The organism is Pseudomonas sp. CNPSo 3701 (assembly GCF_028674975.1).
Lineage (GTDB): Bacteria > Pseudomonadota > Gammaproteobacteria > Pseudomonadales > Pseudomonadaceae > Aquipseudomonas > Aquipseudomonas straminea.
Map to the genome: position 1 here is coordinate 674134 of NZ_JAQZSI010000004.1, position 115343 is coordinate 789476.

Below are 115343 nucleotides of genomic sequence, written 5' to 3' on the forward strand. Positions count from 1 at the left end.
ACATGTAGATGGCAGCGAGCACGGCCAGCGAGCCGAGCAGGATCATCGGCATGCGACCCAGGTGGCGACCGGCGATGCTTGGCAGCGCCGCACCCGGCAGGCCGCCGAGCAGACCGATGCTGATCGCCCAGCCAATGTCCACCGGTGCGATGCCCGCCTCACTGGCGATACCCTCAACGAAACCCCACAGTGAGTAGATCGACAGCTGCAGGAACAGCATGCCGAGCAGTGAGCAGACGCCAATCAGGGTCAGCCCGGACAGCATCGGCTCGCTGGAGACAATCTGGTCTTGCTCACTCTGCTTGGTCGGCAGGCAGAAGCACACCAGGCAGAGCAGCACGAACCAGGCCACCAGATAGTAGATTGCCCCCGTAAACCCCTTCCACTCGGCGATCATTGGCAGAATCACCGCGCTGCTGGCGAATAGCGCGGTCTGCACGAACAGCAGAATGCCGAACGAGCGATCCGGCCCATTCATGCGGCCCAGGCAATAGATGGCGTAGGAATACAGGATTCCGGAGCAGACGCCGGAGATGCAACGCAGTACCAACAGCATGTCTAGCTCGGTGACGCTGGCGGTGGCTACGTTGGCAAACAGCAGCACGAGAGACGTGCTCAGGGCGATGGTGCGTGGCCCGAGAAAGCGCAGCATCGGCACATACAGCAACGTGCCGACGATGGAGCCGCACATCTCGGCGGACATGGTCCAGCTCTGCTGAAGCAGAGTCAGGGTCAGACGTTCGGTCAACAGACCGATGAAAATCGGCTGCACGCCGATGACGATGATCGAAGCAGCCGCGATGAAAATACAAGCGGCACGTACAAGGTTCTGGTTGGCGGTGTTCATGGTCGTTACCTGCCGGCTGGGCCACCGGGTGGCCTGCCGTTTCAGTGAAATTCAGGAATGGCGAAAAGGAAAGCCGGTCAGGCGAGTCGGTAGCAGTGAATGACCACCTGATCGGCGGCGGGATAAACCACCTTGCCGATCAGCGCACTGCGGGTCAGCCAGTCCAGTCGCCCGCTCGCCACCTGAAAGCGCGGCGAACAGGTGCATTGGTACTCCTGCTCGTCGACCGGCCAGATGCCTTGCGCGTCGAGTTCGCGGGCCTTGTCGCTGAGCACGATCACGCCGACGTTGTGGATGTTGATCCGCTCGCCGCGGTCGCTGAGCAGGCTGTAGCGGGCATCCAGCTCACCCACGCCGTCGCTGCGCTGCAGGTAGAAGTCGGCGCCGCCGGCGAGCACTTCGCCGCGTAAGTCCAGGCCTTCGAAATGCCCACCGAGGATGGGAAAATTGCTGCGCTGGCCATCCGTGCAAGCGCCCAGCCCTTCTCCTGCGGCGATCAACACATGGATGCTCATTACCCATTCCAGAGTCGGCACGCCGAGCCCGGTTTGCGCTGTGGTTGTCATCACGCACTCCTGCGCCCCAGGGGGCGCTGCTGGCTCGGTTTCAGTAGCGGTAGGTCATATACAGTTCAAGGGCGCTGAACTGGTCGTCGTCGCCGAAGGCCTGCTTGGCCGCCGACTTGGCGTTCACCCAGTTGTAGGCCACCGAACCGTAGAAGCTCGGGGTGGGCGTCCAGTCGAGGAACACCACGGTCTCGTCGGCGAAGCGGCGATCATCCACGGCAGCACCGCGGAAGTTCTTCTCGTCGAGCCAGAACTGGTAATGGATGGTGCCCAGGGCCAGGGTGTCGGTCAGGCGGGTACGGATCGAGAACTGCTGAACCCGTTCGTTGCTGTTGAACAGCAGGTAGTTGCCCACCACGTCGCCGACCAGCCAGCTGCCCCAGTCCACGAAGCCCTTGCTGAGCGGATCCCAGGCCTTCTGTGTGTTGTCGGTCAGGTCGTCGTCGCCGGAGAACACCGCGTAGCGGTAGCCCAGCGTCGGGGTCAACGGCAGATCCTGAAACAGATAATCGGCTTGCGCGTACCAGGCATCGGCATCGAATTTCAGCGTGGAGTCGCCACCGCGCTGCACGGCATATTCGCCGTTGAGGGTCAGGTTCGGCACACCCGGCAGATGACCACGCAAGGCGCGGACGTTGAACACCTCCATGCCGTCGCGGCGTACCGCGTTGCTGCTTTTGCTCGCCTCCGTGTCGACCTTCATGGCCATCGCGCCGAGGGTTACCTGGCCGTCGAGATCGTAGTCCAGGTTGCCACCGGTCATGCGGTAGTCGCCGTAATGATCATCGGTGCGCAGGGTGAACGCCTGGGCCTTCACCGGGCCGTGGCTCCAGTCGAGGATCGCCGAATCCTTGAAGGCCGTGCGCGGGCCGAGCCAGTAGGCACCATCGCCGAACAGGTCGAGGTTACCGTCCATGACGATGAAGCCGGTGCCGATGGTGTAGTCCTGCCGGCCGGCGGTGAACTTCCAGTCGCCGGCGCGAAAACCGACGTAGGCCTCTTCTGTGTTGATGCGGTTGTCGGAGCTGCGCGTGGTGCCAGCCGCATCGCCGTCACCGAAGGTCCAGGCGCCAACCGCCGAGGCACCGGCCAGCAGGCTGACGGTTTCATTGAGGGAGTAATCGAGGGTGATGCCTGGCTTGAGGTAAGCCTCCTGCCAGTTGATCTTGGTGCCTTTGTCTTCGCCGTTGCGGGCGTCAGCCACACCAGCGCCGAAGTTGACGCCGCGGGTGGAGACGGAGGCCGCGCCGAAGGTCAGGTTGAGTTCACCTTTGAGGTTTCCTTCTTCGAACTGGTAACCCGCCAGAGCCGGTTGGCTGGCCAATGGAATGCCGAGTGCGAGCAACACGCAGGGGATACGTTTGGACGTGTACATATGAAGCTCCTGTGTATTTTTTTTGTATTACAGGGCAGTGAGTGGTGGCCAATTCGACCACCTATTACCTGACGCAGCAGGCAGGAGCGCCGGCGAACCGGCGCTCTTGGATCTTGTTCTGTTGAAGCAGCGTTGAATCAGCCGCGCAGTTGAGCGGTGATGGTTCTCAGCATTTGTACGGTGTCGATATCCAGCTCGGTGACGGCCTCGGGCAGCGACGACTGCTTGACGATCACCACGTCGGCTTTGAAGTCGACGAACAGGTACTGGCCATGGATGCCGCTGGCCATGATGGCCGGGCTGTGGTCGTTGAAGACGTACCACTGGCTGCGGTAGGAGGCGCCCGGGGTCCACTCGGAGAAGTCCTTGTGCACGCCGTAGATAGCCGGATCGGAACCGGCGGCAATCGTCTCGATCACCGCCTTGTCGATGACCTGCTTGCCGTCGACCTTGCCGCCGTTGCCAAGCATCAGGCCAAAACGGCCCATGTCGCGCAGGGTAGCGTTGAAGCCGGCACCGGCGACGCTGCGGCCCCAGGGGTCGGCCATGAAGTAGGCGTCGCGCTCGCAACCCAGTTGCTGCCATACCGCCTGCAGTTGCTCGGCGCAGCCCACGCCACTGGCGCGCTCCATCACCCAGGCCAGCACTTCGGTGGTGGCGGTCACGTAATGGAACAGGCCGCCATGCTCGCAACGCTTACGCAGCGACGGCAGGTACTGGTACAGCGATTCGTACTGGGCATATTCGGGCAGCGCCGGCTTGAAGCCGCAGGCATAGCCGTACTGGGAGCTTTCCGAGGCTGGATCGTCGTACATCTCGGTGTAGTGAACGCCAACGGCCATATCGAACAGATGGCGCACGGTGGCGTCGCCAAAGGCGCTGCCGGCCAGCTCGGGCACGTAGTGCTGGGTCTGGGCGTTGGGGGCGAGCACGCCGTCGTGGACCAGTTGCTCACCGAGCACGCCAATCAGCGACTTGGTGACGGAGAACATAATGTGGCGGTCGCTGGCGACCTGGCCGTTGAAATAGTTTTCATAGACCACGCGGCCCTTGTGCAGAACCAGGAAGCTGTCGGTCTTGCTGGCGCGCAGGTGGTCGAGCACGCTCACGGTGCGTCCGCAGCTGCTCTGGAACGTCAGACCTTCGACTTCTGCCGGCGCATGGGCCAGTACCGAGCTTGGCCGCGAACCAGCGGCGACCTCGATGGTGGGACGCAGGCGCGCCAGGTTACGGAAGCCCCAGCGGTTGAACGGCGGCGACATCCAGTTGGCCCAGGTCACGCGCTTTTCCGGCTCGGCAGGAAAGCCCTGCATCAGTACGGGCTCTTGTTCTTGTTTGTCGTACATCTCGCTGACTTCCGTATTACGGGAAACCAGGGAGCGGTCGAGGATATGGTTCATCTGACTCATCCTGGAAGTGGCCCTGCGTGCGGCAGGTACGGGAAAATAATTAATCCTATTAATTGTTTTAGTCAATAAAATATTTTCACGAAAAAACCTAGCCAGCTATCATTCCCGTTATCCCCATGAACCCAGGAGCGACGGTGAGCGGATTACGCGAACGTCAGAAGGAATTACGCCGCCAGGCCATCTCGGCAGCCGCCGTGTCGCTGTTCCAGCGCCAAGGTTTTCGCGAGACCACCATCGAGCAGATCGCCCGCGATGCCGGCGTATCGGCGCCCACGGTGTTCAAGTACTTCGGCAGCAAGCACGAGATCATCCTGGAGATGATCAAGGAGTCCGATCGCCGTGCGCTGATCGACGTGCACAAGCGTATTCCCGAGTTCGATGACCCGGTCGACGCGCTCTGCCACCTGGAAAACATCCTTGTCAGCTATGCCCTGGAAATGTTGCCGCCGGCGCTCTGGCGCGAGCTGTTACCACTGGTGCTAGTGGGCGGCGATGGCGGCCTGCCGGAGGCCTACCGGCAGATGAACCGCGGCCTGCAGGGCGAGATTGCCAACGTGGTGCGCGAACTGCAGGAGGCCGGCAAGCTACGCGCCGACCTGGACGTGGAGCTGGCGGCGTTCCTGCTCAACGACTACTCCCATCTGCAACTGCTGCGCCTGACCGCCAGCGACGAGCCGGACATGCAGGCCCACTCGGCCACCGTGCGGGCCTCCACACGGCTGATTTTCGAAGGCATGCGCGCCTGAACCCCGCAGCGCACGCGTCATACCGTGCGCCAACAGCAGTTGCCCAAACACTGAGCCGCTGCCCGCCAATCATCTTCAGACTTCGTTAAGGTTCGGCCCCGATAGTGTCTCCAACGCCTAGTCACTGGAGCGCTGTCGATGATCGATACCCAATGGAACCTTGCCCTGCCGCTGCACATTGGCCCGTATGCCGGGCGCGATCTGTCGCTGTCGCTGGTGCCGCAACAACACGCTGATCGTGAATCGCTGGAGTGGTTCGTGCGCGAGTGCTTCGCCACTGTGCACCACGCCGACATCCGCCATTTCATGCCTACCCTGATGGCCCTGCGCGATTCGCACGGGACCTTCTGCGCTGCCGCCGGCGTGCGCACCGCCGACAGCGGCGCGCTGTTTCTCGAGCAGTACCTGCAGCAGCCGATCGAGCGCGTGGTGTCGCGGCTCGCAGGTGCCCCGGTGGAGCGCCAGCAGATCGTCGAGGTCGGTAATCTGGCCGCGCGCAGTGGCGGCAGCGCCCGACTCATCATCGTGGTGATGACCTGGCTGCTGGCCCATCGCAAGCTCGACTGGGTGGTCTTTACCGGCGCCGCTTCGCTTATCAACAGCTTTCAGCGTCTGGGCCTCAACCCGCTGTTGCTCGGTGATGCCGACCCGCAGCGCCTGGGTAGCGAACAGCACAGCTGGGGCAGTTACTACGCGCAGCGTCCCCAGGTGTTCGCCGGCAGCATCCGCGCCGGTCTCGCCCATCTGCAGGTCAGCGGCATGGCCGCACGCCTGGGCCTGCCGGCCTTCGATATGGAGCAAAGTCATGCAGCCTGAACTGACTGATTTCAAGGCTCTGCTACTGCTGCACGCTCATCGCCAACCGTCGTGCGCGGCGCTGCGCGACGACAACGGGAGCATCGACTACGCGCAGCTGTGGAGCGAGATCGAAACCCATAAGGCGCTCCTGCTCGCCCAACCCGGCAAGACCTTCGCGCTGTTGATGAACAACAGCCCGCAGATGCTGCTCTGGGACCTGGCCGCGCTGTTCGCCGGCATTCCCTGCGTGACCCTGCCGCCGTTCTTCACCTGGGCGCAGACCGCCCATTGCCTGGAGCAGAGCGGCGTCGACCTGCTGCTGACCGACGCGCCGCTGGCCGAGCAACTGGGTGAAGCAGGCTTCCGCCAAGCCGGCGGTTTCTGGGTACGTGAAACCCCGGCCGGCGAATCATTGCCGGCCGGCACCGCCAAGGTTACCTACACCTCGGGGACCACCGGCACCCCCAAAGGCGTGTGCCTGAGTGCCGAATCCCTGTTGCGTGTGGCCCAGGAACTCTACGCCGCCAGCCGTCCGGCCGCGCCGCGCAATTACCTGGCACTGCTGCCGCTGGCGGTGCTGCTGGAAAACCTGGGCACATACGCCGCCCTACTGGCCGGCGCCAGCGTCACCCTGCTGCCACAACCAAGTCTGGGCATCGAAGGCGCTACCCGGGTCGACTGGCCGCGCCTGCTCGGCCAACTGGTGCGCCAAAAGGCACAAAGCCTGATCCTGGTGCCGCAGTTGCTGCTTGGGCTGATCACGGCCCTTGAGCACGGCCAGCTGGACGCCAAACAATTTCACTTCGTCGCCGTCGGCGGCGCACGGGTCAGCGACGAGCTGCTGGAACGTGCTGCACAGCTGAACCTGCCGATCTACCAGGGCTATGGTCTTTCCGAATGTGCCTCGGTGGTGTGCCTTAACACCCCGGCCTATAACCGGCCTGGCAGCGTCGGGCGCCCCCTTACCCATGTCGAGCTGCGCATCGCCGAGGATGGCGAGGTATGGGTACGCGGCTCGGCGCTGCTGGGTTATCTGGGCGACGCGCCATTCAGCAGCGACTGGCTGGCCACCGGAGATATCGGCGTGCTCGATGCCGACGGTTACCTGTTTCTGAAGGGCCGCAAGAAGCATCAGTTCACTACCAGCTTCGGGCGCAACGTCAATCCGGATTGGGTCGAGGCCGAGCTGACCCAACGCGGGGTGATCGCCCAGGCCTTCGTCCACGGTGAAGCCATGGACCACAACATCGCGCTGCTCTGGCCGCTCGACCCGCAGTGCAGCGACGAGGCCCTGGAGAACAGCGTTGCCTGGGCCAACATCGAACTGCCTGACTATGCACGGGTGCACCAGTGGCAGCGCCTGCCCGAACCCTTCACTCCTGCCAACGGCCTGCTCACCAGCAACGGCCGACTGCGCCGCGAGGCCATTCTGGCCCGCTACGCCCATCGTTTTTCCACCCCAGTTGCCCAAAAGGAGCAGCCATGAATTTCTTCGACGAACTGCAGAACACCACCGCCGCGGAGCGCCAAGCGCTGTTCGCCACGCCGGTGATCCGCGATGCGCTGGCCGGCCAGGTGAGCCTGGAGGGCTATCGCGCCTTCCTGACGCAGGCCTACTACCACGTGCGCCATACCGTGCCGCTGATGATGGCCTGCGGCGCGCGCCTGCCGGCACGCCTGGAATGGCTGCGCGGCGCGGTGTGCGAGTACATCGAGGAGGAGTATGGCCACGAGCAGTGGATCCTCAATGACATCCGCGTGTGCGGTGGTGATGCCGAGCAGGTGCGCGATGGCCAGCCATCTCTTCCCATCGAGCTGATGGCCAGTTTTCTCTACGACCTGATCGCCCGCGGCAATCCGGTCGGCCTGTTCGGCATGGTCAACGTGCTTGAGGGCACCAGCATCGCCCTGGCCACTCAAGCCGCCGGCGCCATACGTGAAGGCCTGCAGCTGCCGCCTACGGCATTCAGTTACCTGGCTTCCCACGGTTCGTTGGACATCGGCCACATGGACACCTATCGCAGCCTGATGAACCGCCTTGACGACCGCGCCGACCAGTTGGCAGTGATCCACGCCAGCAAGGTGGTCTACCAACTCTACGCTGAAATGTTCCGCGGCCTGCCACGCCTTGAAACGGCTCATCGGGAGACCCGCCATGCGGCTGTCTGATTGCCGGGTGGTGCTTACCGGTGCCAGCGGCGGCATCGGCATGGCACTCGCAGAACAGCTGTGCGCCGAGGGTGCCCAAGTGCTGGCCGTAACGCGCCAGCCCCAGGTGCTCGAAGCCCTGCAGCGCCAGTACCCACAGCGCATCCACCCGGTGGAGGCCGACCTGCGTGACGCCGCCGGCCGCCACGCCGTGCTCGATGCCGCGCGGCGCATGGGCGGCGTCAACCTGCTGCTCAACGCCGCCGGGGTCAACCGCTTCTCGCTGTTCGAGCAGGTCGATGACGAGCAGATCGACGACCTCCTGACCGTGAACCTCATCGCCACCCTGCAGCTGACCCGCGCCCTGCTGCCGACCCTGCGCAATCAGCCCCATGCGCTGATCGTCAACGTCGGTTCCACCTACGGCTCCATCGGCTATCCGGGCTACGCGGTGTATTGCGCCAGCAAATTCGCCCTGCGTGGTTTCTCCGAAGCGCTGCGCCGCGAACTGGCCGACACCGAGGTCGATGTGCTCTACGTGGCGCCCCGGGCGACCCGCACCGGCATGAACAGCAGCGCCGCCATGGCCCTCAACGAGGCGCTCAACAGCCGCATTGACGAGCCCCAGCGCGTGGCCATGCAGGTGACCAGTGCCATCGAGCGCAACCTGGCCGAGCTCTATCTGGGCTGGCCGGAAAAACTTCTGGTACGCCTCAACGGCTTGCTGCCGGGCCTGGTCGACCGGGCGATCCGCAAACAACTGCCGATCATCCGCCGTTTTATCCACTCCACCGAGATGCCTCCACGATGAAAAAGACGCTGTTTCATCTCACTTTGGCCCTTGCCGCCCTGAGTGTACAAACCGGCGCCTGGGCGCTGGACGCCGCCGGTACCCAGCAACTGCAGGCCATTCAGCAACGCTGGGCGCAGATCCAGTACGACACCCCGGATGACCGCAAGGAGGCCGAGTTCGAGAAGCTGGCGGTGCAGGCCGAAGCCTTCACAGCCGCCGAACCGAAAGCCGCCGAAGCGTGGATCTGGAAAGGCATCGTCACCAGTAGTTGGGCCGGTGCTCAGGGTGGCCTCGGTGCGCTGGGCAAGGTCAAGCAGTCGCGCAGCGATCTGGAAAAGGCCCTGCAGCTCGACCCCGACGCCCTGCAAGGCTCGGCCTACACCAGCCTGGCGGCGCTATACGACCGGGTGCCCGGTTGGCCCATCGGTTTCGGCGATGCCAAGAAGGCCGATGAGCTACTGCGTCAGGCCCTGCTGATCAACCCGAACGGCATCGACAGCCTGTATTTCTGGGGTGATCATCTGGCCCGCGAAGGCAAATATGCCGAAGCCAAGCAAGCATTGCTCAAAGCTCAGCAGGCCGCGCCACGCCCGGGTCGAGAACTGGCCGACCAAGGACGTCAGCGCGAGATATCTGCTTTACTCAACGACGTCGAGCGCAAGATCGATTGATCCCTCCATTGATGGAAGCTGGCTGATTAAGGGCACGCATGCGACTGCTCCTGGTTGAAGACGATATCCCCCTTGGCGAGGGCCTGCGTAACGGGTTGCAAGCCGAGGGTTACACCGTCGACTGGCTATACGACGGCGCCAGCGCGGCGCATGCCCTGCTCAGCGAAACCTTCGACCTTTTGGTTCTGGACCTGGGCCTGCCGCGCCTTAGCGGCATTCAGGTATTGCAGCAGCTGCGCAAGAACGGCTCGCAGCTGCCGGTGCTGATTCTCACCGCCCGGGACGAACCTCGTGATCGCGTCGCCGGGCTGGACGCCGGCGCCGACGATTACCTGGCCAAACCATTCGACCTCAACGAACTCAAGGCGCGTATCCGTGCCCTGTTGCGCCGCAGCGCAGGGCGTGGCCAGGCGCTGGTCGAACACGCTGGTATCACCCTCAACCCCGCGAGCCAGCAGGTGCAATACCAAGGCACCCCCGTGGCGCTGACGCCCAAGGAATACCTGCTGCTGCACGAGCTGCTGGCGCATCCGGGCAAGGTGTTCACCCGCGAGCGCCTCGTACAGCTGCTCTACGGCTGGGACGAGGAAGCGGAAAGCAACACCCTTGAGGTACACATCTCGCATCTGCGCAAGAAGCTGTTCAGCGAGCTGATCAAAACCGTACGCGGCATCGGCTACCTGGTGGAGGCCTGAGATGACCTCACTGCGTCGCCGCACCCTGGTGCTGGTACTGGGTCTGCTGCTGCTCGGTACCCTGACCATCAGCCTTTACAATTTTCACGACAGCCGCCACGAAATCGGCGAGATCTACGATGCCCAGCTGGCGCAGAGTGCACGGCTGCTACAGGGCGCCATCCGCGCCCAACTGCCGGATGAGCAGCGCCAGGCGCTGTATCGCGCCTTCAACGCGGCCCTGAGCCAGGCTGGCAACCACCGCATCGGCCACCCCTACGAAGGCAAGATGGCCTTTCAGGTGTGGGACAAAGAGGGCAACAGCCTGATTCGCTCCTCCAGCGCTCCGGCCTTCGAGCGCCCGCTGACCACCCCCGGGTTTTCCGATCAGCGCCTCTACGACGTCAACTGGCATGGTTTTCTGCTACCTGATGAACGCCACGGTCTGCTGATCTGGGTCGGTGAGCGCGAGGATGTGCGCCAGGACCTGGTCAATCGCATCGTGCGCCACACCCTGATCCCCAATCTGATCGGCATCATCGTGCTCTCTGCGCTGATCTGGCTGGCCATCGGCTGGGGCCTGCGGCCTTTGCAGAACATGGCGCAGATCATCCGCAAACGTCACGGCGGCTCTCTTGAACCGCTGCAACTGACACCCCTGCCACGTGAGTTGGAACCCATGCAGGCGGCGCTCAATCGGCTGCTCTCGCAGATCGAGCAGTTGCTGCAGCGCGAACGGCGCTTTATCGGTGATGCCGCCCACGAAATGCGCACGCCCCTGGCGACCTTGCGCATCCATGCCCAGAACGCCCTGCAGGCCACCCAGGCCGAACCACGAGACCAAGCCCTGAACCATCTGGTTGGCGGCGTTGACCGCCTGACCCGGGTGGTCAACCAATTGTTGACCCTTGCCCGCGTCGAGCCGGAAATCGCCCGCCAGGCCTGGCAACCCGTGGACCTGGAAAGTACCGCTCGCGAGACGCTGGTAGAGCTCACCCCGTGGATGCTCGGCAGGGGCCTAGAGCTGGCCCTGGACGTGAAGCCCGGCAGTTACCTGATTCACGGCAATGCGCAGCTGGTCGCAATTGCCCTGCAGAATCTGGTCACCAACGCCGCCAACTTCTCGCCGCAAGGCGCCGAGGTAGAGGTAACTCTAGCGGCCGACGACGAACAGCAAGTCAGCCTCAGCGTGCGAGATCATGGCCCGGGCATCGACGAACAGAAAATGGAGCGGCTGTTCGAGCGTTTCTACAGCCGCGACAACCCCGGCGGTGCCGGCCTGGGCCTGTCCATCGTGGAGATGATCGCCAGTCATCTGGGCGGTCGTATCAGCCTGAGCAATCACCCTGACGGCGGCCTGCTCGCGACCCTGACCTTCGCACGCCATTTGGAGGTGACCTGAAGGCCGAGCAACCTGCTTCTTCAGACTCCCTTAAGACAATTCACCAAAACTATTTCCACAAGGCCGGACAAGGTTGTCCGGCCGGTAACTCGCAGAGGTCGACATGAACCAACACAACAGCTCATCGCCCCGGCAACTCTCAACTGGCCAGGCCACCTATAGCGCAGCCAGTCGTCATCTGCACTGGCTGATGGCCGCGCTGGTGGTACTCGCCTACATATTGATCAACGGTCGTGGCTGGTTTGAGAAAGGCAGCGCCCTGCGTACGCTGTTTGTCCAGGGCCACTTCTGGGTAGGCTTGCTGGTTCTGGCATTGGTACTACCGCGCCTGCTGGCGCGCTTCTCCAAGCCGGTGCCAGCGATCGAGCCGCCCCTCAGCCCGATGATCAACCTGTTCTCCAAGCTGACCCACGTAGCGCTCTATGCTTTCCTACTGCTGCAGCCGCTGATGGGCGTACTGGTGGTCCTGCTCGAGCGCGGCGGCATCCCCCTGGGCAGCATGATGGTGCCCTCGCCCTTCGCGCTCGACAAAGCGCTGGCCCACAATATCGAGGAGCTGCACGTGCTGGTCGGCACCGCGTTCTACTACGTGATCGCCCTGCATATCGCCGCGGCGCTCTGGCACCACTTCGCACGCCGCGACAACGTGCTCAAACGCATGCTGTAACTAGCACGCTTGCGAGGTACTCCAGGAAGAGCGCGCCATTCAGAACGCGCTCATTCCCATCCAATATCGGCGCCCTCACGCAAAAGCTGAGCCCTCTGCAATTAGCATGAGTCGCTTCGAAAAGCCTTATCGAAAGCAAGCCGTCGCTCTCGTTTGCGCCTAGCAGACTTGAAGAGGCGCTCGGCTGATCTAACTCACAGTTATATCGCTATCGCTACCTCTCAGTATTTGGAAGGTAATGCCGTCGCTATAGTCAGGACGTCTATGAATTTCAAAAATAACAGGACGGATCATGGCGATAATCAACTATGTAACGGAGATCCGCTTCGGCGCAGGCTGTGCCGCTGAGCTAAGTGAAGTCAATGCGCGCCTGGGCTTCAAACGTCCGCTAATCGTTACCGACCGAGGCGTGGTGGCTGCCGGCCTCATTGATCAGCTTCTGGATCTAAATCCCCTGCCAGCCTATCAGGTGTTTGACGGCACGCCGGCCAACCCCACGGAGGCCGCTACCCGCGCAGGCGTAGCCTGTTTCCTTGAGGCGCAGTGCGACGGCATCATCGCCGTCGGTGGTGGTTCGTCCATCGACCTGGCCAAGGCGATTGCGGTATCGGCTCGCCATCCTGGGCCGCTAAAAAACTTTGCGGTCATAGAAGGCGGCCTTGCTCGAATCACTACAGCCACCGTACCCATCGTCGCCATTCCGACCACTGCCGGCACCGGCAGCGAGGTCGGTCGTGGTGCCATCATCATCCTCGATGATGGTCGCAAGGTCGGCATCCTCTCCCCCCACGTCATTCCGCATGTGGCAATTTGCGACCCGAGCCTGACTCTCAGCCTGCCCCCGCACCTGACTGCAGCGACCGGCATGGACGCAGTGGCCCATTGCATCGAGACTTTTCTTGCGCCTGGCTTCAATCCGCCAGCCGATGGCATCGCGCTGGATGGCCTGCGCCGTGCCTGGCGCAACCTGGAGCTGGCCTTCAACGAGCCGGGCAACATCGAGGCCCGCACGCAGATGCTCAGCGCTTCGCTGCAGGGCGCGCTGGCCTTCCAGAAGGGACTGGGTTGTGTGCACAGCGTGAGTCATTCACTGGGTGGAATTGATCCACGTCTGCACCATGGCACCCTCAACTCGGTCATGTTGCCCGCGGTTATCAGCTTCAACCGAGGTGCGGAATCGGTGATCCGCGAGGAAAAACTCGAACGCCTCGCCCAGGCCATGCAACTACCTGCCCAGTTGTCGGTGGAGCAAGCGCTGGCGGACAAGGCCGCCGCTCTGAGGTTGCCCAATGGCCTGGCGCAGATGGGCGTTAGTGAGGAGCTCATCCCGAGTATCGTTGCCGGCGCCCTCGCCGATCACAGCCACAAGACCAATCCCCGGGAGGCCACGGCGGACGACTATGTTCGGCTGATCCAGGCCTCGTTCTAAGGTCTGCCAAGCCAATGGACTGAACCTCAACTACCGCACAACCCGCAATCTTGCCGCATTCGAACCACCTGGTTACGGGCGGCAGATCACGGGCTGTGCATAGCTACTGTGCAAGACACTCGCGCTGCAAACACAACAATTAAAAGGACGCGAAACATTATGGCAATCCTCGATACCTCCGTATCCAAGGTGCAGCTAGATCCGCTGTACCGCAAAGTCGCCTGGCGGGTACTGCCGCTGCTCCTGCTGGGCTACATCATCGCGTATCTCGACAGGGTCAACGTCGGCTTCGCAAAACTCGCCATGCTCAGCGATCTCGGCATGTCCGATGCGGCCTTCGGACTGGGCGCTGGCATCTTCTTCATTGGCTATTTCATTTTCGAAGTCCCCAGTAACCTGATGCTGCACCGCGTCGGCGCCAAGCTGTGGATCGCCCGCATCATGATCAGCTGGGGGCTGGTTTCATCGCTGATGGCCTTTACCGGCCCCATCGCACAGTTACTGGGCGTCAGCAACGAATCAGTCTTCTACGGGCTGCGCTTTCTGCTGGGCGTCTGCGAGGCGGGCTTCTTTCCAGGCGTCATTCTCTACCTGACCTACTGGTTTCCGGCGGCGTTGCACAGCCGCATGATGGCCATCGTCATTCTCGGCAATCCGGTGTCCTTCATCTTCGGCGGTCCTCTCAGCGGGGCCATCATGTACTACATGGCTGGCGGCAGCCTGTTGGCCGGCTGGCAGTGGATGTTCATCCTAGAGGCTGTGCCCGCCGTCATAATCGGCGTGGTGGTGCTGTGCCTGCTGGACAACGGCATCCAGAGCGCAAAGTGGCTCAACGCTCAGGAAAAAGCCGAGCTGACACGTCGCCTCGCAGTGGACGCCGCGAAAAAACCGCGCATTGAGCTTAAACGGCTCTACGCCATGCCCATCATCTGGATGCTGACCCTCATCTATATCCTGCTGATGATCGGCAATTACGGCATCAATTTCTGGGTGCCGACCATCATCAAGAACGCCGGAGTCGCGTCAGTCCTAGATATCGGGTTTATCACCGCAATTCCCTATGTGTTCGGTGCAGTGACCATGGTCTGGGTTACACGCCAGGCTCAGCGTACCGGCAACCAGCGAGCCTATGCGGCGCTGATGTCGATACTGGCTGGCATCGGTCTGATTCTCTGCGCGGCTTTTCCCCAGCAACTGCTGATGATGATTTTAGGCGTCGCCTTAGCCGTCGGTGGCAGCCTGAGTGCCATTGCCCTGTTCTGGGGGTTGCCGGGCGCGTTCCTACAGGGCGCCGCAGCCGCGGCTGGCATCGCCATCATCAACTCGTTCGGAAACCTTGGCGGTTTCGTCGGCCCCTATTTACTGGGCCTGCTGACGACGCTTTTCGGTTCGGCGCAAGCTGGCCTGATGCTGCTTGGGGTTTGTCTGTTGGTGTGTGCCGCACTGATGCTTTGGGTGACACGCCGACCGGCACGGTCGAGCGCCGACATGCTGGCCGACTAAACGAACAAAGACATCGGGCGTAGTTACCAGCGGGGAGCGGTAGACTCGCTCCCCTCCTTTGATCAGCGAAGAGGACCCCATGGATCTGGTCAGCGAGTTGCAAGAGATCGTCGGTCGTCGCCATGTCCTGCAGGGCGATGCCGCGACCCGTCGATTCCGTCTGGGTATCCGCTACGGCGGCGGTGCGGTACTCGCCGTGGTTCAACCAGGCAGCTTGGTGGAAATGTGGCGTGTGCTGCAAGGCTGCCACCGCGCCGGCACAATCATCATTTGCCAGGCAGCCAATACTGGCCTGACCGGTGGTTCTACTCCGGTGGCCGAGGGTTATGATCGCCCGGTGGTGCTGATCAACACCCTGAGACTGACGCGCCTGGCGCTGCTGCGCCAGGGCAAGCAGGTCATCTCTCAGCCCGGCGTGACCCTGAGTCAACTGGAGACAAACCTGAAACCACTCGGGCGCGAGCCGCACTCGGTGATCGGCTCGACCTGCATCGGCGCATCCATCGCCGGGGGCGTCTGCAACAACTCTGGCGGTTCGCTGATTCGCCGTGGCCCGGCCTTTACCCAGTTGTCGCTGTTCGCGCGCATCGACGAGGCCGGGCAACTGCAGCTGGTCAATCACCTGGGCATGGACTTGGGCGATACGCCCGAAGAGATTCTGACCCGGCTTGATGAAGGACGCTTCGACGACAGCGTTGTGCAGGATCCGCCAGGTGCCATGGCCTCCGACCGCGAATACGCCAGCCACGTTCGCGATGTGGACTCGGCTACACCCGCGCGCTACAACGCAGATCCTCGGCGGCTTTACGAAGCGTCGGGCTCGGCAGGCAAGATCGCCGTGTTCGCCCTACGTCTGGATACCTTCCCCGCTGACCGCAACACCCAGGTCTTCTACATAGGGTCCAATCGAGCTGCCGACCTCGAAACCATTCGCCGGCACATCCTGACCAATTTCACCGCGCTGCCGATCGCCGGTGAATACATGCATCGCACGGCCTACGAGCTTAGCCGCACCTATGGCAAGGACCTTTTTCTCTTCATTCAGGGTTGCGGCGCGCAACGGGTGCCACAGGCATTCGCCTGGAAAACCCGCTTCGATGCGTTCACGGAGCGCCTGGGTCTGGGATCCCAGCTTGGAGACCGCATCCTGCAACGTTGTTCGGCAGCACTGCCCGAACATCTACCCGCGCGATTGAACGCCTTTGCCACGCGCTTCGAACATCATCTGCTGCTGAAGATGGGTGAAGACGGTATCGACGAGGCACGAACCTACTTGCAGTCGTGGCTGCCCACAACGGATGCAGACTTCATCGAATGCGACACGGCTGAAGGCAATGCAGCGTTCCTCAATCGCTTCGCGGTCGGCAACGCTATGAATCGCTACCGGGCGGTGCACCGGGACACCGTTGAAGACATTCTTGCCCTGGACATAGCTCTGCCGCGCAACACCCAAGACTGGTTCGAGACCTTGCCATCGGAGCTTGCAGAGCAAATCGAAGTGTCCATGTACTGCGGGCACTTCTTCTGCCATGTGCTGCACCAGGAATATCTTGTGAAGAAGGGTCACGATTGCGCTGCGATCAAGCAGAACATGCTGGCGCTACTGGATGCCCGGGGTGCCCGCTATCCCGCCGAGCACAATGTCGGTCACCTTTACGATGCCGATCCCGAACTGGAACGCCACTATCGCCAGCTCGATCCGACCAACGCCTTCAACCCCGGGATCGGTCGCCTGACACGTCGCTATCGCTGGAGAGACGACTGCTGCGCCGAGCATTCTGGGAATCCTGTCACCGCGGCGGCCCGAGCGCCCCTTACCGAACGGACTACGTGAACCGAGCGCAACCCTGTTACCCGCAGCCGGTGCCAACGCAGGCTGCGATGGCCGCTGAGTCAGTCATTTCGAGACAACACTCAAAGGGCGTTATTTAAAAACAATAACAGCTTGAGTCATTTATGAGCTGGACGCTTTTCAAAGAGGCTATGCATGAATATCAAGCAGAAGTTGATTTCGCTGTTCGCGTTGACCGCCTGCGTGCCCGTCGTCCTGGTGGCCTTGGTGGTGATCGTGAAATTGCGCAGCCAAGCTGTGGAGGATTTCCAGGAAAGCAGCTCCCGTGAGATGCAGCACATCAGCTACAGCATGGGGCTGTTCCTTTCTAGCATTCAGCAGAATGTCGACTATCTCGCCAAGCAGCCCGCGATCCAGGCGCTGAGCGGCTTGAAGAACTATACCTCGGCGGACGCCCCCAAGACGCCAATGCCGGAGAGTGGGCACCAGGCCCTGGAGTTGTTCGAACCCTACTTTTCCACCCATCCAGCCACCACCTACGTCAAAGTCGGCCTGCCCGACGGAGGTTACGCCGCCTGGCCTGACGATCCCGACATGGCCGGCTACGATCCGCGCCTGCGGCCCTGGTACCAGGCAGCTGTGGCGTCGCCCGGCAAGACGATACGAACGCCGGCCTACTTCTATGCCAAGCAGAACCTGTCCATGATTGGGACAGCGCGCACCCTGACCGATGCCAACGGCAAGCTCCGGGGGGTGGTAGGGATCGACGTCTCCCTCCAGCAACTGACCGATCTGGTGAAGAGCATTACCCTCGGCCAGAGCGGCTACCTGATGCTGGCGGAGGACAGTGGCAAGATACTGGTCGATCCGCGCAATCCCGAGCACAACTTCAAGTCGCTCAAGGACCTGGGTGAGGCCTACCAGGCGCTGGACAACATTCGCAGCGGCATAGGCGAGGTCACGCTCGACGGCACCTCATATATGGTCAACGTCTATCCGGCCCAGGGCTTGGGTTGGCGCTTCGTTGGCCTGATCGAACGTGACGAGATCATGGGCAAGGCCACCAGCCTTACCTGGCAGATAGCCACTATAACTCTGGTGCTGGCGCTGGCCTTCGCGCTGCTGGGCGCGGTCTTCGCCGGCATGATCGTGCGACCGATCCGCAGCGTGTCTGCCGGCCTGGAATCAATCGCCCAGGGCCAGGGTGACCTGACCAAGAACCTGAACGTGCAGGGCAAGGACGAAACCGCCACCTTGGCGGGCTGGTTCAATCAGTTCATCGACAGCATCAGGCGCTTGATTGGCAGCATCGGTAAGGCCTCCAACGACCTGCAGCAGGCCTCACAGACCACCACCCAGACCGCGCAAAGCATGAATGAGGTGGCCGGCCGGCAGCGTGAAGCCGTGGAGCTGGTATCCACCGCCTTCAACGAGATGGTTGCCACTTCCAACGAAGTGGCCCGTTCGTGCAGTCAGGCCGCGGTTTCCGCTGATGCCGGTCACCACAAGGTGCAGGAAGGCTACGGCCAGATCGAGCGCGCCACCGGCAACGTCAACCAGCTCAGCAGCAGCCTGAGCCAATCGGCTCAGGCCATGGCCGTACTGGAGCAGGACAGCCAGAACATCAACGCCATCCTCGATACCATTCGCGGCATCGCGGATCAAACCAACCTGCTGGCACTCAACGCGGCCATCGAAGCCGCCCGAGCCGGCGAGCAAGGCCGCGGCTTTGCCGTGGTCGCCGACGAGGTACGAGCCTTGGCTAGGCGCACCGCCGATTCCACCGGCGAGATCGGCGGCCTGCTCAGTAGTCTCGCGCGCCGTACCCAGGAGGTCACCCGCCATATCGAGACCAGCTTGGAGCTGTCTCAGACCAGCGTGTCCTCCATCAGCGAGGCGCGCGGTAGTTTCGAAGACATTCGCAAATCGGTGGACGAGATCCGCGAGCAGGCGCTGCAGATCGCCGCGGCCGCCGAGGAACAGCACCAAGTGGCCGAAGACATCAACCGCCACATCGCCCAGATCCACGATGATGCCATGCAGGTGGAAGGTCTGGCGCATTCCACCACCCATGACTCCTCGCGCCTGTTGCAGCTCTCCGGCGAACTGGATCGCCTGGTAAGACGCTTCAAGACCTGAGCCCTGCACCAATCAGCCAGGGTGGTACGCTCCCGAGCGCGTCCCAGGCATCGCCTGGATCTGCCCCAGGATCGCACTAGGTCTTTCAGTGGTACGCCGCGTGTTTGCTCAGGTTTCTTGCTGAATCGTGTAGAGCGACTCAACCAACAGCTCGAAGGCCGGATTCTGCTGGGCACTGGACCGCGAGACCAGTTCATAGGGTTCGCTGCGGGATTTGAGTTGCAGCGGCAGGCGGACTACCAAACCATGCTGACAGACGTAGTCCGCCACCTCGACAGACACCAGAGCCACCAGCCTCGGATTGCGGCTGAGTAGTGACAGGGTGGCAAGCGCCGAAGTGGTCTCGATCAGGTGTAGCGGGAACGGCAACTGCGCTTCGAAGAACTCATGCTCCAGCGTCCGACGCATCGGCATGTTGGCTCGATAGACCACCCAACGACTGTCCGAGAGGTCCTGCAGCTCGATCCGCTCGCAATTGGCGGCAGGATGGGTCGAATGGGCGATGACTGCCAGAGACTCGTCCTTGATGACCATCGAATCGTAGGCGTCGGGCTTGTCGCTTACCGATAGCCGGCAAATGGCGGCATCCAGACGCCCCTGATCGATCAGGCTCAGCAGGCTTTCGCTGGTATCTTCGACCACCACGACCGATAGCCGCGGCTGAAGCTCCAGCAGGCGCGAGATGGCATGGGTCAACAAGGGAACAGCGCCCATGATGGTGCCGATGGCGAGCTTGCCCCCTGAGCCGCTGGCGATGGCATGCAGTTCATGGCGAAGATTGTCCAGATCGGCCTGGATCAGGCGGGCAAAGCGAATTGCACAGTTACCCGCCGGGGTCGGCAGCAATCCCCGATTGGTGCGTAGAAACAACTCCACACCGAGCGCGGACTCGAGCTCTTTGAGCGCCTTGCTGGCACCCGGCTGGGTGAGCCCCACGCCTTCAGCTGCATTGAGCAGAGAGCCTTTTTCCGCCAGTGCGATAAGCAAACGCAGTTGCTTGGCGTGCAGGCGGGACATGATGGAATTGAGGCTAGCCAGATTCTTCATTGCCAAAAAGTTATACCCCTGAAGCCTATTGTCAATGCAAAGCTCCTTATCCTGGCAATACCAATTCCATCTATAACTGAAAACAATAAAAGATGAAAAAATATCTCTCCGAGACTTGCCTTTCCACAAGCTTGGCCAGCCTCCGGCTGGCCAGTTGTGAGTGGTCATCCGGGGCTATTTCCACCCTGAGCAAATCAAAAAATACGCATTCTTTATGCGCTACTAGTTGTGTCCGAAGCGATTTTCGAGGTAAATCGCGTCCAGACATTTCAGGCGACGTGATGCGAGCCTGGGTCGGCGGGGCAAAAAGCCGGATCGCGAGTACTTTCAGCTTGCGGCCGCAGCCGCGCCCTCCCGCCCACAAACGTCGTCAGCGAACCACCTGCACGCTGCCGGGCCTGGCCTGGCGGCGTGCCTTGGCATTCAACGGGCAGAGAGCATCGCAGGCATGACACACCGCGCAAGCGCTCACCCCACGACTGCCGACCGTAACGCTGGCTGTCCGGCGCCTCACCAGGGCCGGCAGCTGCCAGGCAACGCATCGATCCGCAAAACAACGCGTTGCCCGGAACAACCCACCTCTTCCATGAGCCAGACGTAACCCCCCATGTTCGAACTATTCAGCGGGCTTGATGCCTGGTTGGCGCTGAGCCTCGCACTCGCCCTGCTCTTCGTCCTCACCTTCGAATTCATCAACGGTTTCCACGACACGGCCAACGCCGTGGCCACGGTCATCTACACCAAGGCCATGCCGCCAAACCTGGCGGTGATCATGTCCGGCATCTTCAACTTCCTCGGCGTGCTGCTCGGCGGCGTCGGCGTGGCCTATGCCATCGTCCACCTGCTGCCGGTGGAGCTGCTGATCAACGTCAACACCAGTCGCGGCCTGATCATGGTGTTCTCATTGCTGGCTGCGGCCATCACCTGGAACCTGGGCACCTGGTATTTCGGCATCCCGGCGTCCAGCTCGCACACCCTGATCGGCTCGATCCTCGGCGTCGGCCTGGCCAACGCGCTGCTCACCGATATTCCCCTGGGTGACGGCGTGAACTGGCAGAAGGCGATCGATATCGGCCTGTCGCTGGTGTTCTCGCCGGTGGCCGGTTTCGTGGTCGCCGCCCTGCTGTTCCTGGCGCTCAAGTACTGGATGCCGACGCCCAAGGTGCACAGCACGCCGGTGGTGCGCAAGGAAACCAAGGGCAAGAACAAGCCGCCCTTCTGGAACCGCCTGGTGCTGATCGTCTCGGCCATGGCAGTGAGCTTCGTGCACGGCTCCAACGACGGCCAGAAAGGTATCGGCCTGATCATGCTGGTGCTGATCGGTATCGTGCCTGCCAAGTTCGTGCTCGACCTGAACAGCACCACCTACCAGATTTCCCGGACCCGCGATGCGGCCGTGCACCTGGGTGAGTTCTATCAGCGCAACGCGCCGACCCTGAGCGAATACCTGGCCCTGGGCCAGGCTGCCAATACTGAGCTGCCCAAGCAGTTCCGTTGCGACCCCAAGCTCACCGAGCCGACCATCAACGGCCTGCTGCGCACCCTCGATGGCGTCAACGACTACCGCGACCTCAACGAAGAGGCGCGCATCGACATCCGCCGCTACCTGCTGTGCCTCGACGACTCGGCGAAGAAGGTCGGCAAGCTGCCGGACCTGCCGGCACGCGAGAAGGCCGACCTCGACAAGCTGCGCAAGGACCTGACCGCCACCACCGAATACGCGCCGTTCTGGGTGATCCTCGCCGTGGCCCTGGCTCTGGGCATCGGCACCATGGTCGGCTGGAAGCGCGTGGTGAAAACCGTCGGCGAGAAGATCGGCAAGCAGGGCATGACCTACGCCCAGGGCATGAGCGCGCAGATCACCGCGGCCTGCGCCATCGGCCTGGCCAACGTCTACAGCCTGCCGGTGTCGACCACCCACGTGTTGTCCTCGGGCGTGGCCGGCACCATGGTCGCCAACCGCAGCGGCCTGCAGGGCAGCACCATCAGCAACATCCTGCTGGCCTGGGTGCTCACCCTGCCCACCTCGATGGCCCTGGCCGCCGGCCTGTTCTACGTCTCGACGCTGATCTTCGGCTGATCGAATAAACGAGGCACCCGTTCCGGGTGCCTCGTCCCCTCTCCAATCGTTACTTGCAGCTCCAGCGCATGCTCTGCGCGAGGATATGCGGGTGGCTGTCGATCGGTTCCCACTCGTCGAGGAATTCGAAACCGTGCCGGCGGTAGAACTGCACGGCCCTGACATTCTCCGGGGCGACTTCGAGAAACAGCGCATCGACGCCCAGCTCTATCGCAGATGCCTTCACGGCCGCTACCAGCCCGTCCGCCGCGCCTGAACCGCGAGCCGCCGGCTCGACCCACATGGCGATCAGCTCATAGCGGGCGGAATCCCGAAACCCCGCGCCCACCAGGCCAACCGGCCTGCGCTCGTCGAGTGCCAGCCAGAACCGCGTCCTCTCCCCCGCCGCCCGCACCTGCCAGTGGGCATCGCTGTCGGCCGCTGCCATCTGGTAACTCACTCCGAACGCGGTAGGCGTGTCCTGCAAGGCGGCCAGGCGGATCCGTTTCAGTAGCGTCCAGTCTTCCTTTTGGGTGGCGCGGATATCCATGGGTCTTCCGATCCTCCAGATTGAAATTCAGATCAGCCAGGCGCTTCACATCGAGCAACCCGCCAGCAGACCTACAATGCCGTACCGACGGCCATCACTGCCAGCAAAAGGCACCAACCGAAGCCGCCAACGGGAAAGAGAGACTCCATGAAGCACAGCCTCAAACAACTGGCGATTGCATTGGCCGTCATTGTCGCAGCGCTGGGTGCGCTGTTCGTCGCCATTGCCTACTGGGCCGTGCCGACCGCCGAGGTGCGCAACGAGTCGGCCGCTGCCGTGCAGGTGGTGGCCCAGTGGCGTAACCAGAGCCACGACCTGGGCGCGATCCGGCCTGGGCAGACCGAGGTGTTCAGGGTGCCTGGCGAGGGCGGTATCACCTTCAGCGTGACCTATGCCGATGGCCGCCAGATGATCAGCCCGGAGATCTACTACACCCTGATCACCACCGTGCGGGCAGTGGTCAGTGAACAGAGCATCAGCGTCGATAGCGAGCTGGGGCTGGCGACCGCTGACCAGAATCCGCGCAACGCGCCTGGTCAGAAGCGGTAACGCCCCAAGCCGCGTTGATCAGCCCAGCGATTCGAGCCCCAGTGCCTTCGCGCACTCGGCCAGCGAGCGGCGCTGGGTTTCGGCGTACAGCGCCAACTCGTCGTGCACCGTGGCGCCGAGGGCGGCGTGGAAGGCCTGCTGGTTGGAGGTGGCGTCGTAGCTGACCTGGGCATCATCGCCGAGGTTGGACTGGAAGATGCCGGCAGCGCTCACCGGCAGGAAATCCTCGTAGACCAGCGGCTCGAAATGCACATGGCCGGCCTCGATCAGGGCGTCCAGGCTGCGCGGTGCGGTTTCGTCTCGGCGCGCGGCCTTGCCGGCTTCGGTGACGAAGTAGCGGAAGTAGGCCAGGCCTTCGCGGCGCATGGTCGTGTAGCTGTCGGGGAAGGCTTCGAAGCGTTGCTCAAGTAAGTCTGCATAGCGCTGGGCATTGGCTTCGTTGGGGAACTCGCCCAGTTCGTCGCGCGCTTCGTTGAGCAGCCGGTCGTACAGCGCGCGGCCGGCAGGGGTCAGGGCGGCACCGCGCTGCTCGATCTCGCCGAAGCGCGCAGTATGGCTGCCGGTCGCATCGGACTGGCCGACGAAGGCCACGCGCTCCTGCAGCGCCTTGAAGCTGGTCTGGCGCAGCAGGATCGGGCACTGGCGCCGAGGCGGGCCCTCGACCACGGCCTTGGGCGTGATGCCGCGCTTGGGCATGGCCGCCTGCACTTCGTCGATATCCAGGGTGCGCGGCGTCAGATGGTTGATGTGCGGCCCCTTGAAGGCCACCACGTCGGCGATCAGGCGGTGCTGACCATGCAGCCGGTCGTACTCGGAGGCAGTGACGGTGGCCTCGGTATGCCAGCGAAAGGTCTCCAGCGCCTCTTTGACGAACTCCTCGGCATCGGCGGCATCCAGGCCGCCCTGGGCTTCGCATTGTTCGATCAGCGCCCGCGCGCGCGGGGTGAAGATGTCGCGCTTGGCGAGAATCTCGGCGGCCAGGGCACGCAGTGCTTCGTCCTCGATCAGCTCCAGACGCAACAGCGAGGTGAACACGCGAAACGGGCTGACCTGCAGGTCGGTTTCATGCACAGCGCGAAAGGCGGTGGAATGCACCGGCACGCCGGCCGAGCTGAGGTCGTAGTAGCCCACCGGCTGCATGCCCATGACCGCGAACAGGCGGCGGATGGTCGACAGCTCCTCGGCAGTGCCGACGCGAATCGCGCCGTGGCGCTCCATGGCCAGGCGTTCGATTTCACCGGTCCACTCCAGCTGCTGCTTCAGCGCTGTAGAGCCCGCCAGCGCCTGGGTGTTGGTGTCCGCCACCAGGTCGAGCAGGTCGCCATACAGCGGCACTTCGGCGCGGTACATGGCGGACATGGCGCTGGAAAACTGCGCACGGATTTGCGAGGGATCGACGAATCCTGAAGTGTTCATAGCGGGCGAATCTCCTGTCACGCTTGTCAGTTGGCCGTGGCGGTACTCGCCGGCCTGAAAGTTGGCGAATACGCTCAGCCGAGGTTGGCCAGGCAGTGTTCGATGATATCCAGGCCCTGCTCGAACAGCGCCGGCTCGATGGTCAGCGGTGCCAGCAGGCGCACGATATGGCGGTTCTTGCCGCTAGGCATCAGCAACAGCCCCTTGGCCCGCGCCGCCTCCAGCAGTTCGGCCAGTTGCGTGGTGCCGGGCTGACCGTCACGGGTGACCAACTCGATACCGCGCATCGCGCCAACCCCGGTGAGGCGGCCCAGATACGGCGACAGGTCCTTGGCGCGCCATTGTTCATAGCGGCGCAGCAGCGCCTGTTCCTGGGCCTCGCCCCAGGTGGCCAAGTTGGCGTCGGTCATCTGCCGCAGGCTGGCCAGGGCCGCCGCACAGGCGATGGGGTTGCCCGAGTAGGTGCCGCCCAGGCCGCCTTTGGGCAGCGCACCCATCAGCTCGGGGCGGCCAACCACGGCGCCCAGCGGCAGGCCGCCGGCGATGCTCTTGCCGAGCAGCAGCATGTCGGGCTCGATGCCCAGGCGGGTGAAGGCGAAGCGCTGGCCGGTACGGCCGAAGCCGGACTGGATTTCATCGAGCATCAGCAGCACGCCATGCTCGTCGCACCAGCGACGCAGGCGCTTGGCGAAGTCCGCATCCAGAGCCAGAAAGCCGCCCTCGCCCTGCACCGGTTCGATGATGAAGCAGGCGACATCGTTGACGTCCACCTCGACGCTGAACAGCCGGTCGATGGCCTTGAAGGCTTCGTCCGCGGTCACGCCGGTATACGCGCTCGGATACGGCACGTGATAGACGGGCCCCGGCAGCACGCCAACTTTCTGCTTGTACGGCGCCACCTTGCCGTTGAGGTTGAGGGTGGCCAGGGTTCGACCGTGGAAGCCGCCGTCAAAGGCGATCACCACGCTACGGCCGGTCGCCGCGCGCACCACCTTCAGAGCATTTTCGGCGGCTTCGGCGCCGCTATTGGTGAGCATGCCCGCCAGCGGATAGCTGACCGGCACGAAGGCCGCGAGGGCGTCCATCAGCTGGCGATAGCCCTGGTGCGGCACGGCGTTGAAAGTCGAATGGGTCAACCGCCCCGCCTGCTCGGTGATCGCGCTGACCACCTGCGGGTTGCAGTGGCCGAGGTTGAGCACGCCGATGCCGCCGACGAAGTCGATGTACGACCTGCCCTCGGTATCCCATACCTGGGCGTTCAGGCCGTGGGACAGCGTGATGGGATGCACTACGGAAAGGGACGAGCTGATGGGCGAGTGACTCATGGATTACCTACCTGGGCCGCCATCACCGGGGCGCGATGACAGGCAGCAGTGCCTGGAAACGATGCCCCTATAAAAGCGATTCAGGCGCCCATGCCACAAGCGAAATAAAGTGCTGCCGTCATTCCTTAAATTCAGGAACTTGCTGAACACCGCCCGTACCGTCCCTGGCCTTTTCCAGAATCCAGTCGATCAACGCCCTGACCTTCGGCACCTCGGCGGACTGCTCGGCGAAGGCGATGAAGTGTGCCCCCTGACTGGGTTTGTAGTGCTGCCAAGGGATCACCAGCTTGCCTTCCTGCAGCTCGTCCAGCACCAGAAAGCGCGGCACCAGGGCTACACCACAGCCGGACTCGGCCGCGCGGATGCACATGTAGAAGGTATCGAAGCGCGGCCCGTGGTAGCTGTTTTCGGTGCTGATGCCCTGCTCCTCGAACCATTCGTGCCAGGCACCGGGGCGCGAGGTGCATTGCAGCAGCACCAGGCTGGCCAGGTCGCCAGCGTCGAACAGCGGCTCATTGGGCAGCAGGTCCGGCGCGCACACCGGGATCACGTCCTCGCCGAACAGCTCGATGCAGATGGCGCCCGGCCAGGAGCCGGTGCCATAGAAGAACGCCACATCGGCCTTGGCCTGCACCAGATCGAAGGGTTCCAGCTCGTTCTTGATGTCCAGATGGATAGTCGGGTGGCGCCGGGAGAACCCCTTGAGGTTGGGCACCAGCCAGCGCGCGCCGAAGGTTGGCTGGGTGGCCACCTTGAGCACCTCGGTTTCGCCGCCGTAGGAGAGGATGTAGCGGCTGGAGATATCCACCTGGGTGAGAATCTTGTTCACCTCGGCCAGGTACAACTCGCCAGCTGGCGCCAGCTGCAGGCGGCGACGCACGCGGTGAAACAGCGGGTGCTGGAGCATGTCCTCAAGCTGCGCCACCTGCTTGCTCACCGCGCTCTGGGTCAGGTGCAACTCCTGGGCGGCGCGTGTGAAGCTCAGGTGCCGGGCCGCGGCCTCGAAGCATTGCAGAGCGGTCATGGTTGGCAGCAATCGTTTGGACATGGTGTTCTCAGGGCAAGACAGTGCGACTTGATTCCATGACGGAATGACATGGTGCATAAACGTCGTTTGTTCAACGCGCGTTCGGGGATTAATACTGATCCCCGTCAATGTTTTCAACTCCACAGACGACCCAGGAGATCACCATGGTTGACCAGCTACTCAAACGTCTTGGTGTCAGCACCAGCGCCTACCAAGGGGGCAACCATGCCGTGTACACCCCCATCGACGGCAGCCAGATCGGCCACTTGAACCTGGAAAGCGCCGACGCGGTACGTACCAAGATCGCCGCCGGTCACGACGCCTTCCTGGCCTGGCGCAAGGTACCGGCGCCGCGTCGCGGCGAGCTGGTGCGCCTGTTCGGCGAGGTGCTGCGTGAGCACAAGGCCGATCTCGGCGAGCTGGTGTCCGTCGAAGCCGGCAAGATCACCCAGGAAGGCCTGGGCGAAGTGCAGGAAATGATCGACATCTGCGACTTCGCCGTCGGCCTGTCGCGCCAGCTCTACGGCCTGACCATCGCCTCCGAGCGCCCTGGCCACCACATGCGTGAAACCTGGCACCCGCTGGGCGTGGTCGGGGTGATCAGCGCCTTCAACTTCCCGGTCGCCGTGTGGGCGTGGAACACCACCCTGGCCCTGGTCGCCGGCAACGCGGTGATCTGGAAACCGTCGGAAAAGACCCCGCTGACCGCCCTCGCCTCTCAGGCGCTATTCGACAAGGCCCTCGCCCGCTTCGGCAACGATGCACCGCAAGGCCTGGCGCAACTGGTCATCGGTGACCGCGAGGCCGGCGAAGTGCTGGTCGACGACCCGCGTGTGCCTCTGATCAGCGCCACCGGCAGCACCCGCATGGGCCGTGAAGTCGCCCCTCGCGTAGCCGCCCGCTTCGGCCGCAGCATCCTGGAACTGGGCGGCAACAACGCCATGATCCTCACCCCCAGCGCCGATCTCGACCTGGCCGTGCGCGGCATCCTGTTCAGCGCCGTCGGCACCGCCGGCCAGCGCTGCACCACCCTGCGCCGCCTGATCGTCCATCGCTCGATCAAGGACGACGTGGTGGCCCGCGTCAAAGCCGCCTACGCCAAGGTGCGCATCGGCGATCCGCGTCAGGGCAACCTGATCGGCCCGCTGATCGACAAGCAGGCGTTCAGCGCCATGCAGGACGCCCTGACCAAGGCCCGCGACGAAGGCGGCCAGGTGTTCGGTGGCGAGCGCCAGCTGGCCGACAGCTTCCCCAACGGTTACTACGTGAGCCCCGCCATCGTCGAGATGCCGGGCCAGAGCGCAGTGGTGCGCCACGAAACCTTCGCGCCGATCCTCTATGTGCTCGCCTACGACGACTTCGAAGAGGCGCTGCGCCTGAACAACGAAGTGCCCCAGGGTCTGTCCTCGTGCATCTTCACCACCGACGTGCGTGAAGCCGAAGCCTTCCAAGGCGCGGCCGGAAGCGACTGCGGCATCGCCAACGTCAACATCGGTACCAGCGGTGCGGAAATCGGCGGCGCATTTGGCGGCGAGAAGGAAACCGGCGGCGGTCGCGAATCCGGTTCTGATGCCTGGAAGGCCTACATGCGCCGCCAGACCAACACCGTCAACTACTCCCGCGAACTGCCGCTGGCCCAGGGCATCGTGTTCGACTGATTGGCACCCGCCATGTCGATCTGGATCGGCATGGCGTTTCCCACAAAGACGGATAACCAGTAGCTGTTGACCGTTACACAGCGGCCCCTGCCTGCGTGCAGCAAAGGCAGAGGTGCCAGTGACTGCAGCCCAATAACAACAAAAGAGGCTCGCGATGCGCACTACCCCCTTTTTCGCGTACTGCCCCCAAAAAAAGAAGGAGTTTGACCTTGGACGCCCGTAAGGAAATGACCTGGGAGGCGCCGTCCTTTGCTGTGGCAGTGGCTCCCCTGATAATTACCGCCATCTTGCTGATGGTTCAGTTCTTCCTCTTCGAGGATTTCACCCCCCATGTGCCGCTCGCCCTGGGTGTGCTGGCATGCGGACTGTTCGCAGTAAGCCGGGGCATGCCCTGGTTCAGTATCGAAGCCTCGATGTTCAAGGTGGTGCGTATCGGCATCCCGGCCATCTTCATTCTGATGTGCATCGGCATGCTGATCGGCTCGTGGATCGCCTCCGGTACCGTGCCCACGTTGCTCTATTACGGTTTCAGCTACCTGTCTGGTGGCAGCTTCCTAGTGGTGACGTGCCTGCTCTGTTCGTTGATCTCACTGATGACCGGAACCTCATGGGGCACCGTGGGCACGGTAGGCCTGGCACTGATGGGCGTAGGCGAAGGGCTGGGCGTACCGGCCTATCTGACCGGCGGTGCGATCGTCTCCGGCGCCTTTTTCGGCGACAAGATGTCGCCGCTTTCGGAAACCACCAACCTGACCCCGGCCGTGTGCGGTACCGATCTTTGGAGCCACATCAAGGGCATGCTGCCGACCACCGTACCGGCCATGCTGATTTCCCTGGTGCTCTACGCCTGGATCGGTTCCGGCTACGCGACTCAGGCGGTGGATGCCAGCGGTATTGAGCTGATGCGTTCTGGCGTCGAGCAGCATTACCGTATCGGCCTGTTGACCATGCTGCCACCGCTGGCGGTGATCATCCTGGCCATGCGCAAAGCGCCGGCCCTGCCAGTGATGTTCGCTGGCGTGGTGCTGGCCGCCGTTGTGGCGGTGTTCTACCAGGGTGTCAGCCCCAAGGAGCTGACCAATATCCTGCATAACGGCTTCGTCAGCCAGACAGGGATCGCCTCAGTGGACAAGCTGCTGTCCAAGGGCGGCATCATGTCGATGACCTGGGTCATCACCCTGACGCTGATCGCACTGGCTTTCGTCGGCGCCCTGGAGGCCCACGGCACGCTCGACGCCCTACGCAAGAAGCTCGATCAGGTGATCAAGAATCGCTTTGGCCTCGTGCTGAGCAGCTACACCAGCGTGCTGGGCGTCGGCACCCTGGTCGGTGATGTCTACACCTCGCTGGTACTACCCGGGCAACTGCTCAAGGACAAGTACGCCGCCATGGGCTACAAGCCGACGGTGCTGTCACGCAGCATCGAAGATTGCGGCACGCTGTGTTCACCGCTGATCCCTTGGAACATGGGCGGGGCGTTCGTCTCCTCGTCGCTGGGCATACCGACTCTACTGTATGCGCCAGTCGCGTTCGCTTGCTGGCTGTCGCCGGTGATCGGCCTGATCTGGGCGGCTACCGGAAAGTTCATACCTAGGGTCGAGCCGCAGGCGCCAGCGCAAAGCAATACCGATGGTCTTTTCAGTCCAGTCCGGGTACTGGAAAGATAACGGCCCCAACCTAGGCGGGCTGCCACACCAAAACGTAAGAGAGCAGGTCCTTTCCCAGCGTCGCCGGAAATGGGCCTGCTACCGCGCTAACCGATGTTGAAGGGAGTGGGTGAAATGACAGTTTTCCAGCAACAGTGCCTCTGGGAAGTGGCAACGCCAGCGCCCATTGACGCCGGTGTAATGGTTGGCGAGGTTAAAGTCGATGTCTGCGTGATCGGCGGCGGAATCACCGGGCTGTCGGCGGCGTTGCAACTACTTGAGGCAGGCAAGCGCGTGTGCGTGCTGGAGGCCTTCGAGGTCGGCCATGGCGGCTCGGGGCGCAACGTCGGGCTGGTCAACGCCGGTACCTGGATCAAGCCCGACGACGTGGAAGCCACGCTGGGCGAAAAAGTCGGAGGCCGCCTCAACAAGGTGCTGGGCGATGCGCCGGCAAAGGTGTTCGAAGCCATCGAGCGCTACCAGATCGACTGCCAGGCGCGCCATCAAGGCACCCTGCATATGGCCCACAACGCCGCCGGCCTGGAAGACCTCAAGGCCCGCGAATCGCAGTGGCGCCGCCGTGGCGCGGATGTCGAGCTGCTGACCGGCGCCACCTGTGTGGAGCATTGCGGCACCGACAAGATCACCGGCGCCCTGCTGGACCGTCGCGCCGGCACCATCAACCCCATGGGCTATACCAAGGGCCTCGCCGCCGCCGTGCTGCGCCTGGGCGGCACCCTGCATCAGCAATCGCCGGTCACCGAACTGCACAAGCAGGCCGATGGCTGGCTGGTGCGCACGGCCCTGGGCACGGTCACGGCCGAGAAGATCGTGATTTCCACCGGCGCCTACACCGAGGGCGACTGGACCGAGGTGCAGCGCAACTTCTTCCGCGGCTATTACTACCAGGTCGCTTCGAAGCCGCTGAGCGGCCCGGCGGCCGACGCCGTGCTGCCCCACGGCCAGGGCTCGTGGGACACGCGCACGGTGCTCAGCAGCATCCGCCGTGACGATCAGGGCCGCCTGCTGCTGGGCAGCATGGGCAAGTCCAACAACAAGCCGGACTGGTTCGTGCGCAGTTGGGCGGACCGCATCCAGGGCCATTACTTCCCGCAGCTCGGCAAGGTCGATTGGGAAATGCACTGGACCGGTTGCATCGACTTCACCCCGGATCACCTGATGAAGCTGTTCGAACCGGCGCCTGGCGTGGTCGCGGTGACCGGCTATAACGGCCGCGGCAACACCACCGGCACCGTGGTGGGCCACGCCCTGGCCGACTACCTGCTCAAGAGCGACACCAGCGTGCTGCCCATCCCGCTGTCGCGGATGAAAGCGCTGCGTACCGCCGGGCTGCGCGCCTGCTACTACGAAGCGGGGTTCTCGCTGTACCACGCCGGCCAGTGTCTGCGGGTGATCCTCTAGAACCTGCTCACGATCTTTTCAGGCGGCGCTGATGAGGCTGCTACAAGGCAAAAGCGGCCATCTAACGATCCGGTAGGAGGGGCTTTAGCCCCGAGCTGTATTAGGGCGCAAAGAGCTCGGGGCTAAAGCCCCTCCTACCGATTAAGCGACCGGCCGTTTCCGCCGCTTAGATCGTAGGATGGGTGAAACCCATCAAATTGCGATGGGTTTCACCCATCCTACGACTGCACTCTCTCGTGGGAGCGGGCCGTGCCCGCGAAAATCCCAGCCCTGCAGCGATGCTCCCTGCCCTACCTAACCACAGGAAGCGCCACTACCCCTCCTCCTACTGCAGATGCTCCAGCAATGCCTGGATCGGGTGGCGCAACGTGGCGCTCTTCAGGCGTGCCACCTGACTGCGGCACGAATAACCGGTCGCCAGGGGCTCGGCGGCGGCGCCGGAATTCAGTGCCGGTTCCCAGGACTGGGCGAAGATCGTCCGCGACGTTTCCAGGTTGCGCGCCTCGTGCCCGTAGGTGCCGGACATGCCGCAACAACCGGTGGCCTCGGCCGACACCTGCAGCCCGGCCTGCTCGAACACTTTCACCCACATCGCCGCACTCGGCGCCGCGTTGGTCTTCTCGGTGCAGTGGCCCAGCAGCCGGAACGCCACGGTCTTGGCCGGCAGCTTGGGCTGGCCGTCGAGGGCCTTGAGCAGCCACTCCTGTGGCAGCAACACGTCCGGGCATTGGAGGCCGGCGATCTTGCGGTATTCCTGGCGGTAAACCAGGGTCATCGCCGGGTCCAGCCCCACCAGCGGGATGTCGAAGCCGGCCAGCGCCTGCAAGCCTTTCGCAGTGCGTCGTGCGGTGCGTTCGAAGGCCGGCAGGAAGCCCTGCACGTGCAGCGGCTTGCCGTTGGCCATGAACGGCGCCAGCCATACGCAATAGCCCATCCGGCTGGCCAGTTCGATGAAAGCGGCGAACACCGGCGTCTCGAAATAGCGAGTGAAGGCGTCCTGCACCAGGACCAGGCTCCTGGCCCGCTCCGCCGCGCTCAACCGCGCCAGTTCGGCTGGCGTGGCGATCCTCAGGCCATGGCGCGCCGCCAAGGCCTTGAAGTCGAAATCGCTGAGCAGCGGGCTGTCGACCATGCCGATGCGCTCGGCCAGCAGGCGCGTGACCAGGGGCGAACCCATCACCGCGTTGTACAGCCGCGGCATGCGGGCGAACAGCGGCAGGCTGAATTCCAGCGAGCCGATCAGATAGTCGCGCAGCGGGCGCAGGTAACGCTGGTGGTAGCGCTCCAGGAAGCGCGAGCGAAACTCCGGCACGTTGACCTTCACCGGGCACTGCCCTGCGCAGGACTTGCACGCCAGGCAGCCGGCCATCGCCTCGTAGACCTCGTGGGAAAAGTCGTCATCGCCTGCGCGGGAATGGCGCCAGCGACTCGGCAGGCTACGCAGGAAATCCAGCGGGCCGCTGGCGATCGGCGCCAGCACGTCCACGCCCGCCTGGCCCTGCAGGCGCAGCCACTCGCGCACCAGCGAGGCCCGGCCCTTCGGCGAATGCACGCGCTGGCGCGTGGCCTTCCAGGACGGGCACATGGCGTCGTCCGGGTCGAAGTTGTAGCAGGCGCCGTTGCCGTTGCAGTGCACCGCGGTGCCGTAGCTCTGCCACACACGCTCGTCGATCTGCCGGTCGAGGTCGCCGCGCAGGGTCACTTCGTCGATCTTCAGCAGCGCCTCGTCACTGCCCAGGGGCGTGGCGATCTTGCCGGGGTTCAGCTGGTTGTAGGGGTCGAACGCGGCCTTGAGTGCCTGCAGCGAGGGATACAGCTCACCGAAGAACGCCGGCGCGTATTCCGAGCGCACGCCCTTGCCGTGCTCGCCCCACAGCAGACCGCCATAGCGCTGGGTCAGGGCCGCCACCGCATCGGAGATCGGACGGATGGCCGCGGCCTGCTTCGGATCCTTCATGTCCAGCGCCGGGCGCACGTGCAGCACGCCGGCATCGACGTGGCCGAACATGCCGTAGGTCAGGCCGTGGCCGTCGAGCAGCGCGCGGAATTCGGCGATGAAGTCGGCGAGGTTTTCCGGCGGCACCGCCGTGTCCTCGACGAATGGCTGCGGTCGCACCTCGCCGTCGACGTTGCCGAGCAAGCCCACCGCGCGCTTGCGCATCGCGTAGACCCGTGACACCGCCGCCCGCCCGCTGGCCAGGGTGTGGCCGAGGCGCACCACGCTGGTGTCTTGCTGAATGTGCTGGATGAAACGCTCGACGCGGCCATTGACCTCATCGGGGTCGTCGCCGCTGAATTCCACCAGGTTGATGCCCAGGGTCGGCCGCTGGGGGTCTTCGGGGAAGTACTCGGCGACGCCGTGCCAGACGATGTCGTTCATCGCCAGCAGCAGCACCTTGGAATCCACGGTCTCGATGGACAGCGGCTGCAGGGTGATCAGGTTGCGCGCATCGCGCAGCGCATCCATGAAGCCGGCATAGCGCACGTTGACCAGCACCGAGTACTGGGGAATTGGCAGCACGTTGAGGCGCGCCTCGACGATGAAACCCAGGGAGCCCTCGGAGCCGCACAGCACGCTGTTGAGGTTGAAGCGCCCGTCCGCCTCGCGCAGGTGCGCCAGGTCGTAGCCGGTCAGGCAGCGGTTGAGCTTCGGAAAGGTCGCCTCGATCAGCGCCGCCTTCTCGCGCTGGATCTGCTCGGCGCACTGGTAAACCTGGCCGGTGCGGTCACTGCGGGCCAGCTGTTCGCTGAGGGTCGACTCGCTCACCGGGTGGCTGTGCAGGCGTTCGCCGCCGAGCAGGATGGTGGTCAGCTCCAGCACGTGGTCGCGGGTCTTGCCGTAGGTGCAGCTGCCCTGGCCGCTGGCGTCGGTGTTGATCATGCCGCCGATGGTCGCGCGGTTGGAGGTCGACAGCTCCGGGGCGAAGAACAGCCCGTGGGGCTTGAGTGCGGCGTTGAGCTGGTCCTTGACCACCCCGGCCTGCACCCGCACCCAGCGCTCCTCGGCATTAATCTCCAGGATGCGGTTCATGTGCCGCGACAGGTCGACTACCACGCCATCGGTGAGCGACTGGCCATTGGTGCCAGTGCCGCCGCCCCGTGGCGTCAGCTTGACGCTGCGGTGCGCAGGCTCGCTGACCACCCGCGCCAGCACTTGCACGTCGTCCTCATCGAGGGGGAACACCGCCGCCTGGGGCTGACGCTGGTAGATGGAGTTGTCGGTCGCCAGCACGGTGCGGCTGGCGTGGTCACGGGCGATCTCGCCGCGAAAGCCGGCGGCGCCGAGCGCGTCGAGAAAGGCCAGGTAAAGGGCCTGGGTCGGTTGTGGAGCACTCAGGCTGGCGATCATCGGTTATCTCCCATTGAGCTACACGCCTCTAACGGGCGATTACATCAGGCGGTAATGGCGAGCATTTTCGGGAGTGAATGCCTGTGCTACAAGGGTATTTGCCGTAGCAACCCATGAGTTTTATGAATGAATCTGCGCAGACTGACGCCGTCGATGTCCCTGCTGCTGGCCTTCGAGTCGGCGGCGCGCCACCAGAGCTATACCCGCGCCGCCGCCGAACTGTCGCTGACCCAGAGCGCAGTGAGCCGCCAGGTGCAGGCGCTGGAAGCCTTCCTGGGCATCACCCTGTTCCAGCGCGAAGGCCGCAACGTGGTGCTCACCGACGTGGGCCGGCTGTACGCCGACACCCTGTCCGACGCCCTGGCGCGCATTCGCAACGCGACGCTGCAGGCCATCGACTACGGCTCCGGTGGCGGCACCCTGCGCCTGGCGCTGCTGCCGACCTTCGGCTCGAAATGGCTGCTGCCGCGGCTGCACGAGTTCTACGCCGCCAACCCGGGCGTACAGGTGCACATCCATTCGCGTATCCACGCCGACTTCAGCGACGGTCAGCTCGACGCCGCGATCTGCGTGGGTGACGGCGCCTGGCCGGAACTGATGGCCCACCCGCTGCTCGAGGAATCCATGGTGCTGATCGCCAGCCCGGCGATTCTCGCGGCCGGCGAGCCGCTGACGCCCGAGCTGGCGGCCAGGCAGTTGCTGCTACAGGTGGCCAGCCACCCGCCGATGTGGTCGACCTGGTTCGCTCGGCATGGCGTGAACAGCGGGCAATTGCAGGCCGGCCCCAGCTTCGAGCTGACCTCGCACCTGATCCAGGCCGTGCGCGCCGGCATCGGCGTCGGCCTGGTGCCCCAGGTGCTGGTCGAGGAGGAACTGCGCCAGGGCCAGCTGCGCACCGCCGGCACCCCGGTTGCCAGTGGCCGTACCTACTTTCTTGCCTACCCCAAACGCAATGCCGTGCTGCCGGCGCTAGGCGTGTTCCGGCAGTGGTTGCTCGATGGTGTGGCCAATGGTGGCGAGTGCGGTTGAAGATCGAATCAGCACCGCAAATCGGCCAGCCCTCGGCAACAGCCGGCGGATTGAAAGCTCTCGCGTCGCAAGCGCTTGACGGCGCCCGGCCCGACGCTCATAAACGCATGCCCAACCGCCTCAAGGAACCGAGCCCATGCCCCGCCCGCCAGACGACCTGCCCATCTACCGCGTACTGACCGGCCCCGACGACGCCAGCTTCTGCCGGCGGGTCAGTGCCGCCCTGGAGATGGGTTACCGACTTCACGGCGCCCCGGCCCTCACCTTCAACGGCAAGGACGTGATCGTCGCCCAGGCGGTGATCTGGCCAGGTTCCGCAGCGACGCCGGCGAACTGAACCAGGCTGGATCCAGTGGGTGGCCCGCGCCGTTATTGACGACTCGATAACCTTGCCTGCCGATTGCCCACCGCGAACAAGCCCAGGCCGAGCAGGCAAACCACCGCCTGAGTCGCGCCCAAGGTGGTCACCGGGGCGAAGTCCAATACCGACACCAGCCAGGTGGTGATCGCCGCCGCGCCCATGGTCAGAAAACCGAGCAGCGCCGAGGCCAGGCCCGCTTCGTTGCCGAACGGCCCCATGGTGATGGCGGTGCCCAGCGGGTTGGCCAGGCCCATGCCCCAGAGAAACGTGACCATCGACAGCGAGTACCAGGCCAGGCCGGGGTCGCTCGGGCCGATCAGCAGCAGGCCGCCAGCCAGCGCCGCGACAGCGAGGCCGAAGCTGGCCACCCGGCGGCTGCCGAATCGCCGGGCCAGGCGTGGCGCCACCATACCGGCAGCGAACACCATGAACACGGTCGCCGCGAAGTACAGCCCGGTCTGCAGGGAGGACAGCCCCATGCCGCCCATCAGGATCGCCGGTGCCGCGCCGAAGGAGGCGAACAGGCCGCTCATCAGCAGGCTAACGGCACCGGCAGGCAGAATGAACCGGCCATCGCCGAGCAGGCGGCCATCGGCCGCCATCACCTGCGGCACGGACTGCATGACGCGGCGTTCGGGTGGCAGCGTTTCGCCAAGGCCACGGGCGTAGAAAAACGCGATGATGACGGCGGCAATTCCCACCATCACGAAGATCGCCCGCCAGCCCAGGGCGGTGGTCAGCAGGCTACCCAGCAGCGGCGAGAAACCGGGGGCCGTGGCGGTGGCGATCATGGTCAGCGACAGGGCCCGCGCCAGCGTCTCGCCGTCGAACAGATCTCGGGCGATGGCCCGCGCCAGCACCGCAGCGGCGCAGACGCCCAGGGCCTGGATCACCCGCCCGGCGATCAGCATGCCGAACGAACTCGCCAGGCCGGCCACCAGGGAGCCGACCACGAACAGCGTGAGCCCACCGAGCACCAGACGCTTGCGACCGAAACGGTCGGCCAGCGGCCCTACCACCAGTTGCGCGAGCGCGAAGGTGATGAAGAAGCTGGAAAGCGTCAGCCCGAGCTCGCGGGAGGACACTCCCAGTTGCTGGCCGATCGCCGGGAACGCCGGAAGAATGATGTTGGTGGACAGGATGCCGATCGCCGACAGCCCCGCCAGCAACGCGACCACCCTGCCCGTCAGCGCGGTGCCATTTGGTACGGCCATCGCGCTGCCGCTTGCCACGGTGTCGGGCTGCGCGCTCATCACGCCCCCTCCCAGCGACGAAACAGCACACTGGCATTTACCCCACCAAAGCCGAAGCCATTGGAGAGTGCATGGGTGATCGGCATCGGGCGGGCGTGCAGCGCGACCAGGTCGAGCCCCGCTGCAGCTTCGTCCCGATTGTTGAGGTTCAGGGTCGGCGGCGCGATTTGGTCACGCAACGCCAGCACTGTGAAGATCGCTTCGATTCCGCCGGCGGCTCCCAGCAAATGGCCCGTGGCGGATTTGGTCGAGCTGATCGCGACGCCTGCATGGGCGCCGAACAGCGCCTGAATGGCGGACAACTCACCCTTGTCGCCAACCTGGGTTGAGGTTGCATGGGCGTTGATGTGCTGCACCTCTTCAGGTTTCAGGCCTGCCTGCTGTAGTGCCTGTTGCATGGCGCGGCGCGCCCCGCTGCCATCTTCGGGGCCAGCGGTAAGGTGATAGGCATCGGCGCTGGTGCCATAGCCCACCAGCTCGGCCAGCGGCACAGCGCCGCGCACCTGCGCATGTTCGAGTGACTCGATCACCAGTAGCCCGGCACCTTCGGCCATGACGAACCCATCGCGGTCACGGTCGAAGGGGCGCGACGCCTCCTGCGGCCGCCCGGCAAAGCCGGTCGACAGCGCGCGGGCAGCCGCGAAGCAGCCCAGGGTGACGCGATCGATAGCCGCCTCGGTACCACCACAGATGGCGATATCAGCCTCGCCGCTTCTGATCAGCCGAGCCGCATCGCCAATCGCCTGCACACCTGCCGCACAAGCCGTCACCGGCGCGCCAAGCGGGCCCTTGAAGCCGTGGCTGATCGACACGTGCCCCGCTGCCATGTTGGCGAGAAACGACGGCGCGGTGAACGGCGATAGCCGGCGTGGCCCGCGCGCGTCGGTAATGCGTACGGCCTCGGCGATCGCGCCGAACCCGCCCACCCCCGAGGCGATGACCGTCGCTGTACGCTGCCGCGTCTCCTCCGTGCCAGGCCGCCAGCCCGCTTGCTGCAATGCCTCGTGCGCGGCTACCAGGGCGAATTCGATGAAGCGATCCATCTTCTTGCGTTCCTTGGCCGCGATGACGAGCTCGGGTCGATAGCCGGCAACACCATCCTCGTCGAGCGAGGGCACTTGCCCGCCGACCGTCACCCCGTTGCCGTCGCTGATGGCTGCCGGCAGCGTACGAATGCCCGAGCGCCCGGCTAGCAAGCGCTGCCACGCCGTCTCGGTACCACAGCCCAGGGGGCCGACGAGGCCGACACCGGTTACCACGATGCGCTTGTGCTTTTGGAAATTGATCATTGCAGCCTCTCAGCCAGGTTGGTGGCGAGCAGCCCAGTACTGCTTGCCGGGGATTACGCGTGTGCGTCCTTCGGTTCGTCGCTCGGGCGGATCCTGAACCAGATGGCATACATCGCCGGCAGGAACACCAGCGTCATGATGGTGCCCACGAAGGTGCCGCCGATCAGGGTGTAGGCCAGGGTTCCCCAGAACACCGAGTGGGTGAGCGGGATGAAGGCGAGGATCGCCGCCAGCGCCGTCAGCAGTACCGGGCGAGCGCGCTGCACGGTGGCCTCGACCACGGCCTGGAAGGGATCGAGCCCTTCGCGCTCGTTATGGTGGATCTGCCCGATCAGGATCAGCGTGTTGCGCATCAGGATTCCCGACAGCGCGATCAAACCGACCAGCGCGTTGATGCCGAACGGCTGCTGGAACAGCAGCAGCACCGGCACCACGCCAATCAGGCCCAGCGGCGAGGTGAGAAACACCATGACCATGGCCGAGATCGAGCGCACCTGCAGGATGATGATCAGCAGCGTCAGGGCGATCATGATCGGCAGCAACGGCGCGATCGCCTTGCTGGCCTTGCCGGACTCCTCGATGGAGCCAGCCATCTCGATGCGATAGCCGGCCGGCAGCGTCGCGATGATCGGTTGCAGGTCATTCCACACCGCCGTGGACACGTCCGGCGGCTGCAGCCCTTCGGCGATGTCGCCGCGCACGGTGATGGTCGGCGTGCGGTCGCGGCGGCGCAGGATCGGGTCTTCCATGCGCACATCCACTTCGCCGACCTGGGACAGCGGAATGCGCTGGCCGGCCGAGCCAACCAGGGTGAAGCCTGCGATCTTCGCCGGGTCGAGGCGAATATCCCCCGCCGCGCGACCGACCACCTGTAAGGCGCGGATGTCCTCGCGCACCGAGGTGATCGGCACGCCGCTGAGCAGGAACTGCAGTTGCTGCGCCACCGCGTTGGAGCTCAGGCCAACGGCCTGCAGGCGATCCTGATCCAGCGAGAAATGCAGCGTGGGTACCCGCGGCCCCCAATCGGCGTTCACCGTGCGCATCATCGGGCTGGCCTGCAACACGGACTGCACACGGCTGGCGATTTCGCGCAGCTGCATGGCATCGGGCCCCATTACCCGATAGGCCACCGGGTACGGTGAATACGGGCCGAACACCAGTTGGGTGACGCGCACCTTGGCCTCGGGCGCCAGGCCTTCGGAAGCCACTTCACGGATGCGCAGCTTGAGCGCTTCACGGGCCTCCTGACTGTCCGTCAGCACCACGATCTTGGCAAACGAAGGGTCAGGCAGCTCCGGCGCCATGGCGAGGAAAAAGCGTGGCGGGCCCTGGCCGATGTAGGCGGTGACGATCTTGGCCTCTTCCTGCTCGCGCAGCCACGACTCGACCTTGATGGCCGTGGCGTTGGTCTGCTCGATGGATGTGCCGTAGGGCATCTGCAGCTCGACCAGCACTTCCGGGCGGTCGGACGTCGGGAAGAACTGCTTCTTCACCAGGCCCATGCCCAGTAAGGCCACCACGAACGCGGCGATCACCACGCCGGCCACCAGCCACTTGTGCGCGATGACGCGCCCCAGCAGCCTGCGAAAGCGGTTGTAATGACGCGTGTCGTAGATGGCCGCGTGCCCACCCTCGACCTGCTTGATGTCGGGCAACAGCTTCACGCCCAAATAAGGGGTGAACGCCACGGCAACCACCCAGGAGGCGATCAGCGCGATGCCGACGATCCAGAACATGTTGCTGGTGTACTCGCCGGCCGTGGACTGCGCGAAGCCGTTGGGCATGAAGCCGATGGCCGTGACCAGCGTACCGGAGAGCATCGGCGCCGCAGTGTGGCTCCAGGCGTAGGCCGATGCCTTGAAGCGGTCGTAGCCCTCCTCCATCTTCACCACCATCATTTCGATGGCGATGATGGCGTCGTCCACCAGCAGGCCCAGGGCGAGGATCAGCGAACCCAGGGTAATGCGGTCGAAGTTCTTGCCGGTGGCCGCCATCACCACGAAGACGATGGCCAGGGTCAATGGTACGGCAGCCGCGACCACCACACCCACGCGCCAGCCCATGCTGATGAAGCAGACCAGCATCACCACCAGCAGGGCGACGAAGAACTTGACCATGAACTCATCGACGGACGAGTTGATGTTGACCGCCTGGTCGGTGACCTTGTCCAGCGTCATGCCCAGCGGCATGGCGTCATTGATGCTCGCCGTTTCCGCGTCCAGCGCCGCGCCGAGGTCGAGGCCGTTCCAACCCTCGCGCATCACCACGCCGAGCAGCAGCGCGGGCTCGCCACCGTTGCGCACCAGAAAGGTGGCGGGATCTTCGTAGCCACGCTCCACGGTCGCCACGTCGGCAAGTTTCAGGGTGCGCCCCTGCACGGCAATCGGCGTGTCACGGATTTTCGCCAGGGTGTCGAACGCGCCATCCAGGCGCATCACCACTTGCGGGCCGGAGGTTTCCACCGAGCCGGCTGGGGTCAGCGCGTTCTGGCTGTTGAGTGCGGCGAAGATGTCCTGTGCAGTCACGCCCAGCGTCGCCAGCCGGTCATGGGAAAAGGACACGAAAATGCGCTCGGCCTGCTCACCGATGATGTTGACCTTCTTCACCCCCGGCACATGCAGCAGGCGCTGACGCAGCGATTCGGCTTCGCGTACCAGCTGGCGCTGCGGCTCGCCCTTGGCCTTCAGGGCATACACCGCGAAGGTCACGTCCGAGAACTCGTCGTTGACCATCGGCCCGATGACCCCAGCCGGCAGGCTCCTGGCTTCGTCACCGAGCTTCTTGCGGGCCTGGTAGAACTCCTCCTGCACCTGCGCAGGCGGCGTACTGTCGAGCAGCGACACCATGGTGAACGCCAGGCCCGCACGGGTGTAGGTTTCGCTGCGGTCGTACCAGCGCAGCTCCTGCATGCGCTTTTCCAGCGGTTCGGCGACCTGATCCTGCATTTCCTGGGCAGTGGCGCCCGGCCAGGCGGTGATGATGGTCATCTGCTTGACGGTGAAGGGCGGATCTTCGGCGCGGCCCAACTGGAAGAACGCCAAGGTGCCGGCCAGCGCGATCAGCAGAATGAGAAACAGGGTGATGGCCCGCTCGCGAACCGCCAGTGCCGACAGGTTGAAACGGCCTTCGCTCATGGCTGGCTCCCGGCGACTGTAGGCGCCTGGGCAACTCGCACCTCCTGATCGGCATGCAGCAGGTGTGCGCCCAGCGCCACCACCTGTTCGCCCGCGCCAAGACGGCCCTCGACTCGCGCCGCCTGATCGCCGATCCCCACAACCCGTACCGGCCGCCAGGCGACTTTCGCCGGCTCGCCAGCGACCACCCAGACACCGGGGCCATTGCCCGGGTCGTACAGCGCGGCAGCAGGCACCTGCAGCGCCTGGGCTGCATCGCTCGCCGCGGCGATATCGAGGGTGATGGTGGCGCCGAGCGGGGCGTTGGCCAGCGCGCCGTCGAGTACGTAGCGGGCCTCGAAGGTGCGCGTGGTGGCGTCGGCAGCCTCGGAAAGCAGCCGCAGCCTGGCCGCAACCGAGGCGCTGCTGCTGCCATACAAGGCGGCCTGGGCGGTCGAACCCGGCGCCGGGCGCAGGGTTTCCGGCAGGTGCACGATGGCTTCGCGCTGCCCTGCTCGCGCCAGCCGCACCACGGGCTGCCCGGCACTGACCACCTGGCCGGGCTCGGCCAGGGTTTCCATCACCACGCCGTCGGCATCGGCCAGCAAGGCGGCGTAACCCGTGGCATTGCGCGCCACATCAGCCTGGGCCTGGGCAGCGCTGAGCTGCGCCCTGGCGGAATCGGCAGCCGCCTTGATCTGATCGTAGGTCGAGGCCGACACCGCCCCGGCGGCGACCAGCCCGCGGTAACGGGCTTCGTCGTCAGCCGTCTGCCTGGCCCGCGCCCGGGCAGAGGCGACGGCCTCCTGCTGCGCCCGCGCCTGCAGCTGCAGGTCGACGGGGTCGAGGCGCATCAGCGGCTGGCCGCGCCTGACCGTTTCGCCGGTGTCGACCAGACGCTCCAGCACCTTGCCCGAGACGCGAAAGCCAAGGTCGCTCTGGGTGCGCGCGACCACCACACCGGTGAAGGAACGAGCGGCCCCGGCTGCCTGCTCGACCGCTGCCACCCGAACCAGCGGCGGCTTGTTGCGGGGGTCTTTCTGCACAGACGAATCGCCGCACGCCACTAGGACGAGAGGCAGCAGGCAAACGGCAAGAACGGCGGGCACAAGGCGCATGAGTTCCATCACTCAAGAGCAATTCAGGAACCTCATTCTTAAACCAGTGACTAATATTGTCAACGGTCACTAACGCATGACTACGGAGCCAAGCTGCGCAATATCAGCGCCGGCAGGTGCGCGGCGGCCTCGGCAGCGTCGTCCAGGTTGTATTGCAGCTGGGCGGAATTGACGTAGGGCCGCAGGATCAGAAAGATCGCGTTGGTGGTTTCGTCCAGCGGCGTCTTGCGCTCGAATTCGCCCGCTTCACGGCCCTCGAGGAGAATCTGCTGGATCAACTCGCGTATGCGCAGCTCGTGCGCTTTGACCGACGGCCACTGGTCGCGCGAGGCCACCGCCGCGATGTCGTAGAGCTTGCGGTCGTGGAAGAACAGATCGCTGCCAGCCTCTGAAATCGAGCGGAACAGGCGCCTCATCTTCTCCGAGGCACTCGGCGCATCGGCCAGTGCCGCGTCGACGATGCCCATGATCATGGCCAGGCGATTGGTGCAGATCACCCCACCGATGGCCTGCTTGGAATCGAAGAATTTATAGATGTAGGCCTTGGAAAAACCGACTGCCTTGGCAAGGTCCGAAACCGTGGTTTTCTCATAGCCGTAGTGGCCGAAATGCTGGGTCGCGGCGTTGATGATCTGGTCGCGGATCTCGTGATCCTGCGGCCCGCGTGTGGTCGAGTTGTTCATGTCGTCGTTCATGCCTAGAGCTTAACTCCACGGTGAGCTGATTGACAGCAAGTGACCAATCCATAATATGGTCACTATCTATTTTCGCCTACGAGAATCCCCATGCCTGCCATGCGCCCCCTTGCCCTCGTGATCAGCACCAGCCTGGCGGCGGGATGCGCGGTCGGCCCGGATTACCATCGCCCGGACGCGCCACTGGCCGACCATTACCTCGGGCAGGCCGCCGTGGAGCGGCGAGCCGCGCCGGCACCCGCCAGTTACGCCCGCTGGTGGGAGGGCTTCGGCGACGCCCAGCTGAGTGCGTTGATCGACCAAGCCCTGGCGCAGAACCTCGACATCGCCCAGGCCCAGGCCCGCGTCCTGCAAGCCCGCGCCGGCCTGGGCGCTGCCAATGCAGCGCTGCTTCCCTCGGCCACGGTCAACGGCCAGGCCGCACGTGCCTATCAATCGGTGGAAACGCCCCAGGGCCGGGTGCTGGACGCCACGCCGGGCTACGACCGCTATGGTAATAGCTACGAGGCCAACCTCGAAGCGAGCTGGGAACTGGATGTATTCGGCGGGCTACGCCGAGGCAGGGAAGCCGCCCTGGCGGATTACCAGGCATCCGAAGCCGGCGTCGTCGCCACCCGGCTGGCGGTTGCCGCGCAAACCGCCGACATCTACACCAGCATCCGCGGCCTGCAGGCGCGCCTGGCGATTGCCGAGCGGCAGATCGACACCCAGCAGGCGTTGCTGGAGAAGGTGCGCCTGCTGCACGCGCGCGGCCTGGCCGCCGATTATCAGGTGCAACAGACCGAGGGCGAGCTCTCGCAAGTCAGGGCCAGCGTGCCGGTCTTGCAGACGGGCCTCGATGCAGCCATGAACGCGATGGACGTGATGCTCGGCAGCGCGCCGGGCACCCACCGCGCCGAACTCGCCAACGCAGGCGCCGTTCCACGTGCGCCGCAGCTCACCGCTACGGGCACGCCTGCTGACCTGCTGCGCCGCCGGCCGGACCTGATCGCCGCGGAGCGCCGACTGGTCGCCGCCAATGCGCGTATCGGCGAGGCGATCAGCGAGTACTACCCGAAATTCTCACTCAGCGCCCTGCTCGGCAGTGCCACCACGCAAAGCGGCAACCTGTTCAGCGCTGGCGCCGCGCAATCGGCAGGCGTGCTGGGCCTGCGCTGGCGGCTGTTCGACTTCGGGCGTATCAACGCCCAGATCGACAGCGCCAAGGGCCGGGAAGCCGAAGCGCTCGCTGCCTATAGACAGTCCGTGCTGATGGCCAGCGAGGATGTGGAGAATGCCTTCTCGGCGCTGGTCAACCGCGGAACCCAGGCGGCCACCCTGACAGCCGGCGAAACCTCCCTGGCGAGCGCCCGGCAGTCTTCATTCATCGCCTATCAGAACGGCGCCGCCAGCCTGATCGACGTGCTCAACGCCGACCAGACCCTGCTGCGCACCTCCGACGCCAGGGCGCAAGCCCAGACCGAATCGGCCCGCGCCGCCATCGCTGCCTTCAGGGCGCTGGGCGGCGGTTGGGAAATGCCGGAGCGGTTGGTGATGCGCTGACGCTACCTCAACGCCAGCAACGCCGCCGCCAACTCCTGCGAAGCGTTGTACAGCGGCACATGCCCGCGCTGCAGCACCTGAGCACTGCGGCGGTAGGCCACGGTTCTGACCTCCAGCCCGGCGCCGGTATCGCGGGCCACCACCGTGGCGTCGAGGACACCGGCGGGGTTTTCCATGGCTACCGCGTATTCGGCGAACTGCTCGCCGACCTGCGGCGTGGCGGCGGCCAGGCGGGCGGCCACGGTGCCCGGTATCAACGTGGCAGCGGCCAGGCAGCAGCCGCCGGACACGGCCATCGAGGCGTGCAGGGTTTGCGGGGTGAAGTAGCGTACCGAGAGCGTGCCGCCGTTCGCGGCCGGGCCGATGATGCACACCTTGGGGATGGTCTCGCTGCGGCTGATGTCGTCGCGGCTCATCGGCTCGCCACTGCGTTTTTTCAGGCCCATGCGCAGCCCCGCCTCGATCCACACGTCGCGCAGCGCCTGCATGAAGGCGCCATCGGCCTCCAGCTCGGCGAGCGGCTCGCGCGCCGTCTTGCCGAAGGACGCCGCCTCGATGATCACCATCGGCACCGCCACATCCACGCAGGACACCGGGTGCCCGAGAATCTCGTCGAGCGCATTGCCGGTCGGCAGCAAGGCACCGGTCTTGGCACCGACCGGGTGATGCAGGAACAGGTCCACGCCTGGAAACTGCCCGGGCACGCCGGGAATCGCCACCTTGCGCAGGGCGTTGTCGGCGTCGCGCAGCACCCGCCCGGTGGTGATCACGCCGGTGTTGGTGTTGCGGATATCGATCTCGAAATCACCGCTCACGCCGTCAGCCAGGCCCATGTCCAGCGCCCACAGCGGCAGTGCCGACGACATGTTGCCGCAGTTCACGCTCCAGTCGATGGCCGAGTGGCTGGCGGCCAGTTGTGCCAGCGTGCTGACCAGACGCAACTGGCCCTCGGCGTTTTCCAGCTCGACGAAGAACACCTTGTTGCTGGTCGCCGGGCCGCGGCCCAAGCCGGTGAGCTGGCGGTTGCCAGGCAGCTCGCCGTGCAGCGGCACGCCCATCAGGTGGCGCAGCAGTTCTTCGCGCAAGGCGATGTCCTGGGGCGCGAAGCGCTCGTCGATCACCAGGCCGGTCGAGGTGCCGCCGCGCATGAAGTGCACGGGAAAGGCCACCACGTCGCCGTCCACGCGAATACCTGTCGAAAGGGGCTCATGCATTGCGGATACTCCTGCGGTAGGCGGTCGGTTCGAATGTTTCGCTATTCGGGTCGGCCCTGAAGCACAATCCATCAGTTCGAGTGGGCGTTCGCCGCTACTTTAAACCTGACGGCCAATCATCTGCATACCTGATGGCCCTAATGGGCGCACATCTCATGGCGTTCCGAAATGCTACGCTGGCCCAGCCCGTACACAGTAATCCAATGCACCTTCTGCCTCTCACCTCCCGGAGCCTTGCCGCGTGCCTAGACCTCGCTTGATTTCCTCCGGCGGCGCCTTCTGCCTGGCCATGCTGCTGGGCCTTTGCGTGGTGTTCCTGCTCGACCCGGTGCCAGTGCAGAAGGCTCGTAACGCAGTGTTCGATCAGTATCAACGCCTGCAGCCGCGGGTTTATCAGGAAGCGCCGGTGCGCGTTGTCGACCTGGACGAGGAGAGCCTCAAGCGTATCGGCCAGTGGCCCTGGCCGCGTACCCAGGTGGCAGACATGGTTAAGCGCCTCGAGCAGGCCGGCGCGGCAGCGGTGGTGTTCGACGTGCTGTTCGCCGAGCCAGACCGCACCTCCCCCGAACAACTGCTGCGCGGCAACCTGCTGCCGCCGACGCTGGCCAGCCAACTGGCGGCCCTGCCGGACCATGACGAACAGTTCGCCGAGGTGCTCAAAAACAGCAATGTGGTGCTCGGTTTCGCCGCCGAGCAGAGCCCCCGTGATGGCGGGCCACCGTTGAGCCGCTTCGGCCTGGTGCAGCAAGGCCCACCGCCGCTGGCTTTCGCGCCCGCCTTCCAGGGCGCCGCGCGGCCACTGCCGCAGCTGGAACAGGCCGCCCGCGGCATCGGCGCCATGACCTTCCGGCCCGATGCCGATGGCGTGGTGCGCCGGGTGCCGCTGTTCGTATCGCTGAACGGCGAACTGCGCCCCTCGCTGGTGGCCGAGGCATTGCGTGTGGCGCAGCGCACGGGGCGCTACCGGCTGATTAGCAGCGACGCGGGCGTGCAGCGCGTGGATATCGGACGACTGCAGATTCCCACCGCAGCCAGTGGCGAGCTGTGGGTGTATTTCACCCGGCCCCAGGCGAGTCGCAGTATTCCCGCCTGGCAGGTGCTGGACGGCTCGGCGCCACCGGTCGAGGGCAGCATCATCCTGGTTGGCACCTCGGCCCAGGGACTGCAGGATCTGCGTTTCAGCCCCCTGGGCGGGATCATTCCCGGTGTCGAGGTGCACGCACAGGCCCTGGAACAGGTGCTGACCGACACCTTGCTTCTGCGCCCCGGCTGGACGACGACAGTGGAAGGCCTAGCTCTGCTGCTGGGCGGCCTAATACTGGGTTTGCTGGGGCTGTACGCACGGGCCCTGTTGTCGGCGCTGCTGATGCTGGCCCTGGTAGTGCTGCTGAATGCGGCGGCCTGGTACGGCTTCGTGGCTCATCGCATGCTGCTCGACCTGTTCACCCCGTCACTGGGTCTGCTGCTGGTCTACGGCGCGGCCAGCATCGTGCGCCATATGGCCGCCGAGCGTGAGCAACGCTGGATTCAGGAAGCCTTCTCGCGCTACGTGTCGCCCAACCTGGTCAATCATCTGGTAGCGCACCCAGAGCAGCTGGCACTCGGCGGGCAGCGGCAAAGCTGCAGCTTCGTGTTCACCGACATCACCGGCTTCACCACGATGATGGAGCGTCAGAAACCGGAAGCGGCGGTCAGCCTGCTCAATGATTACCTGGAACAGGTGATCAGCATCGCCTTTCGCCATGAGGGCACCCTGGATCGCATCGTCGGCGACGCGGTAGCGATCATGTTCTCGGCGCCGATCCCCCAGGCCGACCACCAACGCCGCGCCCTGGCCTGCGCCCTGGAGATCAACCGTTTCGCCCAGGGTTACGTCGCCGCCCTGGCCGAACGCGGCATCACCTTTGGCCACACACGCATCGCCGTGCACAGCGGTGAGGTAGTGGTCGGCAACTTCGGTGGCTCGGTGATCTTCGATTACCGCGCACTCGGCGATCCGGTGAACACCACCTCGCGCCTGGAGAGCCTGAACGGGCAGGTCGGCACCCTGCTCTGCGTGTCCAGCGCGATCCGCGAGCACTGCCCCGAGGTGCCGATGCGCCCGGTCGGAGAGGTATTGCTCAAGGGCAAGGCCGAGGCCGTCGCAGTGTTCGAGCCGCTGGAGGCGATGACCGTGCCGATGAATGACTGTGATGAGGATTACGAAGCGGCCTACCACCTGCTGGCAAGCGGCGCGCCCGAGGCACTGGCGGCATTCGAGGCGCTGGCCGCGCAGCGCCCCAAAGATGGGCTGGTGGCCTATCACCTGCAGCGCCTGCGCAGTGGCGAGCACGGCAACCGGTTGGTGATGGCCAGCAAGTGAGCCTCAGCGGATGGTGATTTCCACCCGGCGGTTGGCAGGCTCCGGCGTGTTGTCCGGGGTTTTCACCAGCAGGTTGCCTTCGCCGTGGGAGGTCACCACCAGCTCAATCGCCTGCAGGCCGTTATCCTGCAGCTGTCGGGCGATGGCCCGGGCACGGAGCAGGCCCAGATCCTCGTTATCGATCTTGCTGCCGACGGTGTCGGTATGGCCGATCACCGAAACCGCCGACGGCCCGCGGTCACGCACGGTCTGCAGGATCTCGGGGATTTCCGCCTGGGATTTCGCAGTCAGCTTGGCGCCGCCGGTCCTAAAATACAGCAGGTAGCTTTTCGGCAGCGCTGGCTGAGCGGCGCGGGCGGCGGAGAAATCCTTCTCGAACCTGGGCTGCTCGACCTGGAACGGCGCGGCGCTGCTGCCATCGAGATTGACCGCATAACCTTTCTGGTCGACGCGGGTCATGCCCTTGTTGGTCTTGACCTCGATGGCGCCGGTACTGCCGTCCGGGCTTTCCACCAGCACCACGTAGGATTTCGACGCGCAGCCGCTGGCCAGCAGAGCGCAGAGCAACAGACCGATCAGGCGCAACGGATTGGCAAACATGCGAGCTCAATCCACCTTGACGAGAAAGTGCGTGCCGCGCACGCCAATGGTGCCGGTCGGGGTGTTGATCTCGACGGCCTGGGGCTTGAGCTTGGCGATGGTGCCGGAAATGTAATCCAGCGTGCCGTGGGTGATCTTGGCGCTCAGTTTCAGATCGTCCTGGGCCGGGTCGAAGATGAATTCGTCCAGGGTCAGCTCGCTGTTGGGGCCGAAGGACATCACCGTGTTGTCCTCCAGGGTCACGCCCATGGAGCCCGCCGGACCGGTCTTCACCGTGCTGCCGACGTACAGCGGCATGCCGATCGTCGCAGGCACCGTCGCGCCGTCGCGGGTGACGCTAGCCTCCCCCTGCACCTTCATCACGTAGCCGATCGACGAGCCAGGTTCCGCGGCGAAAAGTGAAGTAGCTAGCAATACGCCAGCAAGTGGCCATATCCTGAAAGGTGCAAACACAGTACTCTCCTTTTTTAATCTCATTCCCTGAGTCGAACTGAGCGTTGCACATCCAGACGCAGCACCGTTGCCTGGTCGGATGGTACGTGAAATACGCGATGGGACCGTAGCGCAGGTTGCAGTATGTCATCAGGGCAAATCAAGCAGCGATTCCGACTACGGTTCAGAAGCAGGAGCCTGGTAGTCGGCCTGTTCCTGCTTCTGCAGTTGGCGCCGCTGCTCGCCCTGACGCTGGGTGCTCCTCCACTGCTGGTGCTGGGCCTGTCCGTCAGTATCCTGCTGTGCACGATGCCGCTGGTGCTGGGCGGTATGCAGAGCATAGATCGCACCATCGACCTGCTGGTGCAGGACACGCAAAAAATTCGTCAGATGGATTTCTCCGGCGAACTGCCGCCGGCCTCGCTGTTCGCCGAGATCGAAACCCTCAACCGCAACCACATCGAGATGAAGGACGCGCTGCAAAGCCAGACCCAGGCGCTGCAAGCCTCACAGCTAAAGCTTGCCAGCCTGGTGGAGAACGGTCTGCTGCTGTCTTCGGAGCGCGATCGCGACGCGCTGCTGCGCCACATCCTCATGCAGGGCAAGCGCACCTGTAACGCCCAGGCGGCGACCATGTACCTGAAGACCGAGCACGGCACGCTGCGCTTCGCCCTGCGCTCGATGGACGATGAGCTGCCGACGGTCGAGATTCCCCTGCACGACCCGCACACCGGCCTGCCCAACGAGCGGCACGTCTCCACCTACGCGGCGCTGCACAACGAAACTGTGGTGATCGACGACGTGTACGGCGAAAGCCGCTTCGATCTGAGCGGCACCCGCAATTTCGACAGTGAGTCGGGCTTTCACACCGTTTCCATGCTCACCGTGCCGCTGGCGCCACGCGGCGGCGAAGTGATCGGCGTGCTGCAGTTCATGAACGCCCTGGATGTCGAGACCGGCGAGGTCATCGCCTTCTCGCCGCCGGTGGTGGCCTTTATCGGCGCCCTCGCCTCCCAGGCCGCCGTGGCGCTGGAAAACCACAACCTGATCGACTCCCAGCGGGCGCTGATCGACGGCATGATCGAGATTCTTGCCGGCGCCATCGACGCCAAGAGCCCGTACACCGGCGCCCACTGCGAACGGGTGCCGGAGTTGGCGATGATGCTCGCCGAGGCCGCCAGTGAAGTGAACGAAGGGCCGCTGGCCAGTTTCCGCTTCACCACGGCAGATGAATGGCGCGAATTCCGTATCGGTGCCTGGCTGCACGACTGCGGCAAGATCACCACGCCCGAGCATGTGGTCGACAAGGCCACCAAGCTGGAAACCATCTACAACCGCATCCACGAGGTGCGCATGCGCTTCGAGGTGCTGCTGCGCGATGCCCAGGTCGAACGCCTGCAGCAATTGCTCGATGGCCACGACCGCGCGCAAGCCGATGCTCAGTACCAGGCGACCGCCCAGGCACTGCAGGACGAATTCGCCTTTATCGCCGGCTGCAACATCGGCAGCGAGCTGATGAACCCCGAGCACGCCGGCACCCTGCAAAAGGCCGCCGAGCGGACTTGGCTGCGGCATTTCGATGACCGCCTTGGTTTGTCGCAAGCCGAGCTGATGCGCGTTGCCGAACTGCCCACCGAGCCGCTGCCAGCGCGCGAGCGGCTGCTGGCCGACAAGCCGCAGCACATTTTCCCGCGGCCGGAAACCAAGGATTTCGACCCCAAGTACGGCTTCCAGATCAGCGTGCCGGAGCACCTCTATAACCACGGCGAGCTCTACAATCTGAGCATCAGCAAGGGCACCCTGACCGCCGAAGAGCGTTTCAAGATCAACGAGCACATCATCCAGACCATCGTCATGCTGGAAAACCTGCCGCTGCCCTCCAACCTCAAGCGCGTACCGGAATACGCCGGCACCCACCATGAAACCCTGCTCGGCACCGGTTACCCGCGCAAGCTGGACAAGAACCAGCTGTCGATCCCGGCGCGCATCATGGCCATTGCCGATATCTTCGAAGCACTGACCGCCGCCGACCGCCCCTACAAGCAGGCCAAGACCCTCTCCGAATCCATCGAGATTCTCGCCCGCCTGCGCGACAACGGGCATATCGATGCCGACCTGTTCGCCCTGTTCCTGCGCAGCGAAATGCCGATGCGCTACGCCGAACGCCATCTGCAACCGGAGCAGATCGACACCATCGACATCGAGCGTTTCGTGCCTACAGCCCAGGCCGTGATCTAATCACCGAACGCCCGCGCATAGCCGCTACTAGAACGCCAGTTTGCACCGCTAGATACTCAGGCGCAACGCCAGCGCCGACAGGGTGACCAGCAGCACCGGCACCGTCAGCAAGGCGCCGACCTTGAAGTAGTAACCCCAGGTGATGCGCAGGCCCTTGCGCTGCAGCACATGCAGCCACAGCAGCGTGGCCAGGCTACCGATAGGCGTGATCTTGGGGCCCAGGTCGCAGCCGATGATGTTGGCGTAGATCATCGCCTCGCGCACGATGCCGCTGCTCTGGCTCGCCTCGATGGACAGCGCACCGATCAGTACGCTGGGCAGGTTGTTCATCACCGACGACAGCAGCGCCGCCAGAAACCCGGTGCCCAGGGCAGCCGCCCACAGCCCCTGCTCGGCAAGCCGGTCGAGCAGCGTGGCCAGGTAGCGGCTCAGGCCGGCATTGCTAAGCCCGTACACGACCAGGTACATGCCCAGGGAGAAGATCACGATCTGCCAGGGCGCTTCGCGCATCACACGGCGCGTCGAGATCACATGCCCCTTTGCCGCGACGGCGAGCAGCACCACGGCGCACAACGCGGCTACGGCGCTGATCGGCACGCCCATGGGCTCGAGCGCAAAAATGCCGATCAGCAGGAAGGCCAGCACCCACCAGCCATAGATGAAGGTGGTGCGGTCGCGAATCGCCTCGCTTGGCGCCTGCAGCTCCGTTGCCTGATAGGTAGCCGGAATGCTGCGGCGAAAATACAGGTACAGCACCGCCAGGGTCGCCGATACGCTGACCAGGTTCACCGGCAGCATCACCGCCGCATAATCGGCCACGCCCAACTTGAAGAAGTCGGCGGACACGATGTTGACCAGGTTCGATACCACCAGCGGCAGGCTGGCGGTATCGGCGATGAAGCCCGCGGCCATGACGAATGCCAGGGTCGCCGCGCTGGAAAAACGCAGTGCGACGAGCAGCGACATGACGATGGGTGTGAGAATCAGTGCCGCCCCATCATTGGCGAACACCGCGGAAACGGCAGCGCCCAGCAGCACTACGAAAGCGAACAGACGCGGGCCGCTGCCGCCGGCCCAGCGCGCCACATGCAGCGCCGCCCAGGTGAAGAACCCGGCCTCGTCCAGAAGCAGGCTGATGATGATGATCGCCACGAACGCCGCCGTGGCATTCCATACCACCGCCCACACCGTGGGAATGTCCTGCAGGGTTACCGCACCGACACCGAGCGCCAGAACCGCGCCAATCGTCGCGCTCCAGCCGACGCCAAGCCCTTTGGGTTGCCAGATGACCAGAACCAGTGTGAAGACGAATACGGCAGCCGCAACAAGCATCTAAATCTCCTGGCAGGAATCATCGAGTGGCGTATGGGATCACGCCGGCTTCATAGGTTTGCAATTGCACTAGACCGCTTTCAGCGAAAACCTTCGTCACGGCCTGCAAGGTAAGTAGCAAGAGCAATTGGCTCACGCGGAGGCGCTGAAGTTTCGCCCTGCTCGAGTAGCCAGTAGCCCACGTCATGCCAGGCGCCATGTTTGTAGCCAACCCGCGGAAAGGTGCCGATGTGGCAGAAGCCGAGGCGCTCATGAAGCCCGACGCTGCCATCGTTCGGCAGGGCAATACCCGCATAGACGCTGCGGTAGCCCAACGCGCCGAGCATCGGCAGCAGAGCTTCATACAAACGCCGCCCAACGCCCTGGCGACGTGCATCTTCTGCAATGTACACCGTGACATCCACGGCCCAGCGGTACGCTGCCCGGGCGCGGTGCTGGCTGGCGTAGGCATAGCCGACCACGGCGCCTGCCTGCTCGGCGACCAGGTAGGGGTAGGTCTCAAGCGTCGCCACAATCCGCCTACGCATATCCTCCACTGACGGAGAGATCTCTTCGAACGAGATGGCGGTATTCAGCACCACAGGTGAATAGATGGCCTGGATTGCCTCGGCATCCGACGCGGATGCCAGTCTCACGTCAATCACTCTCCGGCACCTCAGATTGAACGTTGATTAACGCGGACGGAAAGTTGCTCCGCGGTTTCCTTGCGCTCGGAGTAGCGATCCACGAGAAAGTCCTTCTGGTCGCGCAGCAACAGGGTGAACCTCATTAGTTCCTCCATCACATCGACCACCCGGTCGTAATAGGCAGACGGCTTCATCCGCCCCTCAGCGTCGAACTCCGTGAATGCCTTGGGTACCGAGGACTGGTTGGGGATGGTGAACATCCTCATCCAGCGCCCGAGTACGCGCAGCTGGTTGACCACGTTGAACGACTGCGAACCGCCGCAAACCTGCATCACGGCGAGCGTCTTGCCCTGGCTGGGCCGGATAGCCCCCAGCGCCAGGGGAATCCAGTCGATCTGCGCCTTGAATACCGCGGACATGGCGCCATGCCGCTCCGGCGAGCACCAGACCTGCCCTTCCGACCACATCACCAGGTCCCGCAGCTCCTGAACCTTGGGATGCTCAACCGGTGCGTAATCGGGCAGCGGCAGGCCCGATGGATCGAAGATACGGGTCTCGGCTCCAAAGTGTTGCAGCAACCGCGCCGCCTCCTCGACCAACAGCCGGCTGAAGCTGCGCTCACGGGTGGAGCCGTGCAGCAGCAGGATGCGTGGTTTGTGAGCGCTGGGTGCGATCTGCTGGGAGAACTGGCCGATCAGGCCGTGTTCGAGGTTGGGAAGTTCAGTGGTCATGCAAGGAGTCCTCAGAGTCGGCCAATGCGATCCAGCGCGCGCTTGAGTTCATCGCGGCTCAAGTCGGCAAAAGGCAGCGCCAGAAACGCGCGGCACCGCCGTTCGATCTGCGCAAGCGTCGCCTTGAAGGCGGCTGAAATATCGGCGTCGTCGCCCTGTACGTCGGAAGGATCTGCCAACCCCCAATGCGCCTTGAGCGCCGGGCCGAAGTAAACCGGGCATGCTTCACCCGCGGCCTTGTCACACACGGTGATGACGATATCCGGCGGGTTCGCCTCGAAGGCATCGTTCCCCTTGCTGCTCAAGCCCGCGGTAGATATAGCTGCCTCTTGTAGCGTTTGCAGGCTGCGGGGTAGCACTTGCCCCTTGGGGAAACTGCCGGCACTCACGGCCTCGAAACCCTGAGGCGCGATGTGGTTGAACATCGCCTCGGAAAGGATGCTCCGGCAACTATTGGCCGTACACATGAACAGCACTCGCATTGCTGACTCCTGCCGCCATTAGCGGGCTTAAAGGAAGGTCTCAAAAAACCGGCAGGCCTCAGCAGCAACTGGCAGCGCGCTGCGGGCGTCCATCCATCGTGCTCAGGCGGGACGTGCTATCGCTCAGCCAGGCCGCGTTGCCTTCGCAGGTAATGCGCAGCACCTCCTTGAACCACGCAGGAAGGTCGGGATTGAGTCGGTAATACACCCACTGTCCCTGCCGACGATCCAGCAGCACACCGGCTGCTCGCAGCTGGGCCAGATGGCGGCTGATCTTGGACTGATTGTCCTGCAGTGCGCACATCAATTCACAGACGCAAAGCTCGCCATGCTCGGCAATCAACAGGATCGCGCGGGCCCTGGTCTCGTCTGCCAGACATTTGAAGGCTTCAGGTGGAGTCAGCATAAGTAGAAGTGCACATGGAAAATCGAATATGCGGATATTCACATATAAAATTACCCATTTCTAGTGAGTGCTCAGGGGGGTATAGGCCAGCAACCGGAAGATACCTTCAGGAAAGTGTCCGCCAGGAAGAAGCAATACCGGTTGTTCCGCCAGCTAAAAGCCAAGCATTTGGGGCCCTGGGGGGCCACACACACCCGCTAGCTATATGCCTCCATCTTCCCTGGCCATTACAAAATGTGTAAATTTTCCATTCCAGAATTGAATTCGATAGTCGTTCAACGTGACTAGCCCTTCTAAACACCTCTGGCTGCCTACGCCGCCATAAAGCCCCGCCCCCTCGCGTCACCTTGCCGCTCGCCTCGAATGCGGCACCCTCTGCTGCGCGCATGATTTGACTCCTCGCTCAGCCCACAACCACTGAAAATTTGAACCTGTATCGCCTAGTGCTGCGCCTTCGCGCCGCCTGTGCGGTCTATCTGTGGGATTCCTATGCTCAAAAAACTGCAAAACACCTGGTTTTTCAACATCCGAGGCGATGTGCTCGCCGGTATCGTCGTCGCCTTGGCCCTGATTCCGGAGGCGATCGCTTTTTCGATCATTGCTGGCGTCGACCCGAAAGTCGGCCTCTACGCATCGTTCTCTATTGCTGTCGTCATCGCCTTTGTAGGCGGTAGGCCAGGCATGATTTCGGCCGCAACCGGGGCGATGGCGCTTCTCATGGTCACATTGGTCAAGGAGCATGGCTTGCAATACCTGCTTGCAGCGACCCTGCTTTGCGGTGTGCTGCAGATCTTGGCGGGGTATCTACGGCTGGGTAGCTTGATGCGCTTCGTATCGCGCTCGGTGGTAACCGGCTTCGTAAATGCACTGGCCATCCTGATTTTCATGGCACAACTGCCTGAACTCACCAACGTTACCTGGCATGTTTATGCCATGACCGCGGCCGGTCTTGGCATCATCTACCTGCTGCCATACGTGCCGCTTATTGGCCGCCTGCTGCCCTCTCCACTGGTCTGCATCATGGTACTGACAGCAGTCTCCATTGCGCTTGGTCTGGACATCCGCACCGTTGGCGACATGGGTGAGCTGCCCGATACCCTGCCGATTTTCCTATGGCCCCAAGTGCCTCTGAATATCGACACACTGCTCATTATCTTGCCGTACTCGGCTGCGCTGGCAGTAGTGGGCCTTCTTGAGTCGATGATGACGGCGACGATCGTGGATGACCTCAGCGATACATCGAGCGACAAGAACCGCGAGTGCAAAGGACAGGGCATTGCCAACATCGCCTCTGGCCTGGTTGGCGGCATGGCTGGCTGCGCGATGATCGGGCAGTCGATCATCAACGTTAAGTCTGGCGGGCGAGGCCGACTTTCATCATTGACTGCAGGCGTCGTGTTATTGGTGATGGTGGTATTTCTCAGCGACTGGGTCAGCCAGATCCCAATGGCTGCGCTCGTTGCAGTGATGATCATGGTGTCTATCGGCACGTTCAGCTGGGCATCGCTGCGAGACCTGCAGAAATATCCCCTCTCTACCAACCTTGTGATGATCGTGACGGTAGTAACGGTGGTCTGGACGCACAACCTGGCCTATGGCGTGCTCGCCGGCGTTTTGCTCGCCGCCATGTTCTTCGCGAACAAAATTGGCCGGCTGCTGGCCATCGACTCGGAACTTATCAATGGCACCCGTCGCTACCAGGTTATTGGCCAGGTGTTCTTCGCATCTGCCGACCAATTCGTTGAGGCATTCGATACAAGAGAATCGCTGGAAAATGTCGTCATCGACCTGACCGATGCTCATTTCTGGGACATCACTGCAGTCGGCGCGCTGGACAAAGTAGTGCTGAAGTTCCGAGGTGCTGGCACCGAAGTTGACCTCGTGGGGCTCAATCAAGCCAGCGCTACGCTGGTTGATCGTTTCGCGATTCATGGCAAGCCCGATGCACTGGATCAGCTACTGAAACACTGAAGCCGAAGATACCCGGCTGGACGAGTTATCCAGCCGGTGGAGCCTCGAAGATTGGCAAACTGATAGACGATGCCGATAAGGCCCTACAGAGAAGGCTCAACTGCTTGCGTGCGCCATTGCAGCCTGTCGGAAGCGGCCGCAGGTATCTAAATATTTCTAGGGCAAGGCCGATAGCTCATTCAGGCCATCCGCCTTCAACATCCGGAATTTTCCCATGAGCCTTAGAAATCTCAACCTAGCTCCACGCGCGGCACTCTTCTTTACACTAATCGTAGGGCTCGTTTTCGTGCTCGGTGTGGTCGCCGTTCTACAGATGGGCAAGCTGCGCGATATAGAAATAGACGTTGAGCAGAACTGGATGGCCAGTGTGCGCCAAACGGGGGTCATGAACGCGGCTACGCTTCGGCTGAGGCTTGAAACCCAACGTGGTTTGGCTGATCCCAAAAGCATCCAGCGCACCATCGAAAGCTTCCCCGGGTACCGCAAGGCCTTAACGGATGCTGTCGCAAACTATGAGCCGCTTATCGCCAGCGATACCGAGCGCACCCTATTTAACGTGGTGAGGGGCAGCGCCGAGGCCTATGCCAAGCAGTTGGACCTGCTGGAACCCATGATGAGGGCCGGGGACATCCCCTCAGCTGTGAGTCTTATCAGCACAGGCATTCGCCCACTGACAAACAAGATGGAAGAGCAGATCAAGGACCTCACCGACTTTAACAACAAGGGCGCTGAGCAAGCCGGCAAGACTGCGGCTGAAATCTATTCGTCGGGTCTGACGCTTACTATCGGCATAGTCATCGCCGTAGTGCTGTTGACCATTGCTCTTGCGGCCTTGCTGGTCAGGAGCATTACCGCGCCGATAAACGATGCACTGACCGTTGCAGAGCGAATCGCAGGCAGCAACCTGTCCAAGGAAGTGCACGTAAGCGGGACCGACGAAGCAGGCAGGCTCCTCCAGGCGCTCGCGCAGATGCAGCAGAACCTGCGCCATACGATCGTGCAGATCTCGGACTCTTCGACCCAGCTGGCTTCAGCCGCCGAGGAAATGACAGCCGTCACAGAGGCCTCCAGCCGCGGCATGGTCGCGCAGAATGACGAGGTCAATCAGGCCGCGACGGCCGTCACGGAAATGAGCGCTGCCGTCGATGAAGTAGCCCGCAACGCCGAGTCAGCCTCAGAAGAATCCAAGCGCACGCAGGGCTTCACCGAGTCCGGTTTGGAGCGAGTGTCGCAGACGCTGAAATCGATCCAGCGCCTGAGCGGCAACGTGGAACAGACGAGCGAACAGATCCAGGGGCTGTCGGATCGTGCGCAGAATATCTCCAAGGTCGTGGAAGTCATCCGCGGTATCGCAGAACAGACCAACCTCCTGGCCTTGAACGCCGCAATCGAAGCGGCCCGAGCTGGTGAACAGGGGCGTGGCTTCGCAGTGGTCGCTGACGAAGTCAGGGCATTGGCGCATCGCACCCAGATGTCGACCCAGGAAATCGAGCAGATGATTGCGGCCATTCAGACTGATTCCGAACACGCTGTTCAGGCGATGGGCACCAGCCGTGACCTGGCCAACCAATCCCTGGACATCGCGCAGGAGGCAAGCAGCTCCCTGGATCAAATCGCAACGGCGATCACCCACATCAATGAGCGCAACCTGCAGATTGCCACTGCATCTGAAGAGCAATCGCATGTTGCGCGTGAGGTGGATCAGAACCTTCTGCGTATTCGTGATCTTGCTTCGCAGAGCGCCGCAGGCGCCAGCCAAACAGCCAGCGCTTGTGGCGAGATGTCCCAGCTGGCCATCAATCTGAACCAGCTGGTGACTCGCTTCGTAGTCTGAGGCACATCCAAGGCGGTTACTTTTGCCTGGGGCAGATATCTCCCAGGCAATGAAATGCATCACCGAGCGGATGACGAGCGCTACTGAGCGTGATCGTCATCACCGCCTGGCGGCGTGATCTCAAGGATTCGATCCCGGCCCCCCTCTGCAAGCAGGTAAGTGCCTTGGGGCGTAGGCGTAAGCATCTGGGGAGCCTTCAGGAAAGACAGTACGGTCTGCAGGCGCCCCTGTGAGTCGAGCAGCAGAAGACGCGCACGGTGCGTGGCGTCTTCGCCGATCCATAGTCCGCGCCGGTCGCACAGCAGGTACGTAGGTTGGTTCAGGTTGTCCAGTAAGACAGGATCGCTTCCATCGTCGGTCAACTGACGTACCACGCCCTTCTGCTTTTCCGTGTAGAGCATCCTGCCATCGCCGCAGCGCGTGACGGACTCCGCTTCGTCGAGGTGATCACGGACCGTCTCAAGGGCACCATCGCTCCACCGATAACGTAGCAGCCGCCCGTCCCCCTTGCGGTCCTCTATCGCATACAGGTAGTCACCGTCGTCCCACAAGCCTTGCACTTTCTGGCCCGTGAAGAGATCGGTGGATACGCCATCCTTGAAGTAACGCACCACGGCGCCTTCAGCTTCCTGGCTGTAAACCCAGCCTCCCCGAGCCGCTATCATGCCGTCGGGTTTGGACAGGTTGTTCAATAGGGTTTTCTGGCTGCCGTCAGGAGCTATCTGCACGATGCTCCCCTGTCCATGATCAAGCTCCTGCGACAGGATCAGTGCCCCATCTGCCAAGGGAATCAACGAGGCGACCTTGGGCAATCGATCATGGGCGACGCTATAACGCCAGCCCTCCGAAGCCTGTACCGGGTAGAAGTTCTGCCAGGCAAAAAACGCCAAAGCAGCTGCGATCAATAGCGCGCAGCCGCAAAGAGCGAAACGTACACGGCGAGCTCTGACGGTAGGCTGATTGTGTTCACGCATCACCTCGCTCATTGATCACACCGCTGACAGATGTTCAAAGAGGATGCCGGCGCCAACCAGCATCAACACTACACCACCAATGACCTCGGCACGTTTGCCGACGACGGTTCCCAAGACACGCCCAAGCATCACGCCAAGGGTCACCATCACCGCCGTAGCGACGCCGATGGCAGCTGCTGCGACCAAGATGTTGACGTCGACGAATGCCAGGCCTACGCCAACGGCGAGCGCATCGATGCTGGTCGCAAATGCCGTGACGGCCAGGACCCAGAAGGAGTGCTGGCCGGAACGCTCTTGCTCCTCTTCGTCCTCCTGCAAGCCGTTGTAGATCATATGAATGCCGAGCAGCACGAGCAGCGTGAAGGCGATCCAGTGATCCCACTCCTCTGCGAAGCTGACGGCAGCTTGGCCGATGAACCAGCCGATGATGGGAGTGATGGCTTCGATGGCGCCAAAGATGAGGCCCGTGCGCAGGGCTTCGGTAAAGCGAGGTTTATGAAGGCTGGCGCCTTTGCCAATGGCTGCTGCAAAGGCGTCGGTCGACATCGCCAAGGCGAGGAACAGGAGAGAGATGGGATTCACGGTTAACTACCAGCCGGGCTAATGAGTCAACGACACGCCCACACGCCCGACTTTAGGTGTGGATGCATCGTTGGTCTCGCCAACCGGCAGGTGTTCGTGCCACGGCATGTTGCCGATAATGTTGACACGAACGCTCTACGACCAAAGCCGTGAGCAGGCTACTCCCCAACAAGGGCGGCTACTATACTCAAAGTCATAGCCTGTAGAAAGCCTCATTGCGGCTACTCACGCGAGGCAGCTTTGACTAGTCTCAAGCCATCACATAGCCGGGAAGTGATCATTGCAAATCAGCGCGAAAGACCAGCAGATCCTGACAGGCTGAATCACGCCCGGAAAAGCGATTCATCCGACCTAGTGGCTCTACCTAATATCACGGCTCTTCAAGGATCAGGATCAACCGACGCAAGGATGCAAAGCATGCTGCACCACACCCTCAAGTACGGTATTTGCCCAGACGAACTCGTCCGAGTTCTAGGCCTGGCGATGGACAAACACCGCCACACCCTGCTGGCAGTACCTGGCGACATGAGGAACCTCAATGTCCCTCTGGAGAAACTTCTTGGCGCCATGGGCACAAAGCAGCTTCTCAATGAGCACGAGGTGACGGTTCTCAGGCATGGCGGGCAAAGAACAGTGCATCTTGTCTCGTTATGCGGCTGCAGTTCGTTTCAGTCGGGCTCGATAGTCCTGCCTTGGCTACCGCCGGACAACGTTGCCAAAGCTCGGAGCAGGTACCCCAGCGCAGACACTTACTTCATCCCGAGCGATGGGCCAGGCGCACCTTATCGGGCACCTGGTAGAGATGAGCTATCGCGGTATCTGGCGACTTACCCCAACTCGAAAGCGATCTGAGCGAGGCTTGATCGCCTGCAGCCTGGCTTACGCGCTAGATGCATCTCAGCTGGAGCTCGCGGGACTGCCTGGTGCATCGAGCGCTCGCGCTTCTATAGCCTCGAAACGACTGCTGTTACGACCGGATTGCTTGGCGGCATAGAGCGCCCTGTCTGCCACGCTGAGCAATTGCGCGGCGCTGAACAACAACCCCGGCGGGTTGGCTGATACATGATTCAGCAGGCTCCAGCCGGCGCTCTGTGCATCGAAACTCGCAACACCTACCGACACAGTCACAACGCCAAGCTCACTCTTAGCATGTGCAATGTTCAAGGCGCGTACATTTTCGATGACCTTGTCGGCAACCCGGCATGCGCCATCACGCGTGGTTTCGGGCAGCACGATCGCGAACTCCTCGCCCCCATACCGTGCCGCCAGGTCCATGGGGCGCTCTGCACAGCGAGCAAGCACACGCGCCACCGCACTCAGGCATTCATCCCCCATCAGATGACCATAGTGGTCGTTGTAGCGCTTGAAGAAATCGATATCGAGCAGCAACAACGAAAATGCACGCTGCGTGCGCAGCACCGACTGCCATTCGCGCTCGATCGACTGATCCAGCGCACGTCTGTTGGCCAGCCCCGTCATGCCGTCGGTCTGCGCCTGGCGATTCAATCGGTCCATTGCCAGCTTCAGATGAAGATGGGTTTTGACCCGCGCGGCGACGATAGCAGGACGGATCGGCTTGCCAATGAAATCCACGGCGCCGAGCTCCAGCCCCTCCTCTTCCATGCTCGCTTCGGTATGGGCGGTGACGAAGATCACTGGAATGTTGCTGGTCGACGGGTCGCCTTTGAGAATGCGGCAGACCTCAAAGCCGCTTATGCCTGGCATCTGCGCGTCGAGCAGTATGAGGTCAGGCTGTTGCTGACGAGCCAACTCCATAGCCGCGTCGCCCTGGGTAGCAAACAAGACCTGGCCAAGCCCCGAGATGGCCTTGCTGAGGGCTCGGACAGCCGAAACATCATCGTCAACGATCAATATCGTCGTAGCGCGCTCCATCGTTCTAACGCTCCTTGCTCTTGGCACGGGCCTGGTCTAGCAACACCAGCGCCAACGCGTAATCCAGATTGTCGATTGCCTGCCAAATCTCGGCTACTTGAGAATCGCCTGCCATTTCGCGAATGGCGCTGGCAGCATGGGCAAAGCTGTCCAATGCGGCCATGTCGCGGTTGCGCAATTGTTCTTCAAGCATGACGAGTGCCTGTTGGGCCTGGGTTTGATCGATATCGTCCACTGGCAACGAGGGTGCCTTATCCCGGAGCAGACGGGTGTGACCGTCCAGTTCGGCATAAGCGGCCAACAAGGCCTCGAGCGCAGGTCTTGTCGCCGCATCGGCCGCTCCGTCACGCAGCAATTGCTCTACATTTCCCGCGCGGGCGGCGAGTTCCTTGGCTCCCAGCAACGCCGCGGTCCCACGCAGCTTGTGCAAGCGCGCTACCAACTCATGGGATGGCTGTGACAAGAGACGATGGTCAGCGAACTCCACGAAGTCCGCAAAGAACCGCTTCAGCGAAGACAGGAAAAGAGCCTGATCATCTCCCAGTCGATTCGCGACATCCTGGCCATCAATTCCCGGGATACTTGGCCAATCGTCCGGGCCTTTTCTTGGCGAAGACAGTGCGAGTACCGGAAGCGGGCCCCCACGCTTGCGCTCCACAGCGAGGCGTAGGGCACGAATCAGGGCAGAAGGCTCCAGAGGCTTGGTCAGGAAATCATCCATGCCCGCCGCCTGGGCCTGCTGGCGCTCCTCGGCCATGGCGCCAGCGGTCAGGGCAAGCACAGGCAGGAGAGCCAACCCAAGATCGTCGCGTAGCCTGCGGGTGGCTTCATAGCCATCCATTTCCGGCATCTGCACGTCCATCAGTACGGCATCGAAATGATCGGGCAGGCGCTCAAGACGTTCGAGGGCCTCACGGCCATTGCTGCATGTCTGCACCTGGGCACCTTGCTGGGCGAGCAGCAAGCTGGCGACCTCAAGGTTGATGGCGCTGTCATCGACCAACAGTACCTCCATGCCCTCCAGCCAGCGGGCTACAGAAGTATCGAACTCGCTGGCGAGATTGATCCGCGTGGTATCGCCATCGCGATACACCAGGCACTCATTGACGGCATTGAACAAACGCGCACCGTCCACAGGGCTGGGTACTACTCGCTGCCAAGGCTCAAGGGGTTCGCGTTGCATGGCCAATTGCTGCGTCTGCTCCATGATCAACACCAGCGGCAGCCTCTCGCAGCCACAACGTTGCATCACCTGCCGCAGTAGCTGCGCCTGGTCGAGAGAGGCAAGCAAAGCGTCCGGCAGGCGATGCTCCTGTGTGTCGGGCCGTTCCAGAAGCGCCTGAAAATCGGTCGGACTTTCTACATGAGTCGTGCGCCAACCAAGGTCTTTGGCGATCCGAGTGAGTTGCTGAGCCTCACTCAGACCATCACTGAGCAGCCAGACATCGAGCGCTTTATCTGACCTGGCATGCTCGTCTGACTCACTCGCCATTTGCAGAGGCAAGTCGACAGTGAACTCGCTACCAGTACCCAACTGACTGTGCACGCCCACTCGCCCACCCATTTGCTCGGCAAGGCCCCGTACTACCGACAGGCCCAAACCGGTTCCGCCGAACCGTCTGGTTGTAGAGGCATCAGCCTGCGTGAACGGTGAGAACAACTGCTCGGCAACGTCATGGGCAATACCACAGCCGGTATCAGCGACCGTGATATGCAGCCAGCAGCGAGCATCGCGCTGCTGGTCGCAGTCCAGTGTGACTTTCACGCTGCCTTTAGCGGTGAACTTGAGGGCGTTGCCGATCAGGTTCATGAGGATCTGATTGATTCGCAGCGCATCGCCCAGCAGTAAATTTGGCAGTGGCCCGGCCGTTTCGACGGTAAATTGCAGCCCCTTGAGTTCCGCCTGGGGGGTGAAGAGCTGGACGAGGTCATCCATCAACTGGCGTGGACTGAAAGGCGCATGCTCGAGTTTCATCGCCCCGGCTTCGATTTTCGCGATATCGAGAATATCGTTGATGATGCCCAGCAGCGACCGCCCAGCGATCTGCAATTTGCCAAGCAGCATGCGCTGCTGGTCGTCCAATGGTGTGTTCTGCAGCAGGTGAGCGACACCAATTACCGCGTTCATTGGCGTGCGGATTTCGTGGCTCATATTGGCTAGGAACAGACTTTTTGCAGCGTTGGCAGCCTCTGCCTGAGCTTTGGCTGCGTGCAACTGCTCGCTGCTCTGTAGCCGCTCGGTTATGTCTTGAGCGATGCCCAGATAGCCGCTGAGCTCGCCCGAGTCCATGCGAATTGGCGTCACGACCATAGACACGGGGACCTGAGAGCCGTCCTTGCGGACATAGGTCCACTGCCGTGTTTCGGCCCCTTCCCTGTCAGGCTTGTAGCGAAACACATCCACATCTTCCAAAGGATCTCCATATTCTGCAGCGAGCTCCTCTACGCGCGCGCCTATTTCAGACTGAAGATGAAAGTCGAGAACACTCTTGCGGCCGATGGTTTCCTCTGCGCTGTAGCCAAGTAGCAGTTGCGCGCCGCGGTTGAAGACGATGATTTCGCCCTGCACATCGGTCGCGATGATCGACACTTCCGATGATGCGTCCAGCACCGTTTGCAACAGCCCGGCCACCCGAGACAGTTCGGCCGTGCGCTCGCTGACCTGCTGCTCCAGCTCGGCATTGAATTCCATCAGATAACGCTGCACGCGCTTGCTGTCACTGATGTCGTGCATCATCTTGGCCGCGCCCAGGATCCGACCATCAGCCTCCCTGATGAAACTGCAGGTGATGGTCACGTCGATCAACCGTCCCGACTTGTGCAAGCGCTGAGTTTCCAACGGTGCCCCGCGGTCCCCCCGACCAATGCGTTCGAGCAACTCCTCATCCTCAGCGAGCCTCGAGGCAGGTACCAGCAGAGGTGCCAGCGGTCTGCCCAGCACTTCTGCCTCGGCATACCCGAACATCACCTCTGCGGCACGATTCCAGGTGATTATTCGGCCGTCGAGAGCCTCACCGATGATGGCATCACTGGAGTTCTCCACGATGGTGGCCAAGCGGCCCTGCTCAGCGGCTACTTGCTGCTTGCGTTGGCGAGCGACCAGCAAGGTGCCGACCAGACCGGTCAACAGAATGCTGGCCACCAGGCCAATCAGAAAAAAACGCCCCGGTGGCGTCGGGTCGACAGCATCGACGAAAAGCGGGTGCGCGCTTACCTCGATTCGCCAGAGACGGCCATAGACTTCGCGCTCGAACGAGCGGGTATGCAGCAGCTCAGGCTCGGGGCCGTCTTCCTGGGTCTCGTAGATCAGCTGCTCGCCAGCGGATGCCACATCGTAGAGTTTCAGATGCAGGCGGTGGTCAGGCAGATTGAGGTTGCCCATCACCTCGCGCATGACCAAAGGCGCATAAGTCCAACCAATCGCCATAGCTTCTCGCTGAGACTCGGGAGGCATTTCCGGCGTGCTATAAACAGGCAGCAGGAACAGGAACGAGCTGAGCTTTTGGCCCGCATCCTGAAGAAGCGTTATCGGTGCTGTCAGCGTAGCCTGGCCGTTGCGCATCGAATCGACAGCAGCCCGCCGCCGCAAGGCCTCCGACGCGATGTCCAGCCCGATCGCCTGCGCATTGCGCTCGACAGGATCGATGAACTGAATGATGAAGCGCTCTCCTTCATGCGTCTTGAACTGCTTCACCTTGAAGTCGGGTTGTCCGCCACGGCGTATTTGCGCGACGTATTGAGCTTCATCGGCCGACGCGACGCGACGAATGAAGCCAAAGCCACGGGCGCCCGGATATTCCTTATCCAGGTTACGACCGCGGCTGTAGCGGCGCATGAGATGGGTGCTGACATTGTTCGCATCGAGCATATGCACGGCGCCGCGCATGCCCCTGAGCCGGTATTCGTAGACGCGCAGGCGAGCTAACAGATCGTTTTCCAGCTCTCGGCTGGCATCGGTTAGCGCCCTCACCACATGTTTGTCGACATCCTTGCTCTGCTCACGCTCGATCAGCCAACTGATGGTGATACCGACCGCCAGCACCAAAGCCATCCAGAGGGTGATGCGCGCAGGTGAGGAAACTTTCATTAGCTCGGGACTCTTGGTGGATCGGGTAGCTTGTCGATGGCTTCAGGCCTTGCCTAAGCGTTTCTAGACTTTGAAGCGTGCCACTGTCCCTTGCAGATCGAGCGCCAGATCCGACAGCGCGCGGCTCGCCAGGCTGGCTTGCTCCGAGCCCGCCGAGTTCTGTAAAGAGAGGTCGCGAATGTTCACCAGATTGCGGTCGACCTCTCGCGCCACATGGGTTTGTTCCTCGGTAGCGCTGGCAATCACCAGGTTGCGCTCGGTGATGTTGGCGACCGATTCGATGATTTGCTGCAAAGCGGATCCCGCGCCTTGGGCGACGTCCTGAGTCTGCTTGGCGAGATCATTGCAGGTGTCCATCGAGCGAACCGCCTTGGCGGTATCCACTTCGATGTCACCGATCATGGATTCAATTTCACGGGTGGACTGTTCGGTTTTATGGGCAAGCGCGCGTACCTCATCGGCCACCACCGCAAAGCCGCGGCCGGCCTCGCCTGCGCGGGCAGCCTCGATAGCCGCGTTCAGCGCGAGCAGGTTGGTCTGTTCGGCGATGCTGCGGATGACATCGAGCACCTTGCTGATACCGTTTATCTTGCTGGCCAGCACGTCGACGTTCGACGATGTCGAGCCAACGTTTTCAGCCAACTGCGTAATGGTCGACAGCGTCAGGCGAATACGCTCATCACCGAACTGAGCGATGCGATCAGACTCCTGAGAACTCTTCGATGCGCTCGCCGCGTTATGCGCAACCTCCTCGACCGCACTGCTCATCTGGGTAACAGCGGTAGCCGCCTGATCGATTTCAAGGCTCTGCTGGTGAAGATTGCGCGCAGAGCTTTCCGTGACAGTGGAAAGCTGCTCTGCCGCCGAGGCCAATTGGCTTGATGCCTGGGCAATCTGGCCGATGGTACCGTGCAAGCGTGTCTGCATACTCTGGAGCGCCTTGAGAAGCCGAGCAGGCTCGTCATTGCCTTCGGATTCGATCTGCACGGTAAGGTCACCTTCAGCCACCGAGTCTGCGACCTGCACGGCATCGGCCAGCGGCCGAACGATGCTACGCGTCAACATGGTCGCCAGTATCACGGTAGCGATTGCCGCCAGCGCCATGGCCAACAGTGTTCCATGTTGTGCAACGCTATAAGCTTCACTCGAGGCCTTGGCAGCCGCCGCAGCGCCCGCGCGATTGAGCGCGATCAGCTCGTTCAGTGCAGCGATCATCTCGTCGGCACGCTGATTCAATCCGGAGTGGACGATGGACAGTGCGGCTGAGCGATCGCCTTCTTCAAGATACTTGGTCAGTTGCTGCTGCAATTCGAGGTACGCCTGCTCGGCCATTTCGAAGCGCTGAAACTGCTGCTCCTCCTCTGCGGAGCTGACAAGCTTTCGATAGCCCGACTGGGCTTTCTGCAGTCCTTCGCGCAGTGTCTGGGCCGTAGCGAAGCCGCTTTGCAGCTGCTGCTGATCTTCGCTCAGCAGCAGCCGCAGGGTGGCGGCACGGAGCCGCAGGATATCTTCCGAGACATCACTCAGGGCATTGAGGCTGGGTACCCAGTTCTGCTCGACCTCGCTGGATCGCTGATGCATGACCGACATCTGCATGAGCGCGAAACCGCCCAGGACAAAGACCAGAAGCGCAATAATCGAGAAGCCCAGTGCGGCTCGCGGAGCGATGGAAATCGATCTTGAGTTCATCATCTAATACTCGCGGTAATGGATGGTTCTGCCGGTACTGCTGGTAAATCGGTATCGCGTTACGGATCCCCAAGGCGCTGACGAATCGCTTCGATATCGGGAATCAGGGCCTCCAGAATGACGACGAGAGCAGGGTCGAAATGCAGGCCTGACTGCTCATGGATATGAGCGAGCGCCTGCTCGACCGGCCACGCCGATTTGTAGGGGCGCTCCATTCGCAAGGCGTCATAGACGTCGCAGAGCGCAACGATGCGAGCGCTCAGCGGTATCTGCTCGCCCTGCAGCCGATTGGGGTAGCCACTGCCGTCCCATTTTTCGTGATGATTGAGCGCAATCTCCGCAGCCATCTGCGTAAGCGCCGATGGGTGGTCATCATTGAGTATCGAGAAACCGATGAGCGGATGCTCATTCATGATCAGTCGCTCCTGCTCGTTAAGAGCGCCCGGCTTGAGCAAGATGCTGTCGGGTATGCCGATCTTGCCTACGTCATGCATGGGCGCGGCCTGGCGGAGCAGCTCGACCCAGGCCTTATCCATTCCCATGACACTGGCAACCAGGGCGGAGGTTTCACCGATCCGATTGATGTGATTGCCCGTCTCGTTGTCACGATAGGCTGCGGCACGGGTAAGCGTACGGATTACCGCGCCATAACTCTGGTCAAGCTGGGCCGTGCGTTCACGCACTCGGTCTTCGAGCCCGGCCTTGGCATTCAACAAGGCTGTTCGCGCCTCGCTCAGCGCCAGGTTGCTACCCACGCGCAGGATGATTTCAGGCAGATCAACAGGCTTGCCGATGTAATCGTTGGCGCCCAGCTCCAGGCCGGCACGGCGGTTTTCGGCATCTCCCAGTGCGGTGATGATCATGATCGGGCTGGCACTGCGGTCCCGGTCCGCCAGCTGGCGAAGAATCTCGAAGCCGTTCGGCGCCGGCATGTCGATATCCAGCAACAGGAGATTCCAGGGATTCGCCTTCAGCCAATCAAGCGCGACGGCAGAATCGGAAAAACTGATGGTGTTGCGCAGGCCGAACGCCTTGAGGCTCGACTCCAGCAGACGTACATTGGCAACCACGTCGTCGACGATGACGACACGACAATGGCTGAAGTTCTTAGAGAGCACCGCCCACCTCCTTGTTGGTAAGGGCATCGACTAGCTGCTGGAGCTCCAGCCCATCGATAGGTACCGACAACAGCCCATTCGCGCCGAGCGCCACCATTTGCCTGACTTGATCCTCCCTGCAGAGTAGAACAATTGGCACACTTGAGAGCTGCGGCGTTCGACGGATCTCACCCAGCAACTCGGCTGCGCTCAAGCCACCAAGATCGCCACTGATAAGCACCAGATCCGCACGCTCGCGCAGCAGTGCCTCGAGCAGATCCTGTCCCCGATCAAACTGCTCGAGCGCTATGCCCTGCAGTGCGCTGCGTACCGCCTCAATGTTGGTCCGATCCTGATCACCGAGATAGACACGTATTGCCCTGGCTCGCTCCGGCGCGCTTTCGATATAGAGAGGCAGTTCGATCCAGAATTGACTGCCAACACCGACTTGGCTTTGGAAGCCAAGCTCACCGCCCATCAATCGCGCATAGTCTCTGCAAATGGACAAACCAATGCCCGTGCCTGGTATCGAGGTTTTCTCCTGACCGAGCCGCTGGAACGGCTCGAACAACCGTTCATAGTGCTGCGGCGCAATGCCTGGGCCGGTATCGCTGACCGTCATCCGCACGACACTATCGCGCAGACAGCAACCTAGGCTGACTGAGCCCTGAGTGGTGTACTTGATGGCGTTGGATAACAGGTTGAGAAGCACCTGACGCAAGCGCCGCACATCGGCCCTCACATAGAGTGCTTCAGCTGGCAGGTCCAGTTGCTGACTCAGGCCATTGGCGGTCGTATCGAGTGCCACGAGTTCAGCGCACTCATGCATCAACGCAGTGGCGTCGACCTTGCGCATATCGAGACGAAGCTGTTCGCCTTCTGCCGTCGACCAATCGAGAATGTCACCCAACACCTGGTTCAGGTGGCGACTGGCGAGGAGTATCTCTTCCAGATAATCCTGGCCGCTTTCTGATCGGGTGCCGCCCTTCATTCGGATCAACTGCGCGAAACCCTGTATCGCATTGAGCGGGGTTCGCAACTCATGGCTCATGCTGGAAATGAAGCGCGACTTCGCCAGATTGCCCTGCTCGGCCTCTTGGTTGGCACTGGCCAGGCGAGACGAGCTGCATTCGAGTTTTTCGCCCATGACCAGCACATTGTCGATGATGCCCTGAAGCTCGACGATATTCGTGTCGGGGCGCGGCGGACGCCATTTGCCGGCACCAATGTCCTGGAGCATCGAATCGATGCCGAGGATCGGCGTATTCAGCCTGTCACTGAGGATGCGGATTCGCCCCCACATCATGGCGAAAAACACCAGATAGAACGCTACCAGGCCGGCGATCAGCAGATACCCGATGGTTCGGTACTGACTGGCCAGGGTGTTGGTTTGCTGGAAAACCTGTTGTTGCTCGACAACGGTCAGAAGCTGCCAATTGGTCGCCTTGATCGTGGCCCATGCCGCCAGGTGCTCGTGGCCACTTAGCGAGATGGACAGCACACCACTTTCACGGCCGGCCATTGCCTCGGCCAACGGGCGGGTATCGGCTCGTGCGAGCAAGTTGAAGGCATCGGGAATAAACGAAGGCTCATCCGGCGGTGAGTTGTCTGTCCTGGCGCCCGGCAAGCCGAGATCGGTCTTGCCGTCCTCGGAGAGCGCAATGACTCCCATGTGCTTATCAACGATCAGGGTATAGCCGCCCCAAGGCATATCCAGGCTATTGAGGTGTTCGAGTAGCTTATCGACCGTGATGTCCAACCCCACCACGCCTTCAAGAAAATCGCGCAGGAACACCGGGGCGATTGCCGACAATATCCAGCCCTGCCCGGCCGGATCGAGGTAAACATCCGTCCAGGTGGTTTGCCGCTGAGGATTGTGCGCATCGGTCGCCAGGTAATAGAAATTGAAGGAAGGAATCACGGTACCTGGCTGGAATTGATGCAGCGCATCGATCCACGGGTAACTGCGGCTGTAGTTATCCCAGCTATTGAAGTAGATGCTCGACAACAGGTCGTTGTTACGAACAGTTTCACGCATGAACGGATCCAGCAGTGACAAGCGGGCCACCTTGTGCAGATCCTGCTTCGCCAGCGGTGTGGCATTGGAGTAGAACGAGGCAGAGCCTCCATCATCGTGCTGGCTGTAACGAACGCCACTAGCATTTTCGCTCAGTTTGGCGGGAGGTAATGCTTGAGTAGAGCGCAGCGCGTCTTGCGCGAGAGACACATAGGTATCTGCCAGCTTGGCAATATGGCTGAGTTCGTTTTGCAGAATCTGCGCTTCTTGAGCCGAAGTTGCCTCAAGATTCTCAAGCGCCACCGACCGCAAGTTGGCAATCTGCGCGTCGCGAATAGACGCATTGGTGTGCAGATAAGCCGCAATCAACAGCGTTTCGACCAGGATGAGCGGTATCAACGCCGTTTGAACGAAAAGGCTCCATATCCACGAGCGGATAGTGACCTTCGATTTGCTACCCATGGTGCACGCTCCGCATCAAGCGCGGTCTACGGGACGAGATAGCACTATGCTATTACCTGCCATTCAATTTAGCACTCATCCATTAGTAGTAGTGGCTTCGTGAGGGTTTGATTTGCCGCAGTCGCCCTAAGCCTAGGAGCTATCGATGGTTTACGCACAATTGAATCCCGTCGATATCGTCGCAGTGCCTAGCGCGCTGGTATTGCACCAACGCAGACCGACATACAAACGGGGCAAAAGAAAAATCAGAGGTGTAAAAGCCGGTGGGTGTGAGGCTTCACACCCACCGGCAGCGCCAGGAGAAATGTCCGGCTAGCGGTTGACCAGCTTGGCTGGCAGGGCGATCACCAGCAGGCAGCTGAGAATCAGGCAGCCAGCGAAGAACCAAAGCGCGGCATGACTGGTACCGGTCAGGTCGGTGACCAGGCCCATCAGCGAGTTGCTCACCAGGCCGGCGATGTTGGCCACCGAGCAGGCCAGGGCGAAGCCGGTCGCCGCAGCCGTGCCCTTGAGGAAGGTCGCCGGCAGGCTGAAGAACACCGGCACGGCGCCGATGATGGCCGCCGAAGCGATGGCGAACAGCGTCACGGTCATCACCAGGTTATGGCTGAACAGCGTGCTGCTGGCCATGGCGGCGGCACCGACGATGAAGGGTACGATGATGTGCCAGCGGCGCTCGCGATGGCGATCCGAGCTGGCGCCGATCAGCAGCATGCCGGCCAGCGCCGCCAGGCTGGGGATGGCGGTCAGCAGGCCGATGTGAAAGGTGTCGGTCACCCCGGTGTTGCGGATGAAGGTCGGCATCCAGAAGCCCATGGCGTAAGCGCTGAGCAGGATGGAAAAGTCGATGCCGCCCAGCATCCACACCTTGAGGTTGAAGAAGCCGTCGCGAAAGCTGTGCTTGCTGTCCTTGCCTTCGGCATCGTCGGCTGCCAGGTCAGTGGCCAGCTGCGCCTTTTCCTCGGCACTGAGCCACTTCGCCTGGTTGAAGTGATTGGGCAATGCCCAGAAGGTGAGGATGCCGAGCAGCACGCTGGGAATCGCCTCGAGCAGGAACAGCCACTGCCAGCCACGCAGGCCGTTGACCTGATCGAAGTGGTTCATGATCCAGCCGGAAATCGGCCCGCCGATCACGCTGGACAGCGGCAAACCGATCATGAACAAGGCGATGATGCGCCCGCGTCGGTAGGTCGGGTACCAGGTGGTCAGGTAATACAGCACGCCCGGCAGGAAGCCGGCCTCCGCCGCGCCGAGCAGGAAGCGGATGATGTAGAACTCGGTGGTGGTGGTGACGAACATGGTGCAGGCTGACAGCAGGCCCCAGGTGATCATGATGCGGGCGATCCACACCTTGGCGCCGACCTTCTCCAGCACCAGATTGCTGGGCACCTCGAAGAGGATGTAGCCGACGAAGAACAATCCGGCGCCGAGGCCATAGGCCGCCTCGCTGAATTGCAGGTCGCTGAGCATCTGCAGCTTGGCGAAGCCGACGTTGATGCGGTCCAGATAAGCGGCGAGGTAGCAGAAGCACAGGAACGGAATGAGCTTCCAGGTCACTTTGCGGTACAGCTCGTTCGAGCTGTCGGCAGCACTGCCCATGGCGGTGCTGGTAGCGGGTACGTAAGGCATTGCGTGTCTCCTGGCGGTGACTTGTGATTTTTGTTGAAGCCAGCAGTCGTCGACGCGTTGAGCGTCGCAACGGCGACTTCCCAAGGCAGCGTCAGTGCCATGCATGCATGGCGACCGCCCTCGGTGGGGCGATCAATGGAACAGGCAGCGTACCGCCAGCTCCTTATGGTGAATCAGCGGGCGAGCCGCTGCAGATAGCCGAGTGTTTCCTCCAGGCTGACGACATCGCCGTACTTGCTGTCGATGTCGAACAGGTTGGCCTCGTGGGGCGCCTGGTGGCGATCGCCGACGCACTCGCGCACGACGATGGTGCGAAAGCCATGCTGCACGCCGTCCACGGCGCTCGCCCGAATGCAGCCGCTGGTCGAACAGCCCGCCAGGATCAGGGTATCGACACCCTGGGCATGCAACTGTGCAGCCAGGCTGGTAGCGAAGAACACGCTGGCGTACTGCTTGGTCACCACCTGCTCCCCCGGCAGCGGCGCGACCGCTGCGCAGAACTCGGCCAGCGGGTTGCCCTCGACCATGCCTTTCATCACCGGCGCCTTGCGCACCCACATACCGCCGTCGGCACAATCGGCGGCGTGGTAGCGGATGTTGCTGTGCACCAGCAGGACGCCCAGCCGGCGCGCCGCATCCAGCAACGCCACCGACTGCTCCACGGCGCTGACCACGCCCGGCGCATACAGCGGTGCGCCGGGCGTGGTGTAGCCCTGCATGAAGTCGATCATCAACAGGGCCGGTCGCGCGCCGAAGCCGATACGCTGCCCCCAAACGCCCTGATAATTGTCGCTAAGGCTCTGCGTGCTCATGGTTTCTCCTCAGTAGGCGCCTGACAACAGCGCGCCGGCGCCCGGCACGATCGGTTCCAGGTCCAGCGCCTTGAGCATGCAATAGGTGGTGGCGATGGCTGCCGTGACCACCGGCTTGCCGGTCAGCGCCTCGACCTTGGCCACCGCCGGCAGCGACTGCATCTGCACGCACGCCGACAGCACCACCACATCGACGCCTTCCAGGTTCATGCCGGCGACGATGCCCGGCAGGTTGGCCGGGTCGTGGCGCGCCACCTGCAGGTTGTCGGGGATTTCCAGGGCCCGCCAGTCGACCACCTCGAAGCCTTCTTCGCGGATGTAATCGACCACCAGCTCGGTGAGCGGCTTCATGTAAGGCGCGACGATGGCGATGCGCTTGGCCTTCATCACCTTGAGCGCCTCGACCAGGGCACCGGCACTGGTAATCACCGGCGAGTTGGCGTCGTTATCGGCGGTCACCTGGCGCAGGCGTTTTTCGGACTGGCGATGGTAGCCCAGGCCCATGGCCATGATCGCCACCAGGCAGGCATAGCCGAGCACGTCGACCTTGGCGTCGGACAGCTCCAGCGCGCAGCGATCGGACTCGGCATCCATGGCCGCCAGCTCTTCCTTCTTCACCTGCTTCATGCGCATGCGCGCCGAGTGAAAGGTGAAGCGCTCCGGGCGGATGGCCTGGCGCGCGGTGAGCATCGCCGGAATTTCGGTTTCCATGGTGGTGTTGGAGCTCGGCACGATCTGGCCGATGCGGTAGAGCGTGTTCATGGCAGCACCTCGTGGTGAATGGGTTGCCCGAGGAAATCGCCGAAGGCGGCGAAGAAACCGCCCAGGTCGTCCCAGGGAATCATGTGGCCGGCATCGCTGACGCGCACGATCTGCAGGTCCGGCTTGAGTTCGCGCAGCTCGGCCTCGTCGACCGCCTCGATCACCCCGCCGCGCCCGGCCACCATCAGCAGCGCTGGCTGCTGCATGGCGGGCAGGTGCTGGTGGATATCCACACTGTGAAACTCCTCGAAGGCCTGCACGATGGCCGGCTCGTAGCAGGTGTGCAGCCATTCGGCGCGCAGCTGCAGTTGCTCGGGCGTCCAGCTCGGGCAGAAGGCTTTCATCGCCTCGCCGTCCATGCCCTGCTCCGCCTGGCGAATGGAGTCGACGTACCAGGGCAGCTTGCTCGGATAGTCGCGGCGCCCTGGCCCGGACACCGGTGGGTCGATCAGCACCAGGCGCTCCAGGCCGTCGGCGCCCATCGCTGCGACGCGAATGGCGAAGCGCGCGCCCATCGAGTGGCCGAGCAGGCTGTAACGCTCGAAACCAAGGGCGGCCGCGAAGGCGATGATGTCCGCGGCGCAGGTGTCGGTGTCATACGCCAGCTGCGGCCCGCTGGAGGACAAGCCACGGCCCCGCACATCGAGGATGTAGGTGTCGAACTGGCGGCCCAGCACTTCGCCGACGAAGCCCCAGGTGATCGCCGGGCTGGTGATGCCCGGCACCAGCAACAGCACCGGCCCCTTGCCGCCATAGCGCAGGTAGTGCTGGCGGATGCCGTTGGCCTGTACGTTGCCGCCGCCGATCAGCGTGCTCATGCCGCTACCCCGCTCTTCAGCGGATGGGCATAGACGTCATAGCCGTAGACCCAGGCTGGGTCTTCCTGGGTGCGCAGGAAGGTGTTGGCGTTGGACACCGCCTGCACGCGCGACGCGCGCTCCTTGCGGTTGGCCTCGTAGAGTTCGAACGCGGTGCGGTAGTCGGTCAGCCCGGTTTCCTGCAGGCAGCGGGTGAGCATGGCGGCATCTTCGATAGCCATGCCGGCGCCCTGGGCCATGTGCGGTTTCATCGGGTGGCAGGCATCGCCCAACAGTACCAGCCGGCCACGGCTCCACAGCGGCAGGGGGTTGCGATTGCGCAGCGGCCACTTGGTGATGTCTTCGGTGCAGCGAATCAGCTTCTGCACCGTGGGGTGATAACCCTCGAACGCTGCCAGCATTTCCTCCTGGCTGCTGTCCACGTAATTGCCCTGGAAGTCCCAGGCTTCGTGGGGCACGCCGGTGACGAAGTAGTACTCATCACGCTTGGCGGTGGTGTGATAGACCATCATGTGGCGGTCATCGGTCCACCACTTCACGCAGGGCTCGAACACATCGGCATGACGTACCAGATTCTCGCCACGGATCAACGCCCGGTGCGCGACCCAGCCGCTGTAGATCGGCGCTTCGGCGCCCAGCAACTCTTCGCGGATCTTCGAGTGAATGCCGTCGGCGCCGATCACGATATCCGCCGTGGCCTGGCTGCCGTCGGTGAAGGTCAGGCGCACCTGGTCGCCCTCGTCGACGATGGTCTCCAGCTTCTTGCCGAATTGCACCGAGCCCGGCGCGATGCTGTTGATCTGCAAATCGTGCATGTCGCCGCGGTGCACGGTGACGTAGGCTGCGCCGTACTCGCGCCGTGCGAACTCACCCAGAGGGATGCGCGACAGGTAGTCGCCGCTGATGCCATCGCGGCTGTGCCAGAAGTCCGGGTGCGAGCCCATCTGCTCCAGCGGCTGCTCCAGCCCCATGCGCCGAAAGATCTTCATCACGTTCGGGCCGACATGGATACCGGCCCCCAGACGCGAGAACTCCGGCGACTGCTCGTAAACGGTCACCTCGAAGCCAGCCTGCTGCAGCAAGGTGGCGGCGGCGGCCCCGCCGAGGCCGGCACCGACGATGGCGATTTTCTGCTGAGCGCCCATGGGCATTTCTCCTCTTCTTGGCTACGAAGCGGGACGATGCCCGCAAGACAATTACAGTGTATGCACTATATTTTTAGAAAGTGAAGAGGCTTTCTGGAAAAATATCCGGAGAGTCTTAAAAAGATCTAAAAACACTTATAAGCCACATAAAACGGTATTTGTGCAGATTGGTAACGCCAAAACAGAAAGATTGCCAATCGGCCTGGCATGAGGTTTTATTTAAACAGATAGAGTGAACACTCTATAAAAATGCACCAATATCCAGCAGCACGGCTCACCGTGGTGCACAGCCAAAGCAGAGCGACCAGGAGACCTGCCATGCCGGTAAGCGATAGTGAACTGACCCAGATGTTCGAACAGGTGCTGACCCTCTCGCGGGTCGACGAGACCCAGAGCGTGGCCATTCTCAAGAGCCATTATTCGAACCCGCGCACCGTGCGTGCGGCAATGGACGCCGCACAACGCCTGAAAGCCAAGGTGTATGCCGTCGAGCTGCCCTCCTTCAATCACCCGCGGGCGATGGGCAATGACATGACGGCCTACTGCGGCGATACCGCCCTGACCGGCAATCTGGCGGCGCAGCGCGCGCTGGAAGCCGCCGACCTGGTGGTCGACACCATGATGCTGCTGCACTCGCCCGAGCAGGAGCAGATTCTCAAGACCGGCACGCGCATCCTGCTGGCCGTGGAGCCACCCGAAGTACTGGCGCGCATGCTGCCGACCGAGGACGACAAGCGCCGTGTGCTGGCCAGCGAGGCACTGCTCAAGCAGGCGCGCAGCCTGCACGTGCGCTCGGCGGCGGGCAGCGACTTCCACGCCGAGCTGGGGCAGTACCCGGCAGTGACCGAATACGGTTTCGCCGACGAGCCGGGGCGCTGGGACCACTGGCCCAGCGGCTTCCTGTTCAGCTGGCCCAACGAGGAAACCGCCCAGGGCACCCTGGTGCTGGATGTCGGCGACATCGTGCTGCCGTTCAAGAACTACTGCCGCGAGCGCATCACCCTGGAGATCGACAAGGGCTTCATCACCGGCATCCACGGCGGTTTCGAGGCCGAGTACCTGCGTGACTACCTGAAGTACTTCAAGGACCCCGAGGTCTACGGCATTTCCCACATCGGCTGGGGCCTGCAGCCGCGCGCCCAGTGGACGGCCATGGGCCTGCACGACCGCAACGACGGCATGTGCATGGACGCCCGTGCCTTCTACGGCAACTTCCTGTTCTCCACCGGGCCGAACACCGAAGTCGGCGGCACGCGCAAGACGCCGTGCCACCTGGATATTCCGCTGCGTGGCTGCGACATCTACCTCGATGACCAGGCCGTGGTACTGGCCGGCGACGTGGTTTACCCGCCGGAATCCAGGGCCAGCTGACAACATCCCACGGCAGCGCCAGCTGCCGATCCTCCATGCCCGCAAGCCGGCTAGGCGCACACCTCGCCGGCTTGCGCGGTTATACTCGGCGCCCTGCGCCTGAAAGCGAAATCACCCCATGTCGATCGACGATTCGTCCGCCAACACCTATCAGGTCACCGAACAGATCGGCCACTTGCTGCGCAAGGCTTACCAGCGCCATACCGCGATCTTTCAGCAGAACGCCTGCGACGCCCAACTCACCTCCATCCAGTTCGTCACCCTGTGCGCCCTGCGCGACCATGGCCCCAGCTCCCAAGCCGAGCTGATCAAGGCCACGGCGGTGGACCAGGCCACCATCCGCGGCATCGTCGAGCGCCTCAAGGCCCGCGACCTGGTCGCCCTGTCGCCGGACCCCAGCGACAAACGCAAGGTAATAGTCGAGCTCACCGCCGCCGGCAGCGCACTGCTCGCCGACATGATTCCCTGCGCCCAGCAGATCAGCGAGCTGACCATGGGCAGCCTCAACCCGGGCGAACGCATCGCCATCCTCTACCTGCTGCGCAAGATGAACGACAGCGGCGAGTAATCAGCCGGCTGTTCCCCTCGAGCAAACCGCAGGCGTTCGACCACCATCTTCCCGTGGGAGCGGGCGGGCACACCCTGCCCGTACCCGCGATTTATGGGCATGGCGTACTCCCATAAAGCGGGCCTGCCAACCTATCTTGTAGCCACTGCGCACCAATCTCCCAAGGCTGCGACCAACAGAGCTGTGCCCTTCCCAATTTATCCAACCCACTCGCCTGGCCCATTCCTTGCCTAGCAAAAAGCGTTTTTCATGAAGTAAGCACTTAACGAACAAAACGCCTATTTCCTGGGTACTGCGGTAACGCTGGAAATCGGCCAGAAAAGGTGGCCCATGGAAAAGACCCTGACCCTGCAGGTGAACGGACAGACGGTACAGCTCGACGCTGAGCCGCAGACGCCGTTGCTCTACATCCTGCGTAACGACCTGGCCCTCAATGGCCCCAAGTACGGCTGCGGCCTTGGCGAATGTGGCGCCTGCACGGTAATCGTCGATGGCCGTGCCACCCGCTCGTGCGTATTTCCGGTCGGCGGCACCGTAGGCCGCAGCGTGACCACGCTGGAAGGCCTCGGCAGTCGGCAATGCCCTGATCCGGTGCAGCAAGCCTTCATCACCGAACAGGCAGCGCAATGCGGCTACTGCCTCAACGGCATGATCATGACCATCAAGGCCCTGCTGCTGCGCGACCCCAACCCCAGCGACGAACAACTGCGCCGCGAGCTGTCGGCCAACCTGTGCCGCTGCGGCACCCACGTCGAAATCATGCGCGCCGCCCTGCGCGCCGCCGGCCGCCCGGCCGCCCCGCACGGAGACACCCCATGCAGCTGACCCTCGAGCAATGGCTGGCCCAGCCCGACGTATTGCTGGTCGTCGACACCATCCAGCCGCCTTCCGGGCCCATGCCCAAGGGCCAGAGCGCCACGCTCAAGCCCAGGGAGCTGGGCCTGTTCCTGGCCATAACCGGGGCCGGCAAGGTGTACGCCTTCAATGGGCACGTGGACCTGGGTACCGGTATTCGTACCTCCCTGGCGCAGATCGTCGCCGAAGAGCTGTATCTGCCGCTGGACCAGGTCGAGATGGTGCTGGGCGATACCGAGCGTGCGCCCAACCAGGGCGCCACCATCGCCAGCGCGACCATCCAGATCAGTGCCGTACCCTTGCGCAACGCCGCCGCCGAAGCCCACCGTCATCTACGTCAGCAGGCCAGCGAGCGCTGGCAGACCCCAGGTGAACAGCTGACCCTCGAGGACGGCGTGTTCACCCACCCCGATGGCCGCCAGCTGGCTTTCGGTGAGTTGGTCACCGGCGGGCATGTTCGCCTGCAGATCAGCGGTGACGCACCGCTCAAGCCTGCCAGCGAATACCGCCTGGTCGGTCAGGGCGCGGCGCGGGTGGATATCCCGGCCAAGGCCACCGGCGAACTCACCTACGTGCATGACATGCGCCTGCCCGGCATGCTCCACGGTCGCGTCATCCGCCCGCCCTACGCCGGTTACGACAGCGGCGACTTCGTCGGCAACAGCCTGCTCTCGGTGGATGAAAGCTCCATCGCCGAGCTTCCCGGCATCGTTGCCGTGGTGGTGATCCGCGACTTCGTCGGCGTGGTCGCCGAGCGCGAGGAGCAAGCCATCCGCGCCGCCCAGCAACTGCGCATCGAGTGGAAACCCTGGCAGCAGCAATTGCCCGACCTGCGTAACGTTGCCCAGGCCATTCGCGACAACCCGCGCATCGCCCGTACCGTGCTGGACAAGGGCGACGTCGAGCAGGCCCTGAAGGATGCCGACCAGCGCCTGACCCGCAGCTACCTGTGGCCCTACCAGCTGCACGCCTCCATCGGTCCGTCCTGCGCCGTGGCCGACTACAGCGAACAACATTCGCGGGTCTGGTCCGGCACGCAGAACCCGCACCTGCTGCGCGCCGACCTGGCCTGGCTGCTGGAATGCGACGAGCGTCATATCGAGATCATCCGCATGGAGGCCTCGGGCTGCTACGGCCGCAACTGCGCCGACGACGTGTGCGCCGACGCGCTGCTGCTGTCGCGTGCCGTAGGCAAGCCGGTGCGGGTGCAGCTGACCCGCGAACAGGAACATGTGTGGGAGCCCAAGGGCACCGCGCAGTTGATGGAAGTGGACGGCGGCCTGAACGCCGATGGCAGCATCAGCGCCTACGACTTCCAGACCAGCTACCCGTCCAACGGTGCGCCCACCCTGGCCCTGCTGCTGACCGGCCGAGTCGAGCCGCTGCCGATGATGTTCGAAATGGGCGACCGCACTTCGATACCGCCTTACGACTACGAACACATGCGCGTGACCATCAACGACATGGCGCCGCTGGTGCGCGCCTCGTGGATGCGTGGCGTCTCGGCGCTGCCCAACAGCTTCGCCCATGAGTCGTATATCGACGAGCTGGCCTTTGCCGCCGGCATTGACCCCGTTCAGTACCGCCTGCAGCACCTGGAAGATCCCAGAGCCCGCGACCTGATCGAAGCCACCGCCAAGCGCGCCGACTGGCAACCGCACACCCAGCCGCAGCAGACCCCGCCCGAGGGTGACGTGTTGCGCGGTCGCGGCTTCGCCTACGCACGCTACATCCACAGCAAGTTTCCCGGCTTCGGCGCGGCGTGGGCGGCCTGGGTCGCCGACGTGGCGGTGGACAAGCGCACCGGCGAGGTGGCGGTGACCCGCGTGGTGATCGGCCACGACGCCGGCATGATGATCAACCCCGACGGCGTGCGCCATCAGATCCACGGCAACGTGGTGCAATCCACCAGCCGGGTGCTCAAGGAGCAGGTGCAGTTCGAGGAGTCCAAGGTCGCCAGCAGCGAATGGGGCACCTATCCGATCCTCACCTTCCCGGAGGTGCCTGCCATCGATGTGATGATGATGCCGCGCCAGAGCGAACCACCCATGGGCAGTGGCGAGTCGGCCTCGGTGCCCAGCGCCGCCGCCATCGCCAACGCGATCTATGACGCCACCGGCCTGCGCTTTCGCGAACTGCCGATCACCGCCGAACGGGTAAGAGCGGCTCTCAATGGCCACTCACCGAGTGAGGACGCATCCGCCACGGCAACCGGCAAGAAGCGCAGCAAATGGTGGCTCGGCGGCCTGGCCGGCGTGTTCGGTACCGCACTGGGGCTGTTCGCCACCGCCATGCCCTGGCGCGCCGAAATCGCCCCGGTGGCGCCCGCGGCGTCAGGCACCTGGTCCGCCGCGACGCTGGAGCGTGGCCGCTTGCTGGCCGCCGCTGGCGATTGCGCCGTTTGCCACACGGCAGCGGATGGCGCGACCAACGCCGGCGGTCTGGCCATGGATACGCCGTTCGGCACCCTGTACAGCACCAACATCACCCCGGACCGGGAAACCGGTATCGGCACTTGGTCGTTCGGCGCCTTCGAGCGTGCCATGCGCGAAGGTATCAGCCGCGACGGTCGTCACCTCTACCCGGCGTTCCCCTATACGGCCTTTCGCAACATCAGCGACCCCGACATGCAGGCGCTCTATGCCTACCTGATGTCGCAGGCGCCGGTGAAGCAGTCCGCTCCCGCCAACCAGATGAGCTTCCCGTTCAACATCCGCCCGCTGATGGCCGGCTGGAACACGCTGTTTCTCGGCCGCGGCGAGTACCAGGCCGACACCAGCCGCTCCGAGCAGTGGAACCGTGGCGCCTATCTGGTCAACGGCCTGGGCCACTGCGCCGCCTGCCACTCGCCGCGCAACCTGCTGGGGGCGGAAAAAACCGGCAAAGCCTTCCTGGCCGGCGGCGTGGTCGACGGCTGGGAGGCGCCAGCCCTGAATGCCCTGAGCAGCAGTGGCGTGCCCTGGACCGAGGCCGAGCTGAGCGAGTACCTGAGCAGCGGCTTCTCCAGCCAGCATGGCGTGGCCGCCGGGCCCATGGGGCCGGTGGTCAGCGAGCTGGCAATGCTGCCCAAAGGCGATGTGGACGCCATCGCTCACTACCTGGTGTCACTGGATGCCGGCACGGCCCCAGCTACCACGAAAGTGGCTGCCAGCGGCGTCGACACCCTTTCCCTCAACCGTGGCCAGCGGATCTTCGAGGGTGCCTGCCAGGCCTGTCACAGTGACGGCAACGGGCCCCAGCTGTTCGGCGTCAGCCCGTCGATGGCGGTCAACAGCAACGTGCATAGTGCCTTCCCGGACAACCTGCTGAACGTGATTCTGCATGGCATCGACAAGCCTGCCACGCCTGATCTGGGCTACATGCCGGCCTTCAAGGACAGCCTCAGCGACAGCCAGGTGGCGGATCTGGCCGGCTACCTGCGCCAGCGTTTCGCCGGCGAGCAACCGGTCTGGAAGAACCTGCCGGAGAGGGTCGCCCATGTGCGCGCCAATCCGGGCAGCCACTGAAAAGCGACTTAGGCGCCCTCGCCCCCTCGCGCCAGCCCGCGCAGCACCAGGTCGGAAATGAAGCCCAGCCAGTTGTGCTTTTCACTCGGCGACGCCAGCGCGTCGTCGAGAAAGCAGCTCAGGGTGTGCAGGTTCGAGTTATAGAAGTAGCAGAGCGAGGCGATCATCAGATACACGTGGCGGATGTCGATGTCCTCACGAAACAGCCCCTGTTCCTGCCCCGCCCTGACGATCGGTTCGAGCATCCCCACGGCCGTCCCGGATAACGCCCGCAGGTTGCTCGACTTGCGGGCATGGACGCCTTGCAGCAGGTTTTCGGTTCCCAGGATGGTGATGAACTCGGGATGCTTGAGGTAGTAATTCCAGGTGAAGGCGACCAGATCGTGGATCGCCTGCCGGGGCTGCGTCAGATCGAAGCGCTGGCGCGCCTCGGCGCGGTTGAACTGGGCGTAGATATGCTCCAGCACGCTGACGAACAGCTCGTCCTTGCTGCCGAAGTAGTAATAGATCATCCGCTCGTTGCACTGCGCCTGGCTGGCGATCTGCTCGGTTCGCGCACCGGCATAGCCCTGGCGACTGAACACCTTGACCGCCGCTTTGAGAATGGCCGTGCGCGTGCGGTCTGCCTGAGCAGCTCGGGTACCAGCCCCAGGCTTTCGCATGATCAACTCCATCCTCCAAGAGATGGCGAAGTATGGAGCATCGACCGCGCGATACCAATTGTCAGCCACCCTCAAAGACCTGCCGGCAACGGCTGCGCGATCAGTCAAGGCTGATCCGGACATGCTCGCCGCGAATCGGGTTGCAGCCATGCAACTCGCAGCCATGAAAAAGCCCGCGCTTACAGGCCCAGCTCGGTCAGGCCTGGGTGATCGTCCGGGCGGCGGCCGAGCGGCCAGTGGAACTTGCGCTCGCTTTCCTTGATGGGCATGTCGTTGATGCAGGCGAAACGGCGGTGCATCAGGCCATCGGCCTCGAACTCCCAGTTTTCGTTGCCGTAGGAGCGGAACCAGTTACCCGAATCGTCGTGCCATTCGTAGGCGTAGCGTACGGCGATGCGGTTGTCGGTGAAGGCCCACAACTCCTTGATCAGACGATAATCCAGCTCCTTCTTCCATTTACGGGTGAGAAAGCCCTTGGCTTCTTCGCGGTTGGTGGCGAACTCGGCGCGGTTACGCCATTTGGTGTCCAGCGTGTACGCGAGCGAAACCTTTTCCGCATCGCGGCTGTTCCAGCCATCTTCGGCGAGTCGCACTTTCTCGATCGCGGTTTCGCGGGTGAACGGAGGAAGTGGCGGGCGAGTTTGGGCATCGGACATGGTAGTGCCTCCAGGCAACGTGGATAGATCGGTCGGGGTAGCGTCTTTGAAGCTCAGGCCGTCAGGGCGAGGCCTGTATTAACAACAGCTGCGCAACGTCCCTTGCGCTGTCTGCGGCGCTGTAATCACCCATCACACGTGCCATGGTGATTGCGCCCTCGATCAATACCAGCAACTGCCTGGCCAACGCCTGCGGCTGCTCGATATCCAGTTGCTCGGTCAACTCGAGCGTGTAATCCAGCAACTTCTGTTTGTGCAGCTTGGCGAGCTGGCGGATGGGGTCATCGGGGTCGCCCACCTCCCCTGCCGTGTTGATGAACGCACAACCGCAGAAACCCTCGGATTCGAACCAGCCCTTGAGCACGGTGAACATGCTCAGGATGCGCGCCTGGGGTGTATCCGCCTTGTCGCACTCGGTTCTGAACCAGTACATCCAGCGGATATCGCGGGCTTTCAGCGCAGCTTCGGCCACTTCGTCCTTGGTTACGAAGTAGCGGTAAATACTTTTCCGGGCGACGCCTGAGGTTCTCACCAGAAGGTCCATGCCGGTGGCATGGATGCCGTTCTGATAGATAAGCTGCTCGGCGGTGGCCAGGATCTTTTCGCGGGTATCGGTCGTCGTCTTGTTCATGGCTCAAAGGTAGAACGATCGTTCTACCTCGTCAAGCATCAGCTGAAACTCTTTTTCGCGCAGCGGATAGCGGCTGCCAAAAGACCTTGGTAACAGCGCTTGCCTATTCGACCGTCGCTCAGTCGCCACTGAAGAACTGACGGCCATTTTCACGCAGCATCGAGACCAGGGTAGCCGCCGCCGACGGCAGATAGCCCTCTGCCCGGACCGTCACCGCTACGGTTCGCTGCATGGTGGTTTCCGGCAACTGCACTTCCCGTAGCCGGTTCATGCCCTGGCTGAACTGCAGCGTCTCCCTGGCCAGAAAGCTCAGCAGGTTGGTGCGGGCGATCAGCCTGGGAAGCATGGAGATGGTGTTGGTCTCGATCTGCACTGCGGGCGCAGCCAACTTGTGCGCGGCGAATACGTTATCCACCCAGCGGCGAGACGAAACCGCTGGCGACGGCAATATCCAGCGGTAGCGGGTCAGATCGGCAAGGCCGTAGGGCGCGGCGAAAATCGGATGATCGACGCTGGCCACCACCACCGCTTCATCCTGCAGGATCGGGTAGGTGACGAACTGCGGATCCTCGGCATGCAATGGGCTGATGATTGCATCCAATTGCCCGGATTTCAGCGAGCTTTTCAACACGTCGTCCTGGGCGATCGACAGGCTGAGCCGCACCTCGGGAGCGCGCTCCAGCAACGAAGCCGCCAACTGCGGCAGCAGGTACTCGGCCATGCTGGCTGCGCACCCCAGGCGCACGTTGCCGATCAGGCCGTTGGCGAGGTCCCGCACCTCGCGCTGGGTCTCGGAAACGCTCATCTGCAGTTGTTTGCTTCTGATCAGCAGCAGCTCGCCCACCTCGGTCAGCTTGATGCCCCGCCCCTCACGTTGGAACAGCCGCGCACCCAATGACTCCTCGAGCCGCTGGATGCTCTTGGTCAGGGCCGGCTGGCTACGATTGAGCTTGTCGGCAGCCCGGCCCAGATGGCCAATTTCGGCGATGGTTTCGAAATAGCCGAGGTCACGCAGATCCATAATTCATTCACAAAAGTTATCGTTGAAGAAAAATTAGAAAATAGACGTGATGAATTGGCCTGTCGATAATTTGCATTAAAGCGCTCACGCGCGTGATTTACAGGATGCCCATGTCAGCACCCAATCCCCCTCTCACATCGTCCGGCCAGGCACTGCGCTGGCTTGCCCTGAGCCTCTGCGCCGCAGTTGCCGGGCAAGCGCTGCATGCCGTTGAGGTGCCGGCGGGCCTATTTCTGGGGCCGATGCTGGTGGCCATCGTGTTCGGCGTATGCGGTGCGGGGCTGCGCCTGCACAAGAACGTCTTCCGGTTCGGCCAGGGCTGCGTTGGGCTGCTGGTCGCCCATACCATGACCTGGTCGGTGCTGATGTCGCTGGCGACCTCCTGGCACATCATGCTGCTGGCGACGGTGCTGACGGTCTGCCTGAGTGCACTGGTGGGCCTGGGTACCGTGCGGTTCGGCGGCATCCCCGGCCATACCGCCGCCTGGGGAACTGCGCCCGGTGCGGCATCGGCGATGGTTGCCATGGCCGAGGATTACGGCGCCGACTCGCGTCTGGTGGCCACCATGCAATACGTACGAGTGGTGTGCGTGGTGATGGTAGGCGCACTGGTCAGCCACCTGCTGGGCGCGACGACCGGGGTGAGCCATGCCATCGCCAGCGCAGCAGTGGCGAGCCATGGGAACTTGGCGCTGGGTATCGGCGTGATCCTGGCCGGCGTTGCAGCCGGTGCGTTTCTGCCCGCCGGGGCGCTGCTGGTGCCCCTGCTGCTCGGCGCCGCACTGCAGCTGGCCGGCCTTCTGACCATCACCCTGCCCAGCGAGCTGCTGGCGTTCGGCTATGGAGCCATCGGCTGCTACATCGGCTTGCGCTTCGATCGCGAAACCCTGCGCTACGTCTGGCGGCGCCTGCCATCGATGATCATCGGCGCCCTGATGCTGATCATGCTCTGCGCCGGGCTCGCCGGGCTGCTCGCTGCGCTGACCGGAACGGACTTCCTGTCGATGTACCTGGCGACCAGTCCCGGCGGGTTGGATGCAATGGCGATCATCGCAGTGGAAACCCATTCCGACGCGGGCCTGGTCCTGGCCATGCAAACGCTGAGATTGTTCGGTGTGATCCTCACCGGGGCATTCTTCGCCAGGCAGATCATTCGTTTGACGGCACCATCAGCCCAAAGGCAGGAAGAACGGGACAGGCCGGTCTGACTGGCAGTGATACGCCCCTGCCGTCACGTGGCAGTGCGAGCCGCTGGCTCAGGGCGCCACGGCTTGCGCCTCGGGCACCTCCTCCCATGACTCGCCGCGCAGCCGAGCCAGGCTCGCCGCCAGCTCGCTCTTGCGAAACGGTTTGGTGAGCCGCGGCAGTTCCGGGTCGAGACCTTCGCGTTCGGCGTAGCCGGACACCAGCAGGATGTCGATGCCAGGGCGCGAGGCGCGCACCAGCCGGGCCAGGTCGGTGCCGTTGATGCCGGGCATCAGGTGGTCGGTAACCAACAGGTCGAAAGGCTCGCCACTGGCCACCCGCTGCATGGCTTCCTCGCCGCAGCCGGCCTCGATCACCCGATATCCCAGCTCGGCCAGCATGTACGAGGTGCTGGTGCGCACCAGTTCCTCGTCATCGACCAGCAGCGCAGTGCCGCGGGTCAGTCCCGGTTCGACGACCTCGACCAGGCGCAGCGCGCCGGCTGGCTCGGCGAGGCTGCGCGGCAGCCACAGTTCCACACTGGTGCCGAGCCCGGGCGCGCTCTGGATGGTCAGCGCGCCATTCAATTGCGAGGCCAGCCCATGCACCATGGAAAGACCCAGGCCGGTGCCCTTGCCCACGCCCTTGGTGGAAAAGAACGGCTCCACCGCGCGGGCCAGGGTTGCCGCCTCCATACCCGTGCCGGTATCGGCGACGCACAGGCACAGGTATTGGCCCGCCGGCAGTTTGCAGCGGTGGCCGTCGTCGACAGTCGCCAGGCTCACCGAGATACGGATGGTGCCGCCCTCGAGCATGGCGTCGCGGGCGTTCACCGAAAGATTGAGCAGCGCCATCTCCAGCTGGTTCTGATCGGCGATGGCCGCAGGCAGATTGTCCGGCGCGTCGACGATCACCCGGATCTGCGGCCCGGTGGTGCTGGCCAGCAGGTCGCCCATATCGCTGACCAGCTTGGCCACATCGACCGGCACAGTCTGTAGCGGTTGCCGACGCGCAAAGGCCAGCAGCCGCTGCACCAGCGTTGTGGCACGCTCGGCGGACTGCATGGCGCCAGAGATCAGCCGCTGCTCGCGCTCGCCGCCCACACCGCGGCGCTGAAGCATGTCCAGCGTGCCGACGATAGGTGTTAGCAGGTTATTGAAGTCATGGGCGACGCCGCCGGTGAGCTGACCCATGGCCTCCATCTTCTGGCTCTGGCGCAGCGCTTTCTGGACTTCCTCACGCTCGGCGATGGCCGCGGTGACGCGCTTTTCCAAGGTGTCGTTAAGCTCGCGCAGCTCCTCCTCGGCCACCTTGCGGGCGGTAATGTCGATGGCGGTGCCGGTCACTCGCAAACACTTGCCCGCGGCGTCGAACACGCCCCGCCCCTTGGCCGCAACCCAACGCACGATGCCATCTTCGCGGCCAATGGTGCGGTAGTCGACCTCATAAAGTGCGCGTCGGTCGGGGTCGGCTGCAGCGGTGAAGGCGGCAATCGTCGCTTCACGATCATCGGGGTGCAAGCCGTCATAGAAGTCCTGCAGGGTGACATCCACATGAGGCGAGATGCCGAACATCGTCTTGGTCTGCACCGGCCAGACCAGCGTGTTGTCCACGAAATCCACATCCCAGAAACCCACATCGGCATGGTCGACGGCCAGGCGCAAACGTGCCTCGCTGATACGAATCGCCGAATCCGCGCGGGTGCGATGCACGAGCAGCCCCACGGTGTGCACCACGAAGTCGATGATCTCGGTATCAGCCGCCAGCGGCTCGCGGCACTTGGGGTGATAGAGCACGAAGGCCCCGAGCAGCGCAGCCTGTGCCGAGCGGATCGGGATCGAACAGCAGATGTGCAGCCCATGCCTGCCGGCCAGCTCACGCAAGGCGGCCCAATCAGGGTCGCCACCGATATCAGCCGCGGCGGTGATGGTGCTCGGGGCAATGGCGATGCCTTTGGCGGCCTCTTTGTAGGCGCGGGGAAGGCTCGGCCCCGCGCAATGCTCCAGGTGCTCGCCACCCTCGTTGAGCAGCAGGATGCCGCCCAGAAAACCCGATACGGACAACGCGTCCACTTCGTGGACGACGCCGTCGAGCGTGTCACTGAGCGCCGTTTCCGCGACTGCCAGCTCCAGAATGCGGTGCTGCGCAGCGCCGATGGCCGTCTCGCGATTGCGTGCTTGGGTCAGGCGCGCGTTTTCGATGGCGATGGTCGCCAGCCGTGCCAGGCTTTCCAACCGCGCGATGGTATCGGGATGATGGTCACGCACATCACCCCAGTAAGCGCCAAGTGCCGCGACAGGTGCAGGCCGGCCGATGGGCACCATCACCAGACTGCGCACAAAGGTTGTCGTATAGGCCGTTTGCGGAACGCGCGGATCGTCGCGCACATCGCGGATCGCCACCGTCTCACGGTTAAGCATCGACCAACCGGAAACGCACGCATCGCTCGCGAATTCCTGGCCCTGCCAAAGTGGTGAAGCCGCATCCTCGGCGACATAGGCGCAGCGCCCCTGCTGCTCGATGATCACCGCAATGCCCTCGGCGCCCACCGTGGCCCGCGCGGTATCACGCAGGATGGCAACCACCTCGTCCAGCGAAGCCGCCATCGCCAGCCGCTCGCTGGCACTGAGCACATGAGACAGGCGGTCATCGGCGGTGAGATCCATCGGAACGGTCAGCAAATGGATCTCCCAACGGCTACGGCTCGTGGACCGCAGACTGGTTTACGTGAAGGTGGAATGAGGAGTGGTGGCGCGGCCTGCTGAGTATGGTTGGGTTTTGGGTTGTCGGGAAGGTGATTGGTCGGTAATGGGATATTAGGTTGCGTTGACCAATTGAACCCGCCGCCGAAAGCAGCCAGTAGTAAAAGGGGCTCCGTAATAAGGTAGACACTCGCCCAAACTAGCCCTACGACTTCTCAGTGGCTGCCCGCCCCCTCAAACACGCCGAACCGAGGCCCCAATGTTCAACATTCGCGCAATGACCCTCAACGATTACGACGCCGTCATCGTCCTGATGCGCTCCACACCCGGAATCTCGCTCCGCGATGCCGACTCGCTTGAAGCGACCGCGCGGTATCTGCGGCGCAACCCTGGCATGAGCTTCGTGGCGGAGGCCGACGGTGTGGTGTGCGGTTGCGTGATGAGCGGGCATGACGGGCGGCGCGGGTATCTGCAACATCTGCTGGTGCTCCCCGATTATCGGCGCCAAGGTATCGCCAATGCGCTGGTGGACCGTTGCCTGGCGAGTATGGAGACGGTCGGTATTCACAAGTGCCATCTGGACGTGTTCAAGACCAACCAGGCAGCGGCCGATTACTGGCAAAGCCAGGGCTGGCAGCTGCGGACCGATATCGACCGTTATTCGTTTATCCGCTCGGGTAAAGAGAACGCCTGATCGCCGGGCGATGCAAGGCAGCACTGCCCTGCTCTGCCGGTAAAACCAAACGGCCAGACCGGTGCGTTATTAACGCCTCCGAAAGCTTTGACGCTGCTAGTGAATATGCGCTCAGCACGCCGGCTGCTTTACCCGCCCTAGCGCCCGGTAGAGCGTCGAGCGGTGCACGCCAAGTTTGCTGGCGGCCTCGCTGACCGAGCTGCCCTGCTCGATCATCTGGTTGGCGAGGCATATCTGCTCCTCGGCCAGGCAGGGTTTGGCGCCGAATTGCACACCGCGCGCCTTGGCGGCTTCGCGGCCGAGGCTGGTGCGCTCGACGATCAGTGAGCGCTCGAAGGCGACGATGCCGGCGAACACCGCCAGCACCGCGGCATTGCCGCTGACCCAGGGCTCGGCGAGGCTGGCGAGCTGTGCGCCAGTGGCGTGAATGTGTTCGGCGATCTCCAGCAAGTCCCGCGTGCTGCGCGCCAGGCGGTCGAGCCGAGTGACCATCAATGTGTCGCCGGGCTGGATGGCACCCAGCAGTCGCGCCAGCTCAGGCCGGTTGCGCCAGGCGTTCTGGCCTTGCTCTACGTAAAACACAGCGCAGCCTTCGGCGTGCAGCGCGAGGACCTGGGCTTGCGCCTCCCGTTCTTCAAGGCTGGCGCGGGCATAGCCGATGAAGCGCCCCGCCGCTTGCACCGCACCGATGGTTGCTGTGTTCTGCACTCAATGCTCCTCGGCGTTCAGCCAGTGGGCGGATTATCGGGGGCGCAAAACCATCAGGCGCGTAAAAAAAACGTATTTTCTGGGCGCTTCAGCGCTGCCTGAACGCGCCCAGATGTTCGAACAGGCTGCGCATCGGCATCGACAACTCGCTCCAGCGCCTGAAGCACAGGCACAGCTCACGCCGGGCCCAGGCGTCGCTCAGGGCGATCACTTTGAGGCTATGGCGGCGCCTGTGCAGCCGGGCGATGCCTAGCGGCAGGATGCCGAGGCCGATGCCATGGGCGACCATCTGGCAAAGCGCCTCGAAACTGTTCATGCGAATGCGCACATCCAGTGGCCGACCGGCCACCCGCGCGTGCTCGTTGATGTGATCCTGCAACGCACTGCCCTGGGCCAGCCCCACGAACGCTTCGCCGAGCACCTCGGCGAACGCCAGGCTGCGACGGTCGGCCAGCGGGTGATGGGGCGCGGCGACCAGTACCAGATGGTCCCTGGCCACCGGCTTCAGGTGCAGGCCTTCGGCACTGACGGCGCTGGACACGATGCCCGCCTCGGCCAAGCCGCTGGCCACGTTGCGCACGATATCCACACTGGTACGCTCCTTGAGTTCGATGCGCAGGCGCGGCCGCTCGGCCAGCCACGGCGCGAGCCGGTTGGGCAGGAACACCGTCAGCGCGGCGGTATTGGCGTACAGGTGCAGGGTGCCTCGGGCGCCGGCTGCGTAGTCCTGCAGCTCACCCTTTAAGGTATCCTGCTGGCGCAGTATCAGCCGTGCATGATGGGCCAGCGCCTCGCCGGCCTCGGTGGTGGTCACGCCGCGGGCGCGGCGTTCCAGCAGGGCCACGCCGACGGCACGTTCCATCTTGCGCAGCCGTTCGCTGGCGGAGGCCAGCGCGAGGTTCGCCCGCTGCGCACCCGCGGTAATGCTGCCGGCATCGGCGATGCACAGGAACAGCTGCAAATCTGCCAGATCGAGTCGCATCGGAGCCTCTCTGCCTCTGGTTTTGCCGAAGGCTGCACTGAGTTTTCCGCATTGTGCCGAGTCCCCTGAGCGGCTTCAATTGCACAGGTCACTCAATCGAGCCTTGCCCCATGCACGACGCCACCTTCTACCTGCTGTTTCTGCTCGGCACCTTTCTCGCCGCCGGGCTGGTCAAGGGCGTGACAGGCATGGGCCTGCCGACCGTGGCCATGGGGTTGCTGGGTACCATGATGGCGCCTGCGGCAGCGGCGGCGATCCTGGTCGTGCCGTCTTTCGTGACCAACCTCTGGCAACTGTTCAGCGGCCCTGCACTGGCGCCACTGCTGCGCCGGCTGTGGCCGATGATGCTGTGCATCGTGCTCGGCACGCTGGCCGCTTCGACCTTGCTGGTGGTGGCCGATCCGCTCTGGTCGGGGTTCTGGTTGGGCATCGCGCTGATCGTCTACGCGCTCTACGCTCTGCTCGCACCGGCCTTGCGCGTGTCGGCGCGGCTGGAGCGCTGGTTATCGCCAGTGGTGGGGTTGGCGACGGGTGTGGTGACCGGCGCGACCGGCGTATTCGTGATGCCGGCGGTGCCCTACCTGGGCTCGCTGAACCTGAGCCGCGACGAGCTGGTGCAGGCGCTGGGCCTGTCCTTCAGCGTGTCCACCCTGGCGCTCGCCATCGGCCTCTACTGGCACGGCGCGTTTCAGGTCAGCCAGCTCGGCACATCAACCGCGGCCATCGTCCCGGCGTTGCTCGGCATGTGGCTGGGCCAGCGGCTGCGCGCACGCATCAGCCCCGTGCGCTTTCGACAGTGCTTCATGGCGTTCCTGATCCTGCTCGGCCTGGAACTGGCGGCGCGGCCGTTGTTCTGAGGCGCTCATTCTCGGGCGTCCTCGGCGCCCTTCAGGGTATCGGCGATGCCCTGCACGATCGCCTCGACGTCCGCCGCACCCACGATCAGGGGTGGCAAAAGCCGGATGGTCTGGCCCCGTGTCACGTTGATCAGCAAGCCGTGATCGCGAGCGGCCAGCGTGACCAGGTCGGGGATCGGCTTGCGTAGCTCGATGCCGATCATCAGGCCCAGGCCGCGCACGGCCACCACCGCCGGGTGTCCGCTCAGCGCCTCGCGCAGCCGTTCGAGCAAGTGCAGCCCCTGTTCACGCGCGTTTTGCACCAGGCCTTGCTGCTCGATGATGTCCACCACCGTACAGGCTGCGCGGCAGGCCAGCGGGTTGCCGCCAAAGGTGCTGCCATGGCTGCCGGGCGTGAACAGATCGGCGGCGCCAGCCTTGGCCAGGCAGGCGCCGATGGGCACGCCGTTGCCCAGGCCTTTTGCCAGGGTCATGACGTCGGGCACGATGCCTTCATGCTGAAAGGCGAACCATTGCCCGGTACGCCCCATGCCGGTCTGGATTTCATCGAGCATCAGCAACCAGTTACGCCGCGTGCAGTGCTCGCGCAGCGCTTGCAGATACCCCTTCGGCGCCACCTGTACACCGCCCTCGCCCTGCACCGGCTCGACCAGCACGGCAGCGATGCGCTGGCCATGCAGTGCACAGATGCGCTCGAAGGCCGGCAGGTCGCCGAATGGCGCCTTGACGAAATCTCCCGGCAAGGCGCCGTACGCCAACCGCACGGCAGGGCCATCGCTGGCGGCCAAAGTCCCCAGCGTGCGCCCGTGAAAGGCGTTTTCCATCACCACCACCAGTGGCTGCTCGATACCTTTGCGCCAGCCATGCAAGCGCGCCAGCTTGAGGGCCGTCTCGTTGGCTTCCGCCCCGGAATTGTTGAAAAACGCCCGGTCCAGGCCGCACAAGCGGGTGAGCTTGTGGGCCAGGCGTTGCTGCCAATCGATGCTGTACAGGTTGGAGGTATGCAGCAGCAGCCCAGCCTGCTCACTGATGGCGGCGACCAGCAGCGGATGGGAGTGGCCGACATTGGTTACGGCAACGCCAGCCACGGCATCCAGGTACTCGCGACCGGCCTGATCCCAGAGTCGCGCGCCAAGGCCACGGACGAAGCTCAGGGCAAGGGGCTTGTAGGTGGACATCAGGCAGTCGGTGGTCATGACGTAAAGCTCCAGAAGTCATCAGGTGGTGTTTGCAGTATCGTTAGCCACCTGAGCTGGATAAACCTCGCAAAACTTCAATCATCCTCAACCAGGGCTTGATAATGGACTTGTTCCAGGCAATGTCGGTGTACGTGAAGGTCGTGGAAACCGGCAGCATGACCGCCGCCGCCCAGGCGTGCTCAATCTCCACCACCATGGTCGGCAACCACCTGCGGGCTCTGGAGCAACGCCTGGGCATGAGCCTGCTCAAGCGCACTACCCGCCGTCAGCGCCTGACGGAGTTCGGTACGGCCTATTACCAGCGCTGCCTGGAAGTGCTGGGGCTGGTGGCCGCCTCCGAGCGCCTGGCCGAACAGGCCCAGGCCGAGCCCGCAGGTACCTTGCGCATCACCGCGCCGCTGACCTTCGGCTCGGAAGTGCTGGCCCCCGCATTGTGCGAATTCTCGCAGCAGTTTCCCAAGGTCAAGCTGGACCTGGTGCTCAGCAACCTGCGGGTGGACCTGCTCGACAGCGGCTTCGACGCCGCGATCCGCATGGGCAACATGCAGGACAACGCCCGCCTGATCGCAAGGCCCCTGCAGGACTACACCATGACCCTCTGCGCCTCGCCGGATTACCTGGCGCGCCGTGGCGTCCCCCGCAAGCCGCAAGACCTGCAGGCACACAATTGCCTGACCTTCGCCTACCCCGCCAGCGATGACTGGAGTGGCGTGGACAAACACTGGCGGCTGATGGGGCGGGACGGTGAAACCACCGTGGAGATAAGCGGCACCATGGTGATGAACAGTTCCGCAGCGCTATACAAAAGCGCCACGGTAGGCGGCGGCATCGTCATGCTGCCCGACGCCTATGCCGAACAGGACCTGCGTGACGGCCGACTGGTCGCCTTACTACCCGACTACCAGTTGCCCAGCAGACCGATGCACCTGATCTACTCGCCCGATCGCTATCAGTTGCCCAAGCTGCGCAGCTTCGTCGACTTTGCGTTGGCGCGCTGGGGCCAGCAGATCCCGTCAGCGCGATGAAACTGGGCCGCTCGTCCCTGAGAACCTGTTCATCGTCGTTCACGACTTTGGCAGCTAAGTGGCAGGAGCGCTCGGTAAATGTGCGGCTTTTGTAGGAGGGGCTTCAGCTCCGAGCTCTTGTTTGCCTTGATAAAAGCTCGGGGCTAAAGCCCCTCCTACGAGGTCGACCGATGTCCGCTTCTGCCTTGTAGCAGCCTATTTAATGTCGCCTAAAAAGATCGTGAACAGGTTCTGAGCGGCCAGTTCATTCGCCGCGTACTGCCGTCACTGCGGTGCGCAAGCCCAAAAGGTAGCTGTCCACGCCAAAGCCGCTGATCTGCCCGCGCACCACGTCGGCGAACACCGAGTGGTGGCGGAAGGCTTCGCGGGCGTGGATGTTGGACATGTGGATTTCCACCACCGGCACGGTAAGGATCGCCAGCGCGTCGCGGATGCCGTAGCTATAGTGAGTCCAGGCCCCGGCGTTGATCAGCACGGCGTCCGTACCTTCCAGGAAGGCCTGGTGGATGCGTTCGCACATGGCGCCTTCGTAGTTGCTCTGGAAGCTATCGATTTCCACGGCGAGGGTTGCGGCCAGCTCGCCCAGGCGCGCATCGATTTCGGCCAGGGTGATGGTGCCGTACTGCACCGGGTCACGCTTGCCGAACATGTTGTGGTTGATGCCGTGCAGCATGAGTACCTTCATCGTCTTCCCCTACACCAGCGGCACGGTGAGGCGCTGGATTACCGGCCCGGTTTTAGGGCGCACGCCGCGCCACCACTCGAAGGCTTCGGCCGCCTGCTCGACGAGCATGCCGACACCGTCCGCCAGGGTGCTTACGCCGGCCTTTTTGGCCACCTGCAAAAACGGCGTCAGCCCCTTGCCGTAGGCCAGCTCATAGGCCAGCGCCGCGTTGGCGAACACCGATTCCGGCACCGGCGGCAACTCGCTGATGAGGCTGGCCGAAGTGGCGTTGATGACCAGGTCGAACGACTGCCCGGCCAGCTCCTCATAGGTGCTGAGCAGCAGGCGCGGATCATTCACTTCGCTTTCCAACACCTGCGCCTTGGCCATGTCGCGGTTGGCCAGCACCAGGCGCGAAGGACCGGCCGCCAGGAACGGCAGCAAGGCGCCGCGTACTGCACCACCCGCACCGAGCAGCAGCACCCGGCGCCCGGCCAGCGGCTGGCCGAGGTTGTGCTCGATATCGCGCAGCAGGCCAACGCCATCGAAGTTCTCGGCCAGCACCGCATCGCCCTCGAACTTGAAGGCATTGGCGGCACGCGCCAGGCGCGCCCGCTCGCTGGGCTGGGTGGCCAGCTCGAAGGCCTGCAGCTTGAACGGCGCGGTGATGTTCATGCCCAGCCCGCCCTTGGCCTTGAAACGCGCCACGTCACCGGCGAAGTCGCTGGTCGAACCTTCGATGGCGGTGTACGCGATCTGCTGCCCGCAACTCTCGGCGAACAGCCCGTGAATCAGCGGCGACTTGGTGTGACCGATGGGGTTGCCGATCACGGCGTATTGGTCTGTCATGCTTTTTCTCCATGGCTGTACAGCACACCGTCGGCCTGCAGCTGGGTGATTTCCTCGAGGCTGAAGCCCAGCTGAGCGGCGACCTGTGCGTTGTGTTCACCCAGGTCCGGCGCGACGCGGGTGACCGTGGTATCGCAATCGGAAAAACGGAACGGCAGGTTCGGCAATTTCAGGGTGCCGTAACGCGGGTGCTGCTGCTCCATGATCATGCCGCGCGCCTGGATCTGCGGGTCGTTGACCACTTCATCGATGCGCTGCACCTTGGCGCTCGGCACGTCCACCTCGTCGAGCAGCGACAGCAGGCGGGCCACCGGGTTGGCGCCGACCCAGCGGCGTACGATGGCGAGGATTTCCTCTCGGTGTTCGTTGCGCCCGTTGAGCGTGTGGAAGCGCGTGTCGCTGCTGAACCCGGCAACGCCAGCGTCGGCCTCGACCAGGGCGGCGAAGCGCTTCCAGGAGTCGTCGACCTGGGCAGCGATCACCAGGTCGCCATCGGCAGCGCGGAATACGCCGTAGAGCGTCGAGGTCGGCATGTCATGGCCGGTCTGCTGCGGCAGGATTTCCCCGCCGGACAGGGTGTAGCACTGCACTGCGTACTCGTGCATCGACACCAGGGTGTCGTACAGCGCCATGTCGATATGCTGGCCCTTGCCGCTGTTCACCCGGCCCAGCAGGGCGGCATTGATGGCCGCCACCGCGTGGATGCCGGTGTACATGTCGCCCAAGGAAATGCGCAGCAGCGGCGGCGCTTCACCGGGCGTGCCGACCATCTGCATGATGCCGCTCTTGGCCTCGGCGATCAGCCCGAAGCCGGCGCGGTGCGCGTCCGGCCCGGTGTGCCCGTAGGCGGAAATCGAGCAATACACCAGCTTCGGGTTGCGCTCGGCGAGCTCCTTGTAACCCAGGCCGAGCTTGTCCAGCGCGCCAGGGCGATAGTTCTCGATGAACACGTCGGCGCTGTCGCAGAGCTTCTGCATGAAGGCTTTGCCGCGCGGGTCCTTCATGTTCACGCTGACGCCCTGCTTGCCCATGTTGAGCTGCAGGAAGTAGCCGCTCTGCTGGTCGTCGAGGATGAAGGAATGCTGCCGGCCAGCGTCGCCGCTGCCCGGCCGCTCGACCTTGATCACCTCGGCGCCCAGGGCCGCCAGGCAACGGCCCACATAAGGGCCGGCGAGAAAATGGCTGTAATCGATGACGCGGATGCCTTTGAGTGGCAGTGGCTGGCTCATACGCTGGCCTCCCGGCGCGGCACCATCAGGCGGTGTTCACCGCGCTGCACCACCTCGCCGTTCTGGTTGATCAATTCCGACGGCAGCACCACGATGCCCCAGCCCGGTTTGCTCTTGCTGGCGCGCATGGAGCCGACGCGCATCTTCACGTGCAACACGTCACCGACGCGGATGGGCAGCAGAAAATCCCAAGTCCAGCCCAGCGACATGCCAGGCAGGAAGCGGTAATCACACTGCGTTTTCAGGCCATCGGCGATGGACAGCCCCATCAGCCCGTGGGCGACCAGACCGCCGAAATGGCTGGCCTTGGCGTATTCCTCATCGACGTGCACCGGCGTGTGATCGCCAGTCAGGTCGGCGTACGCCAGGATGCGTTCCTTGGTCACCGTGTAGCTGGGGGTGATGGCCTCGTCGCCCTCTTGGGCATCGTCCCAGTACTTCTCGACAATGCTCATGCCGACACCTCCACACGGGCATTCACTGCCAGGGCTTCGGCCACCGCACTGGCCGGCGAAGCCTGGATGAACTCCACGGCCAGGCCATCGGGCAGGCGCAGCCAGTTGCGGCCCTGTGGCATCTCGGTCACGCCTTCGAACCTCAGGGCAGCGGCCAACGCCGCTTCCATGTCCTCGCACATCATGCCCAGGTGGCCCATGCGCCCTTCAGGGCCGGCGAAGCCGGGCTGGCTGATGAACTGCATGCCGCCGAGGGTCCAGTACTGGGTCGGCGCTTCGAGCGTGCCGTGCACCTCACGCATGGTCATGCCGAACACGTCGTGGAAGAACTTGATGTACCAGTGGATATCACTGACCCAGAAGGCCACGTGCTCCAGATAGGCTTTGGGAATACTCATCGCTTGGTTTCCTCTTGTTGTTGATCGGCCATTGCCCGTTCGATGCCCTTGATGCAGGCCACCAACGTGGCGTTGACGGGCGTGGCGATGCCATGGCGCTGGCCGAGCCGCACCACGGCGCCGTTGATGAAATCGATTTCGGTGATCGAGCCCTTTTCCAGGCTCTGCAGCATGGAGGTCTTGAACGAGGCCGGCAGCCCGGAGCTGGCCAGGTTCCAGGCCTGCTCCGGCTCGGTGAGGCTGAGGGTGATGCCCGCCGCCCGTGCCACGGCGATGGCTTCGGCCACTGCGGCCAGGGCGGTTTCGCGCAGCAGCGGCTCGCTGTAGAGCTGGCCGTAAGTGAGCATGGTGATGCCGGTCAGCGCGCCGGTGGAGACGTTGACCAGCAGCTTGTCCCACATGGTGCCGAGGATATTTTCGCTGACCGTGGTATCCAGGCCGGCGCCACGGAACACCTCGGCGATATGGCTCACGCGCGCGCTGACCTGGCCATCGAGCTCGCCGATGTAGGTCTGCTTGCCGTCCACACCGCAGCGGATACGCCCGGGCGCCAGCAGCACGCCGCCCACGTAGGTCTTGCCGGCGATCACCTTCTCACGGCCGACCGCTTCGGCGAGCAGGTCTTCGTGGCCCAGACCATTTTGCAGCGACATCACCACGGTCTGCGGGCCGACCAGCGCGCCGGCATCGGCGATGGCGCGGGCGGTGGCGAACGACTTGACCAGCACCATGAGCAGGTCGACAGCACCGACCTCTTCGGCACACGACGTGGCATTGATGCGCACGCTGCGCTCGACGTCGTCTTCGATCACCGCCAGGCCGTTGTGCCGGATGGCGTCGATATGTGCGCCGGCGCGGTTGAGCAGCCAGGTTTCATGGCCGGCCTCGCTGAGCGCGGCGCCAAAGGTGCTGCCCAGCGCACCGGATCCGAGGATGCAGATTTTCAAGATGAGGCGCTCCTGCTTTTTTCCTCACCTTAAACACGCCCCCATTGTTGAGCTATACAATGGAATCAATAGCGCTATCAGAAAATCAAATAATGATCCAGACAGACGCCCTGCCCGAACCCAAGCTGCTGCACCTGTTCGATGTGCTGTACGACACCCGCAGCGTCACCCGCACCGCCGAGCAGCTGGGCCAGAGCCAGCCGACCATCAGCCTGTGGCTCGGCAAGCTGCGCGAGCAACTGGGTGACCCGTTGTTCGTGCGCACGCCCACCGGCATGGTGCCCACGCCCCAGGCCGAAGCACTGATCACCCCGTGCCGCGAGGTACTGGAGTCGCTGCGCCGGCTGACCGCCTGGGAAATCGGCTTCGATCCGGCCAGCGCCCAACGGCGCTTTCGCCTGTGCCTGAGCGACGCCAGCCATATCACCCTGCTGCCGAAGATTCTCGAACACCTGCGCCGTGAAGCACCCGGCATTCGCCTGGAAGTGGCGCGTATCGACGGCAATACCGAGCGCGCCCTGGAAACCGGCGAGGCCGACCTGGCAGTCGGCTTCGTGCCCTGGCTGGGCGGAGGTATCTACCAGCAGGTGCTGTTCGCGCAAGATTGGATCTGCCTGGCCAATTCGGCTCATCCGCGCCTCAAGTCAGCACTGAGCCTCAAGAAGTACGTGGCCGAGGGACATGTGTTCGTGAGCGCTGGCACGGGCCAGAAGCTGCTGGAGGCCGCCCTGGCGCGTAACGCCATCGAGCGGCAGATCGTTCTGGAGCTACCGGGATTCCTCGGTTTGGGCGCCGTGATCGGCAGCACCGACCTGATCGCCACGCTGCCGCGCCATATCGGCGAAACGCTCGCCGCCGCCCATGGCCTGAAGGTTTACGCCTGCCCTTTGCCGATCGACACCTTTCTGGTCAAACAACACTGGCACGCCCGCTACCACCACGACCCGGGCAGCCGCTGGCTGCGCTCGACCATCTCGATGTTGTTCCAGGGAACCGCGCCCAGGTGATTCGACGAAGGCATGCCCTAGCGCGGCGACTTCACGTTGCCGTGGCGGATTTCCCTGGACGGTGAGTTGCCGAAATAGGCCGTGTAGCACTTGCTGAAATGGCTCGGCGAGACGAAGCCGCAGGCCACGCTGACGTCCAGCACCGGCAGATCCGAGTGCTGCAGCAGGCGGCGCCCTTCGGTGATGCGCAGCTCCAAGTAATAACGCGCTGGCGTGGTGCCGAGCTGTTGCTGGAAGAGCCGTTCGATCTGCCGCCGCGAGCGCCCCGAGTAGGTAGCCAGCTGATCGGTGCTCAGCGGCTCCTCGATATTGGCGCTCATCAGGTTGATGACCGTGCGCAGCGGCTCGCTCATCTTCGCGTGCAGGGTCGGTTTGACCCGCTTGTAACGCGATTCCTCGAACGCCAGGATGCCGACGATACCCTCGACCAGATCGTTGCCATGCAACGCGCCGATCCACTCCAGAATCATGTGGAACGCCCCGGTCGGGCTGGCCGCGGTCAGCCGGTCGCGGTCGACCACAAAACTCTCCGCGGTCACTTGGCTGTGCCGGGCGATCTCCGCCAGGGCAGCACGGTGCTCGGGGTGGATCGCGCAGCGGTAGCCATCCAGCAACCCGGCCTGGCCGATGAACCAGGCGCCGCTCCACAAACCGGCCAGCGCCACCTGCTTGTCGGCAGCAGTGCGCAACAGTTGCCTGAGCGAAGGAATCGGCCGCAGCGGCGTGCGTAGGCCGGCGCAGATCACCAGTAGATCCAGCTCACTGAGATCCTTGGCGGTCAGCCCGGCGTCCGGGCAGATGACGATGCCCAGGTCGCTGGTCACCGCCTGGCGGTCGAGGCTGAAGGTGCGCGTGACGAACAGCCCGCGGTCGATCAGGTTGGCGGTGACCAGCACGTCCAGCGCCTGGGTAAAGGCCGGCAGGGAAAAGTGCTCCTGCAGCAGAAAGCCCACGCGAGTCTGCCGCGAGGCATCCTTCTTAGCGGCCACGAAACGCAGGTTCTGCCCCTGCAGCGTCTCGCTGAAACTGCGTCTTTCCGCCATTGTGCGCCCTGCCTGCAAGCCCCGATCACGTCTGGCCGATTGTGGCAGCTGGCGCGGCACTTGGGGTGGTCATTTGATTGTGAAACACTGCAGCGCTCTGATGGCCCGCGAGGACACTGCCGGTGAGCAGCCCCAACGTTCGCATCCTCAAGCAGCACCTGCTTTCGGACAATTGGTACGTACTCAAGAAGATCGACTTCGAGCTGCAGCGCCGCGACGGCAGCTGGCAGCCGCAAACCCGCGAGGTGTACGACCGCGGCAATGGTGCCACCATCGGCCTGTACAACCGGGCCCGGCGCACCGTGATCCTCACCCGGCAATTTCGCATCCCGGCGTTCGTCAACGAACACCATGGCTACCTGATCGAAGCGGCCGCCGGACTACTGGACAACGCCAGCCCTGAAGAGCGCATTCGCCTGGAGGCCGAGGAAGAAACCGGCTACCGGGTAGGATCGGTACGCAAGATCTTCGAGGCGTTCATGAGCCCGGGCTCGGTGACCGAGCGCGTGCACTTCTTTGTCGGCGAGTATCAACCCGAGGACCGCGTCGCCGATGGTGGCGGCCTGGCCGAGGAAGGCGAGGATATCGAGGTGCTGGAGCTGCCCTTCGCCGAGGCCCTGGCGATGGTCGACGACGGCCGCATCATGGACGGCAAGACCATCATTCTGCTGCAGTACCTGAAGGCGCTGATGCCCACCGCGCCGCAGATGATCCTGATCGCGGGCGCCGATGACGAAGTGCAGAGCTGCGCGGCCAGGTTGCTGCAGGCCGGGCATCTGCCAGTCACTGCGAGCTGGCAGATGCCGGGCGATTCAACGGTGGATACCGAGCGCTATGGGCAACTGCTGCTCAGCCGCTGCGATGCGCTGCTGCGTGTGGCGGGGCCGTCCGGTCAGGCAGACAGGCTGGTGGCGTTGGCGCAAGATAAAGGGTTGTTGGTTTACCGAGAACTGGACGAGATCATCGGCCAGACGCTCAGCTGAGCGCTGGCGAGCGATAGCGAATTTCCCGCAGGCTCGCCCCGCCGATCAGCAAACTTCGCTCGCTGTCAGGCTCGGGCGACCAGCCGGCCTGATCGTAGAAGCGCCGGGCCCGGGCATTTTCGCTCAGCACCCAGAGCATCGCCCGGCGATAGCGGTACTCGACGAGGCGGCGCAGACCTGCCGCCCACAGGGCACGACCGGCACCGGTTCGCCAGTACCGTGGCAACAGGTAGAGGGCAGTAACTTCCCCCATTTCGCCCGCACTAGCGCCCTCGTCACGACAGGGGCCGATGGCAATGAAACCGATCACTTGTTGATTCACACAGACGAGGCTCAAATGCGTTCGTCCCGCGGCGATGGACTCGCACCAGAAAGCCTCTCGTCGCGAGATCGAGCTTTGCAGAGCAGCAAGGTATTGAGCCGGGATCAGGCCGGCGTAGGCCTGCTGCCAACTGACCACCTGAACGCTGGCGATGGCTGGCGCATCGGCGGACGTTGCTGAGCGAACGATGAGGGAGTCGGATGACATGCGCTGAGCTTAGCGCAGGCTGAAGTGGATTACAGATTGCGGGGGCATCCCTTCCCCATTACATCAATTGCCGATCAGGTTTCCACGCTTTCGTTGGGGAAGGTGCGCGGCTGTTCCTGTTCAGGCTTCTCCTGTTGTTCGCCCTCCTCCTTGGCGCCCTCCTTCTCCGGTTGGCCGAGCATTTCGTTGGTGGATTTCTGCACTTCGTCGATCTGTTCGTTGAAGGCATTGACCGTATCGCTGACCGCTTCGCGGGCAATTTCCTGCACGGCCTGCTCGGCCTTTTCGGTGAGTTTCTGCGCCGACTCTTCGGCCATTTCGCAGCCGGCCAGGGTCAGGCCGATCACGGCGGTCAGCACCAGTGCGGAAAGAGGTGATGGGTTCATGGTGTATCTCCAGTGAAAAGCCCCGGCGCCGCCGGGGCGTCTGACGTCAGTGAGGGGTCTTTTCAGCGTCGAGGGCCGGCGGGTCGTTGCGGGTTTTCCACATCGACAGCAGCACGCCACCAAGCAGCAGGCCGAGCGTGACGCTCAGGGAGATCACCGGCGGAGTCTTGCCGATGATGCCGACCAGGAAGATCTTGCCGCCGATGAACACCAGCACCAGGGCCAGGGCGTACTTGAGGTAGGCGAAGCGGTGGATCATCGCCGCAAGAGCGAAGTAGAGCGCGCGCAGGCCCAGGATCGCGAAGATGTTCGAGGTGTAGACGATGAACGGGTCCTGGGTGATGGCGAAGATCGCCGGCACGCTGTCGATGGCGAACACCAGGTCGGCACACTCGATCAGCACCAGGGCCAGGAACAGCGGCGTGGCCCAGCGCACCATGTTGCCGTTTTCATCCGGCTGACGCACGAAGAAGCGACCTTCGTGCAGGCGGTTGGTGACGCGCATGTGTCGACGGACGAACTTGATCAACTTGTTTTCGGACAGGTCCGGGTGGTCGTCGACCTTGCTGAACAGCATCTTCACGCCGGTCAGCAGCAGGAAGGCGCCAAACACGTAGAGGATCCAGCTGAACTGTGCGATCAGCGCGGCACCCAGGCCGATCATCAGGGCACGCAGCACGATCACTCCGAGAATGCCCCAGAACAGCACCTCGTGCTGGTACTTACGCGGGATGGCCAGGAAGCTGAAGATCATCGCCATCAGGAACACGTTGTCCATGGACAGCGATTTCTCAATCAGGAAGCCGGTGTAGAAATCCATACCGGAGGCCGCGCCCTTCATATGCCAGACCCACAGGCCGAACAGCAGGCCTGCAGTGATATAGCCGCCGGACAGCAGCAGGCTTTCCTTGACGCCAATTTCGCGGTGCTCACGATGAAGCACCCCGAGGTCGAAGACCAGCAGGCTGATGACGATGGTGATGAAGATGAGCCACAACCAAGTGGCGGTGCCGAGAAACTCGGCGGTGAGGAACGGTACTAGGGTGCTCATAAGCCCCTCCTAAGTCAGAGTTGTACAAACTGCAACTCCGACATGGCAGCTGGGTAGCTGTCAGAGGGGCCCGGCGTCGCAGCGCCAATCTAGCAGGCGCCGTGGGCTTCTCAAGGGGAGACTCGTTGCAAATTATAACGAGGCGAACGCTCGGCAAATTCGCTTAAAAGTTCCCAACAGCCGGGTAAAAAGTTGTTTCAGGCGCTTTCCCGAATGTCGTCCGGCTTGCCGCCTGGCGCCCAGGCGCTGTCACGCAGGCGGCTGGCGTCTCTGGCCGGCGGCAGGCCGAACAGGCGCGCGTAATCGCGGCTGAACTGCGAGGGGCTTTCGTAGCCGACACGGTAGCCGGCCCCGGCGGCATCCAGCGCTTCGGCGACCATCAGGCGACGGGCTTCCTGCAGACGCAGATGGGTACGGAACTCCAGCGGGCTCATGGCCGTGACGGATTTGAAGTGGGCGTGGAAGGTCGAGCGGCTCATGCCGGCGATATCGGCCATGTCGTCGATCCGACAAGCTTCGGCGTAATGGCTGCGCAGCCAGACGATGGCTTTGGCGATCTGGTTGAGGCGGCTGTCGGCCTTGACCATCTGCCGGACCATGGCGCCGCCCTTGCCGATCAGCAGGCGGTAGAGGATCTCGCGCACGGTCAGCGGTGCCAGCTCGGCGATGTCGCCGGGCGCATCCAGCAGGCCGGCAAGCCGGGCGGCGGCGTCGAGCAGCTCGGGCGTGGTTTCGCCGAGCTGGATGCCGGCAGCGGGTGCACCGTCCTTGTCGTCGGCCGGATAGCGCAGGACCAGGTCGCTCAGCACCGTCATGTCCAGGTCGACCACCAGGCACAGATAGGGCTCCTGCTCGCTCGCTTCGATCACCGACCCCATCACCGGCACGTCCACGGAGGCGATCAGGTAATTGGCCGCATCGTAGACATAGGTCGTGGCGCCTGCCGTCACTCGCTTGCGCCCCTGGACGATCAGGCAAAGGGTCGGTTCATAGACCACCGGCATCGGCACGGTCGGCGTGCAGGAACGCACCAGGCTGACGCCTGCAATCGCCGTCGGGCGAATGCCGTCATCCGGCGTATGGCGACCGATGATCTCTACCAACTTGTGCAGCGAATCCATGGCATCTCCTTTGATAACCAGGGTATTACAAGGTTTTTCAGGCGGATGATCAGGTAAGCATCCGGGACGATCCAGCTACGAGTTCGACCCAACGCACCGGCAGACTCGTCACCACAGATCGGCATTCGAGCCACTGCGGCGTTTTCTTCTGCCCGCGCCGCGCAGCTTTCCGAGCTCAGACGATCAGGCAGGCGAACCCGCCTGCAGGTTCCACGAAATCGATGGCCCTCGCCAGCATAGGCCAGGCGCACCGATCAGGCAGATCAAACAGAAACGAGGAGTCCAACCATGCGTATCGAATCTCTGCGTAATGTCCGTGCCGCGGCCCTGTGCGGCGCCCTGCTGCTCGGTGCCCTGTCGCTGGGCATGGCCCACGCCAACGCCGATGTGGAGGCCCGCAACAAGCAGGCCGTCAGCGAAGCGTTCGATCGCTGGGCAGCCGGCGGCAATACCTTCTTCCGCGACATCCTGGCGCCCGACGTGGTGTGGACCATCAAGGGCTCGGGCCCCAGCGCCGGCACTCATCACGGCGTGGACGCCTTCGTAGGCCAGGCGGTCCAGCCGTTCGCCGCACGCCTGTCCGAGCCGGTGCGGCCGGTGAGCAAGCAGGTGTGGGCCGATGGCGACCACGTGATCATCCAGTGGGACGGCACCGGCGTGGCCCGCGATGGCCAGCCCTATCGCAACAGCTACGCATGGATCTTCCGCATGCGCGACGGCAAGGCCTACGAGGTATCGGCGTACCTCGACCTGCCGGCCTACGACGATGTGCTGCAGCGCATCCCCGATCCGGCGTGATGACCATGAATCGCCGAGCTATCTGCCTGCGCACCATGCTGCTGGGCGCGCTACTTCTGGCGACACCCGCAGTGGTGCTCGCCGCCTCGTCAACAGCGGCGACCACGCCGCCCAGCCAGGAGAACACCATGGCCAACCATCCCTACGTCGGCATGTGGGTCACCGACGACGGTCAGATCCGCCACGAGCTGCTGCCCAACAACCGCTACGACGAAGCACGCGGCACACGAGAAAGCGCTTATCAGGGGCGCTATGAAGTCAACGGCACGCATATCGACTACTGGGACGATACCGGCTTCACCGCCGATGGCGAGTTCGTCGACCGCGACACGCTGCACCACGGCGGCATGATCTTTCGCCGCCGCTAGCGGGATGCGGGCCGCCTCGGTATCGGGACGGCCTTTTTTCAGGCGGGAGTCTCGATCAGCAGCTCGGGCTCGTGGCTGACCGGGAAATTCATCGAGCGGGCGATAAAGCACATTTCGTGGGCCTGATAATGCAGGGCACGGGCCTTTTCCAGATCGCTGCCGACCGCCAGCGTCACCCTGGGCCGCAGCACCACCGAGGTGAACTGCCCGGCACCGTCGGCCTGTTCGAGCATCGCGCCCTGGGCGTTGTCCTCATAGGCCGTCACCACGATACCGGCGCCAGCACATAACCCCAGATACCAGAGCTTGTGACAGGCGGACAGCGACGCAACCAGCAGCTCCTCGGGATTCCAGCGCGCCGGATCACCGCGAAAGCTCGGGTCGGACGACCCGGCGATGGCGGGCTTGCCTGCGGCCTCGATGCTGTGGGCACGGCTGTAACCGCGATAGGAGGAAGTGCCGCTGCCCTCGTTGCCGGTCCAGGTCACGCGTACGTCGTAGTGATGCTGTTTGTCCGCCATCTGCTGCTCCTGAAAATGGATGACTGATCCAGGCAGGCGAGCGTAGCGCGTAAACGCATTGGCAGTGGCGATTTCGAGGTGATTGGAGAACGCGGCAGGACGACTTAGCACTGACATTGCATCAGCGCGGTACAGCTCGATCGTCTGCTGTGATTAAGTGAATCTCGGGGCGGCTAGCCGCCCCGAGACATCAGGCTCACTGATTGCGCGTTACGCGCCAGATGGTGTTGGACAGATCGTCAGCGATGATCAGCGCACCTTTCGGGTCGACCGTCACGCCCACCGGGCGACCGCGGGTCTTGCCATCTTCGCCGCGGAAGCCGGTGGCGAAGTCGATGGGCTCGCCCGCCGGACGGCCATCGGCGAACGGCACGAAGATCACCTTGTAACCCACCGGGTTGTCGCGGTTCCAGCTGCCGTGCTCACCGACGAACACGCCGTTGGCGAACTGCTCGCCCATCTCCGGGATGGAGAAGTCGACGCCCAGCGCCGCCACGTGGGAGCCGAGGGCGTAGTCCGGCTTAATGGTGATATCGACCATTTCCGGCTTGTGCGGCTGCACGCGGGTGTCGGCGTTCGGGCCCCAGTAGGCGTAAGGCCAGCCGTAGAACTTGCCCTCCTGCACCGAGGTCAGGTAATCCGGCACCAGGTCCGGGCCCAGCTCGTCACGCTCGTTGACCACCGCCCACAGCTGGCCGGTTTCCGGCTGGATGGTCAGCGCGGTCGGGTTGCGCAGGCCGGTCGCGTAGGGTTTGTGCATGCCGCTCTCGGCATCGATCTGCCAGACCAGCGCACGGTCGGCCTCGACTTCCATGCCGCGCTCGCCGATGTTGCTGTTCGAGCCGATGCCGACATACAGGTAGCGACCATCGGGGCTGATGGTCATCGCCTTGGTCCAGTGATGGTTGATCTCTTTCGGCAGGTCGGTGACCTTCGCCGGCTCGCCGCTGGCCTGGGTCTGACCGTCCTGGTAGTCGAAGCGCACCACGGCATCCTGGTTGGCCACGTACAGGTTGCCCTCGTGGAAGGCCAGGCCGTAGGGCGCATTGAGGTTCTCGGCGAATACCGTCTGGGTTTCGTAGGTGCCGTCACCGTCGGCATCACGCAGCAGGGTCAGGCGGTTACCGCCTTTGACCTTGGTATTGCCCTGAGCCTTGATGTAGCTGGCGATCACGTCCTTGGGCTTGAGCTTGGCCGCATTGCCGCCACGGCCTTCTGCCACCAGGATGTCGCCGTTGGGCAACACCAGGGTCTGGCGCGGAATCTTCAGGTCGGTGGCGATCGCCGTGATGCTGAAGCCGTCCGGCACGGTGGGCAGCTTATCGCCCCACTCGGCCGGCTCGGCGATCTTCATGCTTGGCAGCAGGCCGCGTTGTGGCTCGGGCAGTTTCGGGTTGGGGCCGCGTTCGAGGGTGGTGTCCGCTTCGCCGCCGCAGGCGCCGAGCAGCAGCGCCATGCTCAGGGTGGTCAGTGCACTTGCCGTTTTCATCGCTCACCTCCCGAACGCAGGTTGCTCAGGCCCAGCCAGGCGGTGATTACCGCCAGCACGGCAACGACGGCCGACAGCACCAGCCCGGTGGGCATCACTGCCCAGGCGTCCTTGGCGTGTTCGAAGGCGTTGATCAACCCGATTACCCAGGTGACCAGCAGCAGCAGGAAATACAGCACCGGGCGACCGGCCTTGCGCTGCGCGCCGATCAGGTTGCCCAGGGCGAACAGCAGCGCCAGGCCGGCGAACAGCAAGCCGCCGGCGATCAGCCAGGCCGCGAAATTGGCCCACTGGATCTGGAAGCTGTTGTAGTAGGCGATATCGCTCAGCAGCGCGCCGAGAAACAGCGGAACGGTGCCGGCCAGCAGCATCGCGTGCAGCGGCCCTGGCCTGTAGCGGTAGTCGGGGTGAGTGGTAACGGTCACGGTGGCTCCTTATCGTTCAGCGATCCCGGGGCTGGAAGCCGGCGCACCTGCACCGGCCCATCTGGCTCGCGCTGACAGCGCATAGGGGAAGATTGCGCTGCCGGAACGTTAGTTCACCTCCATTTCAGGGCGGAAATATCTTGAAAGATCCAGTAACAGCCGGCCCGGCTCAAGCTGGCTGACATTCGCCTGCTCAGCCCAGCAGCCCCTTGAAGAACCGCGAGGCGTTTTCATCGAGGGTGGCGATGTCGTACCCGCCTTCCTGCACCACCACGCACGGCAGACCGAGTGCGCGGATGCGCCGGCCCAGTTCCTCGAACCCGGCGTGGCTGACCGCGACCTTGGACTGCGGGTCGTTCTCGTAGATATCGAAGCCCAGCGACAGCACCAGCACCTGCGGCGCGAACGCGCTGATCGCCTGTTCGGCCTGGCCCAGGCAGGTGAAGAAGTCCGCCTCGGAGGCGCCATGGGCCATCGGCAGGTTCAGGTTGTAACCCTTGCCGGCCCCTGCGCCCTGCTCGTCGTCGAAGCCGGCCACCACCGGGTAGAAGTTGGTCGGGTCGCCGTGGATGGAGACGTACTGGACGTCATCGCGCTCGTAGAAGATTTCCTGGATGCCCTGGCCGTGGTGCATGTCGGTATCGAGGATGGTGACCCGCTCGAAACTGGCGCGCAGCACCTGGGCAGCGATGGCCGCGTTGTTGAGAAAGCAGAAGCCGCCGGCCGCCTCGGCCCGCGCGTGGTGACCCGGCGGGCGGCACAGCGCATAGGCCTGGGGCTCGCCATCACGTACCGCCAGGGCGGCGGCGACGGCGGCCTGGGCCGACCAGTAGGCGGCCGTCCAGGTGTGCTCGCCGATCGGGCAACTGCCGTCGGCCAGGTAGCGCGCGGTCTTGCCGAGAATGCCGCGCAGCGGGTTGTTCTCGCGGATGAAGATGTTCGACATCACCTCGTCGCCCCAGTCCTCGTCGACCTCGTGCCACTGGACGTAGGCGCTCTGCAGGTAATCCAGATAGGCGTCGCTGTGCACCGCGCGCAGCGGCGCGAGGCCGTGGTCCGCCGGTTCGCTGACCGTGAAACCGAGCTGGCGGGCCATGGCCAGCAGCGGGTCGATGCGTGCAGGGATTTCCTGGGGCTCGCGCATCTGCCCGCGGGACAGGTAGCTGCGCGGGTGATGCAAGCGTTGCTGAGGATGGAAAAAGGTTTTCATGGCGATTATCCGTAGTCGTGGCCGACGGGCGCGCGCCCCTCGATCACCTGGTCGAACCCGCGATGAAAATGCAGCACGCCCCAGTGCACGTATTCGGCCCAGAGCGGCGAGTCGCGGTGCAGCGGCTCGCGGGCGAACACGTCCAGCAAGGCGCCGCGCAACTGGCCGCTGGCCAACGCTTCGAGTAGATCGGCCTCCACCAGGTGCTCGCCGCGACCGCAGTTGATCAGCGCCGCGCCCGGGGCCAGATGCCCGAACAATTCATGGTCGAGCAGGCCGCGTGTGGTGGCGGTCAGCGGCAGCAGGTTGACCAGCAGGTCCAGGCCATCGAGAAAGGCGGGCAATGCGTCGGCGCCGGCAAAGGTGGCGATGCCCTCCAGCTCCCGCGACGTCCGCGCCCAGCCGCGCACTCCATAACCGGCCTGGGCCAGCCGCGCGGCCACTGGCGTGCCGATGGCGCCCAGGCCCATGACGCCGACCCGATAATCCCGCGCCGCGCGCTGCACCGGCCGCTGCCATTGCTGGCTCGCGCGCCCCTCGATCACCTGGTCGAACCCGCGATGAAAATGCAGCACGCCCCAGTGCACGTATTCGGCCATGCCCTGCGAGTGATCGGGGTCGACCACCCGGCACACGGGAAGCCCGGCAGGCCTGGAGCGATCATGTTCAAGATGGTCGACGCCCGAACCGATCGAGTGGATCAGCCGCAACCCCGGCAAGCGGCCCAGGCTTCCCTCGGCGGGGTACCAGCAGGCCGCGACCTGGGCCCGTTCGGCGCTCGGTTCATCGGGGCGCAGCACCCTGAGTTCGGGGGCATGGCGGGCGAACAGCTCGGCGAGCCAGTCTTCGAGTGGGCGCTCACGGCACAGCAGCACCACGCTGGGCAGGGTTTCAGCGGCACCAGTCATCACGCTGCTCCTCGATCAGGCTGAGGGCGGCTTGCCAGGCCAGGTCGATGATGCCGTCGATACCGTCGCGGGCGAACTGCGCGGCGGTATGCTGGCACACCGCTTCGCTGGGAACGTTCAACGCCACGCCCGCCGCCATCGCCTGGATCTGCGCCTGGCAGGCACGCTCTAGGAAATAGATCTCGTGAAAGGCATGGGCCACGCTCTGGCCGCCGGCCAGCAGGCCATGGTTACGCAGGATCATCGCCTTGTGGCTGCCCAGGTCGGCCACCAGGCGCACGCGTTCTTCCAGCGACAGGGCGATGCCTTCGTAGGTGTGATACGCCAGGTTGCCGTAGAACTTCAGCGCATGCTGGGTCAGTGGCAGCAAGCCGTCACGCTGGGCGGCCACGGCCATGCCGGCAGCGGTGTGGGTATGCACGATGCAGTGCATGTCCGGGCGGGCTTCGTGAATGGCCGAATGGATGACGAAGCCGGCAGCGTTGACCCGCCGCTCACCGCCCAGGCGATCCACCACATTGCCGTGCAGGTCGATCAGCACCAGGTCGCTGGCGCGCATCTTCTCGAACGCCACGCCGTAGCGGTTGATCAGGAAGTGATGCGCCGGCCCCGGTACCCGCAGGGTGATGTGGGTGTCGATCAGATCGGTCATGCGGTAGTAGGCGACCAGCCGGTACAGGGCGGCCAGTTCGCAGCGCGCCTGCCACTCGGCATCGCTGATGATCTCGGGCTTGCTCATGGGGTCACGACCTCCGGGTTGGACAGGCTGGGGTTGCGGCGCTCCTCGGCGCGCAGGCGCGACAGGCCGATCACGCCGACCAGCGACATCAGGGCCAGCACGCTGAAGAACAGTGCCAGCGGCATCCACTGCCCGGCGAACTGCCCGGCCAGGTAGGTGCCGATCAGCGGCGTGAGGCCGCCGGTCAGGCCACTGCCCAGTTGATAGGCGATGGAAATGCCCGAGTAGCGCACCTGGGCGGCAAAGGCCTCGGCCATGTAGCCGGCAATCGCCGAATACAGCGCCGCCAGCAGCAACACGGCCAGGGCGATACCGGTGGTCATGTAGACCAGATTGCCGGTCTGCACGAGCAGGAACATCGGGTACGGCACCAGCATGCACAGCGCCGCCACCCCCTTCAGGAAGCGCCCTTCACCGAAGCGTTCAGCCAGCAGAGCCGAACACGGCTGGGAGAGGAACTGCAGGATGGTGACCAGGAACAGGCAATCGAGAATGGTCGACTTGGAGATGCCCTGGTACTGGGTCACGTAGGTGATCATGAAGGTGTTGGTAAAGAAGAAACCGCCCGAACCGATGGTCACCGCCGCCGCGGCGAACAGGATCTGCCGCCAGTTGTGGCGCAGCACGTCCTTCACCGGGCTCTTGGAGGTCTGCTTCTGCTCCTTGACCTTGGCGAACTCCGGCGACTCGGGCACGCCGAAGCGAATCGCCAGGCCCACCAGCATCAGCACGCCGCTGAGCAGGAACGGCACGCGCCAGCCCCAGGTCATCAGCGCCTCCTGATCCATCTCGCTGATGGCGCGAAAGGCGATCAGCGCCAGCAGCAGGCCCGCCGGGCTGCCCAGCTGGGCGAAGGAGGCGAAGAACACCTTGCGGCCCTTGGGCGCGTGTTCGCTGGCCATCAGCACCGCCCCGCCCCACTCGCCGCCGACCGAAATGCCCTGCAGGAAACGCAGCGCCACCAGGCCGATCGGGCCCCAGATGCCAGCCTGGGTGTAGGTCGGTAGCAGGCCGATGCAGGTGGTCGCCACGCCCATCAGCACCATGGTGAACAACAGCATCTTCTTGCGCCCCAGGCGATCACCCAGGTGGCCGAACACCACGCCAGCGAATGGCCGGGCGATGAAGCCGACGGCGAAGGTGGCAAACGCCGCCATGGTGCTCAGCATCGCGTTGTCACTGGGAAAGAACAGCTGCCCGAGCACCAATGCAGCGGCGAAGGCGTAGATGTAGAAATCGTAGAATTCGATGGTGGTGCCGATGAAGGCGGCCGCCGCGGCACGACGCGGCGTGGAGGTAGGGGTGGTCATCGCAGGCTCCCGGATTCGTTTTTATAGGCAGGAGAAAAAGCACATCCCCGGTGGGGATCGGTCGCACTCTGGCGGTGCATTGTCAGATCATGCCCCCGACCCTATGCTAAGCAAAGCTTCTAATTTCAATACTCAAGTATAAGTAAAACGGATACTTAAACGCCTATGAACGCCGGCTACCGCCATGCCGAAGCACGCCGTTTTCTCAACGACCGGCTGGACTGGAACCTGCTGCGCACCTTTCTGGTGATCGGTCAGGAAGGCAGCATCAGCCGCGCCGCTGCGCGCCTGCACCTGAGCCAGCCGGCGGTGAGCCAGGCGCTCAAGCGCCTCGAGGAGCAACTGGAAAGTGCCCTGGTGATCCGCAGCGGGCCGCGCATCACGCTGTCCAAGGCGGGTGAGGAAGTCATGCAGATCGCCGCCGAACTGTACGGCACGGTGTCGCGTCTGGGCCCGGCACTCGACGCGCCGGAAGAAACCGTCGCCGGCAAGATCCGTATCCTGATGATCAGCCGCATCGAGTCGAGCTTCTACGACGACTTCCTGGCCAACTTTCACGTCGACTACCCACGGGTGGAGTTCGAATTCGACGTGCTGCGCAGCTCCGACGTGGTCAGCGCCCTGCTGCAGAAAACCGCCTCGTTCGGGCTGAGCCTGTGCCGCACGCCACAGCCGCGGCTGGAGCAACG

The 115343-nt window shown here is 63.5% G+C and carries 99 protein-coding genes, 2 pseudogenes and 1 riboswitch (2 of these 102 only partly in view); of the genes and pseudogenes, 39 read left to right on the forward strand and 62 right to left on the reverse strand.

From position 1 onward, the window contains the following. The 4 genes from PVA39_RS15515 to PVA39_RS15530 all read right to left on the reverse strand — a co-directional run. On the reverse strand, positions 1-847 hold the 5' portion of the coding sequence (locus PVA39_RS15515) for an MFS transporter (RefSeq protein WP_093507468.1). 323 nt of this gene lie to the left of the window's left edge; only the first 847 of its 1170 coding nucleotides appear in the window; its start codon is at positions 845-847; its stop codon lies beyond the left edge, outside the window. Between the two features lie 77 nt (positions 848-924). Further along, on the reverse strand, positions 925-1413 hold the full coding sequence (locus PVA39_RS15520) for a DUF3237 domain-containing protein (protein ID WP_274124796.1): 489 nt from the start codon (positions 1411-1413) through the stop codon (positions 925-927). A gap of 40 nt (positions 1414-1453) precedes the next feature. Beyond that, complete coding sequence (locus PVA39_RS15525) at positions 1454-2788, reverse strand: alginate export family protein (protein WP_274124797.1); 1335 nt, start codon at positions 2786-2788, stop codon at positions 1454-1456. A gap of 137 nt (positions 2789-2925) precedes the next feature. Continuing rightward, complete coding sequence (locus PVA39_RS15530) at positions 2926-4188, reverse strand: serine hydrolase domain-containing protein (RefSeq protein WP_443200969.1); 1263 nt, start codon at positions 4186-4188, stop codon at positions 2926-2928. A gap of 143 nt (positions 4189-4331) precedes the next feature. Here PVA39_RS15530 and PVA39_RS15535 point away from each other — a divergent pair, with 143 nt between their 5' ends. The 14 genes and pseudogenes from PVA39_RS15535 to PVA39_RS23490 all read left to right on the forward strand — a co-directional run bounded on the left by PVA39_RS15535 (position 4332) and on the right by PVA39_RS23490 (position 18959). Then, positions 4332-4943 carry a TetR/AcrR family transcriptional regulator gene (locus PVA39_RS15535; RefSeq protein WP_093507476.1) on the forward strand — a complete coding sequence of 204 codons (612 nt, stop codon included), beginning with the start codon at positions 4332-4334 and terminating at the stop codon, positions 4941-4943. Between the two features lie 138 nt (positions 4944-5081). Continuing rightward, the gene (locus PVA39_RS15540) at positions 5082-5759 is read left to right on the forward strand and encodes a thermostable hemolysin (protein WP_147177212.1); all 678 of its coding nucleotides are present in this window, start codon (positions 5082-5084) and stop codon (positions 5757-5759) included. Then, positions 5749-7227, forward strand: a complete 1479-nt coding sequence (locus PVA39_RS15545; RefSeq protein ID WP_274124798.1) for an AMP-binding protein — start codon at positions 5749-5751, stop codon at positions 7225-7227. Before PVA39_RS15540 ends, PVA39_RS15545 begins: the two co-directional genes overlap by 11 nt. Further along, on the forward strand, positions 7224-7910 hold the full coding sequence (locus tag PVA39_RS15550; RefSeq protein ID WP_274124799.1) for a TenA family transcriptional regulator: 687 nt from the start codon (positions 7224-7226) through the stop codon (positions 7908-7910). The genes PVA39_RS15545 and PVA39_RS15550 overlap by 4 nt, the downstream gene beginning before the upstream one ends. Further along, positions 7897-8700 carry an SDR family oxidoreductase gene (locus tag PVA39_RS15555; RefSeq protein ID WP_274124800.1) on the forward strand — a complete coding sequence of 268 codons (804 nt, stop codon included), beginning with the start codon at positions 7897-7899 and terminating at the stop codon, positions 8698-8700. The genes PVA39_RS15550 and PVA39_RS15555 overlap by 14 nt, the downstream gene beginning before the upstream one ends. Then, positions 8697-9353: a tetratricopeptide repeat protein gene (locus PVA39_RS15560; RefSeq protein ID WP_274124801.1), complete on the forward strand. Its 657-nt coding sequence runs from the start codon at positions 8697-8699 to the stop codon at positions 9351-9353. Before PVA39_RS15555 ends, PVA39_RS15560 begins: the two co-directional genes overlap by 4 nt. A 38-nt stretch (positions 9354-9391) precedes the next feature. Continuing rightward, positions 9392-10048 (forward strand): response regulator, encoded by a 657-nt coding sequence (locus PVA39_RS15565; protein WP_274124802.1) that lies wholly within the window; start codon positions 9392-9394, stop codon positions 10046-10048. 1 nt (position 10049) lies between these two features. After that, on the forward strand, positions 10050-11429 hold the full coding sequence (locus PVA39_RS15570; RefSeq protein WP_274124803.1) for an ATP-binding protein: 1380 nt from the start codon (positions 10050-10052) through the stop codon (positions 11427-11429). Between the two features lie 103 nt (positions 11430-11532). Continuing rightward, a complete protein-coding gene (locus PVA39_RS15575) occupies positions 11533-12096 on the forward strand; it encodes a cytochrome b (RefSeq protein ID WP_093507492.1) in 564 nt (187 codons plus the stop codon). 292 nt (positions 12097-12388) lie between these two features. Next, on the forward strand, positions 12389-13525 hold the full coding sequence (locus tag PVA39_RS15580) for an iron-containing alcohol dehydrogenase (RefSeq protein WP_274124804.1): 1137 nt from the start codon (positions 12389-12391) through the stop codon (positions 13523-13525). A 159-nt stretch (positions 13526-13684) separates the two neighbouring features. Next, entirely contained in the window at positions 13685-15028 is a 1344-nt protein-coding gene (locus tag PVA39_RS15585) for an MFS transporter (protein ID WP_274124805.1), read from the forward strand. A 79-nt stretch (positions 15029-15107) separates the two neighbouring features. Further along, a complete protein-coding gene (dld, locus tag PVA39_RS15590) occupies positions 15108-16862 on the forward strand; it encodes a D-lactate dehydrogenase (RefSeq protein WP_274124806.1) in 1755 nt (584 codons plus the stop codon). 309 nt (positions 16863-17171) lie between these two features. Beyond that, positions 17172-18101, forward strand: a pseudogene (locus PVA39_RS23485) (HAMP domain-containing protein); the annotation flags it as partial. A gap of 90 nt (positions 18102-18191) precedes the next feature. After that, complete coding sequence (locus PVA39_RS23490) at positions 18192-18959, forward strand: methyl-accepting chemotaxis protein (RefSeq protein WP_443200973.1); 768 nt, start codon at positions 18192-18194, stop codon at positions 18957-18959. 108 nt (positions 18960-19067) lie between these two features. Here PVA39_RS23490 and PVA39_RS15600 read toward each other — a convergent pair whose 3' ends face one another. Then, positions 19068-20006 (reverse strand): LysR family transcriptional regulator, encoded by a 939-nt coding sequence (locus PVA39_RS15600; RefSeq protein WP_274124995.1) that lies wholly within the window; start codon positions 20004-20006, stop codon positions 19068-19070. 607 nt (positions 20007-20613) lie between these two features. Between PVA39_RS15600 and PVA39_RS15605 the strand changes: the two genes are divergently transcribed. After that, positions 20614-22086 (forward strand): inorganic phosphate transporter, encoded by a 1473-nt coding sequence (locus tag PVA39_RS15605; protein ID WP_093507494.1) that lies wholly within the window; start codon positions 20614-20616, stop codon positions 22084-22086. Positions 22087-22135: 49 nt separating this feature from the next. On the opposite strand, the gene PVA39_RS15610 is transcribed toward PVA39_RS15605, so the two are convergent. Continuing rightward, positions 22136-22615: a GNAT family N-acetyltransferase gene (locus tag PVA39_RS15610; protein ID WP_274124808.1), complete on the reverse strand. Its 480-nt coding sequence runs from the start codon at positions 22613-22615 to the stop codon at positions 22136-22138. A 147-nt stretch (positions 22616-22762) separates the two neighbouring features. On the opposite strand from PVA39_RS15610, the gene PVA39_RS15615 reads away from it, so the two are divergent. Beyond that, entirely contained in the window at positions 22763-23164 is a 402-nt protein-coding gene (locus PVA39_RS15615; protein ID WP_274124809.1) for a hypothetical protein, read from the forward strand. Between the two features lie 18 nt (positions 23165-23182). Here the strand turns inward: PVA39_RS15615 and hglS are convergent, their stop codons facing one another. The 3 genes from hglS to PVA39_RS15630 form a co-directional block, all read right to left on the reverse strand. Next, entirely contained in the window at positions 23183-24580 is a 1398-nt protein-coding gene (gene hglS / locus PVA39_RS15620; protein ID WP_274124810.1) for a 2-oxoadipate dioxygenase/decarboxylase HglS, read from the reverse strand. Positions 24581-24654: 74 nt separating this feature from the next. After that, positions 24655-25905 (reverse strand): 2-aminoadipate transaminase, encoded by a 1251-nt coding sequence (locus PVA39_RS15625; RefSeq protein WP_274124811.1) that lies wholly within the window; start codon positions 25903-25905, stop codon positions 24655-24657. A 118-nt stretch (positions 25906-26023) separates the two neighbouring features. Then, complete coding sequence (locus PVA39_RS15630) at positions 26024-26953, reverse strand: LysR substrate-binding domain-containing protein (protein WP_274124812.1); 930 nt, start codon at positions 26951-26953, stop codon at positions 26024-26026. A gap of 143 nt (positions 26954-27096) precedes the next feature. On the opposite strand from PVA39_RS15630, the gene amaB reads away from it, so the two are divergent. From amaB to amaA, 3 genes are all read left to right on the forward strand, one after another. Next, the gene (amaB, locus tag PVA39_RS15635) at positions 27097-28590 is read left to right on the forward strand and encodes an L-piperidine-6-carboxylate dehydrogenase (protein WP_274124813.1); all 1494 of its coding nucleotides are present in this window, start codon (positions 27097-27099) and stop codon (positions 28588-28590) included. Positions 28591-28799: 209 nt separating this feature from the next. Beyond that, positions 28800-30257 (forward strand): Na+/H+ antiporter NhaC, encoded by a 1458-nt coding sequence (gene nhaC, locus PVA39_RS15640; RefSeq protein ID WP_274124814.1) that lies wholly within the window; start codon positions 28800-28802, stop codon positions 30255-30257. Positions 30258-30371: 114 nt separating this feature from the next. Further along, entirely contained in the window at positions 30372-31658 is a 1287-nt protein-coding gene (gene amaA, locus PVA39_RS15645; RefSeq protein WP_274124815.1) for an L-pipecolate oxidase, read from the forward strand. 325 nt (positions 31659-31983) lie between these two features. Here the strand turns inward: amaA and ydiJ are convergent, their stop codons facing one another. Then, complete coding sequence (ydiJ, locus tag PVA39_RS15650; RefSeq protein ID WP_274124816.1) at positions 31984-35007, reverse strand: D-2-hydroxyglutarate dehydrogenase YdiJ; 3024 nt, start codon at positions 35005-35007, stop codon at positions 31984-31986. Between the two features lie 126 nt (positions 35008-35133). Here ydiJ and PVA39_RS15655 point away from each other — a divergent pair, with 126 nt between their 5' ends. Together PVA39_RS15655 and PVA39_RS15660 are read left to right on the forward strand one after the other, a co-directional pair. Then, entirely contained in the window at positions 35134-36036 is a 903-nt protein-coding gene (locus PVA39_RS15655) for a LysR substrate-binding domain-containing protein (protein WP_274124817.1), read from the forward strand. Positions 36037-36172: 136 nt separating this feature from the next. Next, positions 36173-36373, forward strand: a complete 201-nt coding sequence (locus tag PVA39_RS15660) for a DUF1737 domain-containing protein (RefSeq protein WP_274124818.1) — start codon at positions 36173-36175, stop codon at positions 36371-36373. A 32-nt stretch (positions 36374-36405) separates the two neighbouring features. Here PVA39_RS15660 and PVA39_RS15665 read toward each other — a convergent pair whose 3' ends face one another. From PVA39_RS15665 to PVA39_RS15685, 5 genes are all read right to left on the reverse strand, one after another. Next, a complete protein-coding gene (locus PVA39_RS15665; protein WP_274124819.1) occupies positions 36406-37650 on the reverse strand; it encodes a multidrug effflux MFS transporter in 1245 nt (414 codons plus the stop codon). Next, positions 37650-38939, reverse strand: coding sequence for a beta-ketoacyl-ACP synthase II (gene fabF, locus PVA39_RS15670; protein ID WP_274124820.1), 1290 nt, complete (start codon positions 38937-38939; stop codon positions 37650-37652). The genes PVA39_RS15665 and fabF overlap by 1 nt, the downstream gene beginning before the upstream one ends. Positions 38940-38992: 53 nt before the next feature. Continuing rightward, entirely contained in the window at positions 38993-42073 is a 3081-nt protein-coding gene (locus PVA39_RS15675; protein WP_274124821.1) for an efflux RND transporter permease subunit, read from the reverse strand. Further along, complete coding sequence (locus PVA39_RS15680; RefSeq protein ID WP_274124822.1) at positions 42070-43170, reverse strand: efflux RND transporter periplasmic adaptor subunit; 1101 nt, start codon at positions 43168-43170, stop codon at positions 42070-42072. Before PVA39_RS15680 ends, PVA39_RS15675 begins: the two co-directional genes overlap by 4 nt. Before the next feature lie 80 nt (positions 43171-43250). Then, complete coding sequence (locus PVA39_RS15685; protein WP_274124823.1) at positions 43251-43865, reverse strand: TetR/AcrR family transcriptional regulator; 615 nt, start codon at positions 43863-43865, stop codon at positions 43251-43253. Positions 43866-43955: 90 nt separating this feature from the next. Between PVA39_RS15685 and PVA39_RS15690 the strand changes: the two genes are divergently transcribed. Further along, positions 43956-45407, forward strand: coding sequence for an efflux transporter outer membrane subunit (locus tag PVA39_RS15690; protein WP_274124824.1), 1452 nt, complete (start codon positions 43956-43958; stop codon positions 45405-45407). A gap of 2 nt (positions 45408-45409) precedes the next feature. Here PVA39_RS15690 and PVA39_RS15695 read toward each other — a convergent pair whose 3' ends face one another. Then, on the reverse strand, positions 45410-46621 hold the full coding sequence (locus PVA39_RS15695; protein WP_274124825.1) for a PrpF domain-containing protein: 1212 nt from the start codon (positions 46619-46621) through the stop codon (positions 45410-45412). Positions 46622-46862: 241 nt separating this feature from the next. Here PVA39_RS15695 and PVA39_RS15700 point away from each other — a divergent pair, with 241 nt between their 5' ends. Then, complete coding sequence (locus PVA39_RS15700; protein WP_274124826.1) at positions 46863-48983, forward strand: CHASE2 domain-containing protein; 2121 nt, start codon at positions 46863-46865, stop codon at positions 48981-48983. 3 nt (positions 48984-48986) lie between these two features. Here PVA39_RS15700 and PVA39_RS15705 read toward each other — a convergent pair whose 3' ends face one another. Then, a complete protein-coding gene (locus PVA39_RS15705) occupies positions 48987-49583 on the reverse strand; it encodes an OmpA family protein (protein ID WP_274124827.1) in 597 nt (198 codons plus the stop codon). A gap of 6 nt (positions 49584-49589) precedes the next feature. Beyond that, positions 49590-49943 carry a FecR family protein gene (locus PVA39_RS15710; protein WP_274124996.1) on the reverse strand — a complete coding sequence of 118 codons (354 nt, stop codon included), beginning with the start codon at positions 49941-49943 and terminating at the stop codon, positions 49590-49592. Positions 49944-50159: 216 nt separating this feature from the next. On the opposite strand from PVA39_RS15710, the gene PVA39_RS15715 reads away from it, so the two are divergent. Continuing rightward, entirely contained in the window at positions 50160-52253 is a 2094-nt protein-coding gene (locus tag PVA39_RS15715; protein WP_274124828.1) for an HD domain-containing phosphohydrolase, read from the forward strand. A 48-nt stretch (positions 52254-52301) separates the two neighbouring features. Here the strand turns inward: PVA39_RS15715 and PVA39_RS15720 are convergent, their stop codons facing one another. From PVA39_RS15720 to PVA39_RS15740, 5 genes are all read right to left on the reverse strand, one after another. Then, on the reverse strand, positions 52302-53585 hold the full coding sequence (locus PVA39_RS15720) for an arsenic transporter (protein WP_274124829.1): 1284 nt from the start codon (positions 53583-53585) through the stop codon (positions 52302-52304). An 80-nt stretch (positions 53586-53665) separates the two neighbouring features. Beyond that, positions 53666-54229 carry an arsinothricin resistance N-acetyltransferase ArsN1 family B gene (locus tag PVA39_RS15725; RefSeq protein WP_274124830.1) on the reverse strand — a complete coding sequence of 188 codons (564 nt, stop codon included), beginning with the start codon at positions 54227-54229 and terminating at the stop codon, positions 53666-53668. Positions 54230-54240: 11 nt separating this feature from the next. Further along, the gene (gene arsH / locus PVA39_RS15730) at positions 54241-54942 is read right to left on the reverse strand and encodes an arsenical resistance protein ArsH (RefSeq protein ID WP_274124831.1); all 702 of its coding nucleotides are present in this window, start codon (positions 54940-54942) and stop codon (positions 54241-54243) included. Between the two features lie 11 nt (positions 54943-54953). Beyond that, a complete protein-coding gene (locus tag PVA39_RS15735) occupies positions 54954-55424 on the reverse strand; it encodes an arsenate reductase ArsC (RefSeq protein WP_274124832.1) in 471 nt (156 codons plus the stop codon). A 58-nt stretch (positions 55425-55482) separates the two neighbouring features. Continuing rightward, positions 55483-55830, reverse strand: coding sequence for a metalloregulator ArsR/SmtB family transcription factor (locus tag PVA39_RS15740; protein WP_274124997.1), 348 nt, complete (start codon positions 55828-55830; stop codon positions 55483-55485). Between the two features lie 489 nt (positions 55831-56319). Between PVA39_RS15740 and PVA39_RS15745 the strand changes: the two genes are divergently transcribed. Both PVA39_RS15745 and PVA39_RS15750 read left to right on the forward strand, forming a co-directional pair. Further along, positions 56320-57801: a SulP family inorganic anion transporter gene (locus PVA39_RS15745; protein WP_274124833.1), complete on the forward strand. Its 1482-nt coding sequence runs from the start codon at positions 56320-56322 to the stop codon at positions 57799-57801. Positions 57802-58015: 214 nt separating this feature from the next. Further along, a complete protein-coding gene (locus PVA39_RS15750; protein WP_274124834.1) occupies positions 58016-59635 on the forward strand; it encodes a methyl-accepting chemotaxis protein in 1620 nt (539 codons plus the stop codon). Between the two features lie 80 nt (positions 59636-59715). On the opposite strand, the gene PVA39_RS15755 is transcribed toward PVA39_RS15750, so the two are convergent. The 13 genes and pseudogenes from PVA39_RS15755 to PVA39_RS15810 form a co-directional block, all read right to left on the reverse strand. Beyond that, the gene (locus PVA39_RS15755) at positions 59716-60621 is read right to left on the reverse strand and encodes a hypothetical protein (RefSeq protein ID WP_274124835.1); all 906 of its coding nucleotides are present in this window, start codon (positions 60619-60621) and stop codon (positions 59716-59718) included. A 3-nt stretch (positions 60622-60624) separates the two neighbouring features. Further along, positions 60625-61191, reverse strand: coding sequence for a manganese efflux pump MntP (gene mntP / locus PVA39_RS15760; protein ID WP_274124836.1), 567 nt, complete (start codon positions 61189-61191; stop codon positions 60625-60627). A gap of 8 nt (positions 61192-61199) precedes the next feature. Further along, positions 61200-61365, reverse strand: a riboswitch (yybP-ykoY riboswitch). A gap of 723 nt (positions 61366-62088) precedes the next feature. Beyond that, on the reverse strand, positions 62089-63084 hold the full coding sequence (locus PVA39_RS15765; protein ID WP_274124837.1) for a diguanylate cyclase: 996 nt from the start codon (positions 63082-63084) through the stop codon (positions 62089-62091). A 4-nt stretch (positions 63085-63088) separates the two neighbouring features. Continuing rightward, positions 63089-67171 (reverse strand): CHASE domain-containing hybrid sensor histidine kinase/response regulator, encoded by a 4083-nt coding sequence (locus tag PVA39_RS15770; RefSeq protein ID WP_274124838.1) that lies wholly within the window; start codon positions 67169-67171, stop codon positions 63089-63091. A 63-nt stretch (positions 67172-67234) separates the two neighbouring features. Beyond that, positions 67235-68098 carry a methyl-accepting chemotaxis protein gene (locus PVA39_RS23495; RefSeq protein ID WP_443200974.1) on the reverse strand — a complete coding sequence of 288 codons (864 nt, stop codon included), beginning with the start codon at positions 68096-68098 and terminating at the stop codon, positions 67235-67237. Continuing rightward, a pseudogene (locus PVA39_RS23500) lies at positions 68093-68863 on the reverse strand (MCP four helix bundle domain-containing protein); the annotation flags it as partial. The gene PVA39_RS23495 and the pseudogene PVA39_RS23500, both read right to left, overlap by 6 nt. A gap of 56 nt (positions 68864-68919) precedes the next feature. After that, positions 68920-69978: an HD domain-containing phosphohydrolase gene (locus PVA39_RS15780; RefSeq protein WP_274124839.1), complete on the reverse strand. Its 1059-nt coding sequence runs from the start codon at positions 69976-69978 to the stop codon at positions 68920-68922. Then, a complete protein-coding gene (locus PVA39_RS15785; RefSeq protein ID WP_274124840.1) occupies positions 69968-72436 on the reverse strand; it encodes an ATP-binding protein in 2469 nt (822 codons plus the stop codon). The genes PVA39_RS15780 and PVA39_RS15785 overlap by 11 nt, the downstream gene beginning before the upstream one ends. Positions 72437-72748: 312 nt before the next feature. Then, on the reverse strand, positions 72749-74065 hold the full coding sequence (locus PVA39_RS15790) for an MFS transporter (RefSeq protein ID WP_375076403.1): 1317 nt from the start codon (positions 74063-74065) through the stop codon (positions 72749-72751). 173 nt (positions 74066-74238) lie between these two features. Beyond that, positions 74239-74877: an N-carbamoylsarcosine amidohydrolase gene (locus PVA39_RS15795; RefSeq protein WP_274124841.1), complete on the reverse strand. Its 639-nt coding sequence runs from the start codon at positions 74875-74877 to the stop codon at positions 74239-74241. 9 nt (positions 74878-74886) lie between these two features. Then, the gene (locus tag PVA39_RS15800) at positions 74887-75639 is read right to left on the reverse strand and encodes a maleate cis-trans isomerase family protein (RefSeq protein WP_093505951.1); all 753 of its coding nucleotides are present in this window, start codon (positions 75637-75639) and stop codon (positions 74887-74889) included. Further along, a complete protein-coding gene (locus PVA39_RS15805) occupies positions 75636-76457 on the reverse strand; it encodes an alpha/beta fold hydrolase (RefSeq protein WP_274124842.1) in 822 nt (273 codons plus the stop codon). The genes PVA39_RS15800 and PVA39_RS15805 overlap by 4 nt, the downstream gene beginning before the upstream one ends. Beyond that, positions 76454-77602: an FAD-dependent monooxygenase gene (locus PVA39_RS15810; protein WP_274124843.1), complete on the reverse strand. Its 1149-nt coding sequence runs from the start codon at positions 77600-77602 to the stop codon at positions 76454-76456. Before PVA39_RS15810 ends, PVA39_RS15805 begins: the two co-directional genes overlap by 4 nt. Positions 77603-77920: 318 nt before the next feature. Here PVA39_RS15810 and PVA39_RS15815 point away from each other — a divergent pair, with 318 nt between their 5' ends. The 4 genes from PVA39_RS15815 (at position 77921) to PVA39_RS15830 (ending at position 83902) form a co-directional block, all read left to right on the forward strand. Continuing rightward, positions 77921-78973: a 2,5-dihydroxypyridine 5,6-dioxygenase gene (locus PVA39_RS15815; RefSeq protein WP_274124844.1), complete on the forward strand. Its 1053-nt coding sequence runs from the start codon at positions 77921-77923 to the stop codon at positions 78971-78973. Between the two features lie 118 nt (positions 78974-79091). Then, positions 79092-79541 carry a MarR family winged helix-turn-helix transcriptional regulator gene (locus PVA39_RS15820; RefSeq protein WP_274124845.1) on the forward strand — a complete coding sequence of 150 codons (450 nt, stop codon included), beginning with the start codon at positions 79092-79094 and terminating at the stop codon, positions 79539-79541. Positions 79542-79871: 330 nt separating this feature from the next. Next, positions 79872-80366, forward strand: a complete 495-nt coding sequence (locus tag PVA39_RS15825) for a (2Fe-2S)-binding protein (RefSeq protein ID WP_274124846.1) — start codon at positions 79872-79874, stop codon at positions 80364-80366. Next, complete coding sequence (locus PVA39_RS15830; protein ID WP_274124847.1) at positions 80357-83902, forward strand: molybdopterin cofactor-binding domain-containing protein; 3546 nt, start codon at positions 80357-80359, stop codon at positions 83900-83902. Before PVA39_RS15825 ends, PVA39_RS15830 begins: the two co-directional genes overlap by 10 nt. An 8-nt stretch (positions 83903-83910) precedes the next feature. Here PVA39_RS15830 and PVA39_RS15835 read toward each other — a convergent pair whose 3' ends face one another. The 4 genes from PVA39_RS15835 to PVA39_RS15850 form a co-directional block, all read right to left on the reverse strand. After that, complete coding sequence (locus PVA39_RS15835) at positions 83911-84564, reverse strand: TetR/AcrR family transcriptional regulator (protein WP_274124848.1); 654 nt, start codon at positions 84562-84564, stop codon at positions 83911-83913. A gap of 179 nt (positions 84565-84743) precedes the next feature. Next, complete coding sequence (locus PVA39_RS15840) at positions 84744-85220, reverse strand: nuclear transport factor 2 family protein (protein WP_013790358.1); 477 nt, start codon at positions 85218-85220, stop codon at positions 84744-84746. A gap of 61 nt (positions 85221-85281) precedes the next feature. Continuing rightward, a complete protein-coding gene (locus PVA39_RS15845; protein ID WP_274124849.1) occupies positions 85282-85851 on the reverse strand; it encodes a TetR/AcrR family transcriptional regulator in 570 nt (189 codons plus the stop codon). 118 nt (positions 85852-85969) lie between these two features. Beyond that, positions 85970-86872 carry a LysR family transcriptional regulator gene (locus tag PVA39_RS15850; protein ID WP_274124850.1) on the reverse strand — a complete coding sequence of 301 codons (903 nt, stop codon included), beginning with the start codon at positions 86870-86872 and terminating at the stop codon, positions 85970-85972. A 110-nt stretch (positions 86873-86982) separates the two neighbouring features. Between PVA39_RS15850 and PVA39_RS15855 the strand changes: the two genes are divergently transcribed. Next, on the forward strand, positions 86983-88080 hold the full coding sequence (locus tag PVA39_RS15855; protein WP_274124851.1) for an AbrB family transcriptional regulator: 1098 nt from the start codon (positions 86983-86985) through the stop codon (positions 88078-88080). Between the two features lie 48 nt (positions 88081-88128). On the opposite strand, the gene PVA39_RS15860 is transcribed toward PVA39_RS15855, so the two are convergent. Further along, positions 88129-90738, reverse strand: a complete 2610-nt coding sequence (locus PVA39_RS15860) for an ATP-binding protein (RefSeq protein ID WP_274124852.1) — start codon at positions 90736-90738, stop codon at positions 88129-88131. 280 nt (positions 90739-91018) lie between these two features. On the opposite strand from PVA39_RS15860, the gene PVA39_RS15865 reads away from it, so the two are divergent. Then, positions 91019-91453 carry a GNAT family N-acetyltransferase gene (locus tag PVA39_RS15865; protein ID WP_274124853.1) on the forward strand — a complete coding sequence of 145 codons (435 nt, stop codon included), beginning with the start codon at positions 91019-91021 and terminating at the stop codon, positions 91451-91453. A gap of 111 nt (positions 91454-91564) precedes the next feature. On the opposite strand, the gene PVA39_RS15870 is transcribed toward PVA39_RS15865, so the two are convergent. Then, complete coding sequence (locus tag PVA39_RS15870; RefSeq protein ID WP_274124854.1) at positions 91565-92161, reverse strand: recombinase family protein; 597 nt, start codon at positions 92159-92161, stop codon at positions 91565-91567. A gap of 88 nt (positions 92162-92249) precedes the next feature. Then, positions 92250-93143: a LysR family transcriptional regulator gene (locus PVA39_RS15875; protein ID WP_274124855.1), complete on the reverse strand. Its 894-nt coding sequence runs from the start codon at positions 93141-93143 to the stop codon at positions 92250-92252. A 110-nt stretch (positions 93144-93253) separates the two neighbouring features. Between PVA39_RS15875 and PVA39_RS15880 the strand changes: the two genes are divergently transcribed. Further along, entirely contained in the window at positions 93254-94000 is a 747-nt protein-coding gene (locus PVA39_RS15880; protein WP_274124856.1) for a sulfite exporter TauE/SafE family protein, read from the forward strand. A gap of 5 nt (positions 94001-94005) precedes the next feature. Here PVA39_RS15880 and PVA39_RS15885 read toward each other — a convergent pair whose 3' ends face one another. Next, positions 94006-95196 (reverse strand): aspartate aminotransferase family protein, encoded by a 1191-nt coding sequence (locus tag PVA39_RS15885; protein ID WP_274124857.1) that lies wholly within the window; start codon positions 95194-95196, stop codon positions 94006-94008. Between the two features lie 104 nt (positions 95197-95300). Between PVA39_RS15885 and PVA39_RS15890 the strand changes: the two genes are divergently transcribed. Beyond that, a complete protein-coding gene (locus PVA39_RS15890; protein ID WP_274124858.1) occupies positions 95301-96224 on the forward strand; it encodes a LysR family transcriptional regulator in 924 nt (307 codons plus the stop codon). A 244-nt stretch (positions 96225-96468) separates the two neighbouring features. On the opposite strand, the gene aroQ is transcribed toward PVA39_RS15890, so the two are convergent. Genes aroQ through PVA39_RS15920 form a run of 6 tightly spaced genes read right to left on the reverse strand, consistent with a single transcriptional unit; the run spans position 96469 to position 100766 of the window. Next, complete coding sequence (aroQ, locus tag PVA39_RS15895) at positions 96469-96909, reverse strand: type II 3-dehydroquinate dehydratase (RefSeq protein WP_274124859.1); 441 nt, start codon at positions 96907-96909, stop codon at positions 96469-96471. Positions 96910-96918: 9 nt separating this feature from the next. Then, positions 96919-97737, reverse strand: a complete 819-nt coding sequence (gene aroE, locus PVA39_RS15900; protein ID WP_274124860.1) for a shikimate dehydrogenase — start codon at positions 97735-97737, stop codon at positions 96919-96921. Beyond that, a complete protein-coding gene (locus PVA39_RS15905) occupies positions 97734-98966 on the reverse strand; it encodes a CaiB/BaiF CoA transferase family protein (RefSeq protein WP_274124861.1) in 1233 nt (410 codons plus the stop codon). Before PVA39_RS15905 ends, aroE begins: the two co-directional genes overlap by 4 nt. After that, positions 98963-99421, reverse strand: coding sequence for a MaoC family dehydratase (locus PVA39_RS15910; RefSeq protein ID WP_274124862.1), 459 nt, complete (start codon positions 99419-99421; stop codon positions 98963-98965). The genes PVA39_RS15905 and PVA39_RS15910 overlap by 4 nt, the downstream gene beginning before the upstream one ends. Beyond that, on the reverse strand, positions 99418-99819 hold the full coding sequence (locus PVA39_RS15915) for a VOC family protein (RefSeq protein WP_274124863.1): 402 nt from the start codon (positions 99817-99819) through the stop codon (positions 99418-99420). Before PVA39_RS15915 ends, PVA39_RS15910 begins: the two co-directional genes overlap by 4 nt. Next, on the reverse strand, positions 99816-100766 hold the full coding sequence (locus PVA39_RS15920; RefSeq protein WP_274124864.1) for a ketopantoate reductase family protein: 951 nt from the start codon (positions 100764-100766) through the stop codon (positions 99816-99818). The genes PVA39_RS15915 and PVA39_RS15920 overlap by 4 nt, the downstream gene beginning before the upstream one ends. Positions 100767-100858: 92 nt before the next feature. Between PVA39_RS15920 and PVA39_RS15925 the strand changes: the two genes are divergently transcribed. Continuing rightward, the gene (locus PVA39_RS15925; RefSeq protein WP_274124865.1) at positions 100859-101773 is read left to right on the forward strand and encodes a LysR family transcriptional regulator; all 915 of its coding nucleotides are present in this window, start codon (positions 100859-100861) and stop codon (positions 101771-101773) included. A gap of 17 nt (positions 101774-101790) precedes the next feature. On the opposite strand, the gene PVA39_RS15930 is transcribed toward PVA39_RS15925, so the two are convergent. Beyond that, positions 101791-102816 carry a GlxA family transcriptional regulator gene (locus tag PVA39_RS15930; protein ID WP_274124866.1) on the reverse strand — a complete coding sequence of 342 codons (1026 nt, stop codon included), beginning with the start codon at positions 102814-102816 and terminating at the stop codon, positions 101791-101793. Positions 102817-102938: 122 nt separating this feature from the next. Between PVA39_RS15930 and nudK the strand changes: the two genes are divergently transcribed. Then, positions 102939-103799 carry a GDP-mannose pyrophosphatase NudK gene (gene nudK / locus PVA39_RS15935; RefSeq protein ID WP_274124868.1) on the forward strand — a complete coding sequence of 287 codons (861 nt, stop codon included), beginning with the start codon at positions 102939-102941 and terminating at the stop codon, positions 103797-103799. Here the strand turns inward: nudK and PVA39_RS15940 are convergent. From PVA39_RS15940 to PVA39_RS15955, 4 genes are all read right to left on the reverse strand, one after another. Beyond that, on the reverse strand, positions 103792-104328 hold the full coding sequence (locus PVA39_RS15940; RefSeq protein WP_274124869.1) for a GNAT family N-acetyltransferase: 537 nt from the start codon (positions 104326-104328) through the stop codon (positions 103792-103794). The two genes, nudK and PVA39_RS15940, sit on opposite strands and share 8 nt — an antisense overlap. A 74-nt stretch (positions 104329-104402) precedes the next feature. Beyond that, positions 104403-104714: a hypothetical protein gene (locus PVA39_RS15945; RefSeq protein WP_274124870.1), complete on the reverse strand. Its 312-nt coding sequence runs from the start codon at positions 104712-104714 to the stop codon at positions 104403-104405. 46 nt (positions 104715-104760) lie between these two features. Beyond that, complete coding sequence (locus PVA39_RS15950) at positions 104761-105765, reverse strand: TerC family protein (RefSeq protein ID WP_274124871.1); 1005 nt, start codon at positions 105763-105765, stop codon at positions 104761-104763. A 197-nt stretch (positions 105766-105962) separates the two neighbouring features. Further along, positions 105963-106886 carry an AraC family transcriptional regulator gene (locus tag PVA39_RS15955; RefSeq protein WP_274124872.1) on the reverse strand — a complete coding sequence of 308 codons (924 nt, stop codon included), beginning with the start codon at positions 106884-106886 and terminating at the stop codon, positions 105963-105965. 288 nt (positions 106887-107174) lie between these two features. On the opposite strand from PVA39_RS15955, the gene PVA39_RS15960 reads away from it, so the two are divergent. After that, positions 107175-107684 carry a nuclear transport factor 2 family protein gene (locus tag PVA39_RS15960; protein ID WP_274124873.1) on the forward strand — a complete coding sequence of 170 codons (510 nt, stop codon included), beginning with the start codon at positions 107175-107177 and terminating at the stop codon, positions 107682-107684. A gap of 128 nt (positions 107685-107812) precedes the next feature. Next, the gene (locus PVA39_RS15965) at positions 107813-108052 is read left to right on the forward strand and encodes an Atu4866 domain-containing protein (protein WP_027909276.1); all 240 of its coding nucleotides are present in this window, start codon (positions 107813-107815) and stop codon (positions 108050-108052) included. Positions 108053-108090: 38 nt separating this feature from the next. Here PVA39_RS15965 and PVA39_RS15970 read toward each other — a convergent pair whose 3' ends face one another. The 7 genes from PVA39_RS15970 to PVA39_RS16000 all read right to left on the reverse strand — a co-directional run bounded on the left by PVA39_RS15970 (position 108091) and on the right by PVA39_RS16000 (position 114654). After that, positions 108091-108573: an OsmC family protein gene (locus tag PVA39_RS15970; protein ID WP_274124874.1), complete on the reverse strand. Its 483-nt coding sequence runs from the start codon at positions 108571-108573 to the stop codon at positions 108091-108093. 196 nt (positions 108574-108769) lie between these two features. Continuing rightward, positions 108770-110062: a PQQ-dependent sugar dehydrogenase gene (locus PVA39_RS15975; RefSeq protein WP_274124875.1), complete on the reverse strand. Its 1293-nt coding sequence runs from the start codon at positions 110060-110062 to the stop codon at positions 108770-108772. Further along, positions 110059-110487, reverse strand: coding sequence for a DUF2231 domain-containing protein (locus tag PVA39_RS15980; protein ID WP_013790323.1), 429 nt, complete (start codon positions 110485-110487; stop codon positions 110059-110061). Before PVA39_RS15980 ends, PVA39_RS15975 begins: the two co-directional genes overlap by 4 nt. Positions 110488-110680: 193 nt before the next feature. Next, positions 110681-111697: a histone deacetylase family protein gene (locus PVA39_RS15985; RefSeq protein ID WP_274124877.1), complete on the reverse strand. Its 1017-nt coding sequence runs from the start codon at positions 111695-111697 to the stop codon at positions 110681-110683. A gap of 5 nt (positions 111698-111702) precedes the next feature. Then, entirely contained in the window at positions 111703-112605 is a 903-nt protein-coding gene (locus PVA39_RS15990) for an NAD(P)-dependent oxidoreductase (protein ID WP_274124878.1), read from the reverse strand. Next, positions 112589-113344 carry a class II aldolase/adducin family protein gene (locus PVA39_RS15995; RefSeq protein ID WP_274124879.1) on the reverse strand — a complete coding sequence of 252 codons (756 nt, stop codon included), beginning with the start codon at positions 113342-113344 and terminating at the stop codon, positions 112589-112591. The genes PVA39_RS15990 and PVA39_RS15995 overlap by 17 nt, the downstream gene beginning before the upstream one ends. Beyond that, complete coding sequence (locus PVA39_RS16000; protein WP_274124880.1) at positions 113341-114654, reverse strand: MFS transporter; 1314 nt, start codon at positions 114652-114654, stop codon at positions 113341-113343. Before PVA39_RS16000 ends, PVA39_RS15995 begins: the two co-directional genes overlap by 4 nt. 165 nt (positions 114655-114819) lie before the next feature. Between PVA39_RS16000 and PVA39_RS16005 the strand changes: the two genes are divergently transcribed. Next, positions 114820-115343 carry the 5' portion of a LysR family transcriptional regulator gene (locus tag PVA39_RS16005; RefSeq protein WP_274124881.1) on the forward strand. Its footprint extends 442 nt past the window's final position, so 524 of the gene's 966 nt are visible here — the first part of the coding sequence; the start codon lies at positions 114820-114822; the stop codon falls past the right edge of the window.

What these genes read in the sequence shown, in the direction of transcription:
- PVA39_RS15520 (WP_274124796.1), bottom strand. Translation starts at nt 1,413, where the DNA reads ATGACAACCACAGCGCAAACCGGGCTCGGCGTGCCGACTCTGGAATGG.
- PVA39_RS15525 (WP_274124797.1), bottom strand. Translation starts at nt 2,788, where the DNA reads ATGTACACGTCCAAACGTATCCCCTGCGTGTTGCTCGCACTCGGCATT.
- PVA39_RS15530 (WP_443200969.1), bottom strand. Translation starts at nt 4,188, where the DNA reads ATGAACCATATCCTCGACCGCTCCCTGGTTTCCCGTAATACGGAAGTC.
- PVA39_RS15540 (WP_147177212.1), top strand. Translation starts at nt 5,082, where the DNA reads ATGATCGATACCCAATGGAACCTTGCCCTGCCGCTGCACATTGGCCCG.
- PVA39_RS15545 (WP_274124798.1), top strand. Translation starts at nt 5,749, where the DNA reads ATGCAGCCTGAACTGACTGATTTCAAGGCTCTGCTACTGCTGCACGCT.
- PVA39_RS15550 (WP_274124799.1), top strand. Translation starts at nt 7,224, where the DNA reads ATGAATTTCTTCGACGAACTGCAGAACACCACCGCCGCGGAGCGCCAA.
- PVA39_RS15555 (WP_274124800.1), top strand. Translation starts at nt 7,897, where the DNA reads ATGCGGCTGTCTGATTGCCGGGTGGTGCTTACCGGTGCCAGCGGCGGC.
- PVA39_RS15560 (WP_274124801.1), top strand. Translation starts at nt 8,697, where the DNA reads ATGAAAAAGACGCTGTTTCATCTCACTTTGGCCCTTGCCGCCCTGAGT.
- PVA39_RS15565 (WP_274124802.1), top strand. Translation starts at nt 9,392, where the DNA reads ATGCGACTGCTCCTGGTTGAAGACGATATCCCCCTTGGCGAGGGCCTG.
- PVA39_RS15570 (WP_274124803.1), top strand. Translation starts at nt 10,050, where the DNA reads ATGACCTCACTGCGTCGCCGCACCCTGGTGCTGGTACTGGGTCTGCTG.
- PVA39_RS15575 (WP_093507492.1), top strand. Translation starts at nt 11,533, where the DNA reads ATGAACCAACACAACAGCTCATCGCCCCGGCAACTCTCAACTGGCCAG.
- PVA39_RS15580 (WP_274124804.1), top strand. Translation starts at nt 12,389, where the DNA reads ATGGCGATAATCAACTATGTAACGGAGATCCGCTTCGGCGCAGGCTGT.
- PVA39_RS15585 (WP_274124805.1), top strand. Translation starts at nt 13,685, where the DNA reads ATGGCAATCCTCGATACCTCCGTATCCAAGGTGCAGCTAGATCCGCTG.
- dld (WP_274124806.1), top strand. Translation starts at nt 15,108, where the DNA reads ATGGATCTGGTCAGCGAGTTGCAAGAGATCGTCGGTCGTCGCCATGTC.
- PVA39_RS23490 (WP_443200973.1), top strand. Translation starts at nt 18,192, where the DNA reads ATGAATGAGGTGGCCGGCCGGCAGCGTGAAGCCGTGGAGCTGGTATCC.
- PVA39_RS15600 (WP_274124995.1), bottom strand. Translation starts at nt 20,006, where the DNA reads ATGAAGAATCTGGCTAGCCTCAATTCCATCATGTCCCGCCTGCACGCC.
- PVA39_RS15605 (WP_093507494.1), top strand. Translation starts at nt 20,614, where the DNA reads ATGTTCGAACTATTCAGCGGGCTTGATGCCTGGTTGGCGCTGAGCCTC.
- PVA39_RS15610 (WP_274124808.1), bottom strand. Translation starts at nt 22,615, where the DNA reads ATGGATATCCGCGCCACCCAAAAGGAAGACTGGACGCTACTGAAACGG.
- PVA39_RS15615 (WP_274124809.1), top strand. Translation starts at nt 22,763, where the DNA reads ATGAAGCACAGCCTCAAACAACTGGCGATTGCATTGGCCGTCATTGTC.
- hglS (WP_274124810.1), bottom strand. Translation starts at nt 24,580, where the DNA reads ATGAACACTTCAGGATTCGTCGATCCCTCGCAAATCCGTGCGCAGTTT.
- PVA39_RS15625 (WP_274124811.1), bottom strand. Translation starts at nt 25,905, where the DNA reads ATGAGTCACTCGCCCATCAGCTCGTCCCTTTCCGTAGTGCATCCCATC.
- PVA39_RS15630 (WP_274124812.1), bottom strand. Translation starts at nt 26,953, where the DNA reads ATGTCCAAACGATTGCTGCCAACCATGACCGCTCTGCAATGCTTCGAG.
- amaB (WP_274124813.1), top strand. Translation starts at nt 27,097, where the DNA reads ATGGTTGACCAGCTACTCAAACGTCTTGGTGTCAGCACCAGCGCCTAC.
- amaA (WP_274124815.1), top strand. Translation starts at nt 30,372, where the DNA reads ATGACAGTTTTCCAGCAACAGTGCCTCTGGGAAGTGGCAACGCCAGCG.
- ydiJ (WP_274124816.1), bottom strand. Translation starts at nt 35,007, where the DNA reads ATGATCGCCAGCCTGAGTGCTCCACAACCGACCCAGGCCCTTTACCTG.
- PVA39_RS15655 (WP_274124817.1), top strand. Translation starts at nt 35,134, where the DNA reads ATGAATCTGCGCAGACTGACGCCGTCGATGTCCCTGCTGCTGGCCTTC.
- PVA39_RS15660 (WP_274124818.1), top strand. Translation starts at nt 36,173, where the DNA reads ATGCCCCGCCCGCCAGACGACCTGCCCATCTACCGCGTACTGACCGGC.
- PVA39_RS15665 (WP_274124819.1), bottom strand. Translation starts at nt 37,650, where the DNA reads ATGAGCGCGCAGCCCGACACCGTGGCAAGCGGCAGCGCGATGGCCGTA.
- fabF (WP_274124820.1), bottom strand. Translation starts at nt 38,939, where the DNA reads ATGATCAATTTCCAAAAGCACAAGCGCATCGTGGTAACCGGTGTCGGC.
- PVA39_RS15675 (WP_274124821.1), bottom strand. Translation starts at nt 42,073, where the DNA reads ATGAGCGAAGGCCGTTTCAACCTGTCGGCACTGGCGGTTCGCGAGCGG.
- PVA39_RS15680 (WP_274124822.1), bottom strand. Translation starts at nt 43,170, where the DNA reads ATGCGCCTTGTGCCCGCCGTTCTTGCCGTTTGCCTGCTGCCTCTCGTC.
- PVA39_RS15685 (WP_274124823.1), bottom strand. Translation starts at nt 43,865, where the DNA reads ATGAACGACGACATGAACAACTCGACCACACGCGGGCCGCAGGATCAC.
- PVA39_RS15690 (WP_274124824.1), top strand. Translation starts at nt 43,956, where the DNA reads ATGCCTGCCATGCGCCCCCTTGCCCTCGTGATCAGCACCAGCCTGGCG.
- PVA39_RS15695 (WP_274124825.1), bottom strand. Translation starts at nt 46,621, where the DNA reads ATGCATGAGCCCCTTTCGACAGGTATTCGCGTGGACGGCGACGTGGTG.
- PVA39_RS15705 (WP_274124827.1), bottom strand. Translation starts at nt 49,583, where the DNA reads ATGTTTGCCAATCCGTTGCGCCTGATCGGTCTGTTGCTCTGCGCTCTG.
- PVA39_RS15710 (WP_274124996.1), bottom strand. Translation starts at nt 49,943, where the DNA reads ATGAAGGTGCAGGGGGAGGCTAGCGTCACCCGCGACGGCGCGACGGTG.
- PVA39_RS15715 (WP_274124828.1), top strand. Translation starts at nt 50,160, where the DNA reads ATGTCATCAGGGCAAATCAAGCAGCGATTCCGACTACGGTTCAGAAGC.
- PVA39_RS15720 (WP_274124829.1), bottom strand. Translation starts at nt 53,585, where the DNA reads ATGCTTGTTGCGGCTGCCGTATTCGTCTTCACACTGGTTCTGGTCATC.
- arsH (WP_274124831.1), bottom strand. Translation starts at nt 54,942, where the DNA reads ATGACCACTGAACTTCCCAACCTCGAACACGGCCTGATCGGCCAGTTC.
- PVA39_RS15735 (WP_274124832.1), bottom strand. Translation starts at nt 55,424, where the DNA reads ATGCGAGTGCTGTTCATGTGTACGGCCAATAGTTGCCGGAGCATCCTT.
- PVA39_RS15740 (WP_274124997.1), bottom strand. Translation starts at nt 55,830, where the DNA reads ATGCTGACTCCACCTGAAGCCTTCAAATGTCTGGCAGACGAGACCAGG.
- PVA39_RS15745 (WP_274124833.1), top strand. Translation starts at nt 56,320, where the DNA reads ATGCTCAAAAAACTGCAAAACACCTGGTTTTTCAACATCCGAGGCGAT.
- PVA39_RS15750 (WP_274124834.1), top strand. Translation starts at nt 58,016, where the DNA reads ATGAGCCTTAGAAATCTCAACCTAGCTCCACGCGCGGCACTCTTCTTT.
- PVA39_RS15755 (WP_274124835.1), bottom strand. Translation starts at nt 60,621, where the DNA reads ATGAGCGAGGTGATGCGTGAACACAATCAGCCTACCGTCAGAGCTCGC.
- PVA39_RS15765 (WP_274124837.1), bottom strand. Translation starts at nt 63,084, where the DNA reads ATGGAGCGCGCTACGACGATATTGATCGTTGACGATGATGTTTCGGCT.
- PVA39_RS15770 (WP_274124838.1), bottom strand. Translation starts at nt 67,171, where the DNA reads ATGAAAGTTTCCTCACCTGCGCGCATCACCCTCTGGATGGCTTTGGTG.
- PVA39_RS23495 (WP_443200974.1), bottom strand. Translation starts at nt 68,098, where the DNA reads ATGCAGACACGCTTGCACGGTACCATCGGCCAGATTGCCCAGGCATCA.
- PVA39_RS15785 (WP_274124840.1), bottom strand. Translation starts at nt 72,436, where the DNA reads ATGGGTAGCAAATCGAAGGTCACTATCCGCTCGTGGATATGGAGCCTT.
- PVA39_RS15790 (WP_375076403.1), bottom strand. Translation starts at nt 74,065, where the DNA reads ATGCCTTACGTACCCGCTACCAGCACCGCCATGGGCAGTGCTGCCGAC.
- PVA39_RS15795 (WP_274124841.1), bottom strand. Translation starts at nt 74,877, where the DNA reads ATGAGCACGCAGAGCCTTAGCGACAATTATCAGGGCGTTTGGGGGCAG.
- PVA39_RS15800 (WP_093505951.1), bottom strand. Translation starts at nt 75,639, where the DNA reads ATGAACACGCTCTACCGCATCGGCCAGATCGTGCCGAGCTCCAACACC.
- PVA39_RS15805 (WP_274124842.1), bottom strand. Translation starts at nt 76,457, where the DNA reads ATGAGCACGCTGATCGGCGGCGGCAACGTACAGGCCAACGGCATCCGC.
- PVA39_RS15810 (WP_274124843.1), bottom strand. Translation starts at nt 77,602, where the DNA reads ATGGGCGCTCAGCAGAAAATCGCCATCGTCGGTGCCGGCCTCGGCGGG.
- PVA39_RS15815 (WP_274124844.1), top strand. Translation starts at nt 77,921, where the DNA reads ATGCCGGTAAGCGATAGTGAACTGACCCAGATGTTCGAACAGGTGCTG.
- PVA39_RS15820 (WP_274124845.1), top strand. Translation starts at nt 79,092, where the DNA reads ATGTCGATCGACGATTCGTCCGCCAACACCTATCAGGTCACCGAACAG.
- PVA39_RS15825 (WP_274124846.1), top strand. Translation starts at nt 79,872, where the DNA reads ATGGAAAAGACCCTGACCCTGCAGGTGAACGGACAGACGGTACAGCTC.
- PVA39_RS15830 (WP_274124847.1), top strand. Translation starts at nt 80,357, where the DNA reads ATGCAGCTGACCCTCGAGCAATGGCTGGCCCAGCCCGACGTATTGCTG.
- PVA39_RS15835 (WP_274124848.1), bottom strand. Translation starts at nt 84,564, where the DNA reads ATGCGAAAGCCTGGGGCTGGTACCCGAGCTGCTCAGGCAGACCGCACG.
- PVA39_RS15840 (WP_013790358.1), bottom strand. Translation starts at nt 85,220, where the DNA reads ATGTCCGATGCCCAAACTCGCCCGCCACTTCCTCCGTTCACCCGCGAA.
- PVA39_RS15845 (WP_274124849.1), bottom strand. Translation starts at nt 85,851, where the DNA reads ATGAACAAGACGACGACCGATACCCGCGAAAAGATCCTGGCCACCGCC.
- PVA39_RS15850 (WP_274124850.1), bottom strand. Translation starts at nt 86,872, where the DNA reads ATGGATCTGCGTGACCTCGGCTATTTCGAAACCATCGCCGAAATTGGC.
- PVA39_RS15855 (WP_274124851.1), top strand. Translation starts at nt 86,983, where the DNA reads ATGTCAGCACCCAATCCCCCTCTCACATCGTCCGGCCAGGCACTGCGC.
- PVA39_RS15865 (WP_274124853.1), top strand. Translation starts at nt 91,019, where the DNA reads ATGTTCAACATTCGCGCAATGACCCTCAACGATTACGACGCCGTCATC.
- PVA39_RS15875 (WP_274124855.1), bottom strand. Translation starts at nt 93,143, where the DNA reads ATGCGACTCGATCTGGCAGATTTGCAGCTGTTCCTGTGCATCGCCGAT.
- PVA39_RS15880 (WP_274124856.1), top strand. Translation starts at nt 93,254, where the DNA reads ATGCACGACGCCACCTTCTACCTGCTGTTTCTGCTCGGCACCTTTCTC.
- PVA39_RS15885 (WP_274124857.1), bottom strand. Translation starts at nt 95,196, where the DNA reads ATGACCACCGACTGCCTGATGTCCACCTACAAGCCCCTTGCCCTGAGC.
- PVA39_RS15890 (WP_274124858.1), top strand. Translation starts at nt 95,301, where the DNA reads ATGGACTTGTTCCAGGCAATGTCGGTGTACGTGAAGGTCGTGGAAACC.
- aroQ (WP_274124859.1), bottom strand. Translation starts at nt 96,909, where the DNA reads ATGAAGGTACTCATGCTGCACGGCATCAACCACAACATGTTCGGCAAG.
- aroE (WP_274124860.1), bottom strand. Translation starts at nt 97,737, where the DNA reads ATGACAGACCAATACGCCGTGATCGGCAACCCCATCGGTCACACCAAG.
- PVA39_RS15905 (WP_274124861.1), bottom strand. Translation starts at nt 98,966, where the DNA reads ATGAGCCAGCCACTGCCACTCAAAGGCATCCGCGTCATCGATTACAGC.
- PVA39_RS15910 (WP_274124862.1), bottom strand. Translation starts at nt 99,421, where the DNA reads ATGAGCATTGTCGAGAAGTACTGGGACGATGCCCAAGAGGGCGACGAG.
- PVA39_RS15915 (WP_274124863.1), bottom strand. Translation starts at nt 99,819, where the DNA reads ATGAGTATTCCCAAAGCCTATCTGGAGCACGTGGCCTTCTGGGTCAGT.
- PVA39_RS15925 (WP_274124865.1), top strand. Translation starts at nt 100,859, where the DNA reads ATGATCCAGACAGACGCCCTGCCCGAACCCAAGCTGCTGCACCTGTTC.
- PVA39_RS15930 (WP_274124866.1), bottom strand. Translation starts at nt 102,816, where the DNA reads ATGGCGGAAAGACGCAGTTTCAGCGAGACGCTGCAGGGGCAGAACCTG.
- PVA39_RS15940 (WP_274124869.1), bottom strand. Translation starts at nt 104,328, where the DNA reads ATGTCATCCGACTCCCTCATCGTTCGCTCAGCAACGTCCGCCGATGCG.
- PVA39_RS15945 (WP_274124870.1), bottom strand. Translation starts at nt 104,714, where the DNA reads ATGAACCCATCACCTCTTTCCGCACTGGTGCTGACCGCCGTGATCGGC.
- PVA39_RS15950 (WP_274124871.1), bottom strand. Translation starts at nt 105,765, where the DNA reads ATGAGCACCCTAGTACCGTTCCTCACCGCCGAGTTTCTCGGCACCGCC.
- PVA39_RS15955 (WP_274124872.1), bottom strand. Translation starts at nt 106,886, where the DNA reads ATGGATTCGCTGCACAAGTTGGTAGAGATCATCGGTCGCCATACGCCG.
- PVA39_RS15960 (WP_274124873.1), top strand. Translation starts at nt 107,175, where the DNA reads ATGCGTATCGAATCTCTGCGTAATGTCCGTGCCGCGGCCCTGTGCGGC.
- PVA39_RS15965 (WP_027909276.1), top strand. Translation starts at nt 107,813, where the DNA reads ATGGCCAACCATCCCTACGTCGGCATGTGGGTCACCGACGACGGTCAG.
- PVA39_RS15970 (WP_274124874.1), bottom strand. Translation starts at nt 108,573, where the DNA reads ATGGCGGACAAACAGCATCACTACGACGTACGCGTGACCTGGACCGGC.
- PVA39_RS15975 (WP_274124875.1), bottom strand. Translation starts at nt 110,062, where the DNA reads ATGAAAACGGCAAGTGCACTGACCACCCTGAGCATGGCGCTGCTGCTC.
- PVA39_RS15985 (WP_274124877.1), bottom strand. Translation starts at nt 111,697, where the DNA reads ATGAAAACCTTTTTCCATCCTCAGCAACGCTTGCATCACCCGCGCAGC.
- PVA39_RS15990 (WP_274124878.1), bottom strand. Translation starts at nt 112,605, where the DNA reads ATGACTGGTGCCGCTGAAACCCTGCCCAGCGTGGTGCTGCTGTGCCGT.
- PVA39_RS15995 (WP_274124879.1), bottom strand. Translation starts at nt 113,344, where the DNA reads ATGAGCAAGCCCGAGATCATCAGCGATGCCGAGTGGCAGGCGCGCTGC.
- PVA39_RS16000 (WP_274124880.1), bottom strand. Translation starts at nt 114,654, where the DNA reads ATGACCACCCCTACCTCCACGCCGCGTCGTGCCGCGGCGGCCGCCTTC.